Below are 109,473 nucleotides of genomic sequence, written 5' to 3'. Positions count from 1 at the left end.
TGGTGAGCCTGGTCTATCGCGACACGCCGCTGTCGCTGGTTGGTGATCCGCTGCGGCTCAAGCAGATCCTCACCAACCTTGTGAGCAACGCTATCAAGTTCACCCGCGAGGGCACCATCGTCGCCCGCGCCATGCTCGAAGAAGAACACGAAGACAGCGTGCAACTGCGCATCAGCATTCAGGACACCGGCATCGGCCTGTCGAACCAGGACGTGCGCGCCTTGTTCCAGGCCTTCAGCCAGGCTGACAACTCGCTGTCGCGTCAGCCCGGCGGCACCGGTCTGGGGCTGGTGATTTCCAAGCGTCTGATCGAACAGATGGGCGGCGAGATCGGAGTCGACAGCACCCCGGGCGAAGGCTCGGAGTTCTGGATCAGCCTGAGCCTGCCCAAGACTCGCGACGACGCCGAAGACCTGCCCGCCGCGCCATTGCTCGGCCGTCGGGTGGCGGTGCTGGAAAACCACGAACTGGCGCGTCAGGCGTTGCAGCATCAACTGGAAGATTGCGGGCTCGACGTCACACCGTTCAATACCCTCGAAAGTCTGACCAATGGTGTCACTGGTGCCCATCAGACCGATCAGGCCATCGATCTGGCGGTGCTCGGCATCACCAGCAACGACATGCCGCCGGAACGCCTCAACCAGCACATCTGGGATCTCGAACACCTCGGCTGTCGGGTACTGGTGTTGTGCCCGACCACCGAACTGACGCTGTTCCATCTCTCGGTGCCCAACCCGCACAGCCAGCTCCAGTCCAAACCGGCCTGCACCCGCAAGCTGCGCCGGGCGTTGTCGGACATGGTCAACCCGCGCCAGACACGCAGCGAACCCGGCGAACCGCTGTCGAGCCGTGCGCCGAAAGTGCTGTGTGTCGACGACAACCCTGCCAACCTGTTGCTGGTGCAGACATTGCTCGAAGACATGGGCGCCAAGGTGCTCGCCGTCGAAAGCGGCTATGCGGCGGTCAAGGCTGTGCAGAGCGAAACCTTCGATCTGGTGCTGATGGACGTGCAGATGCCGGGCATGGACGGGCGTCAGAGCACCGAGACCATCCGTCAGTGGGAAAGCGAACGCCATTGCACGCCGCTGCCGATCGTCGCCCTCACCGCCCACGCCATGGCCAACGAAAAACGCGCACTGTTGCAAAGCGGCATGGACGACTACCTGACCAAACCGATCAGCGAACGGCAACTGGCCCAAGTGGTTCTGAAGTGGACAGGACTGGCGCTGCGCAATCAGGCACCGGACCGTGGCGGTGAAAGCCTCGTGGGGCATCAGGACCTGCCGGTACTGGATCACGAAGAAGGCTTGCGCCTGGCCGCTGGCAAGGCGGATCTGGCTGCGGACATGCTGGCCATGTTGCTGGCTTCGCTCGAGGCTGATCGCGAAGCCATTCGCACGGCCCGCGACAATCAGGATCAGAACGGTCTGCTCGAACGGGTGCATCGCCTGCACGGTGCCACCCGCTACTGCGGCGTTCCACAATTGCGCGCGGCCTGCCAGCGCAGCGAAACCCTGCTCAAGCAGGAAGACCCCAAGGCTGCCACCGCTCTGGATGAACTGGAGCGGGCGATCAATCGTCTGGCGGCGCAGGCGAAGATCAGCGCCTGATCCACGGCAATGCCGATCAACGCCGACGCGGCTACAGTTGTCGCGGGTGAATCGCGCCCGCGTCGATGCTTCAGGAGGATTGCATGCGCACGATCGTTTTCAGCAGCCAGACCTACGACCGCGACAGTTTTCTTTCCGCCGACTGCCCGGCCGGTATCGAGCTGCACTTTCAACCGGCCCGACTGAGTCTCGACACGGCGCCCCTGGCCGACCGGCACGAAGTGGTCTGTGCCTTCATCAACGATGACCTCAGCGCTCCCGTGCTGGAACGCCTGGCGGCCGGCGGAACCCGGCTGATCGCCCTGCGTTCGGCGGGTTACAACCATGTCGACCTGAGCGCCGCCAAACGCCTGGGACTGGTCGTCACGCGCGTACCGGCCTACTCGCCCCACGCGGTGGCCGAGCATGCGGTGGCGCTGATTCTTGCACTCAATCGCCGACTGCACCGGGCCTATAACCGCACCCGCGAAGGCGACTTCAGCCTGCACGGGCTGACCGGTTTCGATCTGGTCGGCAAGACCGTCGGCATTGTCGGCACCGGTCAGATCGGCGCAACGTTTGCGAAAATCATGCACGGTTTCGGCTGTGAGCTGCTGGCCTTCGACCCGTATCCGAACCCGGCCGTCGAAGCCTTGGGGGCGCGCTATCTCAGTCTGCCGCAACTGCTGGAGCAATCGCAGATCATCAGCCTGCATTGCCCGCTCAACGAGCAGAGCAAGCACGTGATCAACCGTGATTCGCTAGCGCACATGCAACCCGGTGCGATGCTGATCAATACCGGGCGCGGTGGCCTTGTAGACACCCCGGCGCTGATCGACGCTCTGAAGGACGGCCAACTGGGGTATCTGGGGCTGGATGTTTACGAAGAAGAGGCGCAACTGTTTTTCGAAGACCGCTCCGACCTGCCTTTACAGGACGACGTGCTCGCGCGGTTGCTGACATTCCCCAACGTGATCATTACTGCGCATCAGGCGTTTCTGACCCACGAGGCGCTGGGTGCGATTGCCGCCACCACCCTGCACAACATCGCGACCTGGGCGGCAGGAGCGCCGCAGAACCAGGTCGAAGGCTGACAATCGATCGTCAGACCGGAGGCGGCGTCGGGGCAATCGCCACGCAAAAAATCAGCAACGCCAGCCAGCCGAAGCCAAACAGTCGCTGCTTGAGGGAGTGGCCCCGACGCAGCAGAAACCAGACAAACATCATCGGCATCAGAAACGCCATGACCTTCAGCCAGCCCTCTACCGGGCGCACACCATCGACATACGACTGTTGCTCGACCGCTTGCTCGGCTGCCTGTTCGGCCTGCTGCCGGCGGCGGCGCCCAGCGGCGGCGGGCATGACTTTGGGTTCCAGGGCAGACGCAGGAGCGGCTTCTGCGACGAAAGCGTCGGTAACTACCTTGTTCCGGGGCAGACTGCCAAAGGAAATCGTTGATGTCGCGGTGGCCGGCCGGGACACCTGCGGTGGTGCGTGTTTACCCGTCATCGGAGCCCCGCAATGAATGCACGTCATCGCTTCGGGGCTGATGCTCCGCTTGCATTCATAACATTCGATCAGCGCCATGTTCCGTTCCTTAGAGATGAAGGCGGCAGTTTGCCACGACTGTGGTGTCGATTTGAACCGGATCGAAGGTCGCAAGCGCGCGTTATTCTGCAATCAAGCCCGTGCTAGCATGTCGCGCATATTTGGAGGACCCATGGTCGAACACGATTTCCGCTACACCCTGATGAACCCGCAACACACCCTCACCGAATGCCGCGCCCTCGTACCGGGCCGTTATCAGGTCACCGGCAACGGTGGTTCGATCCGTATCGGTGACGTGCTGGTCGTGACCCTCAAAGGCAGCAAGGACTTGTCCATGCGCCTGACCGTCGACACCGTCCGCCACCTGATCAACCCGCCGGGTCAATGGACCGCGATGACCACCGGCCCGGTGTTCGGCGAACTGGCGATCCATACCTGGCAGGTCAACTGTGACAACTGCGCCAAGGAACTGAGCTTCGAATTCGCGGTAGACGCCAAGCTCGGCAAACCGGCAGAAAAACCAGCCGCTACGGCACGTATCGCCGAGCTGGGCTGGAAAGCCGTCGATGACAAGCACCTGTGTCCGAAATGCCAGGAGCCGGCGTGATGAAACACCTGGCCCTGACCGCCGCTTTCGGCGCCGGCCTGATCGGTTGCGCCGCGGAGCCTGTGCAACTGCAACAGAACCGCAGCTACATTCTGGAGTGGATCGGCGAGCGGCCACTGATGGACTACAGCCACCTGACTGTGACCCTCGGCGATGATGGCCGGGCGTATGGCAACGGCGGCTGCAACCATTGGTTCGCGCCCTACACTCTGGAAGGCGACAAACTCAGCTTCGGCAAGGTCGGCAAGACCCGCAAACTGTGTGCTCCGGCGTTGATGGAGCAGGAACAGCGTTTCCTCCAGGCCCTGGAGAAAGTCGAGCGCTGGGACGTTTCGCCCATCGAGCAGATGCGTTTCTGGCCTGCCGAGGGCAAGCCATTGCGCTGGTGGCTGGAAGAGGGCTGACCTTCCAATCGTTCCCACGCAGAGCGTGGGAACGATCCTCAATTGCTCGCCTTCAATGCCTCCAGCTTCGCCATCACCCCCGCCGCCGTCTGCTCGCCCATCAACTGTTCCCGCACCTTGCCCTTGTTGTCGATGATGTAGGTCACCGGCAAGGCCTCACTGCGCGGCAGTTCGAACAGATCCGCCGGATCCTGCGCCAGCACGGTGAACTTGATGCCGAGTTTCTCGCTGGCACCTTTCAGCTCTTCACCCTGCACGTTGTCGAAGTTGACCCCGAACACACCGATCTTCTTGCCCTTGAGCTCGTCGGCCAGATGATTGAGTTCCGGGATTTCCGTGCGGCACGGACCGCACCATTCGGCCCAGTAATTGAGTACGACCCATTGTTTGTCCAGGCGCTCGGACGCGACCTTCTGCCCGTTCTGGTCAATGCCGTAGTCGTTACCGCAGCCGCCCAGCATCAACGCCCCGATGATCGTCAATGCCGCTGCCAGTCGCCGTGTCATGTCATGTTCCTTGTGAAAAATTGAATGCGCCTGCGACCCATCGCCTCCCAAGGTTCTGGATTGCGCGCTGCACAGTTAGAATAGCCGCCACTCTACGCAAGAAGCGACCCGCCCATGACCGATCTGACGCTTTATCACAACCCGCGCTGCTCGAAATCCCGCGGTGCGCTCGAACTGCTCGAAGCCCGTGGCCTGACGCCGAACGTGGTGCGCTACCTCGAAACGCCGCTGAACGCCGCGCAAATCAAGGCATTGCTCGGCAAGCTGGGGATCAGCGCCCGGCAACTGCTGCGCACCGGCGAAGACGAATACAAGACCCTGAACCTGGCGGATGTCAGTCTCACCGAGAAACAATTGATCGAAGCCATTGCGGCGCATCCGAAGTTGATGGAGCGCCCGATCCTCGAAACTGGCGACAAAGCCGTCATCGGCCGTCCACCGGAGCAGATCCTGGAGCTGTTGCCGTGAGTGCGCCGTACATTCTGGTCCTGTATTACAGCCGCAGCGGTTCGACCAACGAGATGGCCCGGCAGATCGCCCGTGGCGTCGAACAGGGCGGCCTCGAAGCGCGCCTGCGCACCGTGCCGGCGATCTCCACCGAGTGCGAAGCCGTGTCGCCGGACATTCCGGATGAAGGCGCGCTGTACGCCACGCTGGATGACCTGAAGAACTGCGCCGGCCTGGCCCTCGGCAGTCCGACCCGTTTCGGCAACATGGCCGCGCCGCTCAAGTACTTTCTGGATGGCACCAGCAACCTGTGGCTGACCGGCGCGCTGGTCGGCAAACCGGCCGGCGTGTTCACGTCCACCGCCAGCCTGCACGGCGGTCAGGAGACCACCCTGCTGTCGATGATGCTGCCGCTGCTGCACCACGGCATGTTGATCACCGGCCTGCCCTACAGCGAATCGGCGCTGCTGGAAACCCAGGGCGGCGGCACGCCGTACGGCGCCAGCCATCACGCCGGGGCTGACGGCAAAAGCGGCCTCGATCAGCACGAAGTGGCGCTGTGCCGCGCACTGGGCGCACGTCTGGCCAGGACGGCCCAGAAGCTGGGGAACTGAGATGGCCAGAAAGCCGAAAGTCCTGCCCGCCGTCGAATGGCTGGAGCCACGGGTGCGGGCGATGCGGGTGATCAGTCTGCTGTGCTTTTTCGGTCTGGCCGGACTGCTCGCTGCGTATTACCTTGTGTTCGCCGACCTCCACGGCGCGCGGCCGTGGGTGATTCTGCTGATTGAGCTGATCCCGTGGCTGGTGCTGGCACCGGGCATGATCATGGGCAGCGCCCGCGGGCATTCGTGGATGTGCTTTGTGGTGAACCTGTATTTCATCAAGGGCGCACTGGCGGCGTATGACCCGAGCCGCCAGTTGTTCGGCGTGCTGGAGATGATCGCCAGTCTGGCGGTGTTCTGCTCGGCGCTGCTGTATGTGCGCTGGCGGTATCAGTTGAACCGCAAGCTGGCCGGCGAAGGCGAAATCTCCGTCGCCTGACAGCTCTCCCGGTATCGTTCCTACGTTCTGCGTGGGAACGATCACTCGGTCTCAATGGTTGACGGTGTATGCCAGCATCATCGAAATCTGGCTCATCGGCCGTCCGCCACTTTCTTCATGCCACTGGTTGAACGCGTTCTGCACCGTGGCCAGATCCCGCAGACTGCTCGGTGCCTTGTCGACGATCTTCTGTGCATTCAACGCCGCGACCACATCGTAGCTCGGCACGAACGTGTCCTTGCCAACCATGCGCAGGAAGCGTGGCGCCGACAGCCCGCCCAATTGATGACCGTGCTTTTTCAGGTAGGTCCACAGGCCGACGATATCGGTCACCGGCCAGTCCGCCAGCAATGCGCCGAAACTGCCCTTTTCTTTCTCGACGTCCAGAATGAACTGCGCATTGCGCGGCACGCTTTTCAGTTTGCCCAGGTGACGGATGATCCGCGCGTCCTGCATCAACCGCTCAAGGTGTTCGGCGCTCATCAGTACGACCTTTTCCGGATCGAACTTGAAGAACACTTCTTCGAAAGCTGGCCACTTGGCGTCCACCAGGCTGTGCTTGAGCCCGGCACGGAAGACCCTCAGGGCCATGGTCGAGAGATAACGGTCGTCGCTGATCTGGCGCAATTGCGCCGGGGTCTTGGGAACAGGCAGATGGGCTTCCAGTTCAGCCGCCGAACCGAATCGGTTCAGACAGTATTCGTGCAGCCACTTGTAATCGCGCATGCCCTCTCCTAGAAAACGAATTGAAAACGGCGCCCGCGAGCGCCGTTTTTTTTCAAGCGATCGGATCGCTTACAGGTTCACCACGTTAACGAAACGCGAAGCCGCGGTTTCATCAATCTTCAGGCTGGTGAAGTCGAACAGGTTACGGTCAGCCAGTTGCGACGGGATCACGTTCTGCAGGCTGCGGAAAATGCTCTCGGTACGGCCCGGGGTCTTGCGCTCCCAGTCCTGGAGCATTTCCTTGACCACCTGACGTTGCAGGTTTTCCTGGGAACCGCAGAGGTTGCACGGAATGATCGGGAATTGCTTGAAGTCCGAGTAGGCCTGGATGTCTTTCTCGTTGCAGTAGGCCAACGGGCGGATCACCACGTTGCGTCCGTCGTCGGCGCGCAGCTTTGGCGGCATCGCCTTTAGGCTGCCGTTGAAGAACATGTTGAGGAAGAACGTCTCGACGATGTCGTCGCGGTGATGACCGAGGGCCATTTTGGTCGCACCGATTTCGTCGGCGAAGGTGTACAGCGTGCCGCGACGCAGACGCGAGCACAGCGAGCAGGTGGTCTTGCCTTCCGGGATCAGTTCCTTGACCACCGAGTACGTGTCTTTCTCGACGATGTGGTACTCGATGCCCAGCTCTTTCAGGTAGGCCGGCAGCACGTGCTCAGGGAAGCCCGGCTGCTTCTGGTCCATATTCACGGCGACGATCTCGAACTTGATCGGTGCAACCTTCTGCAGGTGCATCAGCACGTCGAGCATGGTGTAGCTGTCCTTGCCCCCGGACAGGCAGACCATGACCTTGTCGCCGTCTTCGATCATGTTGAAGTCGGTGACTGCTTCGCCGGCCAGGCGGCGCAGGCGCTTTTGCAGTTTGTTCTGGTTGACCGTAAGAGTGCCCATGACGCGAAATCCGTGAGGTGTGACGAAAGGCGGGCATTTTACGCAAAAACACCGGGGTTGTGGCCACAGGTTGTCGCCCCCTCGATTGCCCGTTTGCACAGACCCCGACGCGATTACCCCGCCGGTTTACAGCGCGATTTGCTCTAAGACCCTATCACCTGTGCGGTTAAGACCTTTCTATACTGCGACATAAGGTCGCACGCAATCTGAAGACCTGTATTTGCTCGGCCACATTGGCCCGTAGGCGCTCCGCTGGGGGGCGATGGCAATAAAAAGAGGAGTGACTGGCATGATCCATCACGTAGTGGGACTTTTTACCCACCCCGATCAGGAATGGAAGGAAATCCGTGGCGACCAAGAGGAAAGCATCAGCCACATGTACCTGACACACACGCTGATTCTGGCGGCGATCCCCGCCATTTCGGCGTTTATCGGCACGACGCAGGTCGGCTGGGTCATCGGCAGCCGCGCACCGGTGATGCTCACCGTCGAAAGCGCGTTGTGGATGACCATCATGTCGTACCTGGCGATGCTCGGCGGGGTCGCGGTCATGGGTGCTTTCGTGCACTGGATGGCCCGCACCTATGACGCCAACCCGAGCCTGGCCCGCTGCGTGGCGTTTGCCACCTACACCGCGACACCATTGTTCGTCGGCGGGCTGGCGGCGTTGTATCCACATATGTGGCTGGGGATGATCGTCGGTACGGCGGCCATCTGCTACACGGTGTACCTGTTGTATGTGGGGTTGCCGACCTTCATGAACATTCCGTCTGACGAGGGTTTTCTGTTTTCCAGCTCGGTACTGGCGGTGGGTCTGGTGGTGCTGGTGGCCATCATGGCGTTTACCGTGATTGTCTGGGGACTGGGCGTGGGGCCTGTCTACACTAATTAGAGAGCCACGAACTGGTTGGCTGCAACGCCGAGAAGAACAAGATCCGCCAACACAGGCCGCCGCGAGGCGGCCTTCTCATGCCAGGGAAAAGCGCCACGACCATTCGGCAGTTCGGCGATACGCAAGGCCGGACGGTTGCGGCATACTCCGAGTCTCTGGAGATCCATCAAGCATGCCCGAGCAACTCAATACCCGCGTCGAAGACTGTTACCAACTCGCTGAATCCTTTTTCAAACGTCCCTTCAAACGCCCCGTCGTGAGCCTCAAGCTGCGCGGGCAAAAAGCCGGGGTCGCGCATCTGCACGAGAACCTGCTGCGCTTCAACCCGCAGCTGTACCGGGAAAACACCGAACACTTCCTCAAGCAGACCGTGGCCCACGAAGTCGCGCACCTGATCGCCCATCAACTGTTCGGCGACCGCATCCAGCCCCATGGCGAGGAGTGGCAACTGATCATGCGCGGGGTCTACGAGCTGCCGCCGGATCGCTGCCATACCTACGAAGTCAAACGGCGCAGCGTGACCCGCTACATCTATAAATGCCCCTGTGCCGACAGTGATTTCCCGTTTTCGGCCCAGCGCCATAGTCTGGTGCGGCAAGGCCGGCGGTATTTGTGCCGCCGATGCCGGAATACGCTAGTGTTCAGTGGCGAGATGCGGGTCGAGTGAGTCAGGCGATCACCTTGGCTCGCCGCAATTCGGCAATGCGCTCAACACTCAAGCCCAACTCCCCCAACACCTGATCCGTATGCTGCCCCAGCGCCGCGCCGATATGTCGCGGCGACGGCAACCCTTCGGAAAACTTCAGCGGGCAAGCGATCTGCGCCTGCGCCGAGCCATCCCCACGCGGCACCTGAGTCACCAGCTCCCGCGCCTGCAACTGCGGATGCTGCACCGCCTCACCCAGGTTCAGAACCGGTTCGACACAGGCATCAATCCCGGCGAACAACTCGCACAGTTCAGCAAAGTCATGCTTCTCGAACTCGACCTTCAAGGCGTCCTTGAGCGCCCGTTGTTGCTCGGGTTTGGGTGATAAACCCTGAGCCGCCAGTTCCGGCCGACCCAACGCGGCGCACAGTTGCTGCATGAACGCCGGCTCCAGACTGCCCACCGACATCCAGCGCCCATCCCGGGAGCGGTAGTAATCGTAGAAGCTGCCGCCATTGAGCATCTGATCCTCCCAGCCCGGCTCCTCGTCACAGGCGAGATACCCGGCACCGGCCATGGCGTTCAGGCTGAACGAACAGTCAGTCATGCTCACGTCCAGATGCGTGCCCTGCCCGGTCTGCTGCCGTGATATCACCGCAGCCAACAGGCCGATCACCCCATGCAGCGAGCCACCCGCGATATCCGCCACCTGCATGCCCAACGGCAACGGCCCGCTGTCGGCGCGTCCGGTGTAGCTGGAGAGCCCGGCCAGTGCCAGATAGTTGATGTCATGCCCGGCGCGATCCTTATACGGCCCGGTCTGGCCGTAACCGGTGATCGACACATAAATCAGCTTCGGATTGATCGCCTTCAGCGCCTCGTAACCCAGCCCCAGCCGCTCCATCACGCCGGGGCGAAACTGCTCCAGCACGATGTCGTAGTTCGCCAGCAACTGCTTCACCAGCTCCAGCGCCTCGGGCTGCTTGAGGTCCAGCGCCAGACTGCGTTTATTGCGATTCAGGTAGGCGTGGCTGGCCGAAATCCCGTGATCGTGAGGCGGCAACACCCGCAGCAGATCGAGGCGGGTCGGCGATTCGATACGCAGCACTTCGGCGCCCATGTCCGCCAGCAGCAGCGAGGCGAACGGCCCCGGCAACAGGGTCGAGAAATCCAGAATCTTCAGTGAGGCCAACGGTGCAGACATGGGCGATCTCCATCAACAATGCATGCAGCCTAGGCAGCCATCGGCGCTGGGGCAATTACCGGATGCATCAGTTGCGCTGACCGTTGCGCTCAAATCGCAGGCAAGAAAAAACCCGCCGCAGCGGGTTTTTCCATTCAAGCGATGCTTACTTCACATTGCTCGGGGTCGGGCCTTCGGCCACACCCAGGTCGTCTTCGTGACGCTGGTCGACGATACCGCGACCGCCCGAGGCCAACTCGGCGTCCAGTACGTCGGTGTCCAGTTCCTTGACCCACTTGGCCACAACGATGGTGGCAACGGCGTTGCCGACCAGGTTGGTCAGGGCGCGGGCTTCGGACATGAAGCGGTCGATACCCAGGATCAGTGCCAGACCGGCCACTGGCAGGTGACCTACGGCCGACAGGGTGGCTGCCAGTACGATGAAGCCCGAACCGGTCACACCGGCGGCGCCTTTGGAGGACAGCAGCAACACCACCAGCAGGGTGATCTGGTGAGTGATGTCCATGTGGGTGTCGGTCGCCTGAGCGATGAACACGGCCGCCATGGTCAGGTAGATCGCGGTACCGTCAAGGTTGAACGAGTAACCGGTCGGGATCACCAGACCCACTACCGATTTCTTCGCGCCCAGACGCTCCATCTTGATCAGCATGCGCGGCAGTACCGATTCCGACGAGGAAGTACCGAGCACGATCAGCAGCTCTTCACGGATGTAGCGGATCATCTTCAGCACGCTGAAGCCGTGCATGCGGGCGATGGCACCCAGCACGATCAGGATGAACGCCAGGCAAGTGATGTAGAAGCACGCCATCAGTTGACCCAGCTGCACCAGCGAGCCGACACCGTAGGCGCCGATGGTGAAGGCCATCGCACCGAAGGCACCGATCGGCGCGAGCTTCATGATCATGTTGATGATGTTGAACATCACGTGGGCGAAGCGATCGATGAAGTCCAGGATCGGCTTGCCGTAGGCACCCAGGCGATGCAGGGCGAAACCGAAGATCACCGAGAACATCAGTACTTGCAGAATGTCACCGGTGGCGAACGCGCCGACGATGGTGGTCGGGATCACGTTGAGCAGGAAGCCGACAACGCTCTGGTCAGCGCCCTGTGCTACGTAGGTAGCGACTTTCGAGGCGTCGAGGGTGGCGACGTCGATGTGCATGCCGTTGCCCGGCTGCACGATGTTGACCACGATCAGGCCCACCAGCAGGGCGATGGTCGAAACGATTTCGAAGTACAGGAGCGCGTAACCGCCGGTCTTGCCGACCGACTTCATGTTCTGCATGCCGGCGATGCCGCTGACCACGGTGCAGAAGATGATTGGCGCGATGATCATTTTGATCAGTTTGATGAACCCGTCACCCAGCGGCTTTACGGCCACGCCGAACTGCGGGTAGTAGTGGCCGAGCGCAATACCGATACAGATTGCGACGATCACCTGGAAATACAGGGATTTGTACAGTGGCTGACGAGTCGTCATTGCAAAGTTCCTCAAGAGTCCCGCGTAGCAACATCCATCTGTTGAACGCGACACTTGAATTGCGAACCCTCCTGCACTGGAGGGATTTGTTGTGTCGAGCGACGCTTTCCGGACCGGCTCGGCGCACGCTTCTGTCGCTTTTATCGCAAAGCTCGTGCCACTTTGGTGCAATTCGCTGCAAGCCTTTTGATATCAGGGGATGCAGGTTTTTCTGTGTCACCATTCGGTTACCCAAGTGTGGCGGATTTCCGCCAACGCACCCGGTCTCGTCCTACAATTTGGCGGAAATCCGCCTTGTTGCCGATCAAAGCCGCCGGCTACCATCGGTCGCCAGAGGAAGGATTTGCCGTTTATGCGCGAACGCACCATTGCCAGTCACTTCGCCCGTGCCGCACTCGTCGGCGCGCGCCGTCGCGGGTTCGATCATTCGGGTCTGCTGCTACAACTGGGTATCAGTCCCGAACTGCTCGACGAGCCCCGTGCGCGGATCGCCCCGGAACAATTCACCCGACTGATCCAGAACCTGTGGCTGGCCCTGGACGACGAATGCCTGGGCTTCGGCAACGCGCCCAGCAAGACCGGCACTTTCGCCATGATGTGCCACGCCATCATCCATTGCCGCAGCCTGGAAAAGGCTCTGCAACGCGGCTTATTGTTTTATAGCCTATTCCCAGAGGCCCCGCGCCTGAGCCTGGCCCATGAAGACGAATGGGTGCGTCTGAGCCTCGACGATTCGCAATGGTGGGATCCGGATCACTTTCTCTCCGAGAGCCTGCTGGTGATCTGGCATCGCCTCGGCAGCTGGCTGATCGGCCAGCGAATTCGCCTGGAACAGGCAAGTTTCAGCTACCCGAAACCGGCGCACGGGGCGGAGTACGATTTGCTGTTCTCGTGTCCGCTGGAGTTTTCGGCACCGCAAAGCAGTCTGGTGTTTCACAGTCGCTATCTGCACATGCCGCTGTTGCAGGACGAGCGCACGCTCAAGCACTTTCTCGAACGCTCTCCCGCCGACCTGCTGTCTCGCCCGGACGACGGCAACAGCCTCAGCAGCCGATTGCGCCGCCTGCTCAGTCATGACAGCGCGCGCTGGCCGGACCTGGAAGCCGTCGCGGCGCATCTGCACATCAGCCCGCAGACCCTGCGTCGGCATTTGCGCGAGGAAGGCACCAGTTTTCAGGAGTTGAAGGATCAGTTGCGCCGGGACATTGCGATTTATCACCTGGGGCGGGCCGATCTGTCGTTGCAACAGATCGCCGAACAGCTCGGGTTTTCCGAGCCGTCGGCGTTTCATCGAGCGTTCAAGAAGTGGACGGGGCTGACGCCGGGGGCTTATCGGGCGCAGGAGCAGTAGGCGATCACACCGCCGGGAAATGAATCCTGAACGCCGCCCCGCCCATTGGTGAGTCGCCCAACGTCAGCTTGGCGTTGTAGCTCTCGATAATGTCCTTGACCACCGCCAGCCCGATCCCCTGCCCCGGGTGCTGGCGATCCAGGCGTTCACCGCGTTCAAGAATCCGCGCCCGCTGATGCTGCGGAACACCCGGGCCATCGTCTTCGATGCACAACTCGATGCCGGCCAGGCTTTCGCGCACGCTGATGCGCACTTCGCCGAGGCACAGCCGATAGGCGTTTTCCAGCAGGTTGCCCAGCATTTCCAGCAAGGCGCCCTGCTCGATCGGCAGGTAGCAGTGTTCCGGCAGGTCGAATGCCACGCGAACGCGCTTGTCGCGATAGACCTTGTCCAGGGTGTCGCACAGGCTTTTGAGCACCGGGCGCAGGTGTACCTGATGGCGCACCAGACCGCTTTTACGCAGGCTGGCGCGCTGCAGTTGATAGCTGATCTGCTGGCTCATACGTTCGATCTGGGCTTGCAGCACCCAGGCCTGATCGCGATCTTCGGGGCGCTGGGCCATGTCTTCACTGACGCCCTGCAACACCGCCAGCGGGGTTTTCAGGCTGTGGGCCAGATCATCAAGGGAGTCACGGTAACGGCTGCGTTGCTGACGCTCGCTGTGCAGCAAGCGGTTGAGCGAGCCGGTCAGACGCAACAGTTCACGGGGGTGCTGTTCGGTGAGGCTTTCGCGGGTGCCGCTTTCGATTTCGTCCAGTTCCTGGCTGAGCCGGCGCAAGGCTTTCAGGCCCCAGGTCAGGCCGATCCACAGCAGCGAGAGCAGCACCAGCAACGCAGCGCCGAAGCCAAGGTAGAGGTTTTCCCGCAGGCCTTCGAGGGTGGTTTCGTATTCGCGCACCGGTTGCAGCGCAACGATGCTGAACGCCGCATTCTTGCCGCCGAGCAGTTTGACTTCGACGTCGTAGACGAAGAATTCCTGACCGCTGGCTTCGCGAATCCGCGCAAACTCGCTGCCCATCCCGTCGTAACGCGGTTTGTAGTTGATCTGCTCTTCCTGGGTCGCTTTCGAGCGCCAGACCAGATGACCTTCGCGGTCGTAGATGTAGCCGAGCAGACGGAAGTCGGCGAGGTTGAAACGCTCGTCCGGCAACTGCATCGGCATCACCAGACGACCGTTTTCAATCCGAGCCGCAGAAATCAGTGTGGTGACATCCGAAGCCAGGCGCTGCTCGATGGAATCCTGCAGCGCCAGGCTGAACGCCCCTTGCATCGCCGGAAGCAAGGCGAGCATGAACAACACCGCCAGCGTCGTGGCGGCCAACATCAAACGAACACGAAGCGAACGGATCAAGTGCAGCGCTCATTGAACAGATAGCCGAGCCCGCGCACCGTGTCGATCGGCTTGAATCCGGCCGGGCCTTCGAGCTTGCGCCGCAGACGCCCGACCAGCACTTCGATCACATTCGGATCACGCTCGTCGTCGTCCGGGTACAGCTGTTCCATCAGGCGATCCTTGGGCACCACTTGCTGATGGTGGCGCATCAGGTATTCGAGGATCCGGTATTCGTAGGCGGTCAGCGCCAGAGGCTGTTCATCGAGGGTCGCCTGCTTGCGATTGAGGTCGAGCAACAACGGCCCGGCGACGATGGACGACTGAGTGAAACCGCTGGAGCGGCGCAGCAGGGCATTGAGCCGCGCTTCGAGTTCTTCGAACTGGAACGGTTTGACCAGGTAATCGTCGGCGCCGGCGGCCAGGCCTTCGACCTTGTCCTGCCAGTTGCCGCGAGCGGTGAGGATCAGGATCGGGAAGCTCTTGCCGTCCTGGCGCAACTGGCGGATCAGGTCGAGCCCGCCCATGCCCGGCAGGCCGAGGTCGATCACCGCCAGGTCAAAGTTGAATTGCCCGGTCTGGTACAGCGCCTCTTCGGCATTGGCCACGGACTCGACCACGTGACCGCTTTCCGTCAGGCGGGTTTGCAGGTGATGACGCAACAGCGCTTCATCTTCGACGACCAACAGTTTCATGACGCTCTCCCGGGCAAATCAGCATCTCCAACAGCATACCTGCGACAACGGTGTACTGCCGCTTTTGAGGGGCCTGTTCATTACATCCCTCGCACGTGGTTCAAGATTACTGAACCCGGCCTGTACCTGCCCTGAACGCACCCTGAACCCGGGCGCAATCAAATGAACTAGGCTGTCTTGACCTTTTATTGTCAGGAGACCCGATCATGCGCCTGTTCCTTGCCCTCACCCTGCTCGCCTTCAGCAGCCTCAGCGCGGCTGCAATCAAAACTGAGGAAATACCTTATCAGAGCGCCGATGGAACGAAACTGATCGGTTATTACGCCTATGACGACGCGATCAAGGGACCTCGCCCCGGCGTGGTGGTGGTCCATGAATGGTGGGGCCTGAACGACTACGCCAAGCGCCGCGCCCGGGATCTCGCCGGGCTCGGCTACAGCGCCCTGGCCATCGACATGTACGGTGAAGGCAAGAACACCGAGCACCCGAAAGACGCGATGGCGTTCATGCAGGCTGCCACGCAGAACGCCGATGCCGCCAGCAAACGCTTCGAGGCCGGCCTCGATCTGCTGAAAAAACAGCCACAGACCGACACTGGCAAACTGGCCGCCATCGGTTACTGTTTCGGTGGTGGCGTGGTGTTGAATGCGGCGCGTCAGGGTGTGCCACTGGCCGGCGTGGTGAGCTTCCACGGCGCACTCGCCACCAAGACCCCGGCGACGCCCGGCAGCGTCAAGGCGAAGATCCTCGTCGAGCACGGCGCGCTGGACAGCATGGTCACCGCCGACAACGTCACGGCGTTCAAGTCTGAAATGGACAAGGCCGGCGCCGACTATAAATTCGTCAGCCTCGACGGCGCCAAGCATGGTTTCACCAACCCCGATGCGGATCGTCTGAGCCACGGCGATCACGGTGGCCCGGACATCGGCTACAACAAGGCTGCGGATGAAAAATCCTGGGCGGACATGCAGACCTTCTTCAAGAAAATCTTTGGCTGAGCCCACTGGTTCCCGCGCCCTGCGCGGGAACGTTCCACACCCGCGCACTATCCAGCCTCAAAGCAACCCGGCAAAATGCCCGCCATGAATTCCAGCCCCCTCCTCCCAGCTTGCTGCACCCCGCTCGATGCCCATTGGCCATTGCCGATCGTGCTGCCGGACACCGTGCTGCTGAGCACCCATTTCGACCCGTCGCAGTTGCTCGGCGATGATTTCCGCCGCAGCGCCATCGAGCCGCCGCCGAGCATCCAGCGCTCGGTGGCCAAGCGTCAGGCGGAGTTTCTCGCCGGGCGTATCTGCGCCCGGGCCGCGCTGCAAAAACTGGAAGGGTCAAGCAGTGTCCCGGCGATTGGCGAGGATCGCGCACCGGTATGGCCGGCACATATTTGCGGCTCGATCACCCACAGCACCGGCCGGGCAGCCGCGATTGTCGCCAACAAGCAACACTGGCGCGGGCTGGGCATGGATATGGAAAACCTGCTCAACGCCGAACGGGCCGAGCGCCTGGCCGGGGAAATCCTCACACCAGCGGAAATGCAGCGCATGGCCGCCGGCGCCCGCGATCAACTGGCGCTCTGGGTGACGCTGACGTTTTCGGTGAAGGAAAGCCTGTTCAAGGCGCTGTACCCGATCGTCCAGAAACGTTTCTATTTCGAGCACGCCGAAATGCTCGAATGGACCGAGCAAGGTCATGCGAGGCTGCGCCTGCTGACGGACCTGTCCAGCGAATGGCGCAACGGGACCGAGCTGGATGCACAGTTCGGGGTACACGACGGGCAGTTGTTGAGCCTGGTCAGCATTCAGGTTTGAGCGGTTTCAACGCCGCTCCTGATTCCGCGGCCAGCTCAGACTGAAACACGCCCCGCCCAGACTCTTGCTCTTGCCGATCAGCGCCCGGCCGTCATGCCAATGAATGATCCGCCGCACAATCGACAATCCCAAGCCGTGTCCGCCAGACGCCCGCGTACGGCTGTCGTCCAGCCGCAGAAAGGGCGTGAAGATTTTCTCCCAGGCACTTTCCGGCACACCGGGACCGTCGTCCTCGACATCCACCCGGCAACGCATCTGCCCGACCTGATAACTGACCGTGACCTTCGAGCGCGCATGGCGCATGGCGTTGCCCACGAGATTCTGCAGAGCCCGATGCAGGTAACGCGGCTCGGCCTCGACCCAGGCATCGTCGCAATCAGCCGCCGACAGGCACAAGCCGCGTTGCACCGTGACGTCGGCACGCAGTGGCGCCAGCTCTTCGATCACCTGATTGACCAGTGCGTCGAGATCGATGCGCTGGAAGGTCAGCGCCGGCGAGCCCTGCTCCAGCCGTGCATAGGTGAGCATTTCGTCCACCAGCTTATCGAGGTCCTCGATGTCGTGGTCCATGCCCTCGCGGTACTTTTCCAGTGCTTGCGGGGTGGTGGCCGAGCCGATCATTTCCAGACCGAAGCGCAGGCGCGCCACCGGCGTTCGCAGCTCGTGAGATACCGCGCGCACCAGCTCACGCTGGATCGCCAGCAACTGCTGCAGATGCTCGGCCATGCCGTTGAACGCCGCCGCCAGTCTGCCCACCGAGTCGGCCCCTCGCGCCGGCACCCGGGTTTCCAGACTGCCTTTGGCAATGCGGGTAGCGGCGGCTTCGAGACCGCGCAAACGCCGTTCCAGCTGACGCACCAATAAATAGACGATGAGACCGATCAGGGTCAGACCCAATGCGGCAATCAGCACCAGCCATTGCGGCGGGTACGGATTCATCTGATAGAGCGGGCCGATTTCCAGCACCCACGGCGTGCCGACCATCCCGGCGAACACCCGGATCGAATCACCGCCCTTGCCCAGTGCCATCACCGTATCGCCCTCCGACACGCGACGGCTCTGGTCTTCATCCATGTCGGCCTCGTTCACAGTGACCAGCCGCAGATCGAAGCCGAACCCCTTCTCTTCCTTTAGTTGCGCGAGGCGTTTGGGCTGCTCGCCCACCGGCACCCGCACCAGTTCATCGGCCAACAGGTAGATGGTCGCCCGGGCCAGTTGCTCGCTGATCTGCTGCACCTCGCCCACCAGCACAAGCTGTTCCTTGTCGCTGACCAAACGGTAGACCTTTGCCGCATGCGGCCCGGTCTGCTCGACCAAGGCCTGGCCGCGCTGCACGCGGGTGCGCTGGGTCAGATCGAGATCGGTCTGGGTGAACTTCTTCAACGTCAGCGGAATCCCCAGCAATCGTTCCCATACCAGCAAGGCGCGGTGGCGCTCGGTATCGTTCATCGGTTGCAGGTTGTCGGCCATCAGGGAAAACGTGCCGTGGGCCAGGCGCTCGCGGTATTGCTCGCTGCGCACCTGATTGAGCAAGTGCAACGCCAGCACACCGAGCACCGCCACCAGAATCAGTGCCGCACACATGCCGCCGTAGATGCGCAGAAAGATCGAATTCACAGCGGCAGTTCTACGCAGGCTTCAGGCACGAACAGATAACCCTTGCTGCGCACGGTCTTGATCAGGCGCGGATGATCAGGGTCATCGCCAATCTTCGGACGGATGCGCGAGATGCGTACATCGATCGAACGGTCCTGGCCGTCGTAGCCGATGCCGCGCAACGCGGTGAAGATTTCTTCCCGGGACAGGATGCGTCCGGCGTTGGACACCAGCAGCCACAGCAGATCGAATTCGGCGCTGGTCAACTCGATGCCGCTGTCGCTCAGCCAGGCTTCGCGCAAGGCGTTGTCGACCACCAGCGGGCCGAATTGCAGACGGCGTGGTTTGCCCGACGCCGGCTCCGGTGCATCACTGCGTCGCAACAATGCCTGGATGCGCGCCAGCAACAGTCGCGGGCGAACCGGTTTGCACACGTAATCATCGGCACCGATGTCGAGGCCGAGGATCTGGTCGGCGTCGTCGGTGCGCGCGGTCAGCATGAGGATCGGCCCGTCGTACTGGTCGCGCACCTTGCGGCAGATGCTCAGGCCATCTTCACCGGGGAGCATCAGGTCGAGGATCACCAGATCCGGCTGTTCCTTGATGATCCGCGCCGCCGCCAGCGCCCCGTTGCCTTCGATCTCCACCTGCAATCCATTGGCTTGCAGGTATTCGCGGGTCAGTTCGGCCAGACGCTGGTCGTCCTCGACTATCAATACCTGCCAGGCTTCTTGCTCCACGGGTGACCTCTGTTTGCCGATGCTGCGAATAAAGGAAGGATCCTCCCGTCTTTTTGTCATCTTTAAGGAGGATAAGAATGCGTGTGTCAGGGCCGATTGTATAAACGGCGTACAACGAGAACACAAGTCGGTAAATGCGTTCGGACAAGGCTGTTTTCTGTGATAGGGTTCGCGCCCTTAAAAATCCGCTGAAGCGTTTTTCCCGGCGAAAAAACAGTGACAAACGGTCTAGCTCAGCAGGTTCACGGCCTACAAAGGCTTTCCCTGTTTCGCACACAATTTACGCACAGGGTTATCCACAGGCTTTGCGTTGCAATCGCCCCCCAAAACGCATTATCTTGTAGCCCGCGCCAAAAAAAACCCTACATGTAGGGGTTCGCGCCAAAAACCAAACACAAACCGGACAGTGAATTCAAGGCTTTTTATTGCCATTGTCAGGTTGAACCAAACGTATTTTCAGAAGCCCAAACCGCGCCTGCGGATGGCTACCGTTTTTCAGCCGATCACGGCGTAAACGGTACGGGTGTTGCAGTGGCGAAACTGCTCCCCGAAAGGAATGCGGTTTCACGCGTATCGCGCGAACCGAAGACTTCGGCATGGAAGCGGCGCCCACAAGGCCCACTTCCTGAACTGTCCCGAAGTCGTTACCCGGCGCTGGCCGGTCGTAGTGCTTCAGGACGGAACGGTGGGCACCGTGATGGTGCCCAAACAAACATAGAGAACGTGGAGACACCCATGCAAACCGACACAACTCGCGAGAACCCGCAGGGCACCTTGCCGCAGGCCGCCGATTCGAATTCGGATCTGGCTGCCACCGCGCCTGGTCAACTGCGTGTGATCAAGCGTAATGGCACTGTCGTTCCTTACACCGATGACAAGATCACCGTCGCTATCACCAAAGCGTTTCTCGCAGTTGAGGGCGGCACCGCTGCCGCTTCGTCGCGAATCCACGACACCGTTGCCCGCCTGACCGAACAGGTCACCGCGACCTTCAAGCGTCGCATGCCATCGGGCGGCACCATCCACATCGAAGAAATCCAGGACCAGGTTGAACTGGCCCTGATGCGTGCCGGCGAGCAGAAAGTGGCTCGCGATTACGTGATCTACCGCGACGCCCGTTCCAAGGAACGCGCCACCCGCACCACCGCCGATGCTCCGGTTCAGGCGCACCCGTCGATCCGCATCACCCGCGCCGACGGCAGCCTCGCGCCGCTGGACATGGGACGTCTGAACACCATCGTCACCGAAGCCTGCGAAGGTCTGGCTGAAGTCGACGGCGACCTGATCCAGCGCGAAACGCTGAAGAACCTGTACGACGGCGTGGCCCTGAACGACGTCAACACCGCACTGGTGATGACCGCGCGTACCCTGGTCGAGCGTGAGCCGAACTACTCGTTCGTGACCGCCCGCCTGCTGATGGACACCCTGCGTGCCGAAGGCCTGGGCTTCCTGGGCGTCGCCGAGAGCGCGACCCACCACGAGATGGCCGACCTGTACGCCAAGGCACTGCCGGCCTACGTCGCCAAAGGTATCGAGTTCGAACTGCTGAACCCTGTGCTGGCCTCCTTCGACCTGGAAAAACTGGGCAAGGCGATCAACCATGAGCGCGACCAGCAATTCACCTACCTGGGCCTGCAGACCCTGTACGACCGCTACTTCATCCACAAGGATGGCGTGCGATTCGAACTGCCACAGATCTTCTTCATGCGCGTGGCCATGGGCCTGGCGATCGAAGAGAAGCAGAAAGAAGACCGTGCGATCGAGTTCTACAACCTGCTGTCCTCGTTCGACTACATGGCTTCGACCCCGACCCTGTTCAACGCCGGTACCCTGCGTCCACAGCTGTCGAGCTGCTACCTGACCACCGTTCCGGATGACCTGTCGGGCATCTACCACGCGATCCACGACAACGCCATGCTGTCGAAATTCGCCGGCGGCCTGGGCAACGACTGGACGCCGGTGCGTGCACTGGGTTCGTACATCAAGGGCACCAACGGCAAGTCCCAGGGCGTTGTTCCGTTCCTGAAAGTCGTGAACGACACCGCCGTTGCCGTTAACCAGGGTGGCAAGCGCAAAGGCGCTGTGTGTGCCTACCTGGAAACCTGGCACATGGACATCGAAGAGTTCATCGAGCTGCGCAAGAACACCGGTGATGACCGTCGTCGTACCCACGACATGAACACCGCCAACTGGATCCCCGACCTGTTCATGAAGCGTGTCTTCGATGACGGCAAGTGGACCCTGTTCTCGCCGTCCGAAGTACCGGACCTGCACGACCTGACCGGCAAGGCCTTCGAAGAGCGCTACGAGTACTACGAAGCCCTGACCGAGTACCCGGGCAAGATCAAGCTGTTCAAGACCATCCAGGCCAAAGACCTGTGGCGCAAGATGCTGTCGATGCTGTTCGAAACCGGCCACCCATGGCTGACTTTCAAAGACCCGTGCAACCTGCGTAGCCCGCAGCAGCACGTCGGCGTGGTTCACAGCTCGAACCTGTGCACCGAGATCACCTTGAACACCAACAAGGACGAAATCGCGGTCTGCAACCTGGGCTCGATCAACCTGCCGAACCACATCGTCGACGGCAAGCTGGACACCGCCAAGCTCAAGCGCACCATCGACGTAGCCGTTCGCATGCTCGACAACGTGATCGACATCAACTACTACTCGGTACCGCAGGCGAAGAACTCCAACTTCCGTCACCGTCCGGTCGGCCTGGGCATCATGGGCTTCCAGGACGCGCTGTACCTGCAGCACATCCCTTACGGTTCCGACGCTGCCGTCGAGTTCGCCGACAAGTCCATGGAAGCGGTCAGCTACTACGCGATCCAGGCTTCCTGCGACCTGGCCGACGAGCGCGGCTCGTACGAGACGTTCCAGGGTTCGCTGTGGTCCAAAGGCGTACTGCCACTGGATTCGCAACAGATCCTGATCGAAGCACGTGGCCAGAAGTACATCGACGTCGACCTGACCGAGTCCCTGGACTGGGCACCGGTTCGCGCCCGTGTACAGAAAGGCATCCGTAACTCGAACATCATGGCCATCGCACCGACCGCGACCATCGCCAACATCACCGGCGTATCGCAGTCGATCGAACCGACCTACCAGAACCTGTACGTGAAATCGAACCTGTCGGGCGAATTCACCGTGATCAACCCGTACCTGGTTCGCGACCTGAAGGCTCGTGGTCTGTGGGACTCGGTCATGATCAACGATCTGAAGTACTACGACGGTTCGGTTCAGCAGATCGAGCGCATCCCGCAAGAACTCAAAGAGCTCTACGCGACCGCGTTCGAAGTGGACACCAAGTGGATCGTTGACGCCGCCAGCCGTCGTCAGAAGTGGATCGACCAGGCCCAGTCGCTGAACCTGTACATCGCCGGCGCATCGGGCAAGAAGCTGGACGTGACCTACCGCATGGCCTGGTACCGTGGTCTGAAAACCACCTACTACCTCCGTGCCCTGGCTGCGACCAGCACCGAGAAGTCGACCATCAACACCGGCAAGCTGAACGCTGTTTCCAGCGGCGGCAACCACGGTGACGATTCGGTCCTGGCAGCGCCAGCCGGCCCTGCTCCGGTACCGAAGGCCTGCGCCATCGACGAGCCGGATTGCGAAGCTTGCCAATAAGCTGAGCTGAATCAGGCGTTGCGAAACGCCTGATCGAGAAGCCCCCGACAGACTTCTGGTTTGTCGGGGGTTTTCTTTTGGCCGCGAAAAAAAATCAAAAGCCCCCCCACCCTAACCCTCTCCCGAAGGGAGAGGGGACTGACCGAGGTGTTTGGTAGAGGTACGCCGACGTGAAATACCGAGGTGAACTCGGGGTTTAAAACACATGCCATGCAACTCAGCTTCTTCTGCCTCCACTCCTACTCCTGCCTCGGCTTTGGCTTTGGCTTTGGCTTTGGCTTTGGCTTTCGCTCTCCACCACTCAACACGATGAGCGTTAGCTCGAGTACAGCTTTTGACGTGCCGGCCCCTTCGGCAGGCTGAGTGGAGGGATTTATCCGGGGGTGGGCGCGCAGCGCCGTTCGACGGAGTCGAACACATCGAGAGGAGGTGTAGCGAAGCAAACCGGAGGCGATGCCCCCGGATGAATCCCGGAACGAAGGAACACCGAGCCTAGGCGAGGTGCCGAACGCCGGGGCCCAGCGTTTTGCTTACTTTTGGGCGTCTGCAAAAGTGAGTCGCTGTAAGAGCGAAACCGCCAGCGGCAGCACCCAAAGCAACGGATATTCACCCAATCAACCAAAGCATGGTCGTCTCCAAGGACGCCACGCCAAACAAAAAAAAGCCCCTCAAAAAGAGGGGCTCCTTGAACAACCAAAAATCAGGTCATCTGAATGATGGTCTGCATGATGGTGCTCTGGGTCGAGATGGTCTTGGCGTTCGCCTGATAGTTGCTCTGGCCCTTGATCAGATCCACCAGCTCGTTGGTCAGGTTAACGTTCGACTCTTCCAGCGAGTTGGATACGACCGAACCCAGGGTACCGGTTTCCGGCGCATCGTAGCCCGGGATACCCGAAGCGAAAGTCTCTTTCCAGCTGGTACCGCCGATAGGCTGCAGGCCCTGCTCGTTGGTGAAGCTGGCCAGCGCAACCTGGCCGATGGCCTTGCTCTGGTTGTTGCTGAAGTTGGCGAACAGGGTACCGGTACCGTCGATGGTCAGGTTGGTGATCTGGCCGGTGGCGTAACCATCCTGGGTCGGAATCGAACGCGCGGTATCGGCGTTGTACTGAGTGGTCTTGGCCATGGAGATGGTGATGCCGGCCGGGTTCGCCGAAGCACCGTTGGCAGACCAGACACCATTGGTCACAGTCCCGGGCACCCAGCCAGTGAGCTTCAGGTCACTGCTGATCGTGGCTGGCGGAGTGCTGACCTGAGTCAGTTTGCCAGTGGAGTCGAAGGTCATGGTGGAAGCCACTGGTGCGGTGACCTTAGGATCACTGCCGGTAGCATCCGGGTTACGACCGTCCACCAGGGTGTAGACCTTCCAGGTGTTGGCGCCGGTCTTGACCATGTATTGATCCATGGTGTGCTGGTTGCCCTGGCTGTCATAGATCGGAGTACTGAACGACTTGGTGTAGGTCGCCGTGTTGGTCGGGTCGAATTTGCCGGCCGCCACAGTATCGTCGATCACCGGAGCGGTCGAGTTCAGGTTGATGGTCGAAGTGACCAGCGAGGTGGACTTCGGCGCCAGGTTCGAGGTATCGATCTTCAGGTCGGTCAACACGCCGTTGATGATCTTGCCGTTGGAATCCACACCGTAACCCTGCAGACGCGAGGTGTAGTCGGTGTTGGTGATGTAGCCGTCCTTGTCGACCTTGAACGTACCGGCACGGGTGTAGGACACCGAACCGTTGTTGCTCAGGGTGAAGAAGCCGGAACCGTTGATCCCCATGTCCAGCACGTTGCCGGTGTTGTTGATGTCACCCTGGGTGAACTGCTGGGAAACGTTAGCCAGGCGCACGCCGTTGCCGATGACCTTGCTGCCGCTGCCCAGGCGAGTCGCCGAGTAGACGTCTTCGAATTCCGCGCGGGACGATTTGAAACCGGCTGTCGCGACGTTGGCGATGTTGTTGCCGGTCACGTCCAGTTGCTTGTTGGCTGCATAGAGACCGCTAAGGCCGATATTGAAAGACATATTCCACTCCTTTGTGCCGGTTAGTCGGCTCTATATACCAATGGTTTGTACTTTGGACAGGGCGACGGTGCCCTTGCCGGACAGGTTGAGCATCAGCTCGCCGCCGGTCTGGCTGATCGTCACGCTGGTGACGGTGGCCGGCAGGTAGGTCGCCATATCGGTCGAGGTGCCATTGATCGAGGCGTTGGCCTTGACGGTATAAGTACCGGTCTTCACCAGGTTGCCGTCCTTGTCCTTGCCGTCCCAGGTGAAGCTCGCGCTGCCTGCGGCGCGACTGCCCAGATCGAGGGTACGAACAACCGTGCCGCTGCTGTCGGTGATGGAGACGGTACCGCCGGCGATCGACGACGGAACGGTGACCGAACCGGTCATGCCTTTGCTCGGGTCATCCAGCTGAACAGTGTTGGTCTGCACGATCACGTTGCGACCCACCAGCGACGAAGCCTGCAGGGCTTGCGACGAGTTGTAGTTGCCGGCCAGCGAACTCACGGTGCTGTTGAGGGTGGTGATCCCCTCGAGGCTGCTGAACTGCGCCAGCTGGGCAACGAATGCACTGTTGTCCTGCGGGTCGAGCGGGTTCTGGTTTTTCAGCTGGGTCACCAGCAACTGCAGGAACGCATCCTTGCCCAGGGCCTGGCCGCCGGTGGCGCTGTTGGTAGCCGAAGCGATGCCGCCGGTGGTCGTGCTACTGGTCTTCTTCGAAGAGTTGGCCAGTATGTCGTTCATCGTCAGGCTGCTGGTGGTATCGGTAACACTCATGGCAGTCGCCCCTTATTACTGACCGAGGGTCAGTACCTTCTGCATCATGGTTTTGGCGGTGTTCATCATTTCGGCGTTGGTCTGGAAGGACCGGCTCGCGGAAATCATGTCGGCCATTTCTTCCACCACGTTGACGTTCGGGTAGTAGACGTAGCCCTTGGCGTCGGCGGCCGGATGGTTCGGCTCATAGCGCGCTTCGAGGTTGCTCTGGTCTTCGACCACGCCGAGCACCTGCACGCCCTGGCCTGCGGCGTCCTGGTTCTGGAACAGCGAGTTGCTGCCGCCGCTCTGGCCGCCCTGGAACATGGTGGCGAACACCGGATGACGGGCGCGATAGGTCTGGTCGATGCTCGACGAGACGGTTTCGGCGTTGGCGATGTTCGAAGCCACGGTGTTCAAACGCGTGGTCTGGGCGCTCATGCCGCTGCCGGCAATGTTGAAAACGCTGGACAGGGACATGGATTACTCTCCGCGCAGGGCTGACACCAGCCCTTTGAATTTGCTGTTGAGCAGCGTGAAGCTGGCCTGGAAGCCGACGGCGTTTTCCGCGTAGTTCGACTGTTCCAGTTGGGCGTCCACGGTGTTCTGGTCGATCGATGGTTGCATCGGCGTGCGATACATCAGCGACTCGTCGCCATTGCCCAGGCCTTCAGCTTCGATGTGACGGCTGTTGGTCATGTTCAGGGCGATGGTGCCGTTGGCGTTCTTCTGGCTCTGTGCTTCGAGCACTTTGGAGAAATCCAGATCCCGAGCCTTGTAGTTCGGGGTGTCGGCGTTGGCGATGTTGTTGGCCAGGACTTCGGCACGCTGGGCGCGGAAGCCCAGGGCTTTTTCGTGAATTCCGAGCGCTTTATCGAAGCTGATGCTCATGTCGGGAACCTTCAGGTGACCGGGTTTTTCGTAACAGGGTTATAGCAAGCGTCGTGCCAGCTTTAAAAAGCCCCGGATTCCGGGGCTTTGCAGGGGATCGGCAAGGCGGCAATGCCAGAAAAGCGGCAACGGGCTTCCGCCGGATGCCGCTTTTCTGCCGCTTGCCGCCCGCAAAAAACCTCAGGCATAAAAAAACGGGAGTCCCTGAGGACTCCCGTTTTTTGTGTTGCCGGTGCCAGTCACTTCGCCTGGTAAATGATCCCCGGGCTGCACTGGACCATCTGGTAATGATCCGGCAGACCGTTCAGCGCTTCGGAAGCGCCGAGGAACAGATAACCGCCCGGTTTCAGTGTGCTGTGAATACGCAACAGGATGTCCTTCTTCACCTCGGCGGAGAAGTAGATCAGCACGTTGCGGCAGAACACGATGTCGAACTTGCCAAGGCTTGCGTAGCTGTCGAGCAAGTTGAACGAGCGAAATTCCACCCGGTTCTTGATCGGCGCCTTGATCGCCCAGCGTCCCGGCCCTTTCGGGTCGAAGTAGCGCTGCAGACGATCGGCGGAAAGACCGCGACCGATCGCCAGGCTGTCGTATTCGCCGGTCTTGCAGTTGGTCAGCATGCTGCCGGACAGATCCGTGGCGACAATCTGCACGCCCATCTTCAACTGACCGATGTTGGTCCGCTCGAACTCGTCGATCGACATCGACAGCGAATAGGGTTCCTGACCCGACGAGCAGGCCGCCGACCAGATCCGCAGACGCTGGTTGGGGCTGGCCTTGATCGCCTCGGGCAGCACCTTGTTCTTCAAGACTTCAAACGGATAGGTGTCGCGAAACCACAGGGTTTCGTTGGTCGTCATGGCATCGACCACCTGCTCGCGCAAACCGCTGCGCGGCTGGGTCTGGATGCGCTGTACCAGCTCACCCAGGGACTTGATGCCTTGCTGCTCCATCAGTTTGTTGAGACGGCTCGAGACCAGGTACTGCTTGTTTTCACCGAGCAAAATGCCACAGGCTTTTTCCAGGAAGACCCGGAACTGTTCGAAATCCAAATTACCCGTAGACAAATGATGCCGCCTCTTAAATCGTGTTGACCGCCAGGGACGGAAAGTCCCTAGCTGATATCTGCTGCTTTGATCCGGTCGACTACCCGGGATGCCAGGTCATCAGGACGGAATTTGGCCAGGAAGTCATCGGCACCGACCTTCTTGACCATCGCCTGGTTGAACACACCCGACAACGAAGTATGCAGGATGATATGAAGCTTTTGCATGCGAGGGTCGCTGCGGATTTCGGCCGTCAGGGTGTACCCGTCCATCTCCGGCATTTCGATGTCGGAGATCATCATCAGGAACTCTTCTTCCGGCTTCTTGCCCTCATCGACCAGCTTGCGCAGGTAATCCAGCGCCTGTTTGCCGTCGTTCAGCGCCACCACTTCGACACCGACCGTCTGCAGGCAACGTGTCACCTGCTTGCGCGCCACCGACGAGTCATCGACCGTCAGCACCCGCAACGACAATGCCTTGCTCTGGGTCTCGACATCCACCACGCCGACCGAAATCGCTTCCGGTGTCGGTGCGACTTCCGCCAGCACCTTCTCGACGTCGATGATTTCGACTAACTGATTGTCCACCCGAGTCACAGCGGTCAGGTAATGATCGCGACCGGTCCCCTTGGGTGGCGGATGGATCTCTTCCCAGTTCATGTTGACGATACGTTCCACCGAGCGCACCAGGAAACCCTGGGTCTTGGTGTTGTATTCCGTGATGATCACGAACGGACTGTTCTTGTCTTTCAACGCCCCGGAGCCGGTCGCCATTGCCAGATCAAGGATCGGAATGGTCGCCCCCCGGATATTCGCCACCCCGCACACGACAGGACTGGACTTGGGCATCAGCGTCAGTTGCGGGCACTGCAGCACTTCCCGAACCTTGAACACGTTGATCCCGTAGAGCTGTTGACCGTCGAGACGGAACAACAACAGCTCCAGGCGATTCTGCCCCACCAGTTGCGTGCGCTGGTTCACCGAATCCATTACACCAGCCATGCCCAGACTCCTACACCAACGCCAAGTGTTGTTGCGACGCACATTCATTGCTAAACGGCACGGCGCTTGCTTTTTAACTCTTATGAACACTCAAACGACATTTTTCCGACGCCTGACATCCCCCCTTCGCAGAGGACTTTGCGCGGTGTCCGCCGCTTGCCTGTTTTTCGCGGGCAGCCCTGCCATTGCTGATGCGGTTACCTTGCCTGACATGCTTATCGGCGTCACTCAGGGCTTTCTTGAATTCACCGTAGAAGACTATCTGGCTACCAGTCAAACAGAAGGGCGTTATGAAATCGAGGTCAAGCAGCTCGATCCGCGCATGCGCATGCCTATGTGCGACAAGGAATTGACAGCATCCCTGGAGAGTCCGGGGCGTCCTTTGGGTCGTGTAACGGTCAAGGTCCGCTGCGAAGGCGCCTCCCCCTGGACCGTGTTCGTACCCGCTCAAGTCCGCCTGTTTCGCGAGGTTGTGACGACCACTCGTCCCCTCAAGCGCGCAGGGATAATCGAGCCTCAGGACGTGACACTGCGTGAACATGACGTCAGCCAGATCAATCAGGGTTTCCTGACGTCGGTGGATGAGGCGATCGGGCAAAAATTGACCCGACCAACGGTCGCCGACCAAGTGATTACCCTTGTGCACCTGGAACAGGCGGAAGTCGTTCGCAAAGGGGATCAAGTGGTAATTACGGCTCGCAGCGGCACACTCGCCGTACGCATGCCGGGCGAGGCCCTGTCCAACGGCGGCCTGAAAGAGCAGATTCGAGTGAAAAACCTCAATTCTCAACGGGTCATCAAGGCGCAGGTCATGGCGCCGGGCCAAGTGGAAGTGGCAATGTGAGCAACGATTGGAGCGATGACAGGAAAGCCTCGTGAGTGGTCGCGCAGAAAACTGGCGCCAACCTGAGCGGTTCCCTAAACTGTGCCGCAGCAGGACCTGCGCGGCGCATGCAGGCTCATTGGTAAAAGAGCCTAAAGTTTTCCAGGGGATGGCCGAGAACATGGCAAGCGTCCAAATTCCCAGAGGTTTTTAACATGGTCATCGATTTCAGCCGTTTGAACAGCTCCTCGTCACTTACGGGCAGTACACGTACCAGCGCGCCCAAGGAAACCGCCGAAACCGGCACTTCCGCGCCGCTGAATACCCCGGCCGATCAGGCCAGTACCGCAAAAAGCGGGGAATCGGTACACCTCAGCAATGAGGCTCAACAGTTGCAGAAGGTCACTGACAAGCTGCGCGATCAGCCTGCCGTCGACAAAGCCCGTGTGGCCGAGTTGAAAGCAGCGATTGCCGATGGCAGCTATAAAGTCGACAGCAACCGTGTAGCCAGCAAACTGCTCAACTTCGAAGCCCAGCGCTAGGCCTCGGCCTGCGCCAGGCTTTTGGACGCTTAAAACCCAAGGCCAGCCATGCACGACACTACTTTATTGCAACTGATCACCGACGACTTTGCTCCAGCTCAACAATTGCTGGAGTTACTGCAATCCGAGTCCCTCGCCTTGCATGGTCGCGACATGCCACTGCTGGAAGAAATTCTGGCGCGCAAACAGGCATTGATCATTCTGCTCGAGCAGCATGGCCGCAAGCGCAGCGAAATCCTCGCCAGCCTCAATCTGTCGCTCGACCGTAAAGGTCTGGAGCAACTCGCCAGCCAGTCGAGCATCGGCGATCAGTTGCTGAGTCAGAGCGACGTTCTGACCGATCTGATCGCCCAGTGCCAGGCGGCCAACGTCAAGAATGGCCAGTCGATCGTGATACAGCAGGCCGCCACGGCCAACCAGCTGAAAATCCTTACCGGCGGCGAGCCTCCCGCGCTCTATGACGCCAGTGGCACCTTCTCCAAACTGCAGAAACCGCGCGCGCTCAGCCAGGCGTGATGCTTTCTTCCATGCTTGCGCCCTATCAACGCGCGATACATGCTGGCAAAATACTGGCCAGCCGTAGTCAAATTTTGTCTGGAGATTGATTAAACGTGTCCAATGATGACGCTCCGCAGCCCCCAAAGGTGCTTACCACGCCCCTGGAGATCTCCAGCAATCTGCGCCAGCTGCAAGAGAGCCACGATCCGCTGATCATCACCTTTCACGAACGCAGCCAGCGCTTCCAGAGCTACCTGATCAAGGTCGACCGGGAAACCACCACCATTGCCCTGGACGAAATGATCCCGCGCGATGGCGAGCGCTTCCTGCTGGCTGGCGAATCCTTCAAGGTCGAAGGCTTCCACGAAGGCGTGCGCATCGCCTGGGAATACAACGGCACGCTGGACATCAAGGAATCCGACGGTGATCGCTTCTATGTCGGCGAGATGCCCACCGAAGTGGTCTATCACCAGCGCCGCAACGCCTTCCGTGCCGCACTGAAGCTGACCGATCTAGTGAGCGTCGAACTCGGCGGCGAAAAGCTCAAGTCACCGATCGGTGGCAAACTGCTGGATATCTCCGCCACCGGCTGCAAGCTGCGTTTCGAAGGCGATATCACCGACCGTCTGCAACTGGGTCAGGTCTATGATCGCCTGATCGCTCCGCCACTGTTCGGCAACCAGCCAGCGGCAGTCGAGTTGCGTTACCTGCACTTCGAGGAAAAACTCAACATCACCTTCGCCGGCCTGCGCTTTCACAACATCAGCGGCCCGGCAGCGCGCAACGTCGAGCGTTTCGTCTATCAGTTGCAACGTGAAGCACGGCGCTTCGACAAAGACGACCTCTGATTCGTACGCACCATGAAAAACGGGCAGTCCCTTGCGGTGACTGCCCGTTTTTTATGCCTGGTGTTTTTTCAGGATCAAGGCCTGGCGCCACTGATGTCCGGTGCAGGATTGTCGTTGCCGGCATCCGGCTCAACAGGTGATTCAGGTTCAGTGGCGGGCTCGGGTGCCGGTTCAGGTGCAACCGTGGTCTGCATCTGCTCCTGCACCACTTGCTCATCGACCCGCGGATCGAGCGCCGCCACCAGCGGCGAACTGGACATACTGTCCGGCATCGCCACGTGATGCAGCGGTGCGTCGTCGACCTGGTGCAGATTGGTCACGGCTTTCGGCCGGATGCGCCACACCAGCACCAGCGCGAAAAAGGTGAAGAACGCATACAGGCTCTGGCTGCCGAACATTTTCATCAACACACCGGCCAGCAACGGCCCGATGCTGGCGCCGACCCCATAGGTCACCAGCAACATCGCGGTGAGCGATACCCGCCGATCGCCTTCGACATGGTCGTTGGAGAACGCCACGGCCAGTGGATACAGGCAGAACTGCACCAGCGAACACAGGAAGCCGACGACGAATAAAATCTCCAGCGGCACCTGCGGCAGGATCGCCAGTGGCAAGGCAGCCATCGCCAGAAACCCGGCAAAGCAACGGATCAACAAGGCTCGGTCATAACGATCAGACAACCAGCCCAGCGGCCACTGCACCAGCAGCCCGGCAAAAATGCAGGTACCCATGAACAGACCGACCTGTTCGGTGGACAGTCCCTGCTGCGACGCATAGAGCGGCGCCAGACCGTAGAACGAACCGATGATCAAACCGGCACTGAGCACCGTACTCAATGACTGCGGCACGCGTTTGATGAAAAAGCGCGGCTCCATCGGCGCCGGATGCAGCGGCGCCGGGTGAATCCGTCGAGTCAGCGCCACTGGCACCAGACACAACGCAAAACACAGGGCGACCAGCATCAGCAGTTCCAGGCCCAACCCCGGGTGCATGACCAGAATCAGCTGACCGAGCACCAGCCCCAGATACGAAGCGATCATGTAGCCGCTAAACACCACGCCGCGCTGATTGGCGTCGGCCTGCTCGTTCAGCCAGCTCTCGATCACCATGTACTGGCACATCATGCCGAGACCGACAATCGTCCGCAGCACCAGCCAGGCCGGCAACCAGTCCACCAGACCATGGCCGAGCACCGCCGCGCCGACGATGCCGGCACACGCCGAGTAAGCGCGGATGTGCCCGACCCGGGCAATCAGGCGGTGACCGATCTTGCCGCCCAGCACCAGACCAAAATAGTTGGCCGCCATCAACGCACCGACCCACAGTCCATCGACATGGTCGGCCGCCAGACGCAACGCCAGATAAGTAGAAAGAAGGCCCGAGCCGATCAACATCATCAGCGAGGCGAAATACAGCGCTCGAAAGGATTTCCAGATTTGGCGCATCGGCGTTCCGAGCGGCTCCTTGCAGTGAGTATCGGGCTATCGAACGATAGCCCGATGGCGACAGTTCGTCAGGCCTGGGCAGCTAGAACACGCCGTTCCCAGGGAGTGATTTCATCAAAGAAACTGGTCAACTCCATGGTTTTCGAAGCGATGTAGCCTTCGATGAACTCCTTGCCGAACAGTTCCTTGGCCAACTGGCTGCGTTTCAGACGTTCGAGCGCAGCGTGCATCGTACACGGCAGCGAAAGATTGTCCGGCACTTCGAACTCACCCTGGATCGGCGCGCTCGGCTCCAGTTCATGCTCGATGCCATGCAGACCGGCCGCCAGACTCGCGGCAATCGCCAGGTAAGGGTTGGCATCGGCGCCCGGCAAACGGTTTTCGACCCGACGGGCGACCGCCGAACTGGCCGGAATCCGTAGGCCCGCTGCGCGGTTGTCGTGAGACCAGCAAGCATTGTTCGGCGACGCAAACGGATGGCACAGGCGCTGATAGGAATTGACGTTCGGTGCAAACAGCGCGGTGAAATCGGCCATGCCCGCCTGCTGCCCGCCGATGAAGTGGCGGAACATCGCGGTCGGCTGACCGTTCTCATCGCTGAACACATTCTTGCCGCTGCCGATCTCGACGATGCTCTGGTGAATGTGCATCGAACTGCCGGGCGTGTGCGCCAGCGGCTTGGCCATGCAGACCACGGTCAGGCCATGCTTGAGCGCGACTTCCTTGAGCAGGTGCTTGAACAGGAAGGTCTGGTCGGCCAGCAACAGCGGATCACCGTGCAACAGGTTGATCTCGAACTGGCTGACGCCCATTTCGTGCATGAAGGTATCGCGCGGCAGGCCCAGGGCCGCCATGCATTTATAGACTTCACTGAAGAACGGGCGCAGACCGTTGTTGGAGCTGACGCTGAACGCCGAGTGACCGTCCTCGCGACGACCGTCGAGACCGATTGGCGGCTGGAACGGTTGAGTCGGATCGGTGTTCGCAGCGAACACAAAGAATTCGAGTTCGGTCGCCACCACCGGCGCCAGGCCGAGGGCTGCGTAGCGGGCAATGACTTTCTTGAGCTGGCCACGGGTCGACAGGTTGGAGCTTTCGCCGGTCAGCTCGTCGGCATCACAGATGGCCAGCGCGCGCGGCTCCTGGCTCCACGGCAGAGGATGGATTTGCGCAGGGTCGGCCACCAGCGCCAGGTCGCCATCATCGCTGCCGTAGAACCGCGCAGCGGGATAGCCCCCCATGATGCATTGGAGCAGCACCCCCCGAGCCATCTGCAAACGCCGCCCTTCGAGGAAACCCTCGGCGGTCATTACCTTGCCTCGTGGTACGCCGTTCAAATCCGGCGTGACACATTCAATCTCATCAATGCCCGTCAATCGCTGCGCGAGTGAACGCTGGCCATCGGTTGTCATGACGCAATCCTTGTTATTGTGCGAGCCGCGAACGGCGACCCGGACAAAATAGGCTTCAGCTGTTCGGAATATCAAGCAGCGGCCAACAAAAAGACTTCGAGTCGATGAATCCGTGATTCAGGGCAGGTAAATACTGAACACACCACCACCCAATGGCCCGCCATTGCGGATCTCGGTCCGGCCGCCGACACCGTTGCGCTGATGCAGCGCCGCGATGCGTCCGGCGAAGTACAGACCGAGGCCGGTACTGCCACTGCTGTGATTGATGCCCTGCACATAATCGGCCTGACGTTCGAGCATCTCGACCGGGTAGCCGTCGCCGTCATCGTTGATGCTCAACACCAGTTGCCCGGCCTCGTCGCTGACAGTGATCAGCAGCGATTCACGGGCGTAGCGGATCGCGTTGTTGATGCAGTTGCCGAGCACCGAGGCGATCAGTTCACGGTCAAAGAAACCCAGGGGACTCAGAGGGTCGACTTCGTAAGTGGCAATGATTCCACGACCGGCGAAAACCTCTTGATGAGCCGCCAGTTGCGCCTCGATGAAATCGTCCAACTCGTGATACGCCGGCTGCAACGGCATCTGGTTGACCCCGAGCTTGTACAGCCCGAGCAACTGCACCAGCATGCCGTTGAGGTGGGCGAACTCGAAATCGATCACGCCCTGCTCCGGCACCTTGCGCTGAGCCTCGGGCAGGCGCGCCAGCCATTGGCTGTGGGCCTGCATGAGCATGGCCAGAGAGTTCTTCATGTCGTGCACGGTGGAGGCAATCACCGTGGAAAAATCCAGTGCCTGCTCGTCTTGGTTCATTCGCCAAACGCCTTGCTTTTCAGCTTCTGATAACGCGAATAACGCGCGTCGGTGTCGGGCATCATGCCCACCAGTTTCAGGCAGGCCCGACATTCTTCCAGCTCCGCCGACGGCACACTGGTGTCGGTGCCATGCAGCAGCGACTGCGCCATGTTCAGCGCAATACTGATGTTCTTCGGTTGCATCTTCAGCGCCTTGCGGAACACCTCCCGGGCCTCCACCAGGTTGCCGGTCTTGTACACGCGCACGCCCTGACGGTTGAGGTCGGCAGCCGCGTTACTGGAACTGAGAATAGTCGGGTCGTCGGTGAGCTTGGCGATGTCCTTCATCACCGTCGGGTCATCGCCGTAGATTTCCGCGCAGCTCTTGAGCATCGACGTGCCCGCCTCGGCCTGGCCGAGCATCTGCAATTGCTTGGCGACCAACAACGCCGCTTCAGGGCTCATGAACTGCTCCATGCCGTCAAGACGCATCAGCGCTTGTTCGGTGAGTTTCTCGGCGGTCTCGGCGTCATTGAGCAGCAGACTGGTGGCCTTCATCAGTCGCGCACGAATCTGCAGGCCAGGGTCGGTCGGGTTCTCCTTGGCCACGGCACTGAGGGTGGTGTTGATCTCCAGCCGCGTGCGGGTATCGAGTCCTTTCTCGCTGCCCTTGCTGATCAGCGCATGGGCCAGGCCCAGATTGCTCTCCGGGTCCTTGAAGCGCGACTGCGCACCTTGGGATACGGCCTGACGGTAGGCCCGCGACGCCGTGTCGAAATCCTCGTTGGCCATCGCCAGCTTGCCGAGCAACGCTTGTCGACGTACCGCCAGCGGCGACAGACGGATCGCCTCTTCCAACACCTGTTGCGCGCCCTTGGTATCGCCTTCGGCCACCAGGACATCCGCCATGCCGTCGTACAGTGCCGGCATCATCGGGAACACCTTCAGGGCTTTTTCATACACGCCTTTGGCCTGCGCAATCTGACCGCGCTTGAACAACAACTTGCCCAGACCGGCAAATGCCCACGGCAGCGGCCGGTCAGCGATGATGCTGTCATACAGCCGCTCGAGCGCTTCGTTCTGATTCATGTCGCGCAAGGCATCGGCGCGGTAACGCAGGCACAGCGGCGAATAGCGGATGTCCTGTTTGCACAGGGCGATACAGGCGTTGAGTACCTCGACCGGTTTGCCACGGTCGAGGGCCTGAAGAATCGGTTTGAGCAGGGTCTTGCGCTGCTCCAGACGTTCCAGGCGCTGGGCCAGCCCGATGCGGTTGAACGGCTTGGTCAGGTACGCATCCGGTTCGTGTTCCAAAGCACTGAGCACCATCGCCTGACTGGTCTCGGCGGTGACCATCACAAACACCGCTTCGTGACTGATCAGCTTGTCCACCATCAGGTCTTCCAGCACCTGCTGACCGTTTTTCTTGCCGTCACCGAGGTGAAAATCCTGGAGGATGAAGTGATAGGACTTCTGCGCGCACATTTTCAGCGCCTGCTCACCGGTGTCGGCGGTGTCCACGTCCTTGACGCCCAGCTCGCGCAACATCGAGCGCACGGAACTGCGGAAATCCGAGAAATCATCGACGATCAGAAAACTCTTTTGGTGATACGACAGCATCGAGGATTTCCAGGCAATTGAAGAGGATGGACCGAGGGCATATTTCAGGCGCGCAGATGATAGCTGCCGGCCAAATGCTATCAAGCGATTTCGTGCGACTCTGAAGTCACCGAATGGGTTATCGGCCGGATCAACGGTTCTCTTGAAGCGGGGCTTCAAGATTCATTGCACAGCGATTACCCTGCGCGCCTGCTCTCACCCTCCTACTTCAGGGTTTTCATCGTGTACATCAAAGGACGCTACATCGTATCGGCCTGTGCGCTGCTGTTTTTCCAGCAGGTACAGGCCAGCGGAATGGACTGCACAAAGGCTGTGAGTGTTGTGGAGAATGCAATTTGCGCGGAGAAGCCGCTGTATGAGCTGGATGCGCAGATGGGGGCGGTTTATCGCAAGTTGATGAATGCGGCGCCGCAGATGCGGGCCGAACTGAAGAATACCCAGCGTCGGTGGCTGAGCGAACGTAATGAGTGCGCTGACAATATCGACTGCCTGAGCCAGCACTATCGGGATCGCTTGCAGGTATTGCACGCGCAGTGGATCGAGGCCGTTGCCTATAGACCCGACGACGTTGACAGGCAGGTCATGGAGGAGCTGCAACTGCGAGTTCGGGAGATGAGCAAGGAGAATCCGGAGTTTGCGCTGGAGCGGGCTCTTGGCTCTCTCACCAGCGAAAATGGCGAAACCTCATTCTCCGGCGATCCAAATGACGACCCTGCCGAGGATCAGACAGTCTTCCCCAAAAGAATACCCAAGGGCGTCACCCAGGATGAATGGAAAGCGCTTAACACTTCCGGCCTCGATGCTGATGCCGAGCAAGGTCAGGCGAATTACACATTGATAGACCTGGACGGCGACGGCCAACGGGACCTGTTCGTTTCAACCTATACCGGTGGTACCAGCCTGTTCAGTTTCCATGAAACCTTCCGTCGAGATGGAGAGCGCTTTACGAGAAGGTTGGTCCCGTATGATCCGGAAGCCAGCGCCGGCAGCTCGTTGTTCTCCACCAGTGATCGCGGTGCCAACCAGTCGGCAGGCTGGATCAAATCTCACGGAAGGATGTATCTCGCCTTCCGCAACGGTTCATACGGCGCGGATGATTTGTACTTGCTCAATCCCCTTAAGATCAACAGCCAGATACCGACGGTCACAGTCCGGTACGACTACAAACTGACTGTACCTCGCATTCAGCACCGTGACGCAGATGACACCGCCTACAAAATTGCGGCCGGTTTGCAAAAGACGCTCACCCAGGCTCTGATCAAATCGAATGCCGGCAAACCTCTGCTAACGAACCCGCAGGAAGGTCCCATCTGCCCCGTTCCTGCATCAGAAGAAGACCCTGATAGCTACAACAGCTATGGCGCCAGTTATTACGTAGTAGAACCGGTCACAGACATGTCGGTGACCATCGCTAACGAGTGTTACATCGCGAGGCTGATCAATTGGTACGGGAGTTATAACGAGGAAAACGGACTGCCCGCATTACTGATGCTGCGTAAACCTGGGCCAGGAGGTACCGAGCTGAGTTACTCGGTCAACGGACGCCGACATGTCACGCAGGTCAGCTCCACTATTGGCAAAGCCGAAGATGGGGCAGAGATCTTTTAGGCCATTGTTTGGCGTTGCAGACAACCACAAAAAAGCCCCGCCAGATCACTCTGCGCGGGGCTTTTGAATGTGTGGTGTCCCAGGGCAGGTTCGAACTGCCAACCTTCCCCTTAGGAGGGACAAATCAGATCCAGCAGGATTAGGCAGAAGCCCAGTATTACTGGGCCTATTCGTCCCATTGAGTCCATGAAAACAGAGCGGTATAGTGCTTTTTGCTGCCACCCTGCTGTCACGGACGAATCCTTGAAAACCAAAATCACCCAAAAGCTCATTGGCAGCCTGGCCGCCGAGGCGAAAGCATACCGCGTGCATGACACCGTGCAACCGGGTTTCTTTATCCGCGTTCTGCCCAGCGGTCACAAGTCCTATATGGTCACATGGGGGCGCAACAAGAACGCCACCCTAGGGCGAGTTGGTGTCCTCACGCTCGATCAAGCCAGAACCGAGGCCGCTCAGTACTTGGCCGACGCGCACGCCCACGGCGAGCCACTGGCAGTCGCTCAGGGTCGAAAGGGGACCGCCCTGCCCTCTCTTCGCGAATTCATCGACGACACCTATATGCCGTGGTTCAAGACGCACCACAAAGGCCACGAGAAGACCCAACACACCCTGAACTGCAACTTCGACGCGATCATGTCACAGCGCCTCGATGCAATCACCGGCCGCGACCTGGACCAGATCCGTACAGGTTGGATGCAGTCGGGCAACAAGCCGTCGACGGTCAACCGCAAAATGGGCTCGATCAGCGGCGTATTCAGCAGAGCCGTTGAATGGGAGTACATCGATGCCCACCCGATGGACAGACTCAAAGCCTTAAAGGTCGACTCGATGGGACTGGTCCGCTACTTAGATGCTGAAGAGACCAAACGACTTCGGGAAGCACTCGACGCCCGTCAAGACGAGGCGCGGGTGGAGCGCGAGAGTGCTAACAAGTGGAGAGCGGATCGAGGCAAGGAACTGATGCCGAGCTTGCTGCAGGTCCCATTCACCGACCACCTAAAGCCTATGGTCCTGGTATCGCTGAATACAGGCATGAGACGTGGAGAGCTGTTTGACCTGAAATGGTCGGCGGTGAACTTCCATACGAAGACGATCACCGCCGCCGGCGCCACCACCAAAACCAGCGACACACGACACATCCCGATGAACAAGGAAACAGTGAGTGTGCTGGAAGACTGGAAGAAGCTGGCCGGCAAATCTCGATATGTGTTCCCGAGTCAGGAAGGCGGCCGTCTGGAGGACGTTAAAAGCGCCTGGCTCAAGCTGCTAGAGCGAGCCAATATCGAAGGGTTCCGATGGCACGATATGCGTCACGATTTCGCGTCACGCCTAGTGATGGCCGGCGTACCGCTCAACACAGTTCGGGATCTGCTGGGGCACGCCGATATCAAGATGACGCTGCGATACGCCCACCTTGCCCCAGAAAGCAAAGCGGCGGCAGTGGAGCTGATTTAGAACGGCGGTTCGTAGGGGACAATAGTTCTACTTTCCTTGTTGTCCTCAACATGACCCAACAGATCCTGCCACCAGTGCCGAAGATTCTGCCGATCGATTCGCCCCACGCCCGGCACCTCCCAATATTGAGCATTATCCCCCGTACCAGGGGTAAGAAAGAATTTCGACGCTTTAATGGTTTCCCATAGACGCTGCTCTTCGTAGGTGATCAGTGAAGGTAGGTAATGACAGAGCTGGATAAATCGCTCACTTTCGTCTGTTGACCAAATTTCGCTCACGGCACTCAGTAGAGACATGGGATGTGATTCGCCGCCAGACACAAACGGCGCATCTAGGTCGAAAGCAATCTCCTCAATCGCAGCCTCCACCACCCCAGTGATGGATTGACGACGGATGCGTGATATCAACTCGATCATCAGCTTTACCTTTGGATCAAGGCGCAACGTCAACGTCTCTGTCTTACGTGCTCCTTGACTCGGCTTGTTTTTCGCCATTCCGCTTCACCCACAAAATTTACGCGTGAAACGAATCCTACCTTTTGCGTCCGCCGAAGTCCATGCGCTCACAATCAGCCAGTGATTGCAGTTGACGTGCAATACTTACAGCAATATTCTTTCGCCGTGCCCTGCCCTGTCGGCAGGGAATTTGGAGATGCCCCATGGAACAAGCAAATCAGATAAGCCCGCTATCGGTGAGCGTCGAAGATGCGGCGCGAATTGTCGGGTATTCGCGCTCTGGTGTTTATGAGCTGATCGCCTCGGGCGACCTGAAGGCGTTCAAAATTGGCCGCCGCCGGTTGATCCTGATGACAGAGCTCAAGGCGTGGGTTGAGCGTGCCGCGAAGGACGGTGCGCGATGATCTTGGAATTTACCGATAACGAACATCTGATGCTTCAGTCCGCCTGCGACACGTTCCGGGCTATGCAGGGGATGAGCACCACTACCACCAAATATGAACGACTGTGCAAGCGCTGGGAGGAGGAGAAATCCGCCGTCCTTTGGCTTGTACTAAGTCGCTTCGTCGACGAGCCGAGCGGCAAATGATCAGGGAGAAATTGCGCAGGAATGCGCGAGAAATTGCCAAGGCGGTGCGGGAACACCGCCTGGGCGAAAACACACTGGATAGCACCAACGTGAAGGGCAAACTATGACACGCCATTCTTCAACCGAGCAAGACCGTAAGATGATCGAGGCGCTGAGAAACGGCCCGATCTCCTCTGTCGAGGCCGCCCAGGCACTCGACATCGTTCAACCACCAAGCACCATCCGCCGCCTCAGGAAAAAGGGGCACGAAATCCAGACCTACTGGACGCATCAGTCCACCGAGCCGGGGCGGCCGCCTCACCGAGTGGCCAAATACATCCTCCTGCGCGAAGCGTCGTAACCCAGCGAAGCGGAGATGTCCCCACCTTTGGGGGTATCTCTGCGCCTGCCTGCGAGTCACTGAATGGCCAAGAAAAAAATAGCCAAATCAAATTGGGGGCCTAGGGGGGCGTTCGCCAAGCCGAAGGTACTCATGGCCCAGCAGGAATACCGGGAAATGTCATGGGCCGCCCGCAAGGTCTTGGAGGTCTTGGAGTACCAGTTCAACGGGAGAAACAACGGCAATCTCGCAGCAACACACGTAATGATGGCTGACTGGGGCGGGATGTCCAAAACGGTATTGGCGGCATCCCTGAGAGAGCTCACTGAGCGGAACCTGATTCAGAAGACGAGGGGGTACGACCGGAGCCGGGACAATGGCAGACCGAACCTTTATGCACTGACTTGGCTACCAATCGACGAGTGTCCGGGCGCCGACCTCGAGGAAGGCCCAACAGAGACGCCAAAGCGGAAATTGCTCCTCTGATTAACAGAATTTCTAGTCCAGAAAATGGACTGCACCAGTCCAGAAAATGGACTCACATTTTCCGGTTACGTCCGGTTGTTCCAGAGCCTAAAAATACCAGTCCAGAAAATGGACTGCTTTAGCCGATTTCAAGGGTTTTGTGAGTCCAGAAAATGGACACCTTTATAAATTACCATCCCCATAGGGGGTTTTAGATGATCCAGAACTTCAAACAAGGTCGCTGTATTGGCATGGACTACAGGCAGTGTGCGCAAGCTGGTGGAATGACCTTCCTTGTCGTCGATTGGTTGCCTTGGACTGCCGCGGGTTACTGCCGTGAATGCGCGCGCTCACTCCGTCCAGATCTGATAGCGATTTTCGAAAGGTCGCGACGGGGTTGATACCTGATGGAAAAAGGCACTACCCCGTTGCAGGGTAGTGCCGTCGATACAACGAAAGTTTCGTGGTTGCTCAGTCGGTCTCCGCGGGAGTGAATGGCTGAGCACCATCACGCAGCGCACGAATCCCGACCATCGCCGCCAGGGCTACGCGCTCGATAAATCCGAGTTCAAGATTGGTGGTACGGCCGCCCATACCGACAAGGGCGAACCGGATAGCGTTGAACGCTTCAGTTTCGTCATGGTTCGCCAGGTCGCGCACCTCGCACTCGAAGAAGTCGATACCTTTCTGCCAATCGGCCGCCACGCCGGGATTGTTCCTCGGCCAGTTGACCAACCGCCCCTCGACGTCTCGCACCGTGAAACTCAGATCGTCTCGTGATCGAATAGCGGCGCTCATTGGGCCACCTCCGCACCGTCGAGCGCCTTCTGCATCTGCTCAACTTCGCTGTCGACGTAATTCGCCCAGTCATAGCCTAAAAAGCTGCCAAGGCTGGCCAGCTCTTCGATATCGTGCGACTTGCCGTGCTTCAGGTCCTTCGTGATCGCGTTGAACAGCACCCGCATATTGCTGATGCGTTCGTGCGTGGCGCGAAGCAGTTCAAGGGCTTCATCGGCGATACGGGCGGCTGGCTGGTTCATTGCGCACCCCCTACGCTGATTCCGCGGAATGGCGCGGCGTTTGGCAAAACCTTCACGCTGATGTCGCCGAGGATCTTCAGCGGTGCCAACTGGGTCAGTTTGATGTTGGCCGGCAGCACCATGGTGGTGATGACTTGGCCGTGCGCGTCCAGAATTTGAATGGTATTCTGTTTAAATTGCATGACGTGTCCCTTGTAAGTTGCGTCGTGTGATCGCCTCCCCGGTGTTAGCGCACCGGGTGGGCACCTTTCTCTAATGGCTCAGATTTGAGCCATCTTCAAATGTGGGGAAATCCCACCGTTACTGCTTACCCTTCTCGCTGATCCATCCTGCTGCCCAGCTCAGAGGGTCTTTCGTGCCTATCGGCTTGAGCGGCTTACCATCCCGGGCTGCCTGCCTGCCTTCTTCCTCTGTCTCCGTGTGAATCCAGAGAGTGGTTTGCTTGAAACCCAGTTCGCGCTGACGCTCCCTGAACTCTCGTTGCCGCTCGGTGCTACTTTTGATGATCTTCTCGTCTGTCATACCAACCTCGTTTCCCGTAACGCGCAAGAATAATGGCATCGCGTTACGGGAAACGCAACAGGGAGAGTGCAAAATAATTCCACCCCCAGAGATGCCCCGAGTTTTCGGGATATCTACCGGGACGAGGTAGTTTCGCGAGAAGGTCGTAAAAGGCGCGGAGGTTTACTCCAGTGGTGGAAACCTCGATGCGCCACAAGTGGTGGAACACCCAGACTTCCACCAGCGGTGGGAGTTACATCCATATCTGCCGAATCACCTGGTGCGGATCGGCGCCGGAGGATATCCGAGCCAATATTCGCGCATGACGGTGATCTACCGAACCAAAAAACTGACCTCCGTAATGCGGTGAGTTCTTGGTCGTACCGAATGCACGAGAAATATTTTCTTTAATATTCAATAAATTACATGATTGCTACGTTTTTTTTTAGCATCTCCGTCTCCCTCGGTCCCGCCCGCTGCTCTGAATATGCTTGGAAAATTGCCATCAAATAGCTATGTTCGTGTGCGTATTTTCCTGTTTCCTGACATTCCCACGCTCAGAGACAGAAGAAATACTGTCAATTCGTAGCCCTGGATGGCTCCAACTGGTCTGGCATTTGTCGACGTTGGGTATCGAGGGCCTATCAAGGTTCTCGAAGGATCAACAATGGCACGTAAGCCCATCAGCCGTACTTTACAGCTAAAACCTGTCCAGTTCTCTCCTCACAAACCTGGTGAGGAAGTCACTCTTGTGGATCTGATGAGAACACTGCGGGACTTATGCCCCACTGTTGGATCGCGAATTTGGGAGCAAATGGTCGCACTCGCTGATGGCACTCGAATCCCTCAGCAATGCTACTTCTTTAACAACTACCAAGATCTAGATGAAAAAACCATCCTATTTGAAGTTTGGTCATATGAGCCTGGAACCATCCCCCAAACACTAACTCCCGATCCTTATCAAGAAAACGCAGTCATTGATGAGCGAGCAGAAGGAGAAGAGGATGCCCGAGAGCTAATCCAGATTTCCCATGTACTTGTATATGGAAAATCCGCCATTATTGAAAGTACGAGGGGAGCGGGAGGTATAAACTTCATCCAAAGATATCTTAATAGACTTGTTAGGGATCATCAGCTCGGTAGGAAATATAACTTCTTTTTTACTGATGCAGTTTCTTCAGGCCTAAGAAGTGAAATAGAAAGGGGTAACGGGGCTGTTGGCTTCACATTAGGACTGAGTGAATCGGTTCCTAATGCAGAAAGTGAATTACTAGGCATGCTTTCTGGGGTTAAAGGTTATATGCCAAGTTCTGGAGTAATGACAGTTGAGTGGAAATCAAAAGACAGACTGCCCGTGGAGAAGGTAATTCAGGCATATGACGAAGCGCAGCAGCAGGAAGAAATCGATAGTGTTATAATTCATTTGGCTGATGGATCTTCCATCCGAGGGCTGTCCAAATTCAAAATCAAAAGGACGATTGAGGTGGCCGATGTCGGAGGGAAAAACCCAGACAGAGCGGAACTCGGGCACAAAATGGTTGCCTACCTAGAGCAGCTATGTACACCTGGAAGAAATGGTAAAAGGATTTTAGACGAATTCGGAGCGCTTGCTGATAATGAAATTTTCATCCCTAATGCCCGAAGAACTAAGGAACGCCCAAATAGTTAATAGAGAGCTAGCTGATGTGGCGCGCGCCTCTCAAAGCAACTCAACCTATCTAATATTTAATTCGAGCGTTTTTTTGATTGGTGCCTGCTTAAGCTTGTTAGGCACCGATTTTGTAGATGAAGGCCTCCTCAATGCAATAATAGCATTTTGCGGTGTTATATTTGGCTTCGTTATTACGGCAATGCTTTTCTCCGGCAGAAGCCAGTACATTGGAAAACTTACTTACGAGCAAACCTTGCTATATGTGCTAAAAACAAAATACATATTAATGTCCCAAATAAACACACTATTCGCATTCTTAATGTGCCTTGCTTTTTGCCTTATCACAATGCTTGCAATCAAGACAAAATTATTATTAGATAAAGATGTCGCAGTATTTTTTGCCTCTGGTTTTTTCTTTCTGGGATGCTACAGAATGCTTATACTGCCATTCCAGATTTATGATATCCATTCCTTTGCACTGAATAACTTAATCGACGACAGCGCTGAAGAAGTTAAGGCTGGAGTGCGAGCCGCGAGTGAAGCACGGAGAGAGAAACTTGCAAAAATTGGACAAAGATAAATTATAAGTCCACCAATAACCCTTGATCGCACAGAGCGTAAACCCTCTACTTATAAATCACTCAAAACTGGTTTTGTATATATACCTCCCGTATTTCCGCATCGTCTATGAGACAAGCGTGCAGCACTATTAGAGATGACGCCACCAATCTGTTATCCCGCCCTGGCGGCGAGTGTGGCGTGTGTTTACCACCGTGAAACAGATTATTTCTGACTTGCTTCACTGCATCTAGAGCCTGTTCAAACCTGCTGATACCGCGCAAAGGTCGGCGCTCCCACCGTTGAGCACTAATTTGATACAGGGGCGGCTCGCCACGTAGATAAGTGATAGCTTCGTCGAGCGATGAGCCTGGCTCGACGATTACTAACCCGGTTGCCCTTTCAGCATACCTCCACCACGCCGGTTCAACTAAACCTCGAACCTCTCGGCAGTACCCAGCCTCTTTAAGCGAAAATTCAAACCGTGAGAAAACAGCAAAAAACTCACAAATGAGACCTTGATCCAGGTGAAGCCCATCAAATGGTGAGGGGATTTTCATGTCCTAGAGCTCCTGCCGTGCCGATGAGTGCGCTGATACTAGTTCAAGGCTTAGCATGAAGCGGCAATACAGCAAGCTGGGACGAGCACGTTATAAATCACTTATCAGCATCGACGCCGCTACCGATCAGGAAGTTCTGATAAATCTCTTCAGGGCATGGATTCCCTGTGAACTTGATGATTCGCTTAGTCACGCGCCGACCTTCGCCAGCGAGCCCGGCAGTAATGCCGTCTTCCTTCGCCGTAACGCCCAAGTGTCCCTTGCCGGTCGTATCGTAATACTCTTCAATTTGAACCTCTTCCGCGCAGGCGATCCGAAGTGCAATTGCCTGCTCCTGCTGAGCCTTGGCCTGGGCCATAACGATACTGGCCATCGCTTCAGCTTGTAGCTTCGCCTGGTTGAGCTCCTCCGGAGCCGCCGCTTTAGCGCCACTTGCAGATACGACCTTCAGAAGCGCCTCAATTGCAACACCAGTAAGGCCAAGATAAGAAAGCATGATTTTTTCTCAGACGTGTTTACACATAGTTTCGGCGTGAGCACGCAGTCCTTTAAGGCTCCAACAGTAATTCTTTGCGAGTTGCTGGCAAGTGAATGCCTGACAGCAGGCCAAAGCAGGCACGAACCGATTTGGTGGATTACAGTTGAGCCATACCGAGCGAAGTGGGATTTCCTCACATTGCACTGTCCGCGAACTGCCGAGGATTTCTCGGTAGTTCGAACCCCCTCATATCCGGGGTATTACCCCGCTGGGGGAAGATGTGCTCAAAACTGAGCGCATCGAGTACGCGACACGTTTTGATAATTCGCAAAACGTGTCGCGACACCTGCCATACCGGAATGGGAGGCCAGGTACAGCCCCCGCCGGGGGTTGGATCGATTTGGACTCCGACAACTTCCCCCATTGGGGAGAGTTCCTCAAATTGAGGAAAACCCCGCAACGCCCCAGCAATTTCCCAACCTTCATTGCAGGATGAATGACTGGGCCGAAAGTTCGGCCGTGTATCATTTTGGCTATCGCCCACATACTGCAACAAAAATCCCCCCTTCTCGATCGGCAAAACCAACTATTTCAGTCCCATTCTGTCCCGTTACGTGTAGCACCTGAGGTGCACCCTAAAAACACTGGATATAAGATCAGATCATGCCTAATGTGGGTTTGAAGCCAACTCAAATCCAATCGAGGCACCCCCATGAACACAGCCAAGACCGCTCGAGGTCGACAACACAAACCGACTCGCTCAGAGGTGGCCGCCGCATGGGGTCGCCTGCGCGACGCCGCCAGCGAAGGAAGCATCCAGGCGTCCGCTCTCCTCATCGCGCTTGCTGAAAACAAACCGGTCATTGCCATGGAATCGCCCGCCGCATGACTGAACGCGACAAGAGCGGGAAATGGAAGCCCGGCCAGTCAGGCAACCCAGGTGGACGCTCCGGGCAAACACAGGAGCTTCGCGCTCGACTTGCCGAGGGCGCTGACGCAGTTACCAAGAAGGTGCTCGCTGCTGCCAAGAAGGGCGATATGCAGGCCTGCCGATTGATCCTTGAGCGCCTTGTCCCGCCAATCAAACCGACCTCTGAGCCGGTGCAATTCGAACTCGACGACACGGACCTGCCGAGCGCAGCCAAATCAATCATGCGTGCTGTTGCCGGCGGACAACTCGCGCCCGACCAGGGCAAGTCGCTCATCGAAGGCTTGGGCGCCGTCGCCCGGGTGATCGAGGTCGCTGAGCTTCAAAAGGCCGTCGAAGAACTCCGCACGCAAATGGAGGGAATGCAGCAATGAGCATCAAGTCATTGAAAGCAGAACTGCAAAGGATCGCCCAGAAGATCGGCGCCGCAGATGAAACTGTACTGCTGATTGTGCTCGCGGTGATCCGAGCAAATACCAGAGAGACCCAAGCGGAAGAAGACTTTCCGAATACCGCTGGGCACCAGGTCGACTATCGAATTCAGGGACAAAACGTATCGCTTTTCTTCCCCTTCGCAGAAATGGATAGCGACCAGGGTGAGCAAATGGCGAAGGCCATCATTCTCCACACCCGGCAGACAGAACGGGCCGGCCGGACACCTCAAGTCGGCGTACTCAATATGCGCGCTGCGCCCGAGGAAGGGGATTGGATCGTTACGTGGCCTCCTGAAGGGATCACGGTTGAGCAGCACGCCGCAGAGCAATACCAGCGGATCGTGGGGGCGCGTAATGAACATCCGTAACCAAATCGCCCGCCTGAAGCAGACCGCCGGCGACTCGCAATTTAGCAGCGACGTTCGGCAGATCAGTCAGCTGATGGACGAGTTAAGCGCCGAAGCCGTCGGCGGTGCCGCCGCCACCGGGGGAGCCTCTCTTCTCGAAATTTTCAACGCATCTTCGTCCTCCGACCGCCCTACCCCTATCCCAAACAACCCAAAGGTAACGCAATGAAAATCGGCAAACGTTCAGTTCTCAAGGTCGGCTTGGCCAACCTCCACTACTCCGAATACGAGCACTCCCGCATTGAGTCTCACACCTTCTCTATCCAGCGTCCGGACGGGACCAAAGGCGTATGGCAAGCCGGTGGTTTGATGAAGTCCGCTCGCCAGCTTCAAACACTGGCGCTGGAGACCTTCAAAGACTTCGGCGAAGAGATCGTCTCGATTCGGGAAAACAAAGATTTCAACTCGTCCGCGATCGAGCGCTTGAGCAAAGAAAAAATCGCAGGCGTGACAGACACCCTCCTTCCTGCAATGCAGTCGGTCGCGAAGGATATGCTCACCCTGGCCGAAACGGTCACCCAAGGCTTCTCTCCTGTCACTCCGCGCGCGAGTAGCGATATCGCAGGCTTTCTCGCAGACCAAGAACTGAGAGCCCTTGTGCGAGGCCTCAGTCCGGAAGAGCGCCGCAACCTCATGTCCGAAGCGCGCCAGGGTGGTCACCCCGATATCGTCGAAGCAGTGCTGAGAGCAAATCCGATGCTCTCTGGCCTCAACTCTGAAGCAGCAGCGAGCCTTTCCCGGGCGGGCATTGCCGCCTCTCGCGCAGATGACATTGACGCGCTCCGTCAAATGCTGGCCGTCTACGACGATGTGCTCGCCACCACTTCGCAGGTCGGCGTGTCACTTAGCGGCATGATTGCCAACTCTGCAGGCTATGCCGGCCGATTCGAAAAATGGCGATCCGGTTGTGAGGGCTCCGAAGCTTTGCGCGCCTGGCTGGACAAGATCCCGGCCCGAGGAAAACCAAAAGCAGCAGCGGAAGAATCCGAAGCCGCGTAAGCGGTCCGGCGTGCGGTCGTCACAGTTCGGCCGCCAACTAGGAGCAACTACCTTGACCACCTACCAACAGCGCTTCGCCGAGGCGTGCAAGACAACTTGCTTTGCTTCCCACCCACTCAAACAAGGTCCTGACTCCGGCTACGTAGTGTGGGATGTCCAGCACGTCCGCGACGGCCAGAAGGTGACCATTGACGGGCCGTTCTTCACCGAGGACGAAGCCCGGGTATCGGCCGATCTTTTGCGCGGCACCTTTCGCGGTGCCAGGGCATACCAGGGAATCTATGACCGGATCTGGAACTACGATCCGCGGCACGAACAGGTGACTGTGGACCAGGCGCAAATGTCGCGCTCACTGCTCGCCATCAGGCTGGGCGTTTCGGTACCCAACAACAGCGCCCAGGGCGCCCAGGAGTAACCCATGGCTATGGCCACCAACTACGGCACCAAAACCCGAATCCTGCTGGGCGGCTCGGCTGGTAAGCTCTTCGGGCGGGAACATATTTACGAGCTTTCCACCGGCGACACGCGGGAGGCTGTGAAGGCTATTGACGTAAACCACCCAGGGTTCGCGAAGTACCTCGCTGACGCGAAACGAAAGGGGCTTGAGTTTGCGGTTTTTCGGAACCGGAAAAACATCGGCGAGAAGGAGCTGAAGATGGGTGGAGCTCAGGAGATCCGGATCGTCCCCGTGATCGCCGGCAGCAAGCGCGCAGGCCTATTTCAAACTGTGCTCGGCGTGGTTTTGATTGCTATGAGTTCCGTAACAAATGGCGCGACCCTGGCACCAGGTATCGCGCTTGCAGCGGGGGGAGTCATCCAGATGCTAAGCCCTCAGGCTACTGGCCTGAAGCAGAGTACATCTCCTGAGAACGCCCCGTCCTATGCATTCGGCAGCGCCAAGAACACCACGGCCAGCGGCAACCCGGTACCGATCTGCATTGGCCACCGCCGATGGGGCGGGATGATCATTTCCGCGTCGATCTATGCTGAAGATAAGATCTAAACAAATTGGGAAAGAGCGATGATCAATCAGCAAATCTATGAATATTTTTGATCCAAAACTCGGAGCCCTGCCTCGATCACGCTCATCGCACTCTCAACACGCTCAACTGCCTTGTCCACACTTTCTTGTGTCTTAGCTGTCAGCTTTGCAGTAAGCCCCTGGGTGTCCGTTAGCGGAGGTTTGTGAACCTCCACTGCTAACGCATCGAGCGCAGCTTGCATCTCTTCAGCGCGCTCCGCCCACTCCCACCCCGTTTTTACAACGACTTTATCCAGGATTTGGCAGTGCTCGATGAACTCTTTGAATTGCGTATTGATTGGATCTTTATTTACAGCATCTATTACTATAGACGCTCTCATAGGAGGAGAGTATCTACTCCAATGATCAGTTAATCGATCGATGCTCGCCTCAATTTTTCTGAATGCAACATTGGCATCCCACACCACGCCGTAAGCCTTGCTGTGATTAAGCTCCTGCTTCCAACTGGTTAGACCCTTATAAGCCAAGGCTGCCACCACACCCGCGGCAAGGGCTTGAAATAATGCAGAAATCGAATTTATGAATGCAAAAGCGTCCTGCGTACTATTGGGCTTATCGCTATTGAAGCCGGCCCAAAATACAGCACCACATATGACAAGAAGGGCAGCTAGCAGAGCGTAAAAGCCTGCAGCATAAGGATTTTTCATAACATTTGATCAGTACGTCGCTAGAGGGTTGGCAATAATAATGTGTTCGACCAATAAAAAGGTATGCCTGAGCTGATACGCGCAAATTCGTGTTTATTTGCGCATTCCGCTTGATAAGTGACACTCATAGTGCAACAGTATTAGTAGAACACCTTAACTGATACGGACAGCACATCATGTTCATCCGCGCATACCTCCGAGCATCAACCGAAGAGCAGGACGCCGGCCGCGCCCGGGCATCGCTCGAGCAATTCGCCACCGACCACAATAAGGTGATCGCGAGCGTGTACCTGGAGAACGCCAGCGGCGCGTCGGCAGATCGGCCTGAGCTGCTGCGCCTGCTCAAAGATGCTCGCAAGGGTGACGTCCTGCTGGTGGAGTCGATAGACCGCCTCTCACGCCTTCCTGTGGAGGATTGGCAAAAGCTCAAGGCAGCGATCGACTCTAAGGGCTTGCGCATCGTCGCACTCGACCTGCCAACCAGCCATCAAGGAATGCAAGACACCAAGGGCGACGAGTTCACCGGCCGGATGCTCGGCGCCATCAATTCGATGCTTGTGGAGATGATGGCGGCGATCGCGCGCAAGGATTACGAGCAGCGTCGAGAACGCCAGGCGCAGGGCATAGAGAAAGCGAAAGCTGCCGGGAAGTATCAGGGCCGCCCAGTAGACGAAGAGCTGCACAAACGAGTCAAGGAGCTGCTAGGCGCTGGCCTTGGCATTCGGGCCACAGCGAGACACGCGAACTGCTCAACTACCACCGTTCTACGGATTCGAGACTCAACCTCTCACCAATAATTGAACGGAATGGCTGAAGTGGTCACGATCTTTGGATCGTAGCCATACTCTTTTACAAGGAGCTCGGCCGCTTTGAGCGCTCGTTGCTGATTTGGGTTTGGTCCAACAATGACACTCTTGAGAGCCCCTGGCTTCGCCTTTAGAAGGTCAAGGCAAACATAGGGGATAACGTAAGAGGGGCCGGGTCGAAAGCGTACTTCTTCTACCGGGTGATTCGTGACAATCCGCCATTCAGCCTCTTCGTGAAAGCCTTCATGCTTGAACAAGGGTGCGACCTCTAGAAGAGACTCACCGATCACGTCGAGCGCGAGATCTGCATTGATCTTCAAGTCACCACTCAGCCGCTCGTTGAACTCGACCATGCATTCAACTTTCGCCTGAGTATCGAGGGCATGAAATTGCTCAATGGTCACAGGAATCGTTGGATAGAGAGCCATACAAGACGTGACGATCTCAGTAACCTTGAGCTGCTGTTCATCATGCCCATACAGGCAAGGCGCAAGTTGTAATTCACGCTCTTCGCAGTACTCAGCCATAGCCGCACGATCGATTCCGATGCAATACCCGCTGCCGGCGGGGCAATATCCACGCCATTGGCTAAGCAAGTCGGGCTTTTCACTGAAGGACGACACATACAGGTCATCGCCACGAATGCTTTTGAGATGCCTGTGCAACGCGGAGCCAAAGGATGACCAGTAGTCGCTATCGAAGAAATAATTCGCTATGGATGCAGCGAAAGAAAGTCCGTGCACAAACTCAGTAGGGTCGTTTAAGAAATGGGTGTTGGTTGCCCAAACGGATTTGCTATCGAGAATTCCCAACAATCCGTGCTGGCTGGTGTAATGGTAGAGAATACTCAAAAGCACCAATCCTGCCGCCCAAAACGGCTTTCTTCTGCCACCCTGCTGTCACAGAAATTTCCGAGTGATGACAGAAACCTCTGTAAGGCTTGAATTATATGGTGTCCCAGGGCAGGTTCGAACTGCCAACCTTCCCCTTAGGAGGGGGATGCTCTATCCAATTGAGCTACTGAGACACAGGACTGTCGGTGCGACAGACGGCGTGCATGTTAACGGCCGGGCCCTGATTTGTCATGTCGTCCGCAGGGCTTTTTAAGTGTAGGCAGGCGCCCTGCAATGCAGTCGGACGTTTTATCGTGCAATTTGCATCCCCCAAAATAGCCATCATTGCAGAATGCAATCCACGCCATGCTAAAAACCCTGCTAAATGCTTGTTTTTAAAGGACTTGCCAGCGGTTAGACTAGTGGCACGACGGATGCTTCAGTGATTCTCATAAAAGAACAACTGGAGAACCGTCTCATGAACCGCGTCCTCTTGCTCGCCAACGCAATCGCCCTGACGGTTCTGGTAGGATTTCAATTAATTCCCCAGCACAACGAAGCAGTGGCCCAGCGCATGCCGCATTATCTGCAAGTGCAAAAGGCGCCGCAGTGGGCGGTGCTGAGTGATCAGCGCGGCGTACTTGCGCAAGACGTCAGCGAGTCAAATCAGGCACAGACGACACCGATGTCCGAACGCTTGGTGTTTTGAATCATTTTCGGAGTACAGCATGTCCAAATCCGCCCTGGGGTTGTTGATCCTCGCTTTCTTGAGCGGTGTTCTGCATTTCTCGCTGTTCGAAGAGACCGAAATATCTTTGCCCCTGATTGGCTGCGGCGTTTTCTCTGTGCTGTTTGCGCTGGCCCTGGTTGCCGGGCGCAAGATCAAGTTTGATCCGGTACTGCGTTAAGCATGACCAGCTCCAACAGGTGACCAACGGCATCGGCCAGGTCGCCCGAGTTGTCGATCAGATGCACAGCCATGTCGGTTGAGCGCCTTTCCTTGAACAGTGTATTGCGGGCAAGCCTCGCATCGATCTGCTCAAGCGTCTCCCGACCACGCCGGAGCAGGCGGTCACGCAACACATCATCGCGAACTGTCAGCAACACTGGCACCAGTGTCGGATAGGCTTCCAGCGCTTGTCGAAGGTTCGCCCGAGAGCCGTTGACCAGCACATGTTTCCCGGCTTTTAACCATTGTTCCATTTCCACCGGAATTCCGTAGGAGAGGCCGTTGGCTTGCCATGCCAGAGAAAAATCCCCGGCGCGCTGACGCTCTTCGAACTCTTGCGGCGTCACACCGATCGCATCCTCACCCACGGATTCGGCCGAACGGGTAATCACCCGACGTATGACTTCGCAGTTCAACGAACGCAACGGGGCACGCGCAGCCTCGATCAGACTGTCCTTGCCGGAACCGGATGGCCCCATGAGATAAATCAGCCTGCCATCCATCCTGAAAACGCCCTCCGGCGGGCATTTGCCCCTAGTAAATCGGCCATTCGCCACTATCCTGTACAAGGTAAGGAACAAGGATTCTAGCCGCATAGCATGCACGGTCTGATGCCTTCGAGCATCTGTTCGTGCGCTTCAGGACGCGGTCAGCGATACGGGCCGACGCATTCTTTTCAAACCAGTCCGCATTTCTGATAATTGGTGCTGGCATTACGCCTTTACCCGGATCAATATTTGTCACAGAATTGACGCCAATGATCTGGCAATTTTGAGGCATGATGCGAGCCTCTTAACAATTCAGGTTGAACCATTTGGCGCGGATGCTTGTCCTACGACTCATCCTGCGGCCAATCCCGAGAACCGCTCCCCTGAACTAACCGGTTAAATATATGCGCCCATTGAAACAGGCAATTTATTCCAGCCGTACGGCTGACAAGTTCGTCGTACGTCTGCCAGACGGAATGCGTGAACGCATTGCCGAGGTGGCTCGCAATCATCATCGCAGCATGAACTCCGAGATCATTGCGCGCCTTGAGCAGAGTCTTATTCAGGAAGGTGCACTGGGCGAAGAGCTGAGCATGCGCCTCGACAGCCCGGAGCTTTCGCTGCACGAACGCGAGTTGTTGCAACGCTTCCGTCAACTCTCCCATCGCCAGCAGAACGCGCTGGTTTCTCTGATCGCCCACGACGCCGAAATGGCCGCAGACGCATCCTGAGTCAAACCGAACATCTCAAGCCAGCATGAGTGCTGGCTTTTTTTTGCCCGCAATTCAGGCTTTTCACAGGCGAAAAAAAGCCCGCCAATTGGCGGGCCTTTTCAATTCAGGCGATCAGAGCAGGAAAATCGTCGCCAACCCCAGGAAGATGAAGAAGCCACCACTGTCGGTCATGGCTGTGATCATCACACTTGCTCCCATTGCCGGATCGCGCCCCATCTTGGCGAGGGTCATCGGGATCAACACCCCCATCAGTGCCGCCAACAGCAGATTCAGCGTCATGGCAGCCGTCATCACCACGCCCAGTGACCAACTGCCATAAAGCAAATAAGCCACCACACCAATCACACCACCCCAGACCAGGCCGTTGATCAGCGCTACAGCGAGCTCTTTGCGCATCAGGCGCGAAGTATTGCCGGTGCTGACCTGATCGAGCGCCATGGCACGAACGATCATGGTGATCGTCTGGTTGCCGGAGTTGCCGCCAATGCCCGCGACAATCGGCATCAGGGCTGCCAGTGCCACCAGCTTCTCGATCGAGCCTTCGAACAGGCCGATCACCCGCGACGCGACGAATGCCGTGATCAGGTTGATCGCCAGCCACGCCCAACGGTTGCGCAGGGATTTCCAGACCGAAGCGAAAATATCTTCCTCTTCACGCAGACCCGCCATGTTGAGGACTTCACTTTCGCTCTCCTCACGAATCAGGTCGACCATTTCGTCGATGGTCAGACGGCCGATCAGCTTGCCGTTCTTGTCGACCACCGGGGCCGAGATCAAGTCGTAACGTTCGAACGCCTGAGCGGCGTCGTAGGCGTCTTCGTCCGGGTGGAAACTCACCGGATCGCTGGCCATCACCTCGGAAACCTGTTTCTCCGGATCATTGACCAGCAAGCGCTTGATTGGCAGCACGCCCTTGAGCACGCCGTCGTAATCGACCACGAACAGTTTGTCGGTATGGCCCGGCAGCTCTTTCAGGCGGCGCAGGTAACGCAGAACCACTTCGAGACTGACATCCTCACGGATGGTCACCATCTCGAAGTCCATCAACGCACCGACCTGCTCCTCGTCATAGGAGAGGGCCGAACGCACGCGCTCACGCTGCTGCTGATCCAGGGTCTCCATCAGCTCATGGACGACATCTCGCGGCAGCTCGGAGGCCAGATCAGCAAGTTCGTCGGCATCCATGTCCTTGGCGGCAGCCAGGAGCTCGTGATCGTCCATGTCGGCGATCAGCGTTTCACGGACGGAGTCGGATACTTCGAGAAGAATGTCGCCGTCGCGATCAGCCTTGACCAACTGCCAGAGCGTCAGACGATCGTCCAGCGGCAGGGCTTCAAGAATGTAGGCAACGTCGGCGGAATGCAGATCATCGAGCTTGCGTTGCAGCTCGACGAGGTTTTGCCGGTGGACCAGGTTCTCGACCCGGTCATGATGTGCGCCTTCCTGGCGATGAGTCAGGTCTTCGACGACCCGTTGGCGCTGCAGCAGCTCAACGACCTGAGCCAGGCGATCCTGCAGGCTTTCCTGTGTTTTCTTTACTTCGATTTCGGACATAGGCGAACTCCACTCCCAGCAGCGGGGCACGCCGGAAGGATCAATCAGTCAATTCATGATTGGTAAAACGGGGTACTGAGTAACTACTGGGTAAGTCCATGGAGGTTTTCCATAAGCCCCGGCGGGGCTGACGGGCGCAATGATACACCGCCTGACGGTTTTAAACGTTAAAAATCTAGGCCGAAACAAGCGCTTGCGAGACAAACCTGAGCGCCGTCCTGACTCTTCAGAGTGCGACGACTCATCCTGAAAAGAAAACACACCCGCGATGAAAAAACTGCCGACTACGCTTGAGGAGGATCGTCATGGAGGACGCCAAATGCCATCGAAAACATCCTGTTTCATGCTGACCACCCTGCTCTGCCTCCCACACATGGGGAACGCAACAACACTTCATCGCTGTGAAGCCCCTGACGGCAGCATCACCTTCACGACACTGAGCTGCGCGAGCGATGAGCACCTTTCACTTCAGGAAGTACGCCCCTACTCGCCTGGCTCGACGGTGGCACTGATGCCCGAAGCCCGGCATGAAGAAATATCCGATATGAATATCAGAAAGCGAGAAATGGCCGTTGTAGGGCGCACTCAGGACAAATGCGGAGATCTGATCGACGCGCGACAGAAGCGCGAAGCAATCATCAATCAACGAATAATCGCCGGCATGAGCCAACAGGATGTTGAAAGCGCCTTGGGTAAACCCGACAAGGTCAGCATTCGCAATTCGGCAACGAGCTATCGTTACGACCTCAAGCGAGGCCGCAGTGCTCAAGTCGATTTTGATGAGAAAGGATGCGTGACGGGAAAAGCCAAATCCCGGACAACAAAAAGCCCGCGTTAAACGCGGGCTTTTCGGTATATGGTGCACTCGACAGGATTCGAACCTGTGACCGCTCGGTTCGTAGCCGAGTACTCTATCCAGCTGAGCTACGAGTGCAATTTGTGTTTTTAGACCAGACCACAACTGGCTGTAACCAAGTCATCTGCATTGCTGCAACTAACTCTTAAATGGTGCACTCGACAGGATTCGAACCTGTGACCGCTCGGTTCGTAGCCGAGTACTCTATCCAGCTGAGCTACGAGTGCATTTGTGTTTGTTAGACCAGATCACACCTGGTTGAAGCCGAGTCATTTACATTGCTGCAACTGACTCTTAAATGGTGCACTCGACAGGATTCGAACCTGTGACCGCTCGGTTCGTAGCCGAGTACTCTATCCAGCTGAGCTACGAGTGCATTTGTTGCGCCGCATTATAGCCCGTCTAATCTCTATTCCAACCACTTTTTCTATTAATTTCAACAACTTACAGAAAAAGCCAGATTACAACGTACTAAGCAAATAATGGCGGAGAACGGGGGATTCGAACCCCCGACACCCTTGTGAGGTGTACTCCCTTAGCAGGGGAGCGCCTTCGGCCACTCGGCCAGCTCTCCGCAACACGGGGCGTATCTTAACCAACCTTTTCCCCGTTTGCAAACATAAAAATCAATAAAAATTAATGACTTGGTTCTTCGTCCTTCTCTTTCTTTATACGCAGGTAGATTTCCTCACGGTGCACGGCGACCTCTTTCGGGGCATTGACGCCGATACGCACTTGATTTCCTTTGACGCCGAGCACGGTCACGGTGATTTCGCCATCACCGATAATCAGGCTTTCTGCGCACCGACGAGTCAGAATCAGCATACCTTTCTCCTTACGCGAATCATTTCAGGGACAACAGTCTGCAAAAAAAAGGCACCCGACCTACAACCGGAGCGATCGTAGCCCTACATGCCTGAGTATTGACCAGCGCGAGCAAAAGAACAGTTCAGGGCTCGCGCCATTCAAAAAATAAAGGGCGCGGTCAGACCGCGCCCCTCATTGACCAGGATTACTCGCCCTGACGGGCCGGAGCGTCCAGTTCGAAAGCCGTGTGCAGGGCGCGCACGGCCAGTTCCAGGTACTTCTCTTCGATCACGACGGAAACCTTGATTTCCGACGTCGAGATCATCTGGATGTTGATGCTTTCTTTCGCCAGGGATTCGAACATACGGCTGGCCACGCCTGCGTGAGAGCGCATGCCGACGCCGACGATCGAGACTTTGGCGATCTTGGTGTCGCCGACGACTTCACGGGCACCGATCTCGCGAGCGGTGTTTTCCAGCACGGTCTGCGCGGACTGGTAGTCGTTGCGGTGCACGGTGAAGGTGAAGTCGGTGGTGTTATCGTGCGCGACGTTCTGCACGATCATGTCGACTTCGATGTTCGCGGCACTGATCGGGCCGAGAATCTTGAACGCCACGCCCGGGGTGTCTGGCACGCCACGGATGGTCAGCTTGGCTTCATCGCGGTTGAAAGCGATGCCGGAAATGATCGGCTGTTCCATGGTTTCCTCTTCATCAATAGTAATGAGGGTGCCCGGACCCTCCTTGAAGCTGTGCAGTACGCGCAGCGGAACGTTGTACTTGCCGGCGAACTCCACGGCGCGGATCTGCAGCACCTTGGAGCCGAGACTGGCCATTTCCAGCATCTCTTCGAAGGTGATCTTGTCCAGACGCTGAGCGACCGACACCACACGCGGGTCAGTGGTGTAGACACCATCGACGTCGGTGTAGATCTGGCATTCGTCAGCCTTCAACGCAGCGGCCAGCGCCACGCCGGTGGTGTCGGAACCGCCACGCCCCAGGGTCGTGATGTTGCCGTGCTCGTCGACGCCCTGGAAACCGGCGACCACAACCACACGGCCAGCCTTCAGGTCACCGCGAATCTTCTGGTCATCAATCTGCAAGATACGCGCTTTATTGTGCGCACTGTCCGTCAGGATCCGCACCTGGTTGCCGGTGTACGACACCGCCGGCACACCGCGCTTGATCAGCGCCATGGCCAACAGGGCGATCGTCACCTGCTCACCGGTGGAAACGATCACGTCCAGTTCACGGGGAACCGGTTGATCTTCGCCACTGATTTGCTTGGCCAGATCGATCAGACGGTTGGTCTCGCCGCTCATTGCAGACAGCACAACCACCAGGTCATCGCCGGCATCGCGGAATTTCTTAACCTTGTCGGCGACCTGCTCGATTCTCTCGACAGTGCCGACCGAGGTGCCTCCAAATTTCTGTACGATCAAAGCCATTTCAAAGCCGCCTCTGCCCATGAAGGGCGCCCAATAATCACTCGAACAGCCGACGGGCCCGCCACTAGACTGCGGGCCAGACAGACCGTCTTATAAACCCTGCTCGACGAATGGAACGGTCAGCGCCAGTGCGCTGTCCAGTGCGCCGGCGTCGACACCGCCGCCCTGCGCCATGTCCGGACGACCACCGCCCTTCCCGCCCACTGCCGCAGCAGCCTGTTTCATCAAATCACCGGCTTTGAGTTGGCCAGTCAGGTCCTTGGTCACGCCTGCAACCAGTACGACCTTTTCCTCATGGACACTGCCGAGCAGGATCACTGCGCGGCCGAGTTTGTTTTTCAGCTGATCGACCAGCGCCAGCAGCGCCTTGCCGTCCTGACCGTCCAGACGCACGGCCAGAACCTTCACGCCTTTGACGTCCACAGCCGAAGCCGACAGATCGTCGCCGGCGGCGGCAGCGGCCTTGGCCTGCAACTGCTCGAGCTGCTTCTCCAGCGCGCGGTTGCGCTCCAGTACGGCCGAGAGCTTGTCGATCAGGTTTTCGCGGCTGCCCTTGACCAGGCTGGCCGCTTCCTTGAGTTGTTCTTCTGCAGCGTTCAAGTAAGCCAGCGCCGCAGCGCCGGTGACTGCTTCGATACGACGCACGCCCGATGCCACACCGCCTTCGCTGATGATTTTCAGCAGGCCGATGTCGCCGGTACGGTTGGCGTGGATACCGCCACACAGCTCGACGGAGAAATCGCCGCCCATGCTCAGCACGCGCACATTGTCGCCGTACTTCTCGCCGAACAGTGCCATCGCGCCTTTTTGCTTGGCGGTTTCGATATCGGTTTCTTCGGTTTCAACGGCGGAGTTTTTGCGGATCTCGGCGTTGACGATGTCTTCCAGCGCCTTCAGTTGCTCCGGCTTGATCGCTTCAAAGTGGCTGAAGTCGAAGCGCAGGCGCTGACTGTCGACCAACGAACCTTTCTGTTGAACGTGATCGCCCAGCACTTTGCGCAACGCAGCGTGCAGCAAGTGCGTGGCCGAGTGATTCAGCGAAGTGGCGTGACGCACGTCGGCTTCGACGTGGGTTTCCACCGGTGCGCCAACGATCAGGCTGCCCGACGCCAGCACGCCGTGGTGCAGGAACGCGCCGCCGGTCTTGGTGGTGTCGCGCACGTCGAAACGGCTGTTGCCGGCCTGCAGGTAACCGCAGTCGCCAACCTGGCCGCCGGATTCTGCATAGAACGGCGTCTTGTTCAAAACAACAACGCCTTCCTGCCCTTCACTCAAGACGTCCACGGACTGGCCATCTTTATAAAGAGCAACGACTTTCGCCGAGCCGCTGGTGGCGTGGTAGCCGGTGAACTCGGTATCGACATCAACCTTGACCAGGCTGTTGTAGTCCAGGCCGAAGGAGCTGGCGGAACGCGCACGGACGCGCTGGGCCTCCATCTCACGCTCGAAACCGGCTTCATCGATGGTCAGGCTGCGCTCGCGGGCGATGTCCGCGGTCAGGTCCATCGGGAAACCGTAGGTGTCGTAGAGTTTGAACACTACGTCGCCCGGAACCACGTCGCCTTTGAGCTCGGCCAGATCCTGCTCGAGGATCTTCAGGCCCTGCTCCAGGGTCTTGGCGAATTGCTCTTCTTCGGCTTTCAGTACGCGCTCGATGTGCGCCTGTTGGGATTTCAGCTCAGGGAAGGCATCGCCCATCTCGGCCACGAGAGCGGCAACGATTTGATAGAAGAAGCTGCCTTTAGCGCCCAGTTTGTTGCCGTGACGGCAGGCGCGACGAATGATCCGGCGCAGCACGTAACCACGGCCTTCGTTGGACGGCAGCACGCCGTCGGCAATCAGGAAGCCGCAGGAACGGATGTGGTCAGCCACGACTTTCAGCGACGCCTGATTATCGTTGCTGCAACCGATGGCCTTGGCCGAAGCGGCCAGCAGGCTCTGGAACAGGTCGATTTCATAGTTCGAGTGAACGTGCTGCAGCACGGCACTGATCCGCTCCAGGCCCATGCCGGTATCCACCGACGGTGCTGGCAGCGGGTGCAACACGCCATCGGCGGTGCGGTTGAACTGCATGAACACGTTGTTCCAGATTTCGATGTAACGGTCGCCGTCCTCTTCCGGCGAGCCCGGTGGGCCACCCCAGATGTCGGCGCCGTGATCGTAGAAAATCTCGGTGCAAGGACCGCACGGGCCGGTATCGCCCATGGTCCAGAAGTTGTCGGAGGCGTATGGCGCGCCCTTGTTGTCGCCGATACGCACCATGCGCTCGGCCGGCACACCGATTTCCTTGGTCCAGATGTCGTAGGCCTCGTCATCGCTGGCGTAGACGGTGACCCACAGCTTTTCCTTCGGCAGGTTCAGCCACTTCTCGGAAGTCAGGAAGTTCCAGGCGTAGGTGATGGCATCACGCTTGAAGTAATCGCCGAAGCTGAAGTTACCCAGCATTTCGAAAAAGGTATGGTGACGGGCGGTGTAACCGACGTTTTCCAGGTCGTTGTGCTTGCCGCCGGCGCGCACGCATTTCTGGCTGGAAACGGCGCGGGTGTATGCGCGCTTTTCCTGGCCCAGGAAGCAGTCCTTGAACTGGTTCATCCCCGCGTTGGTGAACAGCAGGGTTGGGTCGTTGCCCGGAATCAAAGAGCTGGAGGCTACACGGGTGTGGCCTTGCTCTTCGAAGAAGCGAAGGAAGGCTTCACGGATTTCTGCGCTTTTCATTAGGTTCTTCCACGGAGGCTGCGGCCAAAGGCCTGTACGAAACGTCAACAGACGAAACGACGGCAAAGGGCCGCATTATATCGGCCCTGCGCGCGGGGTACAGCGTGTTTATACGATAGAAACGGTCAATTGGGTGGCTAACGCTGTCACTTGCGCGAAAACTCGACGAATGTCGCGATCACTTGCTCGATTTGCGAGCGATCGACGTCCATGTGCGTGACCATCCGCAGCCGGGCGGCAGCGCTCAATTTGATCCCGCGCTCGGCAGCGAATGCCTTGATCGCATCGGCACGATCACCCATCTGCACGTAAACCATGTTGGTCTGCACCGGCTCGACACTGAAACCGGCCTCGCGCAGGCCTTCGGCCAGCAACTGCGCGTTGGCATGATCATCCGCCAGACGCTCGACGTTGTGATCCAGCGCATACAGCCCCGCCGCCGCCAACAATCCGGCCTGACGCATGCCGCCGCCGACCATCTTGCGCAGGCGCCGCGCCTTTGCAATCAACGCCGACGAACCGCACAGCACCGAACCGACCGGCGCGCCGAGTCCTTTGGACAGGCACACTGACACCGAATCGAAGTGTTGCGTGATTTCCCGGGCATCAACCCCGAGCTTGACGGCGGCGTTGTACAGACGCGCACCGTCCAGATGCAGCTGCAGGCCATTGTCTCGAGTGAACTGATGTGCCCGGGCCAGATACTCCATCGGCAATACCTTGCCCTGCATGGTGTTTTCCAGCGCCAGCAGACGGGTGCGGGCAAAGTGGAAGTCGTCGGGCTTGATCGCCGCTGCCACCTGATCCAGGTCCAGCGAGCCATCGGCCTGCACTTCCAGCGGCTGCGGCTGGATCGAGCCGAGCACCGCTGCGCCGCCGCCCTCGTACTTATAGGTGTGCGCCTGTTGACCGACGATGTATTCGTCGCCGCGCTCGCAGTGCGCCATCAACCCCAGCAGGTTGCTCATGGTGCCGGTCGGGACGAACAGCGCCGCAGCAAAACCCAGCCGTTTTGCCATTTCGGCTTCCAGACGATTGACCGTCGGATCTTCGCCATACACATCATCACCGGTGGCCGCAGCGGTCATCGCGTCGAGCATGGCGGGGGTCGGTTGGGTGACGGTGTCGCTGCGAAGATCGATAACGCTCATGTACCTGGCCTCAAGTCAGCAGGGGAAATCCCTTTACGAAGGGGAATTACTGCGGGCATGGCGCGGATTAATCAACCCTCGCGCAAGGAAAAGTCGTTTCCACGCTTCGAAAAATCCGATGGCAATCATCACAAAGGCGCAATGCACGGCCCCGCAATCTGTGATAAAAACGCTGCGCCGCCCGATAAAGGGTGGCGAAACGTTCTCAGGGCGGGGTGCAATTCCCCACCGGCGGTAATTGCGCGCAATGCGCATAGCCCGCGAGCGCTTGGTGACGGGCACGGCAAAAACCGTGAACGGCGGCAAGGTCCAGCAGACCCGGTGTGATTCCGGGGCCGACGGTCACAGTCCGGATGAAGAGAGAACGGGATTGACGCCAAAGGGCCGTCCGCCGTGTTCGCGCGAGCGTGCGTACCCTTGAATCCCTTTCGATTCATAAAGCCCTGTTTTTCACACAAACAGGAGTCAGAACATGCAACCCACCGCTATCGACAGCAAAAGCAAACACACCCACGGCGAGCGCGTCGCGTTCATTCAGGCCTGCTGGCACAAGGAAATCGTCGACCAGAGCCGTAAAGGTTTCCTCGCCGAAATGATCGCTCAGGGCTATCAGGAATCAGACATCGATTTCTTCGAAGTCGGCGGCGCCTTTGAAATGCCCCTGCACGCCAAACTGCTGGCCAAGACCGGTCGTTATGCCGGCATCGTTGCCGCCGCCCTGGTGGTGGACGGCGGAATCTACCGTCACGAGTTCGTTGCCCAGTCGGTCGTCAGCGGCCTGATGCAGGTTCAGCTGGAAACCGAAGTACCGGTGTTCTCGGTATCGCTGACCCCGCACCACTTCCACGCTGGCGAAGAACACCAGAAGTTCTTCTTCGAGCATTTCGTGCACAAGGGTCAGGAAGCGGCGAAGACTTGCGCGGATACGCTGCAGAAAGTGCGTGCGTTGCGCCGCACCGAGCCGCGCGCCGTAGCGGTCTGATGCAATAACGATCTCCCCCGTGCGCTGCGCGGGGGAGATTCAGTGTCAGGCCAACTGCTCGTCAGTGGTCGGCACGATCAGAATGCCCGCCCGCAGGCCGTTCTTGACCTTGGGATTGGGGAAAATGATCCGCGCGCCCTGCTCTTCGATGATCCAGCGGGTATTGGCCAGGTCTTCGGCCAGCACATATCCCACATCCAGCTCCGAAAAGTTTTCGATGTCCGCCGGCAGGTTCAGGCGGAACGAGTCGCTGTGCTTGATGATTTCCCGCGCCACGCTGAACAGTTGCAGACCGTCCAGCCCCTGCTCGGCCATCTCCGGCTCAGTGCCTTCGATGATCTGCTTCAGGCGGGTTTCCAGCAGCGACACATTGACCCCGGCGTTCTGCCCGAATGGCCGCGCCTTGCCCAGTTCCAGGGTGAAAGACTCGGCCCCGAGCTTGTCGTAAGTGTAGGAGCTGAACACGATCGACGGTTTGTTCTGCAACAGCACCGCTTCCATACCGGCGGCGCGCAGACGGGCTAATTCAAGACGGGAATGCTGGCGACCTTCCTTCCACGGATACAGGGCGAACTGCTCGATCTTCGAACCGCGAATCGCCGTGTGCAGGTCATAGTGCAGGCGCTGACGATCCGGCACGCTGAAGAAGCTCGCTGCCAGGCGCTCCAGCTCGCAGGCGCGCAAAGCTTCGGACCCGCTGCTTTGTTCGTGACGGCCGTTGAACAACCGATTGACGTCCTGCTCGATGAAACGCTCGCCCTTGCGAATCGCTTCCGGGTTGCCGAACAGGAACAGAATGCGTGCGCGCGGCTTCAAGTCGCCGCGAGCGATGTCATGCAGCAGCCGGTCGAGCAATTCGATCGGTGCCGTTTCGTTGCCGTGGATCCCTGCCGACAGCAGCAGGTCCAGGCCATTGTCGCGCGCTTCGGGTGGCCGGACTTCCAGCGCACCCTCGCTCAACCAGCGCATACGCACGCCTTCGACAGTCAGTTGAGTCTTCTCCGCCGGTTCGCGGCCGGCGAGGGTCAGTTCAAGCAGTTTGCCGAGGGCGAGCATAGAGCGGTTTCCTTAGTGGTCGTGGTTGCAATCCGGGCCGTGCACGTGGCCGTCATCGTCGCCGAGGTCAGCCGGTTCCATCTCCAGTTGCAGACTTACCAGATTAGTCGCCAATGGGCGCAACAGCAGGTTGGCGTACTCGGCATCGCCTTCTTCGACGTCCACGCCGATCAGCAGCTGGCCGCGGCCGTCCTGCTGGATCCACAGCTCTTTGCCTTGCCACATGACCGCGACGCGGGTGCAGGAAGTTTGCAGTTGCGTGCCGTCAGTGTCTTCAAGGATCAGCTGCAGGGAATCGCTCATGTTTTACGCTCTCTTGGGGAGATGGAACCGTACGCCGCGACAAAGCGGCGCACCAGTCATCAATTGATCTGGAATGGATAAACCGCGCCCAGTTTAAGGATTTGCGTCAGTTCATCCAGTGCCGTCCGGCATTCAAGCAGCAATTGCGGGTCCGCCAGATCGCTTTCGCTCAGGCGGTCGCGGTAGTGCTTTTCAACCCATGCGGTCAACGAACCGTACAACGGGGCGGTCATGATAACCCCTGGGTTGACGGCCGCCAGCTCGGTTTCGTTGAGCGCGACGCGCAGTCGCAGGCACGCCGGCCCACCGCCGTTCTGCATGCTTTGCTTGAGGTCGAAAACCTTCACTTCACGGATCAGGCCGCCGGAGCTGGTCAGGCCTTGCAGGTAATTCCACACGCGCTCGTTGCCACGGCACTCTTCCGGCACGATCAGCAGCATCGAACCGTCAGGGCGCGACAGCAGCTGGCTGTTGAACAGGTAGGAACGCACAGCGTCGTCCACGGTGACCGCCGAACGCGGCACGCAGACCGACTGGAACTTGCCGCCGACCTTGGCCAGTTTGGCTTGCAGCTCTGCCAGCATGTTCTCGGTGTCGAGGAACGCATCCTCGTGATAGAACAGCACCTCGCCGTTGCCCACCGCGATCACGTCGTTATGGAACACGCCCTGATCGATCACGGCCGGGTTCTGCTGTGCGTAGACCACGCCGTCATCACGCAGACCGTGCAGACGGGCGACCGCTTGCGACGCCTCAAGAGTCTGACGCGCCGGGTATTTCTGCGGTGCCGGATAACGGGTGTCGAACGCACTGCGACCGAACACGAAGAACTCGACACCAGCCTCGCCGTACTCACGGCAGAAACGCGTGTGGTTGGCCGCACCTTCGTCGCCGAACTGTGCCACTGCCGGCAACGCGGCGTGGTGAGCGAAGTGCTGTTGATCGGCGAACATCGCACCCAGCACGCGGCTGGTGGTCGGGTGCTCGATGCTGCGGTGATATTTGCAATTCAGGTTGGCGGCGGTGAAATGCACGCGACCGTCAGCGGTGTCGGCACTCGGGCTGACCGTGGCGGCGTTGGCCACCCACATGCTCGACGCCGAGCAGCTGGCAACCAGCAGCGGCATCGCGTCTTTCGCGGCGCGCTCGATGACCTGCGCGTCGGTACCGCTGAAGCCCAGACGGCGCAAGGCAGCCACGTCCGGACGCTCCTGTGGTGCGAGGACGCCCTGCTGAAAGCCCATTTCCATCAGCGCTTTCATTTTTGCCAGACCTTGCAGCGCCGCTTCCTTCGGGTTCGAGGATTGCTGGCTGTTGCTCTGGGACGCAACGTTGCCGTAGGACAGACCACCGTAGTTATGGGTCGGCCCCACTAGACCGTCAAAATTGACTTCAAAGGATTTCATCAGCGAGGCTCCACGAGAATCTGTTTTTATAGGCATCAAATAACAATCGAGTGCAATCGAGGCTCGACGCGCCTCACGCCATCTTCACGCCTGGCGTCAGGGCCGCCGGCATCACCAGGCTCGGAGTTTCCAGCGAGGCCACCGGGTACGCGCAGTAATCCGCCGCGTAGTAAGCGCTGGCGCGGTGGTTGCCCGAAGCGCCGACACCGCCGAACGGCGCGCTGCTCGCAGCCCCCGTCAGTTGTTTGTTCCAGTTGACGATCCCGGCACGGCTTTCCAGCCAGAACTGCTGATAGCGCTCTTCGGAATCCGACAGCAAGCCGGCGGCCAGACCAAATGCAGTGTCGTTGGCTTCGGCAATCGCCGCCGCGAAATCGGCGTAACGGATCACTTGCAGCAACGGGCCGAACAATTCTTCATCGGAACGCTCGGCAACCGCCGTCACATCAACGATGCCCGGAGTCAGCAGCGCCGACTGAGCCTGTGGCTGAGTCATTGCCAGCAGCGACACTGCACCATTGGCCAGCAGATGCGCCTGGGCCTCCATCAACGCTTTCGCTGCGCCGAGGGAAACCACCGAGCCCATGAATGGCGCCGGTTGCTGATCGAAAGCACCGACCACGATGGTCGAGCTGACTTCCACCAGACGCTTGAGCAGGCTGTCGCCCCACGCGCCTTGCGGCACCAGCAGACGGCGGGCACAGGTGCAACGCTGACCGGCGGAAATGAATGCAGATTGAATGATCGTGTACACCGCTGCGTCGAGGTCGGCGACCTGATCGACCACCAGCGGGTTATTGCCGCCCATTTCCAGCGCGAGGATCTTGTCCGGGCGACCAGCGAACTGCTGGTGCAGGTGATTGCCGGTACGGCTTGAGCCGGTGAAGAACAGACCGTCGATGCCCGGGTTCGCCGCCAGTGCGATACCGGTTTCGCGGGCACCTTGCAGCAGGTTCAGCACGCCGGCCGGCAGACCGGCTTCGATCCAGCACTTGACCGTCAGCTCGGCGACTTTCGGGGTCAGCTCGCTTGGCTTGAACAGCACGCTGTTACCGGCCAGCAGCGCCGGCACGATGTGGCCGTTCGGCAAATGGCCGGGGAAATTGTAAGGGCCGAACACAGCGACCACGCCGTGCGGCTTGTGGCGCAACACGGCGGTGGCATCGCCCAACGGGCCGCTCTTCTCGCCGGTACGTTCACGGTAGCTCTGCACCGAGATCGCGATCTTGTTGACCATGCTGGTGACTTCGGTCGCAGCTTCCCACAGCGGTTTGCCGGTTTCCTCACCAATGGTGCGGGCCAGTTCGTCAGCGTGGTTTTTCAGTGCGGCGGCGAACGCTTCGAGCACGCTGATGCGATCTTCCAGGGAACGACGGGCCCAGCCCGGGAACGCCTGGCGCGCAGCCTGCACGGCCGACTCGACCTGAGCGGCGGTGGCGCCCTCCCCCGACCACAGCACTTGCTGGGTCACCGGGTTCAGCGATTGAAAGGCTTCGCCCTGACCGGCCAGCCACTCACCTGCGATGTATAGCGAATTCATTATTTCGACTCCCGGGCAGCGGACAACGCCACGGCGCGTACCTGATCGCCAGCGTTGAGTTGAAGACGTTTGGCGGTCAGCGGATCGACCACCAGCGTGCCGGCGGCCAGACGGGCTGGCGCAGCCGTGATGCGGCAGTCTTCGCGTTTGCGGTTATGGATGATGAACGGCGTGGCGTCGTCGCCCGGCGTGCCGATGGCCAGCACCAGCGCCTCGCTGTCACGCACCGCGCGGATCTTGCTGGTCTCGCATTCGATGGCTGGACCGGCATCGAAGATGTCGACGTAACCCTGATAGCTGAAGCCTTCGCTCTTGAGCATCGCCAGCGCCGGCTCGGTGTCCGGATGCACCTGGCCGATGACGCTGCGTGCGTCCGGCGACAGGAAGCAGGTGTACAGCGGGAATTTAGGCATCAGTTCGGCGATGAACGCCTTGTTGCCGACGCCGGTCAGGTAATCGGCCTGGCTGAATTCCATCTTGAAGAAGTGACGGCCCAGGCTTTCCCAGAACGGCGAACGGCCGGCTTCATCAGATACGCCGCGCATCTCGGCAATGATCTTGTTACCGAACAGTTCCGGGAATTCAGCGATGAACAGCATCCGCGCCTTGGACAGCATGCGACCGTTGAGGCCGGTGCGGTAATCGGCGTGCAGGAACAGCGAGCACAGCTCGGAGTTGCCGGTCAGGTCGTTGGCCAGGAACAGCGTCGGGATCTCGCGATAGATGTTCAGCTCCTGCGAGGCGCTGACGGTCAGGCCGACGCGGAAGTTGTACCAAGGCTCACGCAGACCGACGGCGCCGGCGATGGCGGAAATCCCCACCACGCGACCGTTGTCGTCTTCGAGCACGAACAGGTAGTCCGCGTCGCCACGGCCGGCTTCACCGCGAAAGGTCTTCTCGGCCCAGCCAACCCGGTGGGTCAGGCGCTCTTCGTTGGCCGGCAAAGTGGTCAGGCCGGTGCCGGTACTGCGGGCCAGGTCGATCAGAGCGGACAAATCGCTGCTGCGTACGGGACGAACAATCATGCTATCTCCTCAAACGGGCCGCCGTGGCCACCCGTGAAACTCGCTAAGGCGTTAAACCGCCACCAGGCGCACGCTGGCACCTTCACCGACGCCCAGGGCTTCGGCCGCTTCCAGATCCAGGGTCACCGGTTTGCCCGGTGCGTAATCCAGTTCCAGCAGTACCGCGCGGTAATCCTGCAACTGGGCATTGGCCACCAGATACTGGCGTCCGGCACCTTTGACCGGCTCACCGATCTTCACCGGTACCACACGGCTCTGGGCGATCGAACGGATCCCCGAGACGCGCGCATGCAGGGTCGGGCCGCCGTCGAAAATGTCGATGTAGTGATCGGTCTCGAAGCCTTCGCGCATCAGGATGTCGAAGGTGATCTGCGCACGCGGGTGCACCTGGCCCATCGCTTCTTGAGCGGAGTCCGGCAGCAGCGGCACGTAGATCGGGTAGTGCGGCATCAGTTCAGCGAGGAACGTACGGCTTTTCAAGCCACACAGACGCTCGGCCTCGGCGTAGTTCAGGTCGAAGAAGTTGCGACCGATGGCATCCCAGAACGGCGAGTCGCCGTTCTCGTCGCTGTAACCGACGATCTCGGTCACCACCGAATCGGCGAAACGCTCCGGATGGCTGGCAACGAACAGCAGACGGCCACGGGAGTTGAGTTCGGCCCAAGGCGAACCCACCAGCTCGCGCTGCACGTAGAAACTGGTCAGCAAGCTGTTGCCGGTCAGGTCGTGGCATTGCGAGAGCACGTGGATCTTGTTGTGGATCTTCAGCTCGCGGGAAGCGTGCACGAAGGTCTCGTTGCGAAAGCTGTAGAACGGCTCGGAGTAACCGGCCGACGCAACGATCGCCGAGCAGCCCACCAGTTTGCCGGTGGCGGTGTCTTCGAGGACGAAGAAATAACTCTCCTCGCCGTTGAAGCTCACTTCGGCGGCAAACGAGGCTTCGCTCGCAGCGATCTTGTCGCTCAGGCGTTCAACGTCATCCGGCAAGGAAGTGACACCAATCGGGCTGTCCGCAGCCAGACGCTGTACCTCGCCCAGATCAGCCATTTGCGCGGGGCGCATCACCAGCATGGTGTCACTCCTTTCTCTACTTCAGGTCGGCGAAAGCGCCGACTCGGGAAAAAAATGCCGGGCAGGCCCGGCACAGGAAAATGGTCCCGGCACCTGTCGATGACGACAGACGCCGGGCGGTCTTGCATGAATCAGGCTTGGGTCAGTTTCGCCGCAGCACGTTCGAAGCGATCCAGACCGGCGTCGATGTCGGCATCTTCAACCACCAGGCTCGGGGCGAAACGGATCACGTCCGGACCGGCCTGCAGAATCATCAGGCCTTCTTTTTCAGCAGCGTTGAAGATGTCCTTGGCCTTGCCTTTCCAGGCATCGCTCAGCACGCAACCAATCAGCAGACCGAGACCGCGCACCTGGGTGAACAGGCCGTACTTCTCGCCAATCTGTTGCAGGCGGGTCTTGAACTTGTCGTGCTTGGCGTTGACGCCATTCAACACCTCAGGGGTGTTGATCACGTCGATCACCGCTTCGGCCACGGCGCACGCCAGCGGGTTGCCGCCGTAAGTGGTGCCGTGAGTGCCGACGACCAAGTGCTTGGCCAGCGCTTCGGTGGTCAGCATCGCGGCGATCGGGAAACCGCCGCCCAGGCTCTTGGCGCTGGTCAGGATGTCCGGAACCACACCGAAATGCTGGTAGGCGAACAGGTTGCCGGTACGGCCCATGCCGGTCTGCACTTCGTCGAACACCAGCAGCGCATTGTTAGCGTCGCACAGCTCACGGGCGCCTTGCAGGTACGCCTGCTCGGCCGGCAGTACGCCGCCCTCGCCCTGGATCGGTTCCAGAACGACCGCGCAGGTCTTGTCGGAAACAGCAGCTTTCAGCGCCGCCAGATCGTTGTACGGCACGTGGGTGATGCCGGTGATTTTCGGGCCGAAACCGTCGGAATACTTCGACTGGCCACCGACGTTCACGGTGAACAGGGTGCGGCCGTGGAAGCTGTTGAGCGCGGCGATGATTTCGTACTTCTCGGTGCCGAACCGGTCGAACGCGACGCGACGGGCCAGCTTGAAGGCGGCCTCGTTGGCTTCGGCGCCGGAGTTGCAGAAGAACACGCGCTCGGCGAACGTGGCGTCGATCAGCTTGTGCGCCAGACGCAGGGCCGGTTCGTTGGTGAACACGTTGGACACGTGCCACAGCTTGTTAGCCTGCTCGGTCAAGGCACCGACCAGCGCCGGATGCGCGTGGCCCAACACGTTGACGGCGATGCCGCCGGCAAAGTCGATCAGCTCGCGGCCGGCCTGATCCCAGACGCGGGAACCGGCGCCACGCACCGGAATGAAAGCGGCGGGCGCGTAGTTGGGAACCATAACCTGGTCGAAATCGGCGCGTTGTACCGCAGCGTGCTCAACGGACATCGGAGTCTCCTGATGAGGGCCACCCGCCTGAAACTGGCGAGCGATGGGGGGATTGTAAGGACAGTTTTCAGCCCGGCCTTGTCGCCAAGCGACAACTTCTTATAGCGCAAACCCCGGATTTTCCCGGGTTTACGGCAATGCGACATATAGCGTCGCAAAGGCGCAGTTTAAACTGTCGACGCCAATTGCAGCACGCCTTGCGAGCATATCAACGGGAAAGGTTTTGCCTGCGATATCCATGTACCGCACACCCTCGACGGACAACTGACAAGAGCACACGCAAACCACTACAAAAAAGCATTTCTCCAACGTAAAAAAAAGCGCCATGGAAATCTGTTCCATGACGCTTTTTTAAGGCCTGCGCCTTAACCCCGCTCGGGCGGTACCGACGACAATTCGAACGGGCTGCTACTGCGCCGCTGGTTGCGGTCTTCTCGCGGGGTGGCGCCGAAGAAGTTGCGATAGGCGCTGGAAAAGTGCGGCCCCGAGGAGAACCCACAGGACAGGCCGATCTGGATGATCGACTTACTGGTCTGCATCAACATCTGCCGGGCCTTGTTCAGGCGCAGTTCCAGGTAGTACTGGCTCGGCACGCGGTTGAGGTATTGCTTGAAGATCCGCTCCAGCTGGCGACGGGACACGCACACGTGCTGGGCGATTTCGTCGGTGGTCAGCGGCTCTTCGATGTTGGCTTCCATCAGCAGCACCGCCTGGGTGAGCTTCGGATGGCTGGAGCCGAGACGGTTCTGCAACGGAATGCGCTGACGCTCACCACCCTCACGGATGCGTTCGACCACGAGCTCTTCGGAGACCGCACCGGCCAGTTCAGCACCGTGATCACGGGCCAGCACCGCCAGCAGCAAATCGAGTACCGACATGCCGCCGCACGCGGTCAGGCGATCGCGATCCCAATCGAACAGATGACTGGTGGCGATGACTTTCGGGAAGCGTTCGGCGAAATCGTCCTGCCAGCGCCAGTGCACCGCCGCCCGGTAACCGTCGAGCAGACCGAGTTGCGCCAACGGATACACACCCGCCGACAGACCGCCGATCACACAACCGGCGCGCACCAGTTGCTTGAGTGAACTGCTGAGTGCCGGCGCCAACGTGGTCGGTGGCTCATCGGCGAGCAGGAACAGTTTCTGGAAGTTTTCGAGTTTGCCGGCCCAGGGTTCGCCGGGCAGTTGCCATTCACCTTCGGTCGGTGCTTCGGCCTGCAGGAACGACAACTCGTAAACCACGTCCGGATGCACACGCTGGGCAACACGCAAGGCCTCCTCTGCCAGCGCCAAAGTCAGAGCTTTAGTGCTGGGCCAAATCAGGAAACCAATTCGATGGGCAGTCATGGCGGGCGATCCGAAACGTAAACAGAGGGAAAAACCGAAATCGGCTGCAACCAAATTAGACCATCTGGCGCGCTGCGCAGCATGACCTAATTTGGTGCATAACGGGAGCGATTACTTGAGGCTGCCCGAGAGGAATTGTTGCAAACGTTCCGACTGCGGATTGACCAGCACTTCACGCGGGTTGCCGCTTTCTTCGACGACGCCTTTGTGCAGGAACACCAACTGGTTCGACACTTCACGGGCGAAGCCCATTTCGTGAGTCACCACCACCATGGTGCGGCCTTCCTGAGCGAGGGCCTGCATGACTTTCAGCACGTCGCCGACCAGTTCCGGGTCGAGGGCCGAAGTCGGTTCGTCGAACAGCATCACTTCCGGTTCCATCGCCAGCGCACGGGCGATTGCCACACGCTGCTGCTCGCCACCGGACATGTGTCCAGGGAACGCGTCTTTACGATGAGCCACGCCGACCTTGTTCAGGTAGTGCTCGGCTTTCTCGCGGGCTTCGGCCTTGGACACGCCCAGCACGTGAACCGGGGCTTCCATGATGTTTTCCAGCGCGGTCATGTGCGACCACAGGTTGAAGTGCTGGAACACCATCGACAGGCGCGAACGCATACGTTGCAGCTGTTTCGGATCAGCGGCTTTCAGCGCGCCATCCTTGTTCGCCACCAGCTTCAACTCTTCGTTGTTAAGCAGGATCTTGCCCGCGTGCGGCTGCTCGAGCAGGTTGATGCAGCGCAGGAAAGTACTTTTGCCGGAGCCACTGGAGCCGATGATGCTGATCACATCGCCGGCGGCCGCTTTCAGGGAAACGCCCTTGAGCACTTCGTGACTGCCATAGCGTTTATGCAGGTCTTGGACTTCAAGTTTGTACATGCGGTCGGTTCTCACAAAAACAGTCAGTCGTTGAGCAAAGGGCCGTCGCGTAGCGCATCGCGCCCCGCCACTTTGGCCAGCCAGAAACCGGGTTGGGCGTAACGCAGCCGCTCAATGGCAAACAGCACCCCGGACGTACCAGCACACACCGTGCTGACCCGATCCGACAGCGGATCGATCACTTCGAAAATCTTGTCACCGGCTTCAACCCACTCGCCGGGCTTGCGCAGAAAACTCACCACGCCAGGATGCGGTGGCAGGAGCAGTTCAGTGCCCTCGAACGGCATGCCTTCGCACGGTTCGTGCGCCGCACTCGGCCACTCGCCACGGATCAGGCCCTGCTCGGCGAGAAACGCCAGAATGCCTTCGGCCCAGGCTTCGGCCTGCGCTGGTGTGGTGTCAGCCTGACCGCCGAGTTCAACGGTGGTCGCCAGGCACGCCAGTGGAATCTGCGCGTCCGGGAACAGCCGCGACAGACGCAGCCACGGCAACGAGCAAGCCTCGTCGAACGAGCTGCCGCCGGAATCTTCAGCCAGCAGGCCGACCTTCACATCCAGGTGCGCGGCGAGCGAGCGCCACTGCGGCCAGTGCTGCGGCAAGGCATACATGTGCAGCGCGGCTTCACAGTCGCAATGCAGATCCAGCACCACGTCAGCGGTGGCGGCATGTTGCAGCAGGATGCGCTGCATGCCTTGCAACTGGCTGCTGGCCTCGGGCAATGCAGCCAGGTGATCGGCCATCGCCTGACGGATCAAACGAATGTTGGCGTGCGGATCATCACCGAGTTGTCCTTGAAGCTTCGCGGCCACCGGGGCGCTGAGCTCGACGAAATCACGGTTGAAATTCTTGCCGCTGCCGGCCTCGAAACGCCCCTGGTGATTGCCTTGCAGCAACTGGCCAAGACCCAGCGGGTTGGCCACGGGCACCAGTTCGATGACGCCGTTGAGCAGGCCTTTGGCTTCGAGTTCGCCGAGGCGTTTTTTCAGTTCCCAGGCAGTGCGCATGCCGGGCAATTCGTCGGCGTGGAGGCTGGCCTGGATGTAGGCCTTGCGCTCGCCGCTTCCGAAGCGAAACACCGAAATCCGGCGCTCGCTGCCCAAATGGCTCCACGGCAGAACGTGGTCGATACGTTCCATATCAGTGCTTCCTCGGGGCCAGGTAGCTCAGCCAGCGACGCTCGGCCAGCTTGAACAGGCGCACCAGAATGAAGGTCAGGCACAGGTAGAACACGCCAGCGGTAATGTACGCCTCGAACGGCAGGTAGAACTGCGCGTTGACGGTACGGGCCGCGCCGGTGATGTCGATCAGAGTCACGATGGACGCCAGACTGGTGGTCTGCAGCATCATGATCACTTCGTTGCTGTACTGCGGCAGCGCACGGCGCAGGGCCGACGGCAACAGAATGCGCTTGTACATCTTGACCCGCGACATGCCCATGGCCTTGGCCGCTTCGATCTCACCATTCGGCGTGGCCTTCAGGCTGCCGGCGATGATTTCGGCGGTGTAGGCGCTGGTGTTGATTGCGAACGCCAGGCACGCACAGAACGTTGCGCTGGACAGCCACGGCCAGAGGAAGCTTTCACGCACCGCTTCGAACTGGGCCAGACCGTAGTAGATCAGGAACAGTTGAACCAGCATCGGCGTGCCGCGAATCACGTAGGTGTAGAGCCACGCCACACCGTTGACCACGGCGTTCTTGGAGACGCGCATCAGACCCAGCGGCAACGCCGCCAGCAGACCGAAGAACAGCGACAGCGCGAGCAACTTGAGGGTGGTCACCAGGCCGCCGAGGTACAGCGGCAGCGACTCCCAAATGACGTTGTAGTCGAAGATCATAGATCAGCCGCCCTTACGCCTACCGAGTAGCGCTTCTCAAGGTGACGCAGCGCCAGCAACGAGACACTGGTGATCACCAGGTACATCGCCGCCACTGCGAGGAAGAAGGTGAAAGGCTCGCGGGTGGCGTCGGCCGCCTGCTTGGCCTTGAACATCATGTCTTGCAGACCGACCACGGAAATCAGCGCGGTGGCCTTGGTCAGTACCAGCCAGTTGTTGGTGAAGCCCGGAATCGCCAGACGAATCATCTGCGGCACCAGCACCCGGAAGAACACCTGGAAACTGCTCATGCCGTACGCCATGCCGGCTTCGGCCTGACCCTTGGGGATCGCCATGAACGCGCCACGGAAGGTTTCCGACAGGTACGCACCGAAGATGAAACCGAGGGTGCCGATACCGGCGGCCAGCGGGTTCAGGTCGATGTACTCGTCATAGCCGAGCATCGGGGCGACGCGGTTGAGCAGGTCCTGACCGCCGTAGAAGATCAGCAGGATCAGCACCAGGTCGGGAATCCCGCGGATCACCGTGGAATACAGATCGCCCAGCCAGGCCAGCCAGCGCACTGGCGACAGGCGCAAGGCGACACCGATCAGCCCGAGAACGATGGCCAGGGCCATGGACGACAAGGCAAGCTGAAGCGTCAGCCAAGCGCCATCGAGGATGACAGCCCCGTAGCCTTTCAACATGATTCAGGTCCTCGAAAGTTGGGATGAAAAAATGGCGCAAACCGCAGAGATCCTGTTGCTTGCGCCATTTCGGACGGGTCGAGCGACGTCTTTACTTGCCGTAAATGTCGAAGTCGAAGTACTTGTCCTGGATTTGCTTGTACTTGCCGTTTTCGCGGATGGCCGCGATGGCAGTATTAATCTTGTCTTTCAGGGCGTCGCCCTTGCGTACTGCGATACCTACGCCGTCGCCGAAGTATTTCTCATCGGTGAACTGCGGGCCGACGAACGCAAAGCCTTTGCCGGCGTCGGTTTTCAGGAAGCCGTCGTTCAGCAGAGTAGCGTCCGCCACGGTGCCGTCGAGGCGACCGGCGGCCACGTCGAGGTAGATTTCATTCTGCGAGCCGTACGGCTTGATCTCGGCACCCAGCGGCGCCAGGACTTCACGGGCGAAACGTTCGTGGATCGAACCACGCTGCACGCCGATGTTCTTGCCCTTGAGTTCGGTCAGCTTGTCGCTGACCACGGTGCCTTCCTTCATGACCAGGCGGGCCGGGGTGTTGTAGTACTTGTTGGTGAAGTCCACGGACTTCTTGCGGTCTTCAGTGATCGACATGGACGAGAGGATCGCGTCGATCTTGCGCACTTTCAGTGCCGGGATCAGACCGTCGAACTCTTGCTCGACCCACTGGCACTTGACCTTCATTTCTTCGCACAGTGCGTTGCCGATGTCGTAGTCGAAACCGACGATGCTGCCGTCCGGGGCTTTGGATGCGAATGGAGGGTAAGCCGCTTCGATACCGATTTTCAGAGGCTTTTCATCGGCGAATGTCGGCAGGGACAGCACGGACAGTGCCAGGGCGCCAAGCAGCACAAGTTTCTTCATCTTGGGACTCCATCGGTAAAGGGCAAAACGGCAGAGTGAGCGACAGCCCAATATGCGAATGGGTGAAACGAAATCGGTTGCTGCGTGCGTAGGACATTTCCGGTCAAAACCGTGAAGGCTTCAACGCAAGCCACGACGAGCGAGTGATCGGCATTCTAACGACAGGCCCGAAGCCGATATTTCTTCAATGCGACAACTAATTACAGATGCACCGAGAAACACGCTTGAGCACATTGACAGCTCCGCAATTTCATGCAAGAGCGAAAGACAGTGAACCGATCTATGCTGCAAATTGCGGGCCTATTATTCGCAAACCCTTCTAATCCGGCAAGCGTGGGGTTGTGTCTTATTTTTCACCGGGGGTTTTGAGGCCCGAAAACGGGGCGATGCGTTTCCGGACGCCCCGTTGCGGAGCGGGCGGTTACACATTCAGTTACTTGAAGGCGGACGGGTAACAGTGGGAAATGCCTCACGGATGAAACCGATAATTATTGGAAAACAAAAAGCCCCGCCCGGCGCAATGCCGGACGGGGCTTTTCAGCCTTCAGACCCGCCGCTTACGCGACGTTCATGGTCTTGTGGGTATCGATCAGATGCTGCACCACACCCGGATCGGCCAGGGTGGAGATGTCGCCCAGACCTTCGTACTCGGCGGTGGCGATCTTGCGCAGGATGCGACGCATGATCTTGCCCGAACGAGTCTTCGGCAGCCCCGGCGCCCACTGGATCACGTCCGGCGAAGCGATCGGGCCGATCTCCTTGCGCACCCAGTTCTTCAGTTCCAGGCGCAGTTGCTCGCTCGGCTCTTCGCCATTCTTCAGGGTGACGTAGACATAAATGCCCTGCCCCTTGATGTCGTGCGGCACACCGACCACCGCCGCTTCGGCGACTTTCGGGTGAGCGACCATCGCGCTTTCGATCTCGGCGGTGCCCATGCGGTGGCCGGAGACGTTGAGCACGTCGTCCACGCGACCGGTGATCCAGTAGTAACCGTCGGCATCGCGACGGGCGCCGTCACCGGTGAAGTACATGCCACGGAAGGTCTTGAAGTAGGTGTCGACGAAACGGTCATGATCGCCGTACAGCGTGCGCGCCTGGCCTGGCCACGAATCGAGAATCACCAGATTGCCTTCGGCCTCGCCCTCGATGATGTTGCCGAGGTTGTCCACCAGCGCCGGCACCACGCCGAAGAACGGACGTGCCGCCGAACCTGGCTTCAGGGTATGAGCGCCCGGCAGCGGGCTCATCATGTTGCCGCCGGTTTCGGTCTGCCACCAGGTATCGACGATCGGGCAACGGGACTTGCCGACGTTCTTGAAGTACCAGTCCCAGGCTTCCGGGTTGATCGGCTCGCCCACCGAACCCAGCAGACGCAGGCTGCTGCCGTCCGCGCCTTCAACAGCGGCGGTGCCGGAGGCCATCATCGCGCGGATCGCGGTCGGCGCGGTGTAGAGGATGTTGACCTTATGCTTGTCGACGATCTTCGCCACCCGGGTGATGTCCGGATAGTTCGGCACGCCTTCGAACAACAGCGTGGTCGCGCCGTTGGCCAGCGGGCCGTAGACGATGTAGGAGTGACCGGTGACCCAGCCCACGTCGGCGGTGCACCAGTAGATTTCGCCCGGACGGTAGTCGAACACGCGCTCGTGGGTCATGGCCGCGTACAACAGATAGCCACCAGTGGTGTGCTGAACGCCCTTCGGCTTGCCGGTGGAACCGGAGGTATAAAGGATGAACAGCGCTTCTTCGGCACCCATCTCTTTCGGCGCGCAGACAGTGCCCGCCACTTTCATCAGGTCTTCGTACCAGATGTCGCGATGCTGGTTCCACTTGATGTCGCCACCGGTGCGCTTGCACACGATGACTTTCTGGATGCTGTTGGTTTCCGGGTTGGTCAGGGCGTCATCGACGTTGGCCTTGAGGGAAATCTTCTTGCCGGCACGGAAGCCTTCGTCAGCAGTGATCACCACTTTCGAGCGGCAGTCGATGATGCGGCCGGCCAGGGCTTCCGGCGAGAAACCGCCGAACACCACCGAGTGAATCGCACCGATCCGGGTGCAGGCCAGCATGGCGACCACGGCTTCGGGGATCATCGGCATATAAATGGTCACCACGTCGCCGCGGTGCACATCCTGGCCACGCAGGGCGTTGGCGAACTTGCACACTTGTTCGTGCAGTTCGCGGTAGGTGATGTTGCGGCTTTCGGAAGGATCGTCGCCTTCCCAGATGATGGCGACCTGATCGCCGCGCTCGGCCAGATGACGGTCGAGGCAGTTGTAGGAAACGTTCAGGGTGCCGTCGGCAAACCACTTGATGTCGACATGGTGATCGTCGAACGAAGTCTGTTTCACCGTGGTGAAAGGCTTGATCCAGTCGAGGCGCTTGGCTTGTTCGCGCCAGAAGCCGTCAGGGTTGACGACCGACTGTTGGTACATGGCTTTGTAGGTCGCCTCGTCGGTCAGCGTATTGGCCAGAACCTCGGGACGAACGGGATACAGGGAAGCCGCACTCATCTTTCCTACCTCGGTGTAATAGTTGTTTTTGTATGACCCTGTTGTAGCCGGGGCGCCCGTATAGAACCATTCGACGATGGTAGTAACAAGCCCCTACAGGTCGTAGCGATAATCCCGATGCTCGCCACCGACGACCTCGCAGGCCTTGAATCTACTGGCCTGGCAGCGATTGTTACCAAATCTGCCAAAGGTGTTTATCAAAACCACATCTGTTTACGCCCACCCCGCTTCCCTAAAATCTGCCTCGCCGACAAGGCAAAGTGATTAACAACGTTACAGCCCCCACGAAGGCCGTTAATCCAGCTCTGAAGTAACAAACCAAAACGATGAAGTTCCACACGCAACCCCAAAAAGGTTGCGTGACCCCACTCGACCTCAAGAAGGTAAATTTCAAATGAAAGCTTTATTGGTTCTGGCCCTCAGCAGTCTGTGCGCAACCGCCATGGCAGACGAGGTCCCGACTGATGTCGCACAGCAACAACCGGCCATCGAGGAATACACTTACTCCACTCACCTGGACATCGCCAAAGTTGTATCGATGAGCGAAGTTCCAAATGTCTGCGAAGTGGTACCGATGAAAATGGAGTACGACGACTCCACCGGCCAGCGTCACATCCTGCGTTACAGCATCATGGGCAACGGCTGCACCAATTGATGTTTTGAGACTGCACCGAATCGGATCGCTCAGCGCAACATTGAGGGTCGATTCCAGCCCGGCTTCGGTCGGGCTCAGTTGTGTTTGGCAATGGCAAAAACGGGTTGCAAAACACAAGATGTAGTGAAAACAGCGCTTTTTTGCTCATTTCTTGAGCAATTCCACATTTGCGAAAAAAAACCAAAAAAAAATCTATCCCCGGCAAAGCCCCATAAACCCTCGCTCTGACCGAAAAACCGGCCCTCCCGACCGTTCCATGCGCGGATTCGTCCCACCACGCCCGGAAAAATTTCCCTATAATGCCGCCCTATAACGGGCCTGCAATATTCCCTTACAGGGATCAATAGCCAGTCTGAAGCCCCGCAGCAGCGTCCAACGTTGCCTGCGCCCATCAGAGGCTCTCGGAACCCCGTAAAAATTTTCTGTTTATTGCCTGCGTAGCACCGCTGCAAAAAACGACATCCAACGCGGCCTGTACGGCCGTGTGAAAAACCAACCCATCAGTTTTCACACGGGCACAGGCCCTCACGCAGGAGACGACACGTCATGCTGAGCTGGGACGAATTCGACAAAGAAGACAGTGAAGTAGCAGCAGTGAAAGGCGCCAACGCCGGCCACGCTAGCGAAGCCAACATGGACCGCCTCGACAGCGCCGGCGGTGCCGCTGCTCTCGAAGCCCGCGCCGTGACCGCCGAAGACTCGGCCGCCGTGGCCCGCGCCAAGGCTGCACTGGATTCCCTCGACGTCGCCGAAGGCCTCGCCGAGCTCGAAGGCTCCGCCGCCCGTGTCGCCGTTGACGAAAAGCGCATGATCAACTGCCGCGCCGACCTCAACCAGCTCGTGCCATTCAAGTACGACTGGGCCTGGCAGAAATACCTGGACGGCTGCGCAAACCACTGGATGCCGCAAGAAGTCAACATGACCGCCGACATCGCCCTCTGGAAAAACCCGGAAGGCCTGACCGACGACGAGCGCCGCATCGTGATGCGCAACCTCGGCTTCTTCTCCACCGCCGACTCCCTGGTTGCCAACAACCTGGCCCTGGCCGTGTACCGCCTGATCACCAACCCGGAATGCCGCCAGTACATCCTGCGCCAGGCGTTCGAAGAGGCGATCCACACCCACGCCTACCAGTACTGCATCGAATCGCTGGGCATGGATGAAGGCGAGATCTTCAACATGTACCACGAGATCCCGTCGGTCGCGAAAAAAGCCGCCTGGGGCCTGAAATACACCCGCGCCATCTCCGACCCGGAATTCAACACCGGCACCGTAGAGACCGACAAAGAACTGCTGCGCAACCTGATCGCCTACTACTGCGTTCTGGAAGGCATCTTCTTCTACTGCGGCTTCACCCAGATCCTCTCCATGGGCCGCCGCAACAAAATGACCGGCGTCGCCGAGCAGTTCCAGTACATCCTGCGCGACGAATCCATGCACCTGAACTTCGGCATCGACGTGATCAACCAGATCAAAATCGAAAACCCACACCTGTGGGACGCCGAAATGAAGGAAGAAGCTTCGCAGATGATTCTGCAAGGCACTCAGCTGGAAATCGAATACGCGCGTGACACTATGCCTCGCGGCGTACTGGGCATGAACGCAGCGATGATGGAGGACTACCTGAAGTTCATCGCTAACCGTCGCCTGTCGCAGATCGGTTTGAAGGAAGAGTATCCAGGGACGACTAACCCGTTCCCTTGGATGAGCGAGATTATGGACTTGAAGAAAGAGAAGAATTTCTTTGAGACTCGTGTGATCGAATACCAAACTGGTGGTGCGTTGAGCTGGGACTAATCGTCTCGCGAGACAAGATTTGACGATTGCTGCTTGAGTCGTCTAATTGAGAAAGCAAAAAGCCCCGATTTGATCGGGGCTTTTTTATGGGTGGCTGGTAGACCTTTTCCATCCCTACGTTGCAGCGCTCAATCTCCTACAGCACTTACAGCCGCTTCGCATTGAAGCCAACTGCAAGCACCTCTAAGCTCAATTGCAGGTGCCTAAGAAACACCCAACGTAGAAAGCTTGGCCAGTTACACAGACGCACATGTCGTCGGTGGAACTGCCCCGCTCGTTGGGATTTCTTAAGTCCACTCTACGTTGGGGTCAGGCCCTCCAAAAATCTAAACGTAGAGGTAATGGATATGCCCGATCCTTTTTCTGTAACAGTCTTCTCGCGTCACAACCTCGCACTACATGCCCTTCTTCTTGAAAACCAGCCGTGGTTCTGCGCCCGCGATGTAGGTCGTTTGATGGGTTTCCATCTGTGCGAACGCATGGTCAACAAGCTAGATAAGGATCAACGTCGTGTTTTGTGGATCGAGTATTTTCGGCAACCCGAAAAGCAACTGATGCTCAGCGAGTCCGGTGTGTATGCGCTGCTGGTGTATCACTACGTGCCAGGGAATCGCTTGTTGCGTGAGTGGTTAACTCTGCAGGTGGTGCCGGCCCTGCGCGATGCAGGATCCTCAGAACATTCAGAGCGACCGATGTTGAGTTTGTTGGATTGGCCGGAGATGTCGTTAAGTCTGCTGCATTGGCAGGATGAAGGCTGGATTCGACTGCGGGATATGCCTTATCTGCTGAACGATCAGACGCAACGGCGAAGACCGGGGAAGCCTTGGTGGCAAAAGGTTACTCAGGTGTTTCAGTCTTCGGGGCACTCCATGGGCTAGTGATGGCGGTTGTAGGACTTCGCAAGATCCGTCGTTATTTTCTGTAGGAATTTTCGTAGACATCGGTGATGTCCGCTCAGTATCGTCCGAGGGTTTTCAACCCTCGGCGATTGTATGGACACGGAAAAAAGTAATAGCGATTGGAGTGACGTAGAGATTCAGGCTGCGGTCGATGCCTACCTCAAAATGCTGGCGCGCGAGCAGAGCGGCCAGAAATTCGTCAAGACTGAGGAAAATCGCATTCTGCGTGACGGCCCACTAGCCGGTCGGACTAAGGGTTCTGTCGAATTTCGGATGCAGAACATTTCTACCGTGTTGGTAGAGCTGGGCCGAAAGCGTATTGAAGGCTACAAACCTGCCAAGAATGTTGGTGCGAATGTAGCGAGTAGCATCCGTAAGGCACTTGATGCTTCCGCCATTCTGACGCTTGAAGATTCTGATCCAACTGCGGACGAGGCATTGCTGGAACAACGCGCGGCCAAGTTTCAGCGAAAGCAATTTGATTACGTCCCCAAAGTGATAAAGACACCTCTCCAAACGACGTCTACCAGAAAGGTTTACTTTCGTGATCCCGAATTGAGGGGCTGGGTTCGTCAGGAAGCCAATGGGAAGTGCGAAGGTTGTGGCGAAGAAGCACCATTTAAGAAGGATGGGGAACCGTTTCTGGAAGTGCATCACGTTAAGCATATGTCGCAAGAAGGATCAGACCAGCCTTCGAATGTCGTGGCGCTGTGCCCCAACTGTCACCAACGTTGCCATCATTCGGACGACAGAGAGGTTTTCACTGCTTGGCTATATGACAACGTTGGAAGACTCGAAAGGGAATAATCGCGGTTTATCTGACTAATCGCGTTTGCTGATTTCTGGGCTGCTTCTCAGCCCAGCGGGAGCAGGCTCACCCACACAGATTTTGCATCATTCCGAAAACAATCAGTGCAACCCACCCCACCGCCCGCTATTAATACCCTCCCCCACTCAAGGACCCGAGCCCCACCATGAAATTCGACCTCGCCTACTGCCTCAGCCTCGACGACAAGCTGTCGATCTATGACGTTCGCGATCTCAATTTCGATGAGACGGTGGCGTTCGATTCTGCGAAGGAGCATTTCCAGTGCCCCAACGACGTCTGTCGTGCGGCGTTCGATGCTTCCAACGAGTTGGGTACGTTCAACGCCAAGAACGTGAATTACGTGCGCACGCCGCACTTCAAGAATCTGCCCGGTACGCAGCATGTGGCGGGTTGTCCGTATGTGAGTTTGAAGACGTCGGCCGCGGGGGTTGAGGTGGCGGATGGGGAATTGGATGACGGACGGGAGGAACATTTCCCGTCGGAGTTGTTGCTGACGCGCCGTGAGTATGTGCGTAAGCCTGCCGCGCCAGCGGGTGCTGCGGATGTGTTGCGGGATGATCCGGTGCGGGTGGCGACTTCCCCCTCGAAAGAATCGCCGAGTCGTGAGACGACGCCGGACAAGACCAGTGTCTTCGCTCACCCCGTGGAGTGTTTTGTGTCGAACTTCGCGGACAAGGATTTGCTCAAGCGTATGCCGTTGAAGATTGGCGAGCATACGGCGCCGTACAGTTCGTTCTTCAAGAAGATCGAGTATTTGATGGATAACAAGGGGCTGATTTACTGGGGCCGGATCAAGAAGATCGAGGACTTTCACAGCGCCAGTTTCCGGATCGATTTCGAGGACAAGGTCTGGTTCAAGAAGCCGGATGACAGCAAGAAGAAGCCTTATCCGGTCAGTGTCTATCTCAACAAAAAGCTGATCGACAACTACCGCAAGCGCAAGGCGTTTCTGGAAGAGATCAAGCATGCGATCGACAGCGACAAGGAGTTGTTCTGCTTCTTTTATGGTGTGACGCCGGAGTTGAAGCAGGTGCCGGGCAAGAAGAACCCCGAAAAGCCTTTCGAGGTCTTCAATGCCAATATCGAGAACCTGGATCACTTCATCATTCGTGAAGCGCCGGGGCTGGCGTGATGGTTAGCTCTGGGGCAGTTGCAGTTTGACGGCGCCGGGGTGTTGTTTGACGACTGAGTACGGCAGGATCGACCACTCGGGTTCATCGCAACCACGTTGCACCCTTGGGAAGTATGGCCCCAGGTAAATGCCCTTGGCGGTGAAGTACCAATCGAAAACGCCCCAGACGTTTTCATCGGTGTAGTCGCAGCTATCTTCATCACCTTCGGCTGGCTTCTTCATTTCGTCGGGATACAGCGAGGTGAACTGCTTTATAAGCCACTGCGCAAACTCCTCCCTCTGTTTGCCTTCGCTTGTTCCAGTCGAAGTGCCTTCACGCCTACCCACTGTCAAAACGTCTTCCAGCTTTATCGCTTGCCCAGTATGAACATTGAGATTGATCGGGGAGTTGCCGACATCCGGATGCGCGCCGCCACAGTCGTAACCGGTGTTGATGTTCAGGCTGACGATATCGGACGACAGAAATGTGGGCGCGACGCTTTGCCATTGCTCGGCATTCTCACCGCCTTGCAGCATGCAGGCGTGATAACTGATGACCTCTTTCCAGAGCCGTCTCAACAATTGCTCGTTGATCCGCTGTTGCTCTTCTTTGGGATAACCAGACTCAATGCTGAAGAAAGAGATTTTGGACTCAGGCTCTGCCCACCATTGCAGGTCGTAGCCCATGAAGTTGTCTTTCTTCCCCGGTTTGAGCTTGAGCCCCTGCAAGCGCAAATACTCGTAGGGATCGTCTTTCGGCAAAGTGGCAATGAGGGGCAACGTCGTTGCAGTCGGCGCGGGAAGTTTGGCCTCGACCAGTTGCACAGGCAGTTTTTTGCCCTTCGGATTTTGCCATTCGCCCTGCCAGCCGTTGGCGGTTTCTTCCAGCTTGAGGGTTGGCAGCGGCTTGTCGTCACCGTAACGATTGTTGCCTTCAACCAGCGTCAGCGTGCTGTCCTGCAACGCGCCACTGAGGGGCAGATCGCGGTGGTACTTCTCGTAGAAGTAGCGGCCGCTCACTTCATCCTGCTGCTGAGTGTTGAGTTCCACCACAATCGGCGTCTTGCCCAGCGTGCCGGTAAACACACGTCTGCCGTCGTCAGCCTGAGCGGTGGAAAGCAGTGAACACAGCACGGCGGCATATGGCGCCAGGCGCAACAGTCCCTTGAGCATGAATCGATCCCTGAGTGAATAAGGCTGCGGAGTATGAAGAGGATGCGCGCAGGAATCGAGGTGCTACTTCAGTGTCATGCCCAGCATCACGACGATGAGTAGCGCGATATACACCCACGCATGCACCCGATCCGGAATCCGCCCGATCCACGGCGTAGCCAGTCGAATCCCCAGCATCGAGCCCAGCGTCAGCACCGCAAACGCAAGCAGATCCACATACCCGATAAACCATGGCCCGAGTTTTGTCTCGCTGAACCGCGCCATCACCATGTACGTCAGCGTCCCCGCCAATGCCACCGGCACGCTCAATGGATTGGCCATCGACGTCGCCTGCGACATGCTCAACCCGCAACGCCGCAATAACGGCACGGTCATGACGCTTCCTCCTACGCCGAGAAAGGTTGCGATGGCGCCAATGCCTACACCACCGCCGGACGTTTCCACCGTTCCCAATCGCCGTGGGATGACGCCGTCGAACTGTGTGAGAAACCCGCGTCGCAGCAGGCAGTCGACAATCGTCACGCCGAGGTAGGCGATGAAGACATAACGGATGACTTCGCCGCTGACCCACACCGCTGCGATTGCGCCGACGACTGCTCCCAATCCTATGAACCCGCCCAAGGGCCACAGGTAATCCCGGATCAGGTTGCCGGCGCGGCGGTGTTTGTCGGTGGCGACCAAAGCGTTGACGATCATCACGCAGGTCGAGGTGGCGACGGCGATGTGCATGGCGGATTGGCTGATCGGGTCGTCGGCGCCGTGGCTCGCGGTGAGCATGCTGTACAGCAGCGGCACGACGACGAAGCCGCCGCCGAATCCGAAGAGCACGGCGGTGACGCCGGTCAGGCAGCCAAAGAGTGTCAGCAGGAGGTAGAACATGGCGCGTCGTCCGTTGTTTGGGAGCGGTCGACGATAGTGCGGCGGCGCTTGGCCTGCTTCAGCAAGTCAGCCAATAATGTTTGCGTTTACGCCAACTGCCGGGTGCCGCTCGATGCGCAATGTTTCGATCAATCTGCTGGATGACACACCTCGCCCGGTGGTGGCGATCGGTACGGATTATTCCCACGGCTATGTGTTGCCACGTCATACGCATCGGCGGGCGCAATTGTTGTACGGCGCCACCGGGGGTGGCGCATGAGGTGTTGATGTTGGGGGTCAGCACTCGCAGTTTGTATATCGAGCCAGGGGCGGTGGATCTGGGTGGACGTTGTCAGGTGATCAGTGTGTCGCCGTTGATGCGGCACTTGCTGATGGAGGCCGTGGAGTTGCCGCTGACGTATGAACTGAGCGGGCGCGACGGCGTCCTGATCGATTTGTTGCTGCATGAATTGGTGCGCAGTGCACCGTTGCCGCTGCATATCCCGCTGCCGCCTGACGGAAGACTGCTCGAACTGTGTCAGACCTTTCTGCATCAGCCGAATGCCCACCAATCACCCCAGCATTGGGCCGATCAGCTGCACGTAAGCTTACGCACCTTCAACAGACTGTTTCGTCAGCAGACCGGCCTGAGTTTCAGCCAATGGCGCCAGCGCGCCTGCGTGGTATTGGCACTGGCACGGCTGGCGGCCGGTGAAGCGGTGACGCGAATTGCCCTGGATTTCGGCTATGACAGCCCGGCGGCGTTCTCGACGATGTTCCGCCGGATCCTCGGTCAGGCACCGTCCGTCTGGTTGGAGACGGCGAACTAGGGCAAATCAAAAAATGCGTTTGATCCCGGCCGAAAACAACTGTACAAAAACACAGTATATTTTCCATCAGCACTCTCGAGCCCGGAGCACACCATGGCCTCTTCAGCGATGAACCTCATCCTCGAACGTATCGCCCTTTTCCAGTTCACCCCGACTCATTGCGTCCAGGCCCGAGGGATGTTGGGCTGGAGCGTGGAACAACTGTCGCGGGAAGCCGGGGTTTCGGTTGACGACATCCAGCGGTTCGAAGCGCAGCAGGAAGTGGCGGATTCGGCGCGGCTGGCGTTGACGTATCGGTTCGAGGCACAGGGGTTGGTGTTCTTTCCGGGGTTTGCGCCGGGGCGTTCGACAAGCATCAAAGGGACCACGGCCGAGTCGGTGGAACGTGGGAATTATGCGATGGCAGACTGAGGACTCAGGACTTGATCGAAATGGAAGAAAGCACTGGTAACGTTTATCAAGACCTAGGCGTTGGTGATGCATACGAGATGCAGACCAAGGCAGAAGCGGTGATGAAGTTGGCTGCACTGATGGAAACTGCGCAGATGAGCGGAATTGAAGCGGCGGAGAAACTTGAGATATCGCTGGAGAAACTAGAGGGCATGCTCCGAGTACGATTCCGCGATATACCATCCGCCACAATTTCAAAGTACCTGAATCAGATTTCGGTAAAAGAAGCCTGAAAGAGCGGTTCGCTCCGATGGGGAGCGAGCCCGAGAAACTCGTCAGGCCCCTTGAACCACCACCTCACTCTCCCCTTCAACCTCCAGCCACCACGCATCCCCGCGTTGCGGTTGTGCCAGGTTGAACGCCTCGCCCATTTGCGGGGTGGTGATGGAAACACTGCGCTCCCAGGCCAGTGCAAGAATGCGATCGAACGGTTCGTGCCAGGCATGCATCGCCAGGTCGAACGTGCCGTTATGTATCGGAAACAGCCAGCGCCCCCTGAGGTCGATGTGGGCTTGCAGGGTTTCTTCCGGTTGCATGTGCACGTGGGGCCATTCGACGTTGTAGGCGCCGGTTTCCATCAGGGTCAGGTCGAATGGGCCGTACTGTTCGCCGATGCGTTTGAAGCCGTCGAAGTAGCCGCTGTCGCCGCTGAAGAAAATCCGTGTGTCGCCGTGGATGATCACCCAGGAAGCCCAAAGGGTCTGGTTGCCATCGAACAGGCCGCGGCCGGAGAAGTGCTGCGACGGGGTGGCGATGAAGCGGATGCCGGCGACTTCGGTGCCCTGCCACCAGTCGAACTGGTGGATCTTGTCGGCATCGATGCCCCACTTGATCAGGGTGTCGCCGACGCCCAGCGGGGTCAGGAAGACGTTGACCTTGTCGGCCAGTTTCAACACCGCTTCGTAGTCGAGGTGGTCGTAGTGGTTGTGCGACAGAATCACGGCTTCGATCGGTGGCAACTCGTCGATGCTGATCGGTGGCTGGTGGAAGCGTTTCGGGCCGGCCCATTGCACCGGTGAGGCGCGCTCGGCGAACACCGGGTCAGTGATCCAGAACTTGTCTTGCAGCTTCAGCAGCAGGGTCGAGTGACCGAGGCGATAGACGCTGTGATTCGGCGCGGCGATCAGGTCGGCGCGGGTCAAAGGCTGCACGGGAATGGCCGACGCAGGACGTGTGTTGCGCGGTTTGTGGAAGATCATGTTCCACATGATGCGCAGCATCTTTCGCACACCTTCGCGCTGCACCGGCGCATGATTACGGAACGTCCCTTCTGCCTGGCGCGAAGCTTCAGGTACAGGACTGACCGCGGAAGAAATTGATTTGGCCATGACTGAATGACTCCAGAAAAACCGCGCAATTCACGGTTTTCCACGGTGGGACGATAAATGGCCAAGGCACGCACGCATCAGCCGGACATCTGGTTTTAGGTTGCACCGATTAACGCAACATTACACTGATCGGTGTACTTTCTAGGTTGCATGAATCCGGATGACAAGTAAACTGCCGAGTGTAATTTCATCCTTTTCCCTGCCGAATCGAATTTATGACAGCTCCAACGCGCCTCACCGACCGCAAACGCGAAGCCATCATCCTGGCGGCCATTTCCGAATTCCGTGCCAACGGTTTCGAAGTCACCAGCATGGACAAGATTGCGGCCACCGCCGGGGTGTCGAAGCGCACGGTGTACAACCACTTTCCCAGCAAAGAAGAGCTGTTCGCCGAAATTCTCAACCAGTTGTGGGCACGGATCAGCACCGAGCAAGCCGTGTCTTATCGGCCCGACCTACCCTTGCGTGATCAACTGCGAACAATGCTGCTGGCCAAACTGCAGATGATGGCGGACGACAATTTCATGGATCTGGCCCGGGTCGCCATCGCCGCCGCAATCCACTCGCCCGAGCGTGCGCAGAACATGGTGGCGCGCATGGGCGAACGTGAGGAAAGCGTGACCGTGTGGATCCGCGCCGCCCAGGCAGATGGCCGGTTGAAAGCAGTCGATCCGGAGTTCGCCGCGCATCAGGTACAGGGACTGCTCAAATCCTTTGCCTTCTGGCCGCAGATTTCCATGGGCCAGCCCTCTCTCGACAGCGCCACGCAAAATGCCGTGGTCGAATCGGCACTGGACATGTTCCTGGCTTGTTACCAGCTCTAGATCACGCCTACGCCGCGTAAATGGCTCACAAGGACACTGAATTTTCCCGCTGGAATAAATGACAATGTCTGTCATTGACCGATGAACGGTCGCTCTGAAGAATTACACTGCAAAGTGTTTCAGAATGAATCTGGCGAAGAACATCATGGAAAACCAACGCGGCAAAGGCTTGTCATTCGCCAGACGTATCTACTTGCCACGCGCCATTGGATTGGGGATCGGTTTCTTCAGCGTCGGCGCCGCGCTGTATCCATTGAATGTGCCGGCGTGGCTCTGGGCGCTGCTGCTGTTCAACGGTTTTCTCTGGCCCCACGTCGCCTACCAATGGTCGACCCGCTCGGCGTTCCCCTACCGCGCCGAACGCCGCAATCTGCTTTATGACTCGGTATTCGGCGGCTTCTGGACGGCATGTTTCCAGTTCAACCCGCTGGTCACCGTGACCATTCTCTCGATGATGACCATGAACAATGTCGCCGCTGGCGGCCGACGTTTGTTCCTGCTCGGCGCCCTCGCCCAGGTGATCGGCGTGCTGCTGGGCTGGTCGGTGTTCGGGGTCAAGTTCACCCTGACGGCGACGCAGACCCAAGTCTGGGCGTGCCTGCCGATGCTCACTCTTTATCCGCTGGCGCTGGGCATGGTCTGCTATCGGCTGGCGATCAAGCTCGCCGAACACAAACGCAACTTGAGTGCCCTGAGCCGCACCGACAGCCTGACCGGCCTGCTCAACCACGGTGCCTGGAAAGACCTGCTGCACCTGAAGTTCCAGCAGTGCCGCGAACAAAACAGTCAGGCCACCCTCGCACTGATCGACGTCGATCACTTCAAGGTCATCAACGACAGCTACGGACATATCGTCGGCGATGCGGTGCTCCAGCAACTCAGTCGCGAACTCAAATCCTTGCTGACTGAAAGCGAGCTGGCCGGCCGTTACGGCGGCGACGAATTCTGCGTGATCCTGCCCAACCTGCCCCTGAGCAAAGCCGAAGCGCTGATGGAGCAACTGCGCCAGAACCTTCATCAGTACCGCCATTCCGATGTGCCGGAGCTAAGGGTCAGCCTGAGTATCGGACTGGCACGTTTCCACCCGACCTACCCGGATGCGCTGCACTGGCTGGATGATGCCGACAAGGCGCTGTACACCGCCAAACACACGGGCCGCAACACAATCAGCGTCGCGCTGAGCCGCTCCAATGCCTGACAGGATTTGTACGACAAAGTGACACTGCATTTTCTTGTACATACTTAATAAGCCTGTATAAGATTAGATCGCCAGCCTGGATGCTGGCACTTTAGTGGTCATTGCCCAATGTCGTCAGCTCGTTCGGCCGGCCAGCGCAGGAACAGGGACAACACCTCAGCCCTATTTCCGGAGCGCCCCCCGCATGTTTTTCAATCGCCATCAGTCCGTCATCGATAACCTGCAACACACCATCACCGAGCAATCCGGTTTGCTCGAAGCCATCGACCGCTCCATGGCGGTGATCGAGTTCGATCTCGACGCCGTGGTCCTGCGCGCCAACGACAACTTCCTCAAGACCACGGGCTACAAGGCCGAACAGGTGATTGGTCAGTCCCACCGCCAGTTCTGCCCACCCGATTTTGCCCGCAGCAGCCAGTACACCGAATTGTGGTCGCGACTGAAAAACGGTCAGTTCCAGTCCGGCACCTTCGAGCGCATCGACAGCCAGGGCCGGCCGATCTGGCTTGAAGCCAGTTACAACCCGATCAAGGATGCTTCGGGTCGCGTGGTGAAAGTGGTCAAGTACGCCATGGACGTCACCGCCAAGGTGCAGCAGGAAAGTGAAGCCAACGCCAAGTTGCAGGCCATCGACCGGGCCATGGCGGTGATCGAGTTCGACCTCGACGGCAACATTCTTACGGCTAACCAGAATTTTCTGACGCGCATGGGCTACACCCAGACCGAACTCAAGGGCAAACATCACCGTTTGTTCTGCCCCGCGCGTCTGGTCAACAGCAGTGCTTACGAGGACTTCTGGCGCCGGCTCAATCAGGGCGAGTTTTTCCACGGGCAGTTCGAACGCATCGACAAACACGGGCGGACCGTCTGGCTGGAAGCCAATTACAACCCGGTCTACGACGCCGCCGGGCGCCTGTGCAAAGTGGTGAAATTCGCCTCGGACGTCACCGCCCGGGTCGAGCAGCACGAGCAGGACGCCCGCAGCGCCAGCGCCGCTTACCACATCTCGGTCGCCACCCGAAAAGTCGCCGAGCAAGGCACGCAAGTCATCCAGCAAGCAGCCAGCGAGATGCGCGAAATTGCCGATGACATCGCCGAGTCGTCGACCCTGATCGCCCAGCTTGGCGAGCGCTCCGAGCAGATCACCGCCATCGTCAACACCATCCGCGCGATTGCCGACCAGACCAACCTGCTGGCACTCAACGCGGCAATCGAGGCGGCTCGGGCCGGTGAGCAAGGTCGTGGCTTTGCGGTGGTGGCCGACGAAGTACGGCAACTGGCGGCGCGCACCAGCGGTTCGACGGCGGAGATTTCCAACATGATCGGCCTGATCCAGAGCGAAACCCGTCAGGCGATCAAGAGCATGGACGGCACCCGTGGACGCGCGGCGCAAGGCGTCGAGCTGGCGGATCAGGCGGGAACGGTGATTCTGCAGATTCGCGATGGCGCCAGCGAAGCCGTGGAAGCGGTGAGCATGTTTGCGAACGAGCGTGTGCCGGGATAAGGCCAACATGGGCGACGCAGGGCTATAGTGACTCAACGTCCCAAGCCTTGCCGAGCCCGTCATGACCACCGAAAAAACCGAATCCGCCGCCCCTGTCGATCACCTGCGCTTCCACCGCCCCCACGCTCACCTCAACACGACCTTCGGCAACGACAAGTTCGCCCTGCGCGCCGAGGCGTTTGCGCGGTTCTTCGGTACGCCGACCTTTCTTGGTGCCCAGACCCTGATCGTGGTGCTGTGGGTGTGCCTGAACATGTCTGGCATCACGACCTTCGACGTCTATCCGTTCATCCTGTTGAACCTGGCGTTCAGCCTGCAATCGGCCTACGCCGCGCCGCTGATTCTGCTGGCCCAGACCCGTCAGGCCGCGCGGGACAAGGCGCAATCCGACGCCGACGCCCAGCACCGGGAAGCCCTGGCCGTGGCCAACAGCGAACGTCAGGTCCAGGCCGCAAAGAACACCGCGCAATTGCTGGAGCTGCTGGAGCAGAACACCCGGCTCACCGAAATGACCAAGAACCTCACTGAACGCATCGAAGGCCTGACCCGCGAGCTGCACGATCACATGCGCCAGAACCCGCAGGCCTGATCACGGCAAACGCAGCGCCCGCCCCAGTTCATCGAACAGCGTGACCACCGAGCGCAATGCACGGCAGTCCGGGCGGGTCAGCAGCCACAGCGCGGTGTCGTAACCGTGCAGCGGTTCGCTCAAGGCTTGCAGACCTTCGGTGATCAGAAAGTCCGGCAACGCCGCCACACCGAGCCCGGCACGCACCAGCTCCGTCACCGACAGCATGCTGTTGCAGCGATAGCCCGGCGTCACGCCGGGCAAATGCTGGCGACGCCAGACCACGGTCGGATGATCGGGCAGGAAATCGTCCGGAGCGATCCAGGTCATGGCGGCCAGATCGGATGCATCGATGTTTTGCAGATAACGCTCGCTGGCACAGACCCGGTAGGAAATCTTCGCCAGCTCCCGTCCGACCAGATGCTCCGGCGGCGTACGCGTCAGGCGCAGGGCAATGTCGGCATCGCGGCGGCTGAGGTTGGCGAAATCATTGGAGGTGCTCAGTTCGATGGTCAGCGCCGGGTAGTTCGGCATGAACTGCGCCAGTGCCGGTAGCAGCAGACCTTGCAGCACCGAATCGGTACAGGTCAGGCGCACCGTGCCGCTGACCACTTCGCCGCCCTGCTCCACACCGACGCGCGCGGCTTCCAGTGCCTGCTCGGCACGTTCGGCCTGCTCCGCCAGGGTCTGCGCAAGGCTGGTTGGCAAGTAACCGGCGCGGCTTTTTTCGAACAGTTGCTGACCGAGCGCGGCTTCCAGTCGGCGCACGGCACGGAACACCGTCGACACATCGACCTTCAGCAGCTGCGAGGCCCGGGCCAGCGAGCCGCCGCGCACCAGGGCGAGAATCAGCGCCAGATCCGGGAAGTCGAGTCGATAGTGCGTCGCTGCATTAATCACTTGGGGAAACGCCCATATTGAGTGCGTGAACGCCAATCTATAGTGAGCGTCATCCCTCAACAAGCACAGCAAGCACTCATGGAATCCAGAGCCCTGCGCATCGCCCTGATCGGTGACTACGACCCGCAAGTCACCGCCCATCAAGCCATCCCCGTCGCCCTCGGCCTGGCGGCGGAACACATTCGCCGACCCGTCGATTTCGAATGGCTGGCCACTGAGCAAATTCACCTCGATACGCCGCTCGGCGGTTTCGACGGTTTCTGGTGTGTTCCGGCCAGCCCTTACAAAAGTGAAGCTGGCGCGCTGCGGGCCATTCGTTTTGCCCGCGAACAGCAACGACCGTTCCTCGGCACCTGTGGCGGTTTTCAACATGCCGTGCTGGAGTTTTCCCGCAACGTATTGGGATGGGCCGATGCCGAGCATGGCGAAACCTCACCCGATTCCAGCCGCGCGGTACTCTCGCCGCTGACCTGCTCGCTGGTGGAAGCGGTGGACAGCATCCATCTGGTGCCCGGTTCGTTGATCGCCAAGGCGTACGAAACATCCGAGATTCGCGAAGGTTATCGCTGCCGCTTTGGTGTGAATCCGCAGTTCGAACGGGAATTGCTGACCCATGACCTGCACGCCGTGGGCCAGGATTCGGCAGGCGATCTGCGCGCCATCGAACTGAAAAACCATGTGTTCTTTGTCGCGACGTTGTTCCAGCCGGAACGTGCTGCGCTCAAAGGGCAATTGCCGCCATTGGTGCGAGCGCTTGTCGAAGCTTGCGCGGAGCAACCTCGATGAAACCGGACTCTGAATGTTTCGCCGTGATCTTCACCTCGACCCGCACCGAAGGCGACAACGGCTACGCCGAAGCCTCCGAGCGCATGATGCAGTTGGTTGCCGAGCAACCGGGGTTTCTCGGCATCGATTCGATCCGGGGCGCGGACGGGGTGGGGATTACGATTTCGTATTGGGAGAGCGAGGCGGCGATTCTGGCCTGGCGCGAGCATCCGGAGCACCGGGTGATTCAGGCGCGTGGGCGGGCCGAGTGGTATTCGGCGTTTCATACGCGGGTGTGCCGGGTTGAGCGGGAGTATCGGTTCGGGAAGTGAGGGTTGATCAGCCGCCATCGTCAACAGGGTAGCGATGGCGGCGAGTGAATCACCGAAAACCTCAGCCCTTCACCAGACTGCGCACCGCCACAATCTCCGGCACTTCACGCTTGCTCATGTACACCCGCAACGGCTCGGTGATGTTGATCCGGTCGTCGATGTGCTGATCGAGCAACAGCTGGATCAACTCGCGCTTCAATGTCATGGTTTGTTCCGTCGCGGGTGCCCAGACAAATTCGCTGGCGGGAATGATGCCATCATCGGCCACGTCCATGCCGAACGAGTCCTCGCTGAACCGCACGATGTACTGGCCGGTCTTGCGGTTGAGGCCGACAAAGCCCTTGAGGTCGTCGGCCGCCTGGCAGATGAGTTGGGATGTGATGCGCATGGTAAACCTCACAAGAGTGATCGAAGGTCTACACGCAGGGCATTGAGGCACACCCTCTGCCGGGGTGGTTGCCGTGGCCAAGCGTACTGCAAACAAACGCAAAAAAGTGCGGAAATTTTCGCTTTCAGTACGTTTATGTCGGTCTTGCGATAGCACGTTTTCGTTTGAGTTGCTAAAAGGGACATCTTCGAAAATACCTGCGAAAGGACCTCGACATGCCCGCCACGTTTACCAAAAGCGCTCTGCTGCTGAGCCTGATGCTCGGCCTCGGCCAGGCCCACGCCGCCGCCCAGCCTAGCCCTGCTGCGCTCGCTGCCTCCGAGGGCATTCCGCGCCCGGCGGTGATCGCCCACCGTGGCGCGTCCTTCGATGCCCCGGAATCCACCGCCGCCTCCTACAAACTGGCCCGCGACCTCGGCGCCGACTACCTGGAGATGGACCTGCAACGCAGCAAGGACGGCGTGCTGTTCGCCCTGCACGACAACAACCTGCAACGCACCACCGACGTCGCCACCAAGTTCCCGGATCGCAAGGACAGCCCGGCCAACGCCTTCACCATGGCCGAACTGAAAACCCTGGATGCCGGCAGCTGGTACAACAAGGCCTACCCGGATCGCGCGCGCCCGTCCTACGTCGGCCTGCAGATTCTGACCCTGGACGAAATCATCGACATCGCCCAGGCCAACCCGCAGCACAAGCCGGGCCTGTACATCGAGACCAAGGAACCGCAACTGTTCCCCGGCATCGAGCATGACCTGAAGGAAAAACTCCAGGCTCGCGGTTTGCTGATCCCGGCCGGCGCCAAACCGGCCAAAAACGTCGCCAGCGTCGGCGAAAGCAACGGCAAGGTGATCCTGCAGACCTTCGAGAAAAACAGCCTCGAACTGCTGCAAAAGGAAATGCCGCAGGTGCCGAAGATCCTGTTGCTGTGGGTCGGCGAAGGCAGCATCGAGCCAAAATCGAAAGTGACCTTTGCCGAATCCGGCGAGAAGGACAAGAACGTTTTCTACGGCAAGCAAGAGCCGAAATCCGAAGCTGAATTCAAGCAATGGATCGACTACGCCAAGGCTCAGGGCGCCATCGGTACAGGCCCTTCGGCCAAGCTGACCCACGGCGGCGATCAGAGCTATTCGGACCTCGTGCAGCCATGGATGAACAAGTACACCCACGACAAGGGCTTGCTGGTGCACGTCTACACCGTCGATGAGCCAGTGGACTATGAGAAAGTCATGGCCGCCGGCGTCGACGGCATCTTCACCAACCGCGCCAGCGAACTGCTGAAGTTCTACAAACGCCCGGCCGCCGCCAGTGTGGATCAGGTGTTGAAGAACAACGGTTTCTGATCTGTAAATCGGGCGTCAGTATTCGCGAGCAGGCCCACTCCCATTGGGAGTCCGGCTTGCTCGCTGTGTATTAAGGGTGAATTAAGTTGAGGTCGTTAACCTGAGCCCACTTGAACGAATCACCCAAAGGAATAACCGATGAAAACCCTGACTGCCCTGTTTACCGCTGCTGCCCTGACCCTCACCGCGGGCCTGGCCCAGGCTGACGTTCGTGTCGATCAGATCCCTGAGCTGGTCAAGTCCGGCAAGATCAAGCCACTGGAAGAGCTGAACAAGATTGCCCTGGCCCTGCACCCGGGCGCGACCATCGTCGACACCGACCTGGACAACCATTTCAACGGCTATGAGTACGAAGTCGAACTGCGTACTGCCGATGGCAAGGAATGGGATGTTGACCTGGATGCGGCCACCGGCAAGGTTCTGAGCAACAAGCAAGATCACTGATTACCTCGCAAGACAAAGCCGCACGATTTTCGGATCGTGCGGCTTTTTTGCGTCTGCGACTTATGCGGAAGTAGTGACCAACGCCCCCGACGTACTCGAATCAGACTCCTGCAACGCCGCCAGCAACGCCGCCGTCGCCGTCTGCAACGAAGCCGACGTCGTCGCGATCTGCGACTGCGCAGCGGCAACATCCGCCGCCTTGGCATCCTGACTTTCCTGCTTCGCCTGAGCCGCTTGCAGCGCCTGTTGCTGTTCCTGCAATTGCTTTTGCAGCTCGGCGATCTGCTTGCGCAGTTCTTTCACGGTATCCGATTCATCATTGCCGGAGCTGCTGTCACCGGTCGGTGCTGCACCACCGCCCGCCGCAACTTTGCTGGTGTCAGCCTTCACACCGGTGCCGGCCGCCGCTGTGGTCGAGGTGTCGTCGACCGGGTCGGCAATCGATGTTTTGCTGGTAGGTGTGGTGACGGTCTGATTGATCGAAACAGACGTGATGCTGACCATGGGTAATCTCCAATGACGGTTATGAATAACCGGCCATCGGCGATGCGCACGTGAAATTGAGATCGACTGTGTACCGACTCGGTAACCGGGCCGGTACACAATCAGTGGCGGGTCAGACGCTCAGGCGAGCAGTGACGTCGTTGAGTTGGCCGGACAGGCCATGCAGGTTCTGGCTGGCGCTTTCAGTGCGCTGCACGTTGTCGAGGTTGGTGCTGGCGATCGAGGTGATCTCGGTCAGGTTGCGCGAGATGTCTTCGGCCACTGAAGTCTGTTCTTCAGCCGCCGTGGCGATCTGGCGGTTCATGTCGCGGATCGCTTCGACCGCGTGGGTGATGCGCTCGAGCATGGCGCCGGCCTGGGTCACTTGCTCGACGCTTTCATCGCTGCGGGTCTGGCCGCTGTCGATGGCCTGGGCCGCATCCACCGCGCCGGTCTGCACGCTGTGGATGATCTGGTTGATCTCGATGATCGACTCCGCCGTGCGCTGCGCGAGGTTGCGCACTTCGTCGGCGACCACCGCAAAACCAAGCCCGGCTTCCCCTGCTCGGGCCGCTTCGATGGCGGCGTTGAGCGCCAGCAGGTTGGTCTGCTCGGCGATGCCGCGAATCACTTCCAGCACCTTGCCGATGCGGCCGCTGTCGGCTTCCAGACGACGGATCACCGTGGCGGTGTTGGCGATTTCGCCGCGCATCTGGGTGATGCTGTGGATGGTGCTCTGCATGACCTTCTCGCCCTGCTGGGCGGACTGGTCGGCATCGTCGGCAGCGCGCGCTGCATCAGCCGCATGGCGGGCGACTTCCTGGGCAGTGGCAGACATTTCGTTCATCGCCGTGGCCACCTGATCGGTGCGGTTGAACTGCTCGTTGGTGCCGCCGGCCATGACGGTGGCGATGGCGTTCAATTCGCCGCTGGCGCTGTCCAGATCCTTGGCGCTGCGCTGCAGATGGTTGAAAGTTTCGGCGAGGAAATCGCGCAGAGTGTTGGCCGCAGCAGCCAGGTTGCCCAGTTCGTCCTGACGGTCGCTGGCCACACGCTCGACCAGACGCCCCTTGCTCAACTGGGTGACGTAGTCGATGAGCTTGCGGATCGGCTCGACCAGATTGCGGTTGACCAGCCACAGGCTCAGTAAACCGATCAGCAGGCCCGACGCGAGCATCACCAGCAGCCCCAGCCAAACGGTGCGATCGGCACTGGCGCTGATCTGCGCCGATTGCTCGGTGCCCTGCTTGCGCAGCTCGGCCACCAGCTCGCTCATCTGGTCGCTGGCGGCACGGTCAACACCTTTGACCGCCACGTCGCCAGCGGTCGGATCGGCACCGGCGGCGACGTAGGCATCGCGGCCCTTCTGATACGCAGCGCCCAGCAGTCGATGTTCTTCGCGCAGGCGTTCGATGCGGGTTTTCAGCGCAGGCTCGAGGCCTTTCTGGTTGGCCAGCTCACCGAGGATGTTCTGCACATCGCGCTGACGGTCTTCGAACTGGCCCCAGTACTTGGCCAGGTCCGCTGGCTGCTTGCCGCGCAGCAGGACGTTTTTCCACTCCTGCACTTGCACCTTGAATTGCAGGTTGGCTTCGTCGATCAGTTGCGAGGCGTGCAAGGGGCCGGCGATCAACTGGCTGTAACTCTGCACGCCGTTGGACAGGAAGTGAAAGCAGGCCAGCGCGATCAACAGCATCGCCAGCAGGCTGCCGCTCAGCAGGGCAAGAATTTGCGCTCTCAGGGATTTTTGCAACATTGCAGGTACTCGGGACAGGGATGAGGCACGTCCGGTAAGACGTGAATTGTGGCCGGACATCCGTGTCGGCGGACCTTGGCTCATGGCCGAAGGCGCGCAACCTAACTCATGCGTGATCGGCGTGCCAGAGAGCTTCTTGAGAAATATCCGACCGCCGGTAACACGTTGATTTGACATCATTTTGCTGTCACAAAAGCGTCATGTGACATTGCGATGATGCGGCTCAGCTGAATCTGCAAATCCCGCGACAGACGCCCTCTTCCCAGCGAGACTTCATGAACCACAGCCTCGATATCAGCCATCGCGATCCAGACCTGTTCGGCTTGCTCTACGGTTTTCGTTTTCGCCCCGGTGAGCGTGGTCGCGAGGTCGACTCGGCGACTGCATTGCGCTGCCTGCAAGACGACGGCGATGAGTTTCTCTGGCTGCATCTGAACCTGGCCCACGCCGCGTGCGAGCGCTGGATGAAAAGCCACCTGCAATTGCCCGAAGAGTTTTTTGAAGCGTTGCACGAAGGTTCGCGCTCGACGCGCATCGAGCATGTCGATTCGGCATTGCTGGCGGTGGTCAACGACGTGGTGTTCAACCTCAGCAGCATGGTTTCTTCAGACGTATCGACGCTGTGGGTCTGCGTACGCAGCAAACTGATTGTCAGTGCGCGCCTGCAACCGTTGCACTCGGTGGACAAGCTGCGTTCGTCGGTGAAGGCCGGCGAGTGCTTTCGCTCGCCGTCGGAATTGCTCGTGCACTTGCTGCGCGACCAGGGCGAAGTGCTGACCCAGATCGTGCGCAAGACCAGCATGAGCGTCGATCAGGTCGAGGACGAATTGCTGTCCTCGCGACTGTCGACCAACCGCGCCGAACTCGGCGCCAACCGTCGGGTGCTGGTGCGCCTGCAACGACTGCTGGCGCTGGAGCCAGGTTCGCTGCTGCGCCTGCTCAACCGGCCGCCGTCCTGGTTGCAGAAGGAAGACGTGAAGGAGCTGCGCAAGTCCACCGAGGAGTTCGCGCTGATCATCAACGACCTCACCGCCCTCGGCGAGCGGATCAAGCTGTTGCAGGAAGAGATCGCTGCCAACCTCAACGAACAGAGCAACCGCACGCTGTTCACCCTGACCGTGGTGACGGTGCTGGCGCTGCCGATCAACATCATTGCCGGTTTCTTCGGCATGAACGTCGGCGGCGTGCCGCTGGCCACTGATCCGGAAGGGTTCTGGATTCTGGTGGCGCTGGTGGTGACGTTTACCGTGATCGCCGGGCGCTGGGCGTTTCGCAAGCGGCGGGATTACTGACTTCCGACAGAGCGTGGAAATGATCACCAGTCAGAAGACCAACGGTGCGATTAATCCGCCAAACACTGATCTATCGCAGACTCTCTGTAATATTTAGCAACGATCATGGGCAACACTCCTTCCCCCGCTCAGGATTGTCCGCCCATGGCTACTCCCTCCCTGACCGCCAGCCCGGCCTCCGCTGCCAGTGGCAGGCCGGCCCTCGACAAGAAAACCGGCCCGTTCACCTACGTGGTGTTTTTTGCGGTGCTGGCGATGGGGCTGCTGTTCACCGCCTACAGCCTGATGCACGACATGCACCAACTGGGCACGGTGGTCACCACGTGGACCCCGTTCCTGCTGCTCGGCGTGGCGCTGTTGATTGCGCTGGGCTTCGAGTTCGTCAACGGTTTCCACGACACCGCCAACGCCGTGGCCACGGTGATTTACACCCATTCGATGCCGCCGTATTTCGCGGTGGTCTGGTCGGGGTTCTTCAACTTCCTCGGCGTGTTGCTGTCGAGCGGCGCGGTGGCGTTCGGCATCATCGCGCTGCTGCCGGTGGAGCTGATTCTGCAAGTCGGCTCGTCCGCCGGTTTCGCGATGATCTTCGCCCTGCTGATCGCGGCGATTCTGTGGAACCTCGGCACCTGGTGGCTGGGTCTGCCGGCCTCGTCGTCGCACACGCTGATCGGTTCAATCATCGGCGTCGGCGTGGCCAACGCGTTAATGCATGGCCGCGACGGCACCAGCGGTGTGGACTGGGCTCAGGCGACCAAGATCGGTTATGCACTGCTGCTGTCGCCGCTGGTGGGTTTCGGTTGTGCGGCGCTGTTGCTGCTGGCGCTGCGCGCGTTCGTGAAGAACCGTTCGCTGTACAAGGCCCCCGAAGGCAACACCCCGCCGCCGTGGTGGATTCGTGGTCTGCTGATCGCCACTTGCACCGGCGTGTCCTTCGCCCACGGTTCCAACGACGGCCAGAAAGGCATGGGTCTGATCATGCTGATTCTGGTCGGTACCCTGCCGATGGCCTACGCGCTGAACCGCACCATGCCTGCCGATCAAACGTTGCAGTTCGCGGCAGTAGCCGAAGTCACCCAGCAGGCGCTGGTGAAAAGCGCCCCGCTGCCGGCCCCGGCCGATCCGCGTCCGGTGCTCTCGGATTACGTGCGCAGCAAGCAAGCCACGCCGCAACTGGTCCCGGCCCTCGCCGCGCTGACCGGTCACATCGGTGAAGAAGTGAAAGGCTACGGTTCGCTGTCGAAAGTCCCGGCCGAAGCCATGGGCAACGTGCGTAACGACATGTACCTGGCCAGCGAAACCATTCGCCTGATGGACAAGAACAAGGTCGGCACCTTCGACGCCGACACCACCAACAAACTGCAACTGTTCAAGCAGCAGATCGACAATGCCACACGATTTATTCCGCTGTGGGTGAAGATCGCCGTGGCGATCGCGTTGGGGCTGGGCACCATGGTCGGCTGGAAGCGGATCGTGGTCACCGTCGGCGAGAAGATCGGCAAGACCCACCTGACCTACGCCCAAGGCGCCTCGGCAGAAACGGTTGCGATGCTGACCATCGGCGCCGCCGACATGTTCGGTCTGCCGGTGTCGACCACTCATGTGTTGTCCTCGGGCGTGGCCGGGACCATGGTCGCCAACGGTGGCGGCCTGCAGATGAAGACCATCCGCAATCTGCTGATGGCGTGGGTGCTGACGTTGCCGGCGGCGATTCTGCTGTCGGGCAGTCTGTATTGGCTGTTTACGCAGATCTTCTGATCGACCCGAATCCCTGTGAGAGCCTTTGCTCCCACAGGGGGTTGCGGCAGGAATCAAAGCGTCGAGCGAATCAAATCCCCCAGCCAATCCATGAACACCCGCACCCGCAACGGCAGATGCCGCTGCCTCGCATACAGCAGTGAAATGCCCATCGCCGGCGCGGCGTATTGCGGCAGCACTGTGACGATCTCGCCGCTGTCCAGATAGGTGTTCATTCCGGTGCGCGGCACCTGAATCAGACCGAATCCTCCCAGACACGCCGACTCGTAGGCATCGGTGCTGTTGACCGTCACGCTGCCGGCCATCGGCACGCGATGAACCTGCCCGTCCTGCTCGTATAAAAACCCTTCCGAACGCGAACCGAGCACACCGACGTAGTGCACCAGCCGATGCTGCGCCAAGTCTTCAAGGGTCTGCGGCACGCCGTAACGCTCCAGATATGCAGGGCTGGCGCAGTTGATCATGCTGAAATCCCCCAGATGCCGCGCCACCACCGATTGATCCGGCTGCGCGCCGACGCGCAGCACGCAATCGAAACCTTCGGCGAGCAGGTCGACCCGGCGATCGGTGCTGCTGATTTCCAGTTCCAGGTTCGGATGACGGGCCATGAACTCCGGCAACTTCGGCATGATCAGCCGCCGCGACAGAATGTTCGGCATATCGACCCGAATCCGCCCGGTCAGCGACGCCTCGTCCTGACGAAACAGGTTCTCGATTTCGTCCATGTGCGACAGCAGATCCTTGCTGCGCTCGTACAGCGCCAGCCCGTCCTGAGTCGCCTGCACCCGGCGCGTGGTGCGTTGCAGCAGGCGCGTGCCGAGCAGGGTTTCCAGCGCCTGCACCTGCTCGGAAACCGTCGAGCGCGGCAGCCCGAGACTCTCCCCCGCCATCGTGAAACTCGACAATTCGCTGACCCGGACGAAGGTGCGCAGCAGTTCCAGTTTGTTCATGGGCCACCTGTTGATTGTTCGGACATACCGACCAGTGATTCCGGTTTCAGTCTGTTTATCACCACACGGCGAATAAATAAACTTTGCTGCATCAACCGTCACTGCTCTCGAGGAAGACCCATGAACCGCAAAATCGCATTGATAACCGGTGCCAGCCGTGGCCTCGGCAAGAACGCCGCCCTGCACCTCGCCGCGCAAGGCGTGGACATCATCGGCACCTACAACAGCCGCGCCGATGAAGCACAATCGCTGGTCGAGGAGTTGAAAACACTCGGCGCCAACGCCGTGATGCTGCAACTGGATGTCGGTCGCAGCGAAGGTTTTGCCGATTTCGCTTTGCGGGTCGAGCAGGCGCTGCAACAGCTTGAACGCCCGCGCTTCGATTTCCTGATCAACAACGCCGGAATTGGCGTGCATGCGTCCTTCGCCGACACCACGCCGGAGCAGTTCGACCTGCTGATGAACGTGCAGTTGAAAGGGCCGTTCTTCCTGACTCAGCAACTGCTGCCGCTGATCAACGATGGCGGGCGGATCATCAACATCTCCAGTGGTCTGGCCCGTTTCACCCTGCCGGGTTATGCCGCTTACGCGGCGATGAAAGGCGCGATGGAAGTGCTGACCCGCTATCAGGCCAAGGAGCTGGGTGCGCGGCAGATCGCCGTGAATATCCTGGCACCGGGCGCCATCGAAACCGACTTCGGCGGCGGCGCGGTGCGCGACAATTCGGCGCTGAACGCGATGGTCGCCAGCAACACCGCGCTGGGCCGTGCCGGGCAGCCGGATGACATTGGCGGCGCGCTGGCGCTGTTGCTGTCGCCGGGGGCGCAGTGGATCAACGGTCAGCGGATTGAAGCGTCGGGCGGGATGTTTCTGTAAGCCCGAACAATGTCCGGACAAAAAAAATCGCAGCCTGTGAGGGCTGCGATTTTTTGTTTTCAGCTCTGGCAAGCGTTGCGCATCACCAGCCGCTCGCGCACCACGTCATAACCCCAGTGGTAGATGTAGGTGTACGGCAGGAAGAACAGCAGCACACCGATATCGAGCAGGAACGCCTGCCACAGGCTGACCGACAGCCACCAGGCAATCAGCGGCACGCCCATCACGATCAGCCCGCCTTCGAACAGCAGCGCATGTGCCACCCGCACCCAGGCGTTGTGGGCGATGTTCCAGCGCTTGAGCATCCGGTCGAAGAAGCCGTTGAACACCACGTTCCAGCCCAGGGCCAGCAACGCGATGGCAATGGTGACGGCGCCCATTTCCACCAGCGGTTTGCCCATGATCCACGCCAGCAACGGGGTACAGATCAGGATCGCCAGCAGTTCGAAACCGATGGCCTGGAAGATACGTTCAGTGATGGATTTGTTAGCAGTCATGGTCGAAGTCCTTTGTGAAGATGGTTGCCATGATCCAGCACCACACCGATACTTCATAACCAATAACCATCGACGAAGGCGATAGTTCATGGCCTCTCAGGAAGTGTTGCTGGCATTTGTTCAGGCGGCGACTCAAGGCTCGTTTTCAGCGGCAGCGCGCAAACTCGGGCGCAGTCAGTCGACAGTGAGTGCGGCGGTGGCGAGTCTTGAGATCGATCTGGACCTGGTACTGTTCGACCGCAGCAGCCGCAAGCCGACGCTGACCCCGGCCGGTCACGTGATGCTGCAACGGGCCGAGGCGATTCTGGCGGCCACCAGCCGTCTGGAAATGACCGCCCGGCAATTGGCCCAGGGTGTCGAGCCGAAACTTACGGTGGCGATTTCCGACACTTATCAGTCCGACCGTTTCGAGGCGGCGCTGGTGGGTTTCGAGCAGCGCTATCCGGATCTGGAACTGGAATGCCTGATTGCCGAGTGCGATGACCTGATCGAACTGGTGCAGCGCGGTCGAGCGCACCTGGCATTCGCGGAGATGCAGGACAACTACCCGCCAGACCTGGCGACCGCGACCGTCGCCGAGCGTACGGAAATCGCCTTGTTTGTGGGTCGCGACCATCCGCTGGCGACGCAAGAATCCATCGATCAAACGGTTCTTGAGCAGCATCGTGAGCTGCGTCTGGCCACCATCGTCAATCCCTATGACAGTCGCGGCAAAGGCCGGGTGTGGTCGGCGCCGAGTTATCTGATGCTGCTGGAAATGGCTGAAAAAGGTTTCGGCTGGGCGCCACTGCCGCGCTGGCTGGTGGAGCGTTTCGGCAATGACTTGCTGGTTGAACTGAAGGTGCGCGGTTGGCCGAAACCGGTGTTCGTCGATGCACTGTGGTCGCGGTTGTACCCGCCAGGGCCGGCGGGGAGCTGGTTGCTCAGCAAGATGCTGGAATAGCTCAGGCCGCTTCGATGGCGACCGGGCGATTGACCTGAAAATATTCGTGCAACCCACGCATCGTCGGCAACTCCAGCGCTTGCGCCGCATAACACAACCCCACCCGTCGGGTCGGCGCCGGCAGGTGCAGCGCGCGCACGACAATGCGCTCATGCCCGCTGACCAGCGACTGCGGCAACATCGCCACACCGACACCCGCCGCCGCCATGTGCAATGCCTGTTGCAGTGAACCGGCATGCCCCGCCACCGCTTCCGGCGAACGCCCGTAAAGCGCCATCAACCGCTGATGGGACGGATGTTGCGGACAGGTGATCCAGTCCTCGATCGGCGCCCAGCCTGCCTGCGCGTTGGCCATCGGATGATCGAGGGGCAGCGCCATCACATAGGACTCCTCCCACAGCGGAAGGAACAGTTCGTCCTCGCAGCACATTTCCTCGACCGCCAACCGACCGTCGCCGTGACAGCCTTCCTCCAGGGTCAGCAGCAGATTGGGCAACGCCTGATGAGCCATACGCACGAAAGCTTCGATGTGGCTGGCGGCAATGTCGCCCTCGATGCCGAGGGTCAGAGGCGCACGGTTTTCGCGTCCGCGAAACATCCGGCTCAGTGCCTCGGACTCGGTCACCATCCGCCGTGCCTGCGGGTACAGCAGACGCGCTTCGTCGCTGACTTCCACGCCACGGGGCTGACGCACGAACAGCGTCGCGCCGAGTTCTTCTTCCAGTTGTTTGATGGTCACCGACAACGTGGGCTGGCTGATGAACAGCCGTTGCGCAGCGGCGGTGATGTTGCGTTCCTCGAACACCGCGAGGAAGGCTTTGAGATGGCGGATATCCATAGGAGATTCCGATGGCAGACAGAGGAATAAGGCATTTTTCAGCCTCCAGCGGGCTAAATATACTGCGTCGCGAATCTGGTTATTTGTTTTTCTTATCTCAGGAGTTCAATCATGAGCAAGCCATTGATCATCATCACCGGCGCCAGCTCGGGCATCGGCGAAGCCACCGCTCGGCGCTTGAGCGCTGCCGGCCATCCACTACTGTTGCTGGCTCGGCGCATCGAACGCCTCGAAGAACTGGCCCTGCCGAACACCCTCAGCCGGCGCGTCGACATCACCGACCGCGCCGCATTGTTGGCCGCTGTGGCCGAGGCTGAAGCACAGTTCGGCCCGGCCGATGCACTGATCAATAACGCCGGGGTGATGCTGCTGGGCGAGATGAGCAAACAGGATCCGGCGCAGTGGGACCAGATGCTCGACGTCAACGTGAAAGGCCTGCTCAACGGCGTGCATGCGGTGGTCGCCGGGATGATCGAGCGCAAGCACGGCACAATCATCAACGTCAGCTCGGTGGCCGGGCGCAAGACGTTCCCGAACCATGTGGCGTACGTCGGCACCAAGTTCGCGGTGCACGGGTTGTCGGAAAACCTGCGTGAAGAGTTGTCGCCGCATAACGTGCGGGTGACCACGATTGCACCGGGGGCGGTGGAAACCGAGTTGTTGAGCCACACCACGGATGAGGCGATCAAGACTGGCTATCAGGCGTGGAAGCAGGACATGGGCGGCACAGTGTTGAGCGCCGAGGATGTGGCGACGGCGATTGCTTATGCGTATGGGCAGCCGCAAGGGGTTTGTATTCGCGAGATTGTGATGGCGGCTACTCGGCAGCAAGCCTGAGCCATCTTTTCTAAAGGCGATTGCTCGGCGCCAGTTCCTGCAATCGCCCTTCAATAAACCTGCGCTCCGGCTCCTGCCGAGTCAGTTCCAAGGCTCGCCGGTAACCGACCCGAGCCTCCTCAACCCGCCCCAACTGCCGACAAAACTCCGCCCGCGCCGAATGTGCCAAGTGGTAGTCCTGCAACTCCCCACGGTCCAGAATCCCTTCGATCAAGGTCAACCCGGCCAACGCCCCGTCACGCTTGGCCACCGCCACCGCCCGGTTCAACTCGATCACCGGTGACGGCAGCGCCCGCAACAACACGTCATACAGCCCGACGATCTGTTCCCAGTCGGTCTCCCCCGCCGTCGGCGCTTCGGCGTGCACCGCCGCAATCGCCGCTTGCAGGCAGTAAGGCCCGAACCGACCGGTGGTCAGCGCCTTCTCCACCAGATCGCAGCCTTCGGCGATCAGTTCGGTGTTCCACAATCCGCGATCCTGATCATCCAGCAGAATCAACTCACCATCGGGCGAAGAGCGCGCCGAGCGCCGCGACTCATGCAACAGCATCAACGCCAGCAACCCCATGACCTCTGGGTCCGGCAACAACTCCAGCAGCAACCGTCCCAAACGAATCGCCTCACGGGTCAAATCCTCGCGGGTCACCTGGGCGCCGCCGGACGCCGAGTAGCCCTCGTTGAACACCAGATAAATCACCCGCAACACGCTGTCGAGGCGCTCGGGCAATTCGCTCAGGCTCGGGACTTGATAAGGGATTTTCGCATCGCGAATCTTCGCCTTGGCGCGCACGATGCGCTGGGCAATCGCCGCCGGGGCCGAGAGAAATGCGCGGGCGATTTCCTCGGTGGTGAGATCGCAAACTTCGCGCAGGGTCAGCGGCACTTGCGCGTCCGCCGCCAGTGCCGGGTGG

At 59.1% G+C, this 109,473-nt stretch carries 117 protein-coding genes, 6 tRNA genes, 2 pseudogenes and 1 riboswitch (2 of these 126 cut by a window edge); of the genes and pseudogenes, 60 read left to right on the top strand and 65 right to left on the bottom strand.

Going from position 1 to position 109,473, the window contains the following annotated elements; genetic code table 11:
- A protein-coding gene (locus tag CAF87_RS01920) for a response regulator (protein WP_085730420.1) crosses the window boundary here: on the top strand, positions 1–1,610 show its 3' portion. It extends 1,144 nt beyond the left edge of the window; the window shows 1,610 of its 2,754 coding nt (coding positions 1,145–2,754); the start codon falls outside the window, past its left edge; its stop codon occupies positions 1,608–1,610.
- Between the two features lie 83 nt (positions 1,611–1,693).
- Positions 1,694–2,683 (top strand): 2-hydroxyacid dehydrogenase, encoded by a 990-nt coding sequence (locus CAF87_RS01915; protein ID WP_085730419.1) that lies wholly within the window; start codon positions 1,694–1,696, stop codon positions 2,681–2,683.
- Positions 2,684–2,693: 10 nt separating this feature from the next.
- Here CAF87_RS01915 and CAF87_RS01910 read toward each other — a convergent pair whose 3' ends face one another.
- Complete coding sequence (locus CAF87_RS01910) at positions 2,694–3,176, bottom strand: hypothetical protein (protein WP_085730418.1); 483 nt, start codon at positions 3,174–3,176, stop codon at positions 2,694–2,696.
- 133 nt (positions 3,177–3,309) lie between these two features.
- On the opposite strand from CAF87_RS01910, the gene CAF87_RS01905 reads away from it, so the two are divergent.
- Together CAF87_RS01905 and CAF87_RS01900 are read left to right on the top strand one after the other, a co-directional pair.
- A complete protein-coding gene (locus tag CAF87_RS01905) occupies positions 3,310–3,744 on the top strand; it encodes a hypothetical protein (RefSeq protein ID WP_085730417.1) in 435 nt (144 codons plus the stop codon).
- Positions 3,744–4,148, top strand: coding sequence for an META domain-containing protein (locus CAF87_RS01900; protein WP_085730416.1), 405 nt, complete (start codon positions 3,744–3,746; stop codon positions 4,146–4,148). Before CAF87_RS01905 ends, CAF87_RS01900 begins: the two co-directional genes overlap by 1 nt.
- A 38-nt stretch (positions 4,149–4,186) precedes the next feature.
- Here CAF87_RS01900 and CAF87_RS01895 read toward each other — a convergent pair whose 3' ends face one another.
- Positions 4,187–4,654: a TlpA disulfide reductase family protein gene (locus CAF87_RS01895; RefSeq protein WP_085730415.1), complete on the bottom strand. Its 468-nt coding sequence runs from the start codon at positions 4,652–4,654 to the stop codon at positions 4,187–4,189.
- Between the two features lie 114 nt (positions 4,655–4,768).
- Between CAF87_RS01895 and arsC the strand changes: the two genes are divergently transcribed.
- The 3 genes from arsC to CAF87_RS01880 are packed head-to-tail and all read left to right on the top strand — an operon-like array spanning position 4,769 to position 6,142.
- Positions 4,769–5,122 (top strand): arsenate reductase (glutaredoxin), encoded by a 354-nt coding sequence (gene arsC, locus CAF87_RS01890; protein ID WP_085730414.1) that lies wholly within the window; start codon positions 4,769–4,771, stop codon positions 5,120–5,122.
- Complete coding sequence (wrbA, locus tag CAF87_RS01885; protein WP_085730413.1) at positions 5,119–5,715, top strand: NAD(P)H:quinone oxidoreductase; 597 nt, start codon at positions 5,119–5,121, stop codon at positions 5,713–5,715. The genes arsC and wrbA overlap by 4 nt, the downstream gene beginning before the upstream one ends.
- A 1-nt stretch (position 5,716) precedes the next feature.
- On the top strand, positions 5,717–6,142 hold the full coding sequence (locus CAF87_RS01880) for a DUF2069 domain-containing protein (RefSeq protein ID WP_085730412.1): 426 nt from the start codon (positions 5,717–5,719) through the stop codon (positions 6,140–6,142).
- A gap of 51 nt (positions 6,143–6,193) precedes the next feature.
- Here CAF87_RS01880 and CAF87_RS01875 read toward each other — a convergent pair whose 3' ends face one another.
- The gene (locus CAF87_RS01875) at positions 6,194–6,868 is read right to left on the bottom strand and encodes a DNA-3-methyladenine glycosylase I (RefSeq protein WP_085730411.1); all 675 of its coding nucleotides are present in this window, start codon (positions 6,866–6,868) and stop codon (positions 6,194–6,196) included.
- A 69-nt stretch (positions 6,869–6,937) separates the two neighbouring features.
- Positions 6,938–7,762, bottom strand: a complete 825-nt coding sequence (gene ttcA / locus CAF87_RS01870) for a tRNA 2-thiocytidine(32) synthetase TtcA (RefSeq protein WP_011335493.1) — start codon at positions 7,760–7,762, stop codon at positions 6,938–6,940.
- A 289-nt stretch (positions 7,763–8,051) separates the two neighbouring features.
- Between ttcA and CAF87_RS01865 the strand changes: the two genes are divergently transcribed.
- Both CAF87_RS01865 and CAF87_RS01860 read left to right on the top strand, forming a co-directional pair.
- Positions 8,052–8,654, top strand: a complete 603-nt coding sequence (locus CAF87_RS01865) for a Yip1 family protein (protein ID WP_085730410.1) — start codon at positions 8,052–8,054, stop codon at positions 8,652–8,654.
- Positions 8,655–8,826: 172 nt separating this feature from the next.
- Positions 8,827–9,321: a SprT family zinc-dependent metalloprotease gene (locus CAF87_RS01860; RefSeq protein WP_085730409.1), complete on the top strand. Its 495-nt coding sequence runs from the start codon at positions 8,827–8,829 to the stop codon at positions 9,319–9,321.
- A gap of 1 nt (position 9,322) precedes the next feature.
- Here CAF87_RS01860 and CAF87_RS01855 read toward each other — a convergent pair whose 3' ends face one another.
- Entirely contained in the window at positions 9,323–10,504 is a 1,182-nt protein-coding gene (locus CAF87_RS01855; RefSeq protein WP_085730408.1) for a CaiB/BaiF CoA-transferase family protein, read from the bottom strand.
- A 145-nt stretch (positions 10,505–10,649) separates the two neighbouring features.
- Positions 10,650–11,984: a dicarboxylate/amino acid:cation symporter gene (locus CAF87_RS01850; RefSeq protein WP_085730407.1), complete on the bottom strand. Its 1,335-nt coding sequence runs from the start codon at positions 11,982–11,984 to the stop codon at positions 10,650–10,652.
- Positions 11,985–12,336: 352 nt separating this feature from the next.
- Between CAF87_RS01850 and CAF87_RS01845 the strand changes: the two genes are divergently transcribed.
- On the top strand, positions 12,337–13,335 hold the full coding sequence (locus CAF87_RS01845) for an AraC family transcriptional regulator (RefSeq protein ID WP_085730406.1): 999 nt from the start codon (positions 12,337–12,339) through the stop codon (positions 13,333–13,335).
- Positions 13,336–13,339: 4 nt separating this feature from the next.
- On the opposite strand, the gene CAF87_RS01840 is transcribed toward CAF87_RS01845, so the two are convergent.
- Positions 13,340–14,686 carry an ATP-binding protein gene (locus CAF87_RS01840; RefSeq protein ID WP_085730405.1) on the bottom strand — a complete coding sequence of 449 codons (1,347 nt, stop codon included), beginning with the start codon at positions 14,684–14,686 and terminating at the stop codon, positions 13,340–13,342.
- A complete protein-coding gene (locus tag CAF87_RS01835) occupies positions 14,683–15,360 on the bottom strand; it encodes a response regulator transcription factor (protein ID WP_085710996.1) in 678 nt (225 codons plus the stop codon). The genes CAF87_RS01840 and CAF87_RS01835 overlap by 4 nt, the downstream gene beginning before the upstream one ends.
- A gap of 206 nt (positions 15,361–15,566) precedes the next feature.
- Here CAF87_RS01835 and CAF87_RS01830 point away from each other — a divergent pair, with 206 nt between their 5' ends.
- Both CAF87_RS01830 and CAF87_RS01825 read left to right on the top strand, forming a co-directional pair.
- Positions 15,567–16,358, top strand: a complete 792-nt coding sequence (locus CAF87_RS01830; protein WP_085730404.1) for a dienelactone hydrolase family protein — start codon at positions 15,567–15,569, stop codon at positions 16,356–16,358.
- An 84-nt stretch (positions 16,359–16,442) separates the two neighbouring features.
- Positions 16,443–17,168, top strand: coding sequence for a 4'-phosphopantetheinyl transferase (locus tag CAF87_RS01825; RefSeq protein ID WP_085730403.1), 726 nt, complete (start codon positions 16,443–16,445; stop codon positions 17,166–17,168).
- Between the two features lie 6 nt (positions 17,169–17,174).
- On the opposite strand, the gene CAF87_RS01820 is transcribed toward CAF87_RS01825, so the two are convergent.
- Entirely contained in the window at positions 17,175–18,785 is a 1,611-nt protein-coding gene (locus tag CAF87_RS01820) for an ATP-binding protein (RefSeq protein ID WP_085730402.1), read from the bottom strand.
- Positions 18,782–19,504 (bottom strand): response regulator, encoded by a 723-nt coding sequence (locus CAF87_RS01815; protein WP_085730401.1) that lies wholly within the window; start codon positions 19,502–19,504, stop codon positions 18,782–18,784. Before CAF87_RS01815 ends, CAF87_RS01820 begins: the two co-directional genes overlap by 4 nt.
- Before the next feature lie 735 nt (positions 19,505–20,239).
- Here CAF87_RS01815 and CAF87_RS01810 point away from each other — a divergent pair.
- Positions 20,240–23,134: a ribonucleoside-diphosphate reductase subunit alpha gene (locus tag CAF87_RS01810; protein WP_085730400.1), complete on the top strand. Its 2,895-nt coding sequence runs from the start codon at positions 20,240–20,242 to the stop codon at positions 23,132–23,134.
- Positions 23,135–23,834: 700 nt separating this feature from the next.
- Here CAF87_RS01810 and flgE read toward each other — a convergent pair.
- The 6 genes from flgE to CAF87_RS01780 form a co-directional block, all read right to left on the bottom strand.
- Positions 23,835–25,148: a flagellar hook protein FlgE gene (gene flgE / locus CAF87_RS01805; protein ID WP_085730399.1), complete on the bottom strand. Its 1,314-nt coding sequence runs from the start codon at positions 25,146–25,148 to the stop codon at positions 23,835–23,837.
- A gap of 30 nt (positions 25,149–25,178) precedes the next feature.
- On the bottom strand, positions 25,179–25,907 hold the full coding sequence (flgD, locus tag CAF87_RS01800) for a flagellar hook assembly protein FlgD (protein ID WP_085730398.1): 729 nt from the start codon (positions 25,905–25,907) through the stop codon (positions 25,179–25,181).
- A 15-nt stretch (positions 25,908–25,922) separates the two neighbouring features.
- Entirely contained in the window at positions 25,923–26,366 is a 444-nt protein-coding gene (flgC, locus tag CAF87_RS01795; protein WP_054593596.1) for a flagellar basal body rod protein FlgC, read from the bottom strand.
- Positions 26,367–26,369: 3 nt separating this feature from the next.
- The gene (flgB, locus tag CAF87_RS01790; protein WP_025112931.1) at positions 26,370–26,777 is read right to left on the bottom strand and encodes a flagellar basal body rod protein FlgB; all 408 of its coding nucleotides are present in this window, start codon (positions 26,775–26,777) and stop codon (positions 26,370–26,372) included.
- Positions 26,778–27,016: 239 nt separating this feature from the next.
- Positions 27,017–27,844 (bottom strand): protein-glutamate O-methyltransferase CheR, encoded by an 828-nt coding sequence (gene cheR / locus CAF87_RS01785; RefSeq protein ID WP_085730397.1) that lies wholly within the window; start codon positions 27,842–27,844, stop codon positions 27,017–27,019.
- A gap of 47 nt (positions 27,845–27,891) precedes the next feature.
- A complete protein-coding gene (locus CAF87_RS01780; protein ID WP_007960326.1) occupies positions 27,892–28,824 on the bottom strand; it encodes a chemotaxis protein CheV in 933 nt (310 codons plus the stop codon).
- 82 nt (positions 28,825–28,906) lie between these two features.
- Here CAF87_RS01780 and flgA point away from each other — a divergent pair, with 82 nt between their 5' ends.
- The 4 genes from flgA (at position 28,907) to CAF87_RS01760 (ending at position 31,535) form a co-directional block, all read left to right on the top strand.
- Complete coding sequence (gene flgA / locus CAF87_RS01775; RefSeq protein ID WP_085730396.1) at positions 28,907–29,668, top strand: flagellar basal body P-ring formation chaperone FlgA; 762 nt, start codon at positions 28,907–28,909, stop codon at positions 29,666–29,668.
- 194 nt (positions 29,669–29,862) lie between these two features.
- Positions 29,863–30,189, top strand: a complete 327-nt coding sequence (gene flgM / locus CAF87_RS01770) for a flagellar biosynthesis anti-sigma factor FlgM (RefSeq protein ID WP_085730395.1) — start codon at positions 29,863–29,865, stop codon at positions 30,187–30,189.
- 48 nt (positions 30,190–30,237) lie between these two features.
- Positions 30,238–30,705: a flagella synthesis protein FlgN gene (locus tag CAF87_RS01765; protein ID WP_085730394.1), complete on the top strand. Its 468-nt coding sequence runs from the start codon at positions 30,238–30,240 to the stop codon at positions 30,703–30,705.
- A gap of 95 nt (positions 30,706–30,800) precedes the next feature.
- Positions 30,801–31,535: a flagellar brake protein gene (locus CAF87_RS01760; protein WP_085730393.1), complete on the top strand. Its 735-nt coding sequence runs from the start codon at positions 30,801–30,803 to the stop codon at positions 31,533–31,535.
- A gap of 74 nt (positions 31,536–31,609) precedes the next feature.
- Here the strand turns inward: CAF87_RS01760 and CAF87_RS01755 are convergent, their stop codons facing one another.
- From CAF87_RS01755 to CAF87_RS01740, 4 genes are all read right to left on the bottom strand, one after another.
- Positions 31,610–32,980: an MFS transporter gene (locus CAF87_RS01755; protein ID WP_085730392.1), complete on the bottom strand. Its 1,371-nt coding sequence runs from the start codon at positions 32,978–32,980 to the stop codon at positions 31,610–31,612.
- A 68-nt stretch (positions 32,981–33,048) separates the two neighbouring features.
- Entirely contained in the window at positions 33,049–34,290 is a 1,242-nt protein-coding gene (locus CAF87_RS01750) for a glutamine synthetase family protein (RefSeq protein ID WP_170929625.1), read from the bottom strand.
- Between the two features lie 219 nt (positions 34,291–34,509).
- On the bottom strand, positions 34,510–35,202 hold the full coding sequence (locus CAF87_RS01745) for a sensor histidine kinase KdpD (protein ID WP_085730390.1): 693 nt from the start codon (positions 35,200–35,202) through the stop codon (positions 34,510–34,512).
- Positions 35,199–36,803, bottom strand: coding sequence for a tetratricopeptide repeat-containing response regulator (locus CAF87_RS01740; protein ID WP_085730389.1), 1,605 nt, complete (start codon positions 36,801–36,803; stop codon positions 35,199–35,201). Before CAF87_RS01740 ends, CAF87_RS01745 begins: the two co-directional genes overlap by 4 nt.
- A 222-nt stretch (positions 36,804–37,025) precedes the next feature.
- On the opposite strand from CAF87_RS01740, the gene CAF87_RS01735 reads away from it, so the two are divergent.
- On the top strand, positions 37,026–38,411 hold the full coding sequence (locus CAF87_RS01735; RefSeq protein ID WP_085730673.1) for a lysozyme inhibitor LprI family protein: 1,386 nt from the start codon (positions 37,026–37,028) through the stop codon (positions 38,409–38,411).
- Between the two features lie 72 nt (positions 38,412–38,483).
- On the opposite strand, the gene CAF87_RS29185 is transcribed toward CAF87_RS01735, so the two are convergent.
- Positions 38,484–38,578: transfer RNA gene (locus CAF87_RS29185), tRNA-Ser, on the bottom strand.
- A 76-nt stretch (positions 38,579–38,654) separates the two neighbouring features.
- On the opposite strand from CAF87_RS29185, the gene CAF87_RS01730 reads away from it, so the two are divergent.
- Positions 38,655–39,866, top strand: a complete 1,212-nt coding sequence (locus CAF87_RS01730) for a site-specific integrase (RefSeq protein ID WP_256575931.1) — start codon at positions 38,655–38,657, stop codon at positions 39,864–39,866.
- On the opposite strand, the gene CAF87_RS01725 is transcribed toward CAF87_RS01730, so the two are convergent.
- Positions 39,863–40,282, bottom strand: coding sequence for a hypothetical protein (locus CAF87_RS01725; protein ID WP_139831693.1), 420 nt, complete (start codon positions 40,280–40,282; stop codon positions 39,863–39,865). The genes CAF87_RS01730 and CAF87_RS01725 overlap by 4 nt on opposite strands.
- A 242-nt stretch (positions 40,283–40,524) precedes the next feature.
- On the opposite strand from CAF87_RS01725, the gene CAF87_RS01720 reads away from it, so the two are divergent.
- The 4 genes from CAF87_RS01720 (at position 40,525) to CAF87_RS01705 (ending at position 41,715) form a co-directional block, all read left to right on the top strand.
- Complete coding sequence (locus CAF87_RS01720) at positions 40,525–40,725, top strand: helix-turn-helix domain-containing protein (protein ID WP_085730386.1); 201 nt, start codon at positions 40,525–40,527, stop codon at positions 40,723–40,725.
- Positions 40,722–40,910 carry a hypothetical protein gene (locus tag CAF87_RS01715; protein WP_085730385.1) on the top strand — a complete coding sequence of 63 codons (189 nt, stop codon included), beginning with the start codon at positions 40,722–40,724 and terminating at the stop codon, positions 40,908–40,910. Before CAF87_RS01720 ends, CAF87_RS01715 begins: the two co-directional genes overlap by 4 nt.
- Positions 40,911–41,013: 103 nt before the next feature.
- Positions 41,014–41,250 (top strand): helix-turn-helix domain-containing protein, encoded by a 237-nt coding sequence (locus CAF87_RS01710; RefSeq protein ID WP_139831692.1) that lies wholly within the window; start codon positions 41,014–41,016, stop codon positions 41,248–41,250.
- 63 nt (positions 41,251–41,313) lie between these two features.
- Positions 41,314–41,715, top strand: coding sequence for a MarR family transcriptional regulator (locus tag CAF87_RS01705; protein WP_085730383.1), 402 nt, complete (start codon positions 41,314–41,316; stop codon positions 41,713–41,715).
- Between the two features lie 450 nt (positions 41,716–42,165).
- Here the strand turns inward: CAF87_RS01705 and CAF87_RS01700 are convergent, their stop codons facing one another.
- The 4 genes from CAF87_RS01700 to CAF87_RS01685 form a co-directional block, all read right to left on the bottom strand.
- Positions 42,166–42,492, bottom strand: a complete 327-nt coding sequence (locus CAF87_RS01700) for a hypothetical protein (RefSeq protein ID WP_085730382.1) — start codon at positions 42,490–42,492, stop codon at positions 42,166–42,168.
- Positions 42,489–42,734, bottom strand: a complete 246-nt coding sequence (locus CAF87_RS01695; protein ID WP_085730381.1) for a hypothetical protein — start codon at positions 42,732–42,734, stop codon at positions 42,489–42,491. The genes CAF87_RS01700 and CAF87_RS01695 overlap by 4 nt, the downstream gene beginning before the upstream one ends.
- The gene (locus CAF87_RS01690; protein ID WP_085730380.1) at positions 42,731–42,916 is read right to left on the bottom strand and encodes a hypothetical protein; all 186 of its coding nucleotides are present in this window, start codon (positions 42,914–42,916) and stop codon (positions 42,731–42,733) included. Before CAF87_RS01690 ends, CAF87_RS01695 begins: the two co-directional genes overlap by 4 nt.
- A 118-nt stretch (positions 42,917–43,034) precedes the next feature.
- Positions 43,035–43,256 carry a hypothetical protein gene (locus CAF87_RS01685; RefSeq protein WP_085730379.1) on the bottom strand — a complete coding sequence of 74 codons (222 nt, stop codon included), beginning with the start codon at positions 43,254–43,256 and terminating at the stop codon, positions 43,035–43,037.
- Positions 43,257–43,902: 646 nt separating this feature from the next.
- Here CAF87_RS01685 and CAF87_RS28910 point away from each other — a divergent pair.
- Together CAF87_RS28910 and CAF87_RS01675 are read left to right on the top strand one after the other, a co-directional pair.
- On the top strand, positions 43,903–44,904 hold the full coding sequence (locus CAF87_RS28910; protein ID WP_085730378.1) for a hypothetical protein: 1,002 nt from the start codon (positions 43,903–43,905) through the stop codon (positions 44,902–44,904).
- Positions 44,870–45,466: a hypothetical protein gene (locus tag CAF87_RS01675; protein WP_139831814.1), complete on the top strand. Its 597-nt coding sequence runs from the start codon at positions 44,870–44,872 to the stop codon at positions 45,464–45,466. Before CAF87_RS28910 ends, CAF87_RS01675 begins: the two co-directional genes overlap by 35 nt.
- A 635-nt stretch (positions 45,467–46,101) precedes the next feature.
- On the opposite strand, the gene CAF87_RS01670 is transcribed toward CAF87_RS01675, so the two are convergent.
- Complete coding sequence (locus tag CAF87_RS01670; RefSeq protein WP_085730376.1) at positions 46,102–46,500, bottom strand: hypothetical protein; 399 nt, start codon at positions 46,498–46,500, stop codon at positions 46,102–46,104.
- A 694-nt stretch (positions 46,501–47,194) separates the two neighbouring features.
- Here CAF87_RS01670 and CAF87_RS29180 point away from each other — a divergent pair.
- The 7 genes from CAF87_RS29180 to CAF87_RS01640 are packed head-to-tail and all read left to right on the top strand — an operon-like array spanning position 47,195 to position 50,253.
- On the top strand, positions 47,195–47,371 hold the full coding sequence (locus CAF87_RS29180) for a hypothetical protein (RefSeq protein WP_164486614.1): 177 nt from the start codon (positions 47,195–47,197) through the stop codon (positions 47,369–47,371).
- Positions 47,368–47,784 carry a DUF5681 domain-containing protein gene (locus CAF87_RS01665; RefSeq protein ID WP_085730375.1) on the top strand — a complete coding sequence of 139 codons (417 nt, stop codon included), beginning with the start codon at positions 47,368–47,370 and terminating at the stop codon, positions 47,782–47,784. Before CAF87_RS29180 ends, CAF87_RS01665 begins: the two co-directional genes overlap by 4 nt.
- Positions 47,781–48,212 carry a hypothetical protein gene (locus tag CAF87_RS01660; protein WP_085730374.1) on the top strand — a complete coding sequence of 144 codons (432 nt, stop codon included), beginning with the start codon at positions 47,781–47,783 and terminating at the stop codon, positions 48,210–48,212. Before CAF87_RS01665 ends, CAF87_RS01660 begins: the two co-directional genes overlap by 4 nt.
- Positions 48,199–48,420 carry a hypothetical protein gene (locus tag CAF87_RS01655; protein ID WP_085730373.1) on the top strand — a complete coding sequence of 74 codons (222 nt, stop codon included), beginning with the start codon at positions 48,199–48,201 and terminating at the stop codon, positions 48,418–48,420. Before CAF87_RS01660 ends, CAF87_RS01655 begins: the two co-directional genes overlap by 14 nt.
- Complete coding sequence (locus tag CAF87_RS01650) at positions 48,417–49,250, top strand: hypothetical protein (RefSeq protein WP_085730372.1); 834 nt, start codon at positions 48,417–48,419, stop codon at positions 49,248–49,250. Before CAF87_RS01655 ends, CAF87_RS01650 begins: the two co-directional genes overlap by 4 nt.
- Positions 49,251–49,302: 52 nt before the next feature.
- Positions 49,303–49,665, top strand: a complete 363-nt coding sequence (locus tag CAF87_RS01645) for a hypothetical protein (protein WP_085730371.1) — start codon at positions 49,303–49,305, stop codon at positions 49,663–49,665.
- 3 nt (positions 49,666–49,668) lie between these two features.
- Entirely contained in the window at positions 49,669–50,253 is a 585-nt protein-coding gene (locus CAF87_RS01640) for a tail assembly protein (protein ID WP_085730370.1), read from the top strand.
- A gap of 35 nt (positions 50,254–50,288) precedes the next feature.
- Here the strand turns inward: CAF87_RS01640 and CAF87_RS01635 are convergent, their stop codons facing one another.
- Entirely contained in the window at positions 50,289–50,939 is a 651-nt protein-coding gene (locus tag CAF87_RS01635) for a hypothetical protein (RefSeq protein ID WP_085730369.1), read from the bottom strand.
- A 176-nt stretch (positions 50,940–51,115) separates the two neighbouring features.
- Here CAF87_RS01635 and CAF87_RS01630 point away from each other — a divergent pair, with 176 nt between their 5' ends.
- Positions 51,116–51,736 (top strand): recombinase family protein, encoded by a 621-nt coding sequence (locus tag CAF87_RS01630; RefSeq protein WP_085730368.1) that lies wholly within the window; start codon positions 51,116–51,118, stop codon positions 51,734–51,736.
- On the opposite strand, the gene CAF87_RS01625 is transcribed toward CAF87_RS01630, so the two are convergent.
- A complete protein-coding gene (locus CAF87_RS01625; protein WP_170929621.1) occupies positions 51,727–52,596 on the bottom strand; it encodes a DUF2971 domain-containing protein in 870 nt (289 codons plus the stop codon). The two genes, CAF87_RS01630 and CAF87_RS01625, sit on opposite strands and share 10 nt — an antisense overlap.
- A gap of 99 nt (positions 52,597–52,695) precedes the next feature.
- Positions 52,696–52,772: transfer RNA gene (locus CAF87_RS01620), tRNA-Arg, on the bottom strand.
- A 284-nt stretch (positions 52,773–53,056) separates the two neighbouring features.
- Between CAF87_RS01620 and CAF87_RS01615 the strand changes: the two genes are divergently transcribed.
- Together CAF87_RS01615 and CAF87_RS01610 are read left to right on the top strand one after the other, a co-directional pair.
- Entirely contained in the window at positions 53,057–53,287 is a 231-nt protein-coding gene (locus CAF87_RS01615; RefSeq protein ID WP_085730366.1) for a hypothetical protein, read from the top strand.
- Positions 53,288–53,306: 19 nt separating this feature from the next.
- Complete coding sequence (locus CAF87_RS01610) at positions 53,307–53,486, top strand: PA3371 family protein (RefSeq protein WP_085730365.1); 180 nt, start codon at positions 53,307–53,309, stop codon at positions 53,484–53,486.
- Here CAF87_RS01610 and phnN read toward each other — a convergent pair.
- Entirely contained in the window at positions 53,461–54,030 is a 570-nt protein-coding gene (phnN, locus tag CAF87_RS01605; protein WP_085730364.1) for a phosphonate metabolism protein/1,5-bisphosphokinase (PRPP-forming) PhnN, read from the bottom strand. The genes CAF87_RS01610 and phnN overlap by 26 nt on opposite strands.
- 389 nt (positions 54,031–54,419) lie before the next feature.
- On the opposite strand from phnN, the gene CAF87_RS01595 reads away from it, so the two are divergent.
- On the top strand, positions 54,420–54,746 hold the full coding sequence (locus CAF87_RS01595; protein WP_003178899.1) for an Arc family DNA-binding protein: 327 nt from the start codon (positions 54,420–54,422) through the stop codon (positions 54,744–54,746).
- A gap of 114 nt (positions 54,747–54,860) precedes the next feature.
- Here the strand turns inward: CAF87_RS01595 and mgtE are convergent, their stop codons facing one another.
- Positions 54,861–56,303 (bottom strand): magnesium transporter, encoded by a 1,443-nt coding sequence (gene mgtE, locus CAF87_RS01590; protein WP_085730362.1) that lies wholly within the window; start codon positions 56,301–56,303, stop codon positions 54,861–54,863.
- A 319-nt stretch (positions 56,304–56,622) separates the two neighbouring features.
- On the opposite strand from mgtE, the gene CAF87_RS01585 reads away from it, so the two are divergent.
- Positions 56,623–57,141: a cell envelope protein SmpA gene (locus tag CAF87_RS01585; protein WP_085730361.1), complete on the top strand. Its 519-nt coding sequence runs from the start codon at positions 56,623–56,625 to the stop codon at positions 57,139–57,141.
- Positions 57,142–57,160: 19 nt separating this feature from the next.
- On the opposite strand, the gene CAF87_RS01580 is transcribed toward CAF87_RS01585, so the two are convergent.
- From CAF87_RS01580 to ltaE, 8 genes are all read right to left on the bottom strand, one after another.
- A tRNA-Arg gene (locus CAF87_RS01580) sits at positions 57,161–57,237 on the bottom strand.
- 72 nt (positions 57,238–57,309) lie between these two features.
- Positions 57,310–57,386: transfer RNA gene (locus CAF87_RS01575), tRNA-Arg, on the bottom strand.
- A 72-nt stretch (positions 57,387–57,458) separates the two neighbouring features.
- Positions 57,459–57,535, bottom strand: a tRNA-Arg gene (locus tag CAF87_RS01570).
- 107 nt (positions 57,536–57,642) lie between these two features.
- A tRNA-Ser gene (locus CAF87_RS01565) sits at positions 57,643–57,733 on the bottom strand.
- Positions 57,734–57,795: 62 nt separating this feature from the next.
- The gene (gene csrA, locus CAF87_RS01560; RefSeq protein ID WP_002554426.1) at positions 57,796–57,984 is read right to left on the bottom strand and encodes a carbon storage regulator CsrA; all 189 of its coding nucleotides are present in this window, start codon (positions 57,982–57,984) and stop codon (positions 57,796–57,798) included.
- A gap of 187 nt (positions 57,985–58,171) precedes the next feature.
- The gene (locus CAF87_RS01555; protein WP_007951048.1) at positions 58,172–59,413 is read right to left on the bottom strand and encodes an aspartate kinase; all 1,242 of its coding nucleotides are present in this window, start codon (positions 59,411–59,413) and stop codon (positions 58,172–58,174) included.
- Between the two features lie 90 nt (positions 59,414–59,503).
- Positions 59,504–62,128 carry an alanine--tRNA ligase gene (gene alaS, locus CAF87_RS01550; RefSeq protein WP_085730360.1) on the bottom strand — a complete coding sequence of 875 codons (2,625 nt, stop codon included), beginning with the start codon at positions 62,126–62,128 and terminating at the stop codon, positions 59,504–59,506.
- Positions 62,129–62,274: 146 nt separating this feature from the next.
- Positions 62,275–63,279, bottom strand: coding sequence for a low-specificity L-threonine aldolase (gene ltaE / locus CAF87_RS01545; protein WP_085730359.1), 1,005 nt, complete (start codon positions 63,277–63,279; stop codon positions 62,275–62,277).
- 197 nt (positions 63,280–63,476) lie between these two features.
- Positions 63,477–63,649: riboswitch (FMN riboswitch) on the top strand.
- A gap of 102 nt (positions 63,650–63,751) precedes the next feature.
- Here ltaE and CAF87_RS01540 point away from each other — a divergent pair.
- Entirely contained in the window at positions 63,752–64,261 is a 510-nt protein-coding gene (locus tag CAF87_RS01540) for a 6,7-dimethyl-8-ribityllumazine synthase (RefSeq protein WP_011335530.1), read from the top strand.
- A gap of 45 nt (positions 64,262–64,306) precedes the next feature.
- Here the strand turns inward: CAF87_RS01540 and astE are convergent, their stop codons facing one another.
- The 14 genes from astE to acs form a co-directional block, all read right to left on the bottom strand.
- On the bottom strand, positions 64,307–65,317 hold the full coding sequence (astE, locus tag CAF87_RS01535) for a succinylglutamate desuccinylase (protein ID WP_085730358.1): 1,011 nt from the start codon (positions 65,315–65,317) through the stop codon (positions 64,307–64,309).
- Between the two features lie 12 nt (positions 65,318–65,329).
- Positions 65,330–65,620, bottom strand: a complete 291-nt coding sequence (locus tag CAF87_RS01530; RefSeq protein WP_085730357.1) for a topoisomerase II — start codon at positions 65,618–65,620, stop codon at positions 65,330–65,332.
- 59 nt (positions 65,621–65,679) lie between these two features.
- The gene (gene astB, locus CAF87_RS01525) at positions 65,680–67,026 is read right to left on the bottom strand and encodes an N-succinylarginine dihydrolase (protein WP_085709723.1); all 1,347 of its coding nucleotides are present in this window, start codon (positions 67,024–67,026) and stop codon (positions 65,680–65,682) included.
- A gap of 73 nt (positions 67,027–67,099) precedes the next feature.
- A complete protein-coding gene (gene astD / locus CAF87_RS01520) occupies positions 67,100–68,569 on the bottom strand; it encodes a succinylglutamate-semialdehyde dehydrogenase (protein WP_170929626.1) in 1,470 nt (489 codons plus the stop codon).
- Positions 68,566–69,591: an arginine N-succinyltransferase gene (astA, locus tag CAF87_RS01515; protein ID WP_085730355.1), complete on the bottom strand. Its 1,026-nt coding sequence runs from the start codon at positions 69,589–69,591 to the stop codon at positions 68,566–68,568. The genes astD and astA overlap by 4 nt, the downstream gene beginning before the upstream one ends.
- 51 nt (positions 69,592–69,642) lie before the next feature.
- Positions 69,643–70,662: an arginine/ornithine succinyltransferase subunit alpha gene (aruF, locus tag CAF87_RS01510; protein ID WP_025112905.1), complete on the bottom strand. Its 1,020-nt coding sequence runs from the start codon at positions 70,660–70,662 to the stop codon at positions 69,643–69,645.
- A 131-nt stretch (positions 70,663–70,793) separates the two neighbouring features.
- Positions 70,794–72,014 carry an aspartate aminotransferase family protein gene (locus CAF87_RS01505; protein WP_085730354.1) on the bottom strand — a complete coding sequence of 407 codons (1,221 nt, stop codon included), beginning with the start codon at positions 72,012–72,014 and terminating at the stop codon, positions 70,794–70,796.
- Positions 72,015–72,379: 365 nt separating this feature from the next.
- The gene (gene argR, locus CAF87_RS01495; protein ID WP_085730352.1) at positions 72,380–73,360 is read right to left on the bottom strand and encodes a transcriptional regulator ArgR; all 981 of its coding nucleotides are present in this window, start codon (positions 73,358–73,360) and stop codon (positions 72,380–72,382) included.
- 111 nt (positions 73,361–73,471) lie between these two features.
- Positions 73,472–74,236 carry an ABC transporter ATP-binding protein gene (locus tag CAF87_RS01490; protein WP_003227281.1) on the bottom strand — a complete coding sequence of 255 codons (765 nt, stop codon included), beginning with the start codon at positions 74,234–74,236 and terminating at the stop codon, positions 73,472–73,474.
- 23 nt (positions 74,237–74,259) lie between these two features.
- Entirely contained in the window at positions 74,260–75,372 is a 1,113-nt protein-coding gene (locus CAF87_RS01485; RefSeq protein ID WP_085730351.1) for a succinylglutamate desuccinylase/aspartoacylase family protein, read from the bottom strand.
- Position 75,373: 1 nt separating this feature from the next.
- Complete coding sequence (locus CAF87_RS01480; protein ID WP_085730350.1) at positions 75,374–76,072, bottom strand: ABC transporter permease; 699 nt, start codon at positions 76,070–76,072, stop codon at positions 75,374–75,376.
- Positions 76,069–76,758, bottom strand: a complete 690-nt coding sequence (locus CAF87_RS01475) for an ABC transporter permease (protein ID WP_065261785.1) — start codon at positions 76,756–76,758, stop codon at positions 76,069–76,071. Before CAF87_RS01475 ends, CAF87_RS01480 begins: the two co-directional genes overlap by 4 nt.
- A gap of 91 nt (positions 76,759–76,849) precedes the next feature.
- The gene (locus CAF87_RS01470; RefSeq protein ID WP_065261786.1) at positions 76,850–77,623 is read right to left on the bottom strand and encodes an ABC transporter substrate-binding protein; all 774 of its coding nucleotides are present in this window, start codon (positions 77,621–77,623) and stop codon (positions 76,850–76,852) included.
- Positions 77,624–78,180: 557 nt separating this feature from the next.
- Positions 78,181–80,136 (bottom strand): acetate--CoA ligase, encoded by a 1,956-nt coding sequence (gene acs / locus CAF87_RS01465; protein ID WP_085730349.1) that lies wholly within the window; start codon positions 80,134–80,136, stop codon positions 78,181–78,183.
- 394 nt (positions 80,137–80,530) lie between these two features.
- Between acs and CAF87_RS01460 the strand changes: the two genes are divergently transcribed.
- The 5 genes from CAF87_RS01460 (at position 80,531) to CAF87_RS01440 (ending at position 85,448) form a co-directional block, all read left to right on the top strand.
- On the top strand, positions 80,531–80,791 hold the full coding sequence (locus CAF87_RS01460) for a DUF2790 domain-containing protein (RefSeq protein WP_007951066.1): 261 nt from the start codon (positions 80,531–80,533) through the stop codon (positions 80,789–80,791).
- Between the two features lie 546 nt (positions 80,792–81,337).
- The gene (locus CAF87_RS01455) at positions 81,338–82,588 is read left to right on the top strand and encodes a ribonucleotide-diphosphate reductase subunit beta (RefSeq protein WP_007951068.1); all 1,251 of its coding nucleotides are present in this window, start codon (positions 81,338–81,340) and stop codon (positions 82,586–82,588) included.
- Positions 82,589–82,935: 347 nt separating this feature from the next.
- On the top strand, positions 82,936–83,466 hold the full coding sequence (locus CAF87_RS01450) for a Bro-N domain-containing protein (RefSeq protein WP_085730672.1): 531 nt from the start codon (positions 82,936–82,938) through the stop codon (positions 83,464–83,466).
- A gap of 114 nt (positions 83,467–83,580) precedes the next feature.
- Positions 83,581–84,294, top strand: a complete 714-nt coding sequence (locus tag CAF87_RS01445) for an HNH endonuclease (RefSeq protein ID WP_085730348.1) — start codon at positions 83,581–83,583, stop codon at positions 84,292–84,294.
- Positions 84,295–84,461: 167 nt separating this feature from the next.
- Positions 84,462–85,448 carry a hypothetical protein gene (locus tag CAF87_RS01440; RefSeq protein ID WP_085730347.1) on the top strand — a complete coding sequence of 329 codons (987 nt, stop codon included), beginning with the start codon at positions 84,462–84,464 and terminating at the stop codon, positions 85,446–85,448.
- 3 nt (positions 85,449–85,451) lie between these two features.
- On the opposite strand, the gene CAF87_RS01435 is transcribed toward CAF87_RS01440, so the two are convergent.
- On the bottom strand, positions 85,452–86,600 hold the full coding sequence (locus tag CAF87_RS01435) for a hypothetical protein (RefSeq protein WP_085730346.1): 1,149 nt from the start codon (positions 86,598–86,600) through the stop codon (positions 85,452–85,454).
- A 63-nt stretch (positions 86,601–86,663) separates the two neighbouring features.
- The gene (locus tag CAF87_RS01430; protein ID WP_085730345.1) at positions 86,664–87,479 is read right to left on the bottom strand and encodes a sulfite exporter TauE/SafE family protein; all 816 of its coding nucleotides are present in this window, start codon (positions 87,477–87,479) and stop codon (positions 86,664–86,666) included.
- Between the two features lie 112 nt (positions 87,480–87,591).
- Here CAF87_RS01430 and CAF87_RS01425 point away from each other — a divergent pair.
- The 3 genes and pseudogenes from CAF87_RS01425 (at position 87,592) to CAF87_RS01415 (ending at position 88,971) form a co-directional block, all read left to right on the top strand.
- Positions 87,592–88,288 (top strand): annotated as a pseudogene (locus CAF87_RS01425) (helix-turn-helix domain-containing protein).
- A gap of 93 nt (positions 88,289–88,381) precedes the next feature.
- Positions 88,382–88,699, top strand: a complete 318-nt coding sequence (locus CAF87_RS01420) for a hypothetical protein (RefSeq protein WP_085730344.1) — start codon at positions 88,382–88,384, stop codon at positions 88,697–88,699.
- Between the two features lie 20 nt (positions 88,700–88,719).
- Positions 88,720–88,971: an XRE family transcriptional regulator gene (locus tag CAF87_RS01415; protein ID WP_085730343.1), complete on the top strand. Its 252-nt coding sequence runs from the start codon at positions 88,720–88,722 to the stop codon at positions 88,969–88,971.
- 42 nt (positions 88,972–89,013) lie between these two features.
- On the opposite strand, the gene CAF87_RS01410 is transcribed toward CAF87_RS01415, so the two are convergent.
- Positions 89,014–90,066 carry an MBL fold metallo-hydrolase gene (locus CAF87_RS01410; RefSeq protein WP_085730342.1) on the bottom strand — a complete coding sequence of 351 codons (1,053 nt, stop codon included), beginning with the start codon at positions 90,064–90,066 and terminating at the stop codon, positions 89,014–89,016.
- A gap of 215 nt (positions 90,067–90,281) precedes the next feature.
- Here CAF87_RS01410 and CAF87_RS01405 point away from each other — a divergent pair, with 215 nt between their 5' ends.
- The 5 genes and pseudogenes from CAF87_RS01405 to CAF87_RS01390 all read left to right on the top strand — a co-directional run bounded on the left by CAF87_RS01405 (position 90,282) and on the right by CAF87_RS01390 (position 94,181).
- Positions 90,282–90,890, top strand: a complete 609-nt coding sequence (locus tag CAF87_RS01405) for a TetR/AcrR family transcriptional regulator (protein ID WP_085730341.1) — start codon at positions 90,282–90,284, stop codon at positions 90,888–90,890.
- Between the two features lie 145 nt (positions 90,891–91,035).
- A complete protein-coding gene (locus CAF87_RS01400; protein WP_085730671.1) occupies positions 91,036–92,088 on the top strand; it encodes a diguanylate cyclase in 1,053 nt (350 codons plus the stop codon).
- 184 nt (positions 92,089–92,272) lie between these two features.
- Positions 92,273–93,046 (top strand): annotated as a pseudogene (locus CAF87_RS29650) (PAS domain-containing protein); the annotation flags it as partial.
- A 45-nt stretch (positions 93,047–93,091) separates the two neighbouring features.
- Positions 93,092–93,592, top strand: a complete 501-nt coding sequence (locus CAF87_RS29645; protein WP_371857193.1) for a methyl-accepting chemotaxis protein — start codon at positions 93,092–93,094, stop codon at positions 93,590–93,592.
- Positions 93,593–93,653: 61 nt separating this feature from the next.
- On the top strand, positions 93,654–94,181 hold the full coding sequence (locus tag CAF87_RS01390; protein WP_085730339.1) for a DUF1003 domain-containing protein: 528 nt from the start codon (positions 93,654–93,656) through the stop codon (positions 94,179–94,181).
- Here CAF87_RS01390 and CAF87_RS01385 read toward each other — a convergent pair whose 3' ends face one another.
- Positions 94,182–95,123 (bottom strand): LysR family transcriptional regulator, encoded by a 942-nt coding sequence (locus CAF87_RS01385; RefSeq protein ID WP_085730670.1) that lies wholly within the window; start codon positions 95,121–95,123, stop codon positions 94,182–94,184.
- 15 nt (positions 95,124–95,138) lie between these two features.
- Between CAF87_RS01385 and CAF87_RS01380 the strand changes: the two genes are divergently transcribed.
- Together CAF87_RS01380 and CAF87_RS01375 are read left to right on the top strand one after the other, a co-directional pair.
- Entirely contained in the window at positions 95,139–95,846 is a 708-nt protein-coding gene (locus CAF87_RS01380) for a CTP synthase (RefSeq protein WP_085730338.1), read from the top strand.
- A complete protein-coding gene (locus CAF87_RS01375; RefSeq protein ID WP_085730337.1) occupies positions 95,843–96,157 on the top strand; it encodes an antibiotic biosynthesis monooxygenase in 315 nt (104 codons plus the stop codon). The genes CAF87_RS01380 and CAF87_RS01375 overlap by 4 nt, the downstream gene beginning before the upstream one ends.
- Before the next feature lie 61 nt (positions 96,158–96,218).
- On the opposite strand, the gene CAF87_RS01370 is transcribed toward CAF87_RS01375, so the two are convergent.
- Positions 96,219–96,545, bottom strand: coding sequence for a DUF2025 family protein (locus CAF87_RS01370; protein ID WP_085730336.1), 327 nt, complete (start codon positions 96,543–96,545; stop codon positions 96,219–96,221).
- A 215-nt stretch (positions 96,546–96,760) separates the two neighbouring features.
- Here CAF87_RS01370 and CAF87_RS01365 point away from each other — a divergent pair, with 215 nt between their 5' ends.
- Together CAF87_RS01365 and CAF87_RS01360 are read left to right on the top strand one after the other, a co-directional pair.
- Positions 96,761–97,888 carry a glycerophosphodiester phosphodiesterase gene (locus CAF87_RS01365; RefSeq protein ID WP_085730335.1) on the top strand — a complete coding sequence of 376 codons (1,128 nt, stop codon included), beginning with the start codon at positions 96,761–96,763 and terminating at the stop codon, positions 97,886–97,888.
- Between the two features lie 138 nt (positions 97,889–98,026).
- Positions 98,027–98,332, top strand: coding sequence for a PepSY domain-containing protein (locus CAF87_RS01360; RefSeq protein ID WP_065259299.1), 306 nt, complete (start codon positions 98,027–98,029; stop codon positions 98,330–98,332).
- A gap of 60 nt (positions 98,333–98,392) precedes the next feature.
- Here CAF87_RS01360 and CAF87_RS01355 read toward each other — a convergent pair whose 3' ends face one another.
- Together CAF87_RS01355 and CAF87_RS01350 are read right to left on the bottom strand one after the other, a co-directional pair.
- Complete coding sequence (locus tag CAF87_RS01355) at positions 98,393–98,836, bottom strand: hypothetical protein (protein WP_085730334.1); 444 nt, start codon at positions 98,834–98,836, stop codon at positions 98,393–98,395.
- Positions 98,837–98,948: 112 nt separating this feature from the next.
- Positions 98,949–100,571, bottom strand: coding sequence for a methyl-accepting chemotaxis protein (locus CAF87_RS01350; RefSeq protein ID WP_085730333.1), 1,623 nt, complete (start codon positions 100,569–100,571; stop codon positions 98,949–98,951).
- A gap of 275 nt (positions 100,572–100,846) precedes the next feature.
- Here CAF87_RS01350 and CAF87_RS01345 point away from each other — a divergent pair, with 275 nt between their 5' ends.
- Positions 100,847–101,863 (top strand): transporter, encoded by a 1,017-nt coding sequence (locus CAF87_RS01345; RefSeq protein WP_085730332.1) that lies wholly within the window; start codon positions 100,847–100,849, stop codon positions 101,861–101,863.
- 144 nt (positions 101,864–102,007) lie between these two features.
- Positions 102,008–103,621: an inorganic phosphate transporter gene (locus tag CAF87_RS01340; protein WP_085730331.1), complete on the top strand. Its 1,614-nt coding sequence runs from the start codon at positions 102,008–102,010 to the stop codon at positions 103,619–103,621.
- Positions 103,622–103,674: 53 nt separating this feature from the next.
- On the opposite strand, the gene CAF87_RS01335 is transcribed toward CAF87_RS01340, so the two are convergent.
- Positions 103,675–104,571 (bottom strand): LysR family transcriptional regulator, encoded by an 897-nt coding sequence (locus CAF87_RS01335; RefSeq protein WP_085730330.1) that lies wholly within the window; start codon positions 104,569–104,571, stop codon positions 103,675–103,677.
- Positions 104,572–104,691: 120 nt separating this feature from the next.
- On the opposite strand from CAF87_RS01335, the gene CAF87_RS01330 reads away from it, so the two are divergent.
- Positions 104,692–105,447 (top strand): SDR family NAD(P)-dependent oxidoreductase, encoded by a 756-nt coding sequence (locus CAF87_RS01330; RefSeq protein WP_085730329.1) that lies wholly within the window; start codon positions 104,692–104,694, stop codon positions 105,445–105,447.
- 59 nt (positions 105,448–105,506) lie between these two features.
- Here CAF87_RS01330 and CAF87_RS01325 read toward each other — a convergent pair whose 3' ends face one another.
- A complete protein-coding gene (locus tag CAF87_RS01325; protein ID WP_085730328.1) occupies positions 105,507–105,944 on the bottom strand; it encodes a multidrug/biocide efflux PACE transporter in 438 nt (145 codons plus the stop codon).
- 88 nt (positions 105,945–106,032) lie between these two features.
- On the opposite strand from CAF87_RS01325, the gene CAF87_RS01320 reads away from it, so the two are divergent.
- Positions 106,033–106,887, top strand: coding sequence for a LysR family transcriptional regulator (locus CAF87_RS01320; protein WP_085730327.1), 855 nt, complete (start codon positions 106,033–106,035; stop codon positions 106,885–106,887).
- Between the two features lies 1 nt (position 106,888).
- On the opposite strand, the gene CAF87_RS01315 is transcribed toward CAF87_RS01320, so the two are convergent.
- Complete coding sequence (locus CAF87_RS01315) at positions 106,889–107,725, bottom strand: LysR family transcriptional regulator (RefSeq protein ID WP_085730326.1); 837 nt, start codon at positions 107,723–107,725, stop codon at positions 106,889–106,891.
- A 111-nt stretch (positions 107,726–107,836) separates the two neighbouring features.
- Here CAF87_RS01315 and CAF87_RS01310 point away from each other — a divergent pair, with 111 nt between their 5' ends.
- Positions 107,837–108,562: an SDR family oxidoreductase gene (locus CAF87_RS01310; RefSeq protein WP_085730325.1), complete on the top strand. Its 726-nt coding sequence runs from the start codon at positions 107,837–107,839 to the stop codon at positions 108,560–108,562.
- 10 nt (positions 108,563–108,572) lie between these two features.
- On the opposite strand, the gene CAF87_RS01305 is transcribed toward CAF87_RS01310, so the two are convergent.
- Positions 108,573–109,473, bottom strand: the 3' portion of a protein-coding gene (locus CAF87_RS01305; protein WP_085730324.1) for an RNA polymerase sigma factor. The gene runs 344 nt beyond the window's last position; only the last 901 of its 1,245 coding nucleotides appear in the window; the start codon falls outside the window, past its right edge; the stop codon is at positions 108,573–108,575.

This window comes from Pseudomonas sp. R38(2017), assembly GCF_002112395.1.
In the GTDB taxonomy this organism is placed as follows: Bacteria; Pseudomonadota; Gammaproteobacteria; order Pseudomonadales; family Pseudomonadaceae; genus Aquipseudomonas.
The sequence above is the reverse complement of the archived record's forward strand: the minus strand, read 5'-3'. Positions and strand labels throughout refer to the sequence as shown.

Excerpts from the sequence above, each read along its gene's own strand:
- CAF87_RS01320 (WP_085730327.1), top strand. The coding sequence starts at position 106,033 with ATGGCCTCTCAGGAAGTGTTGCTGGCATTTGTTCAGGCGGCGACTCAA.
- arsC (WP_085730414.1), top strand. The coding sequence starts at position 4,769 with ATGACCGATCTGACGCTTTATCACAACCCGCGCTGCTCGAAATCCCGC.
- ttcA (WP_011335493.1), bottom strand. The coding sequence starts at position 7,762 with ATGGGCACTCTTACGGTCAACCAGAACAAACTGCAAAAGCGCCTGCGC.
- CAF87_RS01880 (WP_085730412.1), top strand. The coding sequence starts at position 5,717 with ATGGCCAGAAAGCCGAAAGTCCTGCCCGCCGTCGAATGGCTGGAGCCA.
- CAF87_RS01480 (WP_085730350.1), bottom strand. The coding sequence starts at position 76,072 with ATGATCTTCGACTACAACGTCATTTGGGAGTCGCTGCCGCTGTACCTC.
- CAF87_RS01390 (WP_085730339.1), top strand. The coding sequence starts at position 93,654 with ATGACCACCGAAAAAACCGAATCCGCCGCCCCTGTCGATCACCTGCGC.
- CAF87_RS01585 (WP_085730361.1), top strand. The coding sequence starts at position 56,623 with ATGCCATCGAAAACATCCTGTTTCATGCTGACCACCCTGCTCTGCCTC.
- CAF87_RS01330 (WP_085730329.1), top strand. The coding sequence starts at position 104,692 with ATGAACCGCAAAATCGCATTGATAACCGGTGCCAGCCGTGGCCTCGGC.
- CAF87_RS01690 (WP_085730380.1), bottom strand. The coding sequence starts at position 42,916 with ATGCAATTTAAACAGAATACCATTCAAATTCTGGACGCGCACGGCCAA.
- CAF87_RS01875 (WP_085730411.1), bottom strand. The coding sequence starts at position 6,868 with ATGCGCGATTACAAGTGGCTGCACGAATACTGTCTGAACCGATTCGGT.
- CAF87_RS01340 (WP_085730331.1), top strand. The coding sequence starts at position 102,008 with ATGGCTACTCCCTCCCTGACCGCCAGCCCGGCCTCCGCTGCCAGTGGC.
- CAF87_RS01440 (WP_085730347.1), top strand. The coding sequence starts at position 84,462 with ATGAAATTCGACCTCGCCTACTGCCTCAGCCTCGACGACAAGCTGTCG.
- CAF87_RS01315 (WP_085730326.1), bottom strand. The coding sequence starts at position 107,725 with ATGGATATCCGCCATCTCAAAGCCTTCCTCGCGGTGTTCGAGGAACGC.
- CAF87_RS01350 (WP_085730333.1), bottom strand. The coding sequence starts at position 100,571 with ATGTTGCAAAAATCCCTGAGAGCGCAAATTCTTGCCCTGCTGAGCGGC.
- CAF87_RS01665 (WP_085730375.1), top strand. The coding sequence starts at position 47,368 with ATGACTGAACGCGACAAGAGCGGGAAATGGAAGCCCGGCCAGTCAGGC.
- CAF87_RS01485 (WP_085730351.1), bottom strand. The coding sequence starts at position 75,372 with ATGGAACGTATCGACCACGTTCTGCCGTGGAGCCATTTGGGCAGCGAG.
- CAF87_RS01750 (WP_170929625.1), bottom strand. The coding sequence starts at position 34,290 with ATGACCGCCGAGGGTTTCCTCGAAGGGCGGCGTTTGCAGATGGCTCGG.
- ltaE (WP_085730359.1), bottom strand. The coding sequence starts at position 63,279 with ATGAGCGTTATCGATCTTCGCAGCGACACCGTCACCCAACCGACCCCC.
- flgM (WP_085730395.1), top strand. The coding sequence starts at position 29,863 with ATGGTCATCGATTTCAGCCGTTTGAACAGCTCCTCGTCACTTACGGGC.
- CAF87_RS01430 (WP_085730345.1), bottom strand. The coding sequence starts at position 87,479 with ATGTTCTACCTCCTGCTGACACTCTTTGGCTGCCTGACCGGCGTCACC.
- CAF87_RS01715 (WP_085730385.1), top strand. The coding sequence starts at position 40,722 with ATGATCTTGGAATTTACCGATAACGAACATCTGATGCTTCAGTCCGCC.
- CAF87_RS01640 (WP_085730370.1), top strand. The coding sequence starts at position 49,669 with ATGGCTATGGCCACCAACTACGGCACCAAAACCCGAATCCTGCTGGGC.
- CAF87_RS01325 (WP_085730328.1), bottom strand. The coding sequence starts at position 105,944 with ATGACTGCTAACAAATCCATCACTGAACGTATCTTCCAGGCCATCGGT.
- CAF87_RS01630 (WP_085730368.1), top strand. The coding sequence starts at position 51,116 with ATGTTCATCCGCGCATACCTCCGAGCATCAACCGAAGAGCAGGACGCC.
- CAF87_RS01410 (WP_085730342.1), bottom strand. The coding sequence starts at position 90,066 with ATGGCCAAATCAATTTCTTCCGCGGTCAGTCCTGTACCTGAAGCTTCG.
- CAF87_RS01360 (WP_065259299.1), top strand. The coding sequence starts at position 98,027 with ATGAAAACCCTGACTGCCCTGTTTACCGCTGCTGCCCTGACCCTCACC.
- CAF87_RS01365 (WP_085730335.1), top strand. The coding sequence starts at position 96,761 with ATGCCCGCCACGTTTACCAAAAGCGCTCTGCTGCTGAGCCTGATGCTC.
- CAF87_RS01475 (WP_065261785.1), bottom strand. The coding sequence starts at position 76,758 with ATGTTGAAAGGCTACGGGGCTGTCATCCTCGATGGCGCTTGGCTGACG.
- flgC (WP_054593596.1), bottom strand. The coding sequence starts at position 26,366 with ATGTCCCTGTCCAGCGTTTTCAACATTGCCGGCAGCGGCATGAGCGCC.
- CAF87_RS01635 (WP_085730369.1), bottom strand. The coding sequence starts at position 50,939 with ATGAAAAATCCTTATGCTGCAGGCTTTTACGCTCTGCTAGCTGCCCTT.
- CAF87_RS01450 (WP_085730672.1), top strand. The coding sequence starts at position 82,936 with ATGCCCGATCCTTTTTCTGTAACAGTCTTCTCGCGTCACAACCTCGCA.
- CAF87_RS01380 (WP_085730338.1), top strand. The coding sequence starts at position 95,139 with ATGGAATCCAGAGCCCTGCGCATCGCCCTGATCGGTGACTACGACCCG.
- flgA (WP_085730396.1), top strand. The coding sequence starts at position 28,907 with ATGAACACTCAAACGACATTTTTCCGACGCCTGACATCCCCCCTTCGC.
- astB (WP_085709723.1), bottom strand. The coding sequence starts at position 67,026 with ATGAAATCCTTTGAAGTCAATTTTGACGGTCTAGTGGGGCCGACCCAT.
- CAF87_RS01610 (WP_085730365.1), top strand. The coding sequence starts at position 53,307 with ATGTCCAAATCCGCCCTGGGGTTGTTGATCCTCGCTTTCTTGAGCGGT.
- CAF87_RS28910 (WP_085730378.1), top strand. The coding sequence starts at position 43,903 with ATGGCACGTAAGCCCATCAGCCGTACTTTACAGCTAAAACCTGTCCAG.
- CAF87_RS01825 (WP_085730403.1), top strand. The coding sequence starts at position 16,443 with ATGAATTCCAGCCCCCTCCTCCCAGCTTGCTGCACCCCGCTCGATGCC.
- CAF87_RS01675 (WP_139831814.1), top strand. The coding sequence starts at position 44,870 with ATGCCCGAAGAACTAAGGAACGCCCAAATAGTTAATAGAGAGCTAGCT.
- CAF87_RS01455 (WP_007951068.1), top strand. The coding sequence starts at position 81,338 with ATGCTGAGCTGGGACGAATTCGACAAAGAAGACAGTGAAGTAGCAGCA.
- CAF87_RS01370 (WP_085730336.1), bottom strand. The coding sequence starts at position 96,545 with ATGCGCATCACATCCCAACTCATCTGCCAGGCGGCCGACGACCTCAAG.
- CAF87_RS01830 (WP_085730404.1), top strand. The coding sequence starts at position 15,567 with ATGCGCCTGTTCCTTGCCCTCACCCTGCTCGCCTTCAGCAGCCTCAGC.
- CAF87_RS01860 (WP_085730409.1), top strand. The coding sequence starts at position 8,827 with ATGCCCGAGCAACTCAATACCCGCGTCGAAGACTGTTACCAACTCGCT.
- CAF87_RS01355 (WP_085730334.1), bottom strand. The coding sequence starts at position 98,836 with ATGGTCAGCATCACGTCTGTTTCGATCAATCAGACCGTCACCACACCT.
- aruF (WP_025112905.1), bottom strand. The coding sequence starts at position 70,662 with ATGCTGGTGATGCGCCCCGCGCAAATGGCTGATCTGGGCGAGGTACAG.
- CAF87_RS01845 (WP_085730406.1), top strand. The coding sequence starts at position 12,337 with ATGCGCGAACGCACCATTGCCAGTCACTTCGCCCGTGCCGCACTCGTC.
- CAF87_RS01855 (WP_085730408.1), bottom strand. The coding sequence starts at position 10,504 with ATGTCTGCACCGTTGGCCTCACTGAAGATTCTGGATTTCTCGACCCTG.
- CAF87_RS01905 (WP_085730417.1), top strand. The coding sequence starts at position 3,310 with ATGGTCGAACACGATTTCCGCTACACCCTGATGAACCCGCAACACACC.
- flgB (WP_025112931.1), bottom strand. The coding sequence starts at position 26,777 with ATGAGCATCAGCTTCGATAAAGCGCTCGGAATTCACGAAAAAGCCCTG.
- CAF87_RS01740 (WP_085730389.1), bottom strand. The coding sequence starts at position 36,803 with ATGCTGTCGTATCACCAAAAGAGTTTTCTGATCGTCGATGATTTCTCG.
- CAF87_RS01375 (WP_085730337.1), top strand. The coding sequence starts at position 95,843 with ATGAAACCGGACTCTGAATGTTTCGCCGTGATCTTCACCTCGACCCGC.
- CAF87_RS29180 (WP_164486614.1), top strand. The coding sequence starts at position 47,195 with ATGAACACAGCCAAGACCGCTCGAGGTCGACAACACAAACCGACTCGC.
- CAF87_RS01695 (WP_085730381.1), bottom strand. The coding sequence starts at position 42,734 with ATGAACCAGCCAGCCGCCCGTATCGCCGATGAAGCCCTTGAACTGCTT.
- CAF87_RS01865 (WP_085730410.1), top strand. The coding sequence starts at position 8,052 with ATGATCCATCACGTAGTGGGACTTTTTACCCACCCCGATCAGGAATGG.
- CAF87_RS01720 (WP_085730386.1), top strand. The coding sequence starts at position 40,525 with ATGGAACAAGCAAATCAGATAAGCCCGCTATCGGTGAGCGTCGAAGAT.
- CAF87_RS01780 (WP_007960326.1), bottom strand. The coding sequence starts at position 28,824 with ATGGCTGGTGTAATGGATTCGGTGAACCAGCGCACGCAACTGGTGGGG.
- CAF87_RS01810 (WP_085730400.1), top strand. The coding sequence starts at position 20,240 with ATGCAAACCGACACAACTCGCGAGAACCCGCAGGGCACCTTGCCGCAG.
- mgtE (WP_085730362.1), bottom strand. The coding sequence starts at position 56,303 with ATGTCCGAAATCGAAGTAAAGAAAACACAGGAAAGCCTGCAGGATCGC.
- CAF87_RS01910 (WP_085730418.1), bottom strand. The coding sequence starts at position 3,176 with ATGGCGCTGATCGAATGTTATGAATGCAAGCGGAGCATCAGCCCCGAA.
- CAF87_RS01540 (WP_011335530.1), top strand. The coding sequence starts at position 63,752 with ATGCAACCCACCGCTATCGACAGCAAAAGCAAACACACCCACGGCGAG.
- CAF87_RS01335 (WP_085730330.1), bottom strand. The coding sequence starts at position 104,571 with ATGAACAAACTGGAACTGCTGCGCACCTTCGTCCGGGTCAGCGAATTG.
- CAF87_RS01755 (WP_085730392.1), bottom strand. The coding sequence starts at position 32,980 with ATGCGCCAAATCTGGAAATCCTTTCGAGCGCTGTATTTCGCCTCGCTG.
- CAF87_RS01725 (WP_139831693.1), bottom strand. The coding sequence starts at position 40,282 with ATGATCGAGTTGATATCACGCATCCGTCGTCAATCCATCACTGGGGTG.
- flgD (WP_085730398.1), bottom strand. The coding sequence starts at position 25,907 with ATGAGTGTTACCGATACCACCAGCAGCCTGACGATGAACGACATACTG.
- astA (WP_085730355.1), bottom strand. The coding sequence starts at position 69,591 with ATGATTGTTCGTCCCGTACGCAGCAGCGATTTGTCCGCTCTGATCGAC.
- CAF87_RS01470 (WP_065261786.1), bottom strand. The coding sequence starts at position 77,623 with ATGAAGAAACTTGTGCTGCTTGGCGCCCTGGCACTGTCCGTGCTGTCC.
- CAF87_RS01900 (WP_085730416.1), top strand. The coding sequence starts at position 3,744 with ATGAAACACCTGGCCCTGACCGCCGCTTTCGGCGCCGGCCTGATCGGT.
- CAF87_RS01345 (WP_085730332.1), top strand. The coding sequence starts at position 100,847 with ATGAACCACAGCCTCGATATCAGCCATCGCGATCCAGACCTGTTCGGC.
- argR (WP_085730352.1), bottom strand. The coding sequence starts at position 73,360 with ATGACTGCCCATCGAATTGGTTTCCTGATTTGGCCCAGCACTAAAGCT.
- CAF87_RS01705 (WP_085730383.1), top strand. The coding sequence starts at position 41,314 with ATGGCCAAGAAAAAAATAGCCAAATCAAATTGGGGGCCTAGGGGGGCG.
- CAF87_RS01650 (WP_085730372.1), top strand. The coding sequence starts at position 48,417 with ATGAAAATCGGCAAACGTTCAGTTCTCAAGGTCGGCTTGGCCAACCTC.
- CAF87_RS01915 (WP_085730419.1), top strand. The coding sequence starts at position 1,694 with ATGCGCACGATCGTTTTCAGCAGCCAGACCTACGACCGCGACAGTTTT.
- CAF87_RS01435 (WP_085730346.1), bottom strand. The coding sequence starts at position 86,600 with ATGCTCAAGGGACTGTTGCGCCTGGCGCCATATGCCGCCGTGCTGTGT.
- flgE (WP_085730399.1), bottom strand. The coding sequence starts at position 25,148 with ATGTCTTTCAATATCGGCCTTAGCGGTCTCTATGCAGCCAACAAGCAA.
- acs (WP_085730349.1), bottom strand. The coding sequence starts at position 80,136 with ATGAGTGCGGCTTCCCTGTATCCCGTTCGTCCCGAGGTTCTGGCCAAT.
- CAF87_RS01415 (WP_085730343.1), top strand. The coding sequence starts at position 88,720 with ATGGAAGAAAGCACTGGTAACGTTTATCAAGACCTAGGCGTTGGTGAT.
- CAF87_RS01615 (WP_085730366.1), top strand. The coding sequence starts at position 53,057 with ATGAACCGCGTCCTCTTGCTCGCCAACGCAATCGCCCTGACGGTTCTG.
- CAF87_RS01400 (WP_085730671.1), top strand. The coding sequence starts at position 91,036 with ATGGAAAACCAACGCGGCAAAGGCTTGTCATTCGCCAGACGTATCTAC.
- CAF87_RS01745 (WP_085730390.1), bottom strand. The coding sequence starts at position 35,202 with ATGAACCAAGACGAGCAGGCACTGGATTTTTCCACGGTGATTGCCTCC.
- CAF87_RS01490 (WP_003227281.1), bottom strand. The coding sequence starts at position 74,236 with ATGTACAAACTTGAAGTCCAAGACCTGCATAAACGCTATGGCAGTCAC.
- CAF87_RS01670 (WP_085730376.1), bottom strand. The coding sequence starts at position 46,500 with ATGCTTTCTTATCTTGGCCTTACTGGTGTTGCAATTGAGGCGCTTCTG.
- astE (WP_085730358.1), bottom strand. The coding sequence starts at position 65,317 with ATGCTCGCCCTCGGCAAACTGCTTGAACTGACCCTCGCCGGCCGCGAA.
- CAF87_RS01850 (WP_085730407.1), bottom strand. The coding sequence starts at position 11,984 with ATGACGACTCGTCAGCCACTGTACAAATCCCTGTATTTCCAGGTGATC.
- CAF87_RS01685 (WP_085730379.1), bottom strand. The coding sequence starts at position 43,256 with ATGACAGACGAGAAGATCATCAAAAGTAGCACCGAGCGGCAACGAGAG.
- CAF87_RS01405 (WP_085730341.1), top strand. The coding sequence starts at position 90,282 with ATGACAGCTCCAACGCGCCTCACCGACCGCAAACGCGAAGCCATCATC.
- CAF87_RS01445 (WP_085730348.1), top strand. The coding sequence starts at position 83,581 with ATGGACACGGAAAAAAGTAATAGCGATTGGAGTGACGTAGAGATTCAG.
- CAF87_RS01710 (WP_139831692.1), top strand. The coding sequence starts at position 41,014 with ATGACACGCCATTCTTCAACCGAGCAAGACCGTAAGATGATCGAGGCG.
- CAF87_RS01660 (WP_085730374.1), top strand. The coding sequence starts at position 47,781 with ATGAGCATCAAGTCATTGAAAGCAGAACTGCAAAGGATCGCCCAGAAG.
- CAF87_RS01655 (WP_085730373.1), top strand. The coding sequence starts at position 48,199 with ATGAACATCCGTAACCAAATCGCCCGCCTGAAGCAGACCGCCGGCGAC.
- CAF87_RS01420 (WP_085730344.1), top strand. The coding sequence starts at position 88,382 with ATGGCCTCTTCAGCGATGAACCTCATCCTCGAACGTATCGCCCTTTTC.
- CAF87_RS01700 (WP_085730382.1), bottom strand. The coding sequence starts at position 42,492 with ATGAGCGCCGCTATTCGATCACGAGACGATCTGAGTTTCACGGTGCGA.
- CAF87_RS01505 (WP_085730354.1), bottom strand. The coding sequence starts at position 72,014 with ATGTCCGTTGAGCACGCTGCGGTACAACGCGCCGATTTCGACCAGGTT.
- CAF87_RS01530 (WP_085730357.1), bottom strand. The coding sequence starts at position 65,620 with ATGAGCGATTCCCTGCAGCTGATCCTTGAAGACACTGACGGCACGCAA.
- CAF87_RS01310 (WP_085730325.1), top strand. The coding sequence starts at position 107,837 with ATGAGCAAGCCATTGATCATCATCACCGGCGCCAGCTCGGGCATCGGC.
- CAF87_RS01835 (WP_085710996.1), bottom strand. The coding sequence starts at position 15,360 with ATGAAACTGTTGGTCGTCGAAGATGAAGCGCTGTTGCGTCATCACCTG.
- CAF87_RS01895 (WP_085730415.1), bottom strand. The coding sequence starts at position 4,654 with ATGACACGGCGACTGGCAGCGGCATTGACGATCATCGGGGCGTTGATG.
- CAF87_RS01595 (WP_003178899.1), top strand. The coding sequence starts at position 54,420 with ATGCGCCCATTGAAACAGGCAATTTATTCCAGCCGTACGGCTGACAAG.
- CAF87_RS01460 (WP_007951066.1), top strand. The coding sequence starts at position 80,531 with ATGAAAGCTTTATTGGTTCTGGCCCTCAGCAGTCTGTGCGCAACCGCC.
- phnN (WP_085730364.1), bottom strand. The coding sequence starts at position 54,030 with ATGGATGGCAGGCTGATTTATCTCATGGGGCCATCCGGTTCCGGCAAG.
- CAF87_RS01555 (WP_007951048.1), bottom strand. The coding sequence starts at position 59,413 with ATGGCTTTGATCGTACAGAAATTTGGAGGCACCTCGGTCGGCACTGTC.
- alaS (WP_085730360.1), bottom strand. The coding sequence starts at position 62,128 with ATGAAAAGCGCAGAAATCCGTGAAGCCTTCCTTCGCTTCTTCGAAGAG.
- CAF87_RS01765 (WP_085730394.1), top strand. The coding sequence starts at position 30,238 with ATGCACGACACTACTTTATTGCAACTGATCACCGACGACTTTGCTCCA.
- csrA (WP_002554426.1), bottom strand. The coding sequence starts at position 57,984 with ATGCTGATTCTGACTCGTCGGTGCGCAGAAAGCCTGATTATCGGTGAT.